Annotated in this window: 100 protein-coding genes and 1 pseudogene (2 of these 101 cut by a window edge); 37 read left to right on the top strand and 64 right to left on the bottom strand. The window is 52.2% G+C overall.

Translation table 11 applies throughout. The features are described from left to right. The 11 genes from D3A97_RS08905 to D3A97_RS08855 form a co-directional block, all read right to left on the bottom strand. Positions 1 to 80: the 5' portion of a mechanosensitive ion channel family protein gene (locus D3A97_RS08905; protein WP_157986435.1), read on the bottom strand. The gene continues 961 nt to the left of window position 1, outside the view; only the first 80 of its 1,041 coding nucleotides appear in the window; it begins with the start codon at positions 78 to 80; its stop codon lies beyond the left edge, outside the window. Positions 81 to 190: 110 nt separating this feature from the next. Continuing rightward, positions 191 to 904 carry a pirin family protein gene (locus tag D3A97_RS08900; RefSeq protein WP_119078012.1) on the bottom strand — a complete coding sequence of 238 codons (714 nt, stop codon included), beginning with the start codon at positions 902 to 904 and terminating at the stop codon, positions 191 to 193. 167 nt (positions 905 to 1,071) lie between these two features. Beyond that, positions 1,072 to 1,482: an OsmC family protein gene (locus D3A97_RS08895; RefSeq protein WP_119078011.1), complete on the bottom strand. Its 411-nt coding sequence runs from the start codon at positions 1,480 to 1,482 to the stop codon at positions 1,072 to 1,074. Between the two features lie 119 nt (positions 1,483 to 1,601). Next, positions 1,602 to 2,231, bottom strand: a complete 630-nt coding sequence (locus D3A97_RS08890) for an NAD(P)H-dependent oxidoreductase (protein ID WP_119078010.1) — start codon at positions 2,229 to 2,231, stop codon at positions 1,602 to 1,604. 12 nt (positions 2,232 to 2,243) lie between these two features. Then, positions 2,244 to 2,771 carry a YceI family protein gene (locus D3A97_RS08885; RefSeq protein ID WP_119078009.1) on the bottom strand — a complete coding sequence of 176 codons (528 nt, stop codon included), beginning with the start codon at positions 2,769 to 2,771 and terminating at the stop codon, positions 2,244 to 2,246. A gap of 25 nt (positions 2,772 to 2,796) precedes the next feature. Then, positions 2,797 to 3,669: a pirin family protein gene (locus D3A97_RS08880; RefSeq protein WP_119078008.1), complete on the bottom strand. Its 873-nt coding sequence runs from the start codon at positions 3,667 to 3,669 to the stop codon at positions 2,797 to 2,799. A gap of 330 nt (positions 3,670 to 3,999) precedes the next feature. Next, positions 4,000 to 4,902: a helix-turn-helix domain-containing protein gene (locus D3A97_RS08875; RefSeq protein ID WP_119078007.1), complete on the bottom strand. Its 903-nt coding sequence runs from the start codon at positions 4,900 to 4,902 to the stop codon at positions 4,000 to 4,002. A gap of 6 nt (positions 4,903 to 4,908) precedes the next feature. After that, positions 4,909 to 5,700, bottom strand: coding sequence for a segregation and condensation protein A (locus D3A97_RS08870; RefSeq protein ID WP_119078006.1), 792 nt, complete (start codon positions 5,698 to 5,700; stop codon positions 4,909 to 4,911). Between the two features lie 67 nt (positions 5,701 to 5,767). Beyond that, the gene (locus D3A97_RS08865; protein WP_119078496.1) at positions 5,768 to 6,712 is read right to left on the bottom strand and encodes a DUF3078 domain-containing protein; all 945 of its coding nucleotides are present in this window, start codon (positions 6,710 to 6,712) and stop codon (positions 5,768 to 5,770) included. A gap of 75 nt (positions 6,713 to 6,787) precedes the next feature. After that, positions 6,788 to 7,162 (bottom strand): large-conductance mechanosensitive channel protein MscL, encoded by a 375-nt coding sequence (gene mscL / locus D3A97_RS08860; protein WP_119078005.1) that lies wholly within the window; start codon positions 7,160 to 7,162, stop codon positions 6,788 to 6,790. Between the two features lie 56 nt (positions 7,163 to 7,218). After that, positions 7,219 to 7,992 (bottom strand): PPK2 family polyphosphate kinase, encoded by a 774-nt coding sequence (locus D3A97_RS08855; RefSeq protein WP_119078004.1) that lies wholly within the window; start codon positions 7,990 to 7,992, stop codon positions 7,219 to 7,221. A gap of 80 nt (positions 7,993 to 8,072) precedes the next feature. On the opposite strand from D3A97_RS08855, the gene D3A97_RS08850 reads away from it, so the two are divergent. Continuing rightward, positions 8,073 to 8,939: a DMT family transporter gene (locus tag D3A97_RS08850; protein WP_119078003.1), complete on the top strand. Its 867-nt coding sequence runs from the start codon at positions 8,073 to 8,075 to the stop codon at positions 8,937 to 8,939. A gap of 49 nt (positions 8,940 to 8,988) precedes the next feature. On the opposite strand, the gene frr is transcribed toward D3A97_RS08850, so the two are convergent. Together frr and D3A97_RS08840 are read right to left on the bottom strand one after the other, a co-directional pair. Continuing rightward, positions 8,989 to 9,507: a ribosome recycling factor gene (gene frr, locus D3A97_RS08845; RefSeq protein ID WP_317126369.1), complete on the bottom strand. Its 519-nt coding sequence runs from the start codon at positions 9,505 to 9,507 to the stop codon at positions 8,989 to 8,991. A 141-nt stretch (positions 9,508 to 9,648) separates the two neighbouring features. After that, positions 9,649 to 10,572 (bottom strand): MraY family glycosyltransferase, encoded by a 924-nt coding sequence (locus tag D3A97_RS08840; protein WP_232825897.1) that lies wholly within the window; start codon positions 10,570 to 10,572, stop codon positions 9,649 to 9,651. A gap of 383 nt (positions 10,573 to 10,955) precedes the next feature. On the opposite strand from D3A97_RS08840, the gene D3A97_RS08835 reads away from it, so the two are divergent. Then, positions 10,956 to 11,792, top strand: coding sequence for a transketolase (locus D3A97_RS08835; RefSeq protein ID WP_119078000.1), 837 nt, complete (start codon positions 10,956 to 10,958; stop codon positions 11,790 to 11,792). Positions 11,793 to 11,876: 84 nt separating this feature from the next. Here D3A97_RS08835 and D3A97_RS08830 read toward each other — a convergent pair whose 3' ends face one another. Continuing rightward, complete coding sequence (locus D3A97_RS08830; RefSeq protein WP_119077999.1) at positions 11,877 to 13,103, bottom strand: FtsX-like permease family protein; 1,227 nt, start codon at positions 13,101 to 13,103, stop codon at positions 11,877 to 11,879. Positions 13,104 to 13,106: 3 nt separating this feature from the next. Then, positions 13,107 to 13,472 (bottom strand): 30S ribosome-binding factor RbfA, encoded by a 366-nt coding sequence (gene rbfA, locus D3A97_RS08825; protein ID WP_119077998.1) that lies wholly within the window; start codon positions 13,470 to 13,472, stop codon positions 13,107 to 13,109. A 164-nt stretch (positions 13,473 to 13,636) separates the two neighbouring features. Here rbfA and D3A97_RS08820 point away from each other — a divergent pair, with 164 nt between their 5' ends. The 3 genes from D3A97_RS08820 (at position 13,637) to D3A97_RS08810 (ending at position 17,630) form a co-directional block, all read left to right on the top strand. Beyond that, positions 13,637 to 15,463, top strand: coding sequence for an ABC transporter ATP-binding protein (locus tag D3A97_RS08820; protein WP_119077997.1), 1,827 nt, complete (start codon positions 13,637 to 13,639; stop codon positions 15,461 to 15,463). A gap of 148 nt (positions 15,464 to 15,611) precedes the next feature. Beyond that, positions 15,612 to 17,150 (top strand): glycosyltransferase, encoded by a 1,539-nt coding sequence (locus D3A97_RS08815; RefSeq protein ID WP_198673900.1) that lies wholly within the window; start codon positions 15,612 to 15,614, stop codon positions 17,148 to 17,150. Between the two features lie 174 nt (positions 17,151 to 17,324). Beyond that, positions 17,325 to 17,630, top strand: coding sequence for a hypothetical protein (locus D3A97_RS08810; RefSeq protein ID WP_119077995.1), 306 nt, complete (start codon positions 17,325 to 17,327; stop codon positions 17,628 to 17,630). A gap of 403 nt (positions 17,631 to 18,033) precedes the next feature. Here D3A97_RS08810 and D3A97_RS25110 read toward each other — a convergent pair whose 3' ends face one another. Further along, positions 18,034 to 18,618, bottom strand: a complete 585-nt coding sequence (locus D3A97_RS25110) for a TraR/DksA family transcriptional regulator (protein ID WP_232825896.1) — start codon at positions 18,616 to 18,618, stop codon at positions 18,034 to 18,036. Between the two features lie 124 nt (positions 18,619 to 18,742). On the opposite strand from D3A97_RS25110, the gene D3A97_RS25105 reads away from it, so the two are divergent. Further along, positions 18,743 to 19,129 carry a hypothetical protein gene (locus tag D3A97_RS25105; protein WP_232825895.1) on the top strand — a complete coding sequence of 129 codons (387 nt, stop codon included), beginning with the start codon at positions 18,743 to 18,745 and terminating at the stop codon, positions 19,127 to 19,129. Here the strand turns inward: D3A97_RS25105 and ileS are convergent. Further along, positions 19,109 to 22,435, bottom strand: a complete 3,327-nt coding sequence (ileS, locus tag D3A97_RS08800; protein ID WP_119077993.1) for an isoleucine--tRNA ligase — start codon at positions 22,433 to 22,435, stop codon at positions 19,109 to 19,111. The genes D3A97_RS25105 and ileS overlap by 21 nt on opposite strands. Before the next feature lie 234 nt (positions 22,436 to 22,669). On the opposite strand from ileS, the gene D3A97_RS08795 reads away from it, so the two are divergent. Beyond that, complete coding sequence (locus tag D3A97_RS08795) at positions 22,670 to 23,137, top strand: PepSY-like domain-containing protein (RefSeq protein WP_119077992.1); 468 nt, start codon at positions 22,670 to 22,672, stop codon at positions 23,135 to 23,137. Positions 23,138 to 23,541: 404 nt separating this feature from the next. On the opposite strand, the gene D3A97_RS08790 is transcribed toward D3A97_RS08795, so the two are convergent. After that, positions 23,542 to 24,468 (bottom strand): helix-turn-helix domain-containing protein, encoded by a 927-nt coding sequence (locus D3A97_RS08790; protein WP_119077991.1) that lies wholly within the window; start codon positions 24,466 to 24,468, stop codon positions 23,542 to 23,544. Positions 24,469 to 24,572: 104 nt separating this feature from the next. Between D3A97_RS08790 and D3A97_RS08785 the strand changes: the two genes are divergently transcribed. The 3 genes from D3A97_RS08785 to D3A97_RS08775 all read left to right on the top strand — a co-directional run bounded on the left by D3A97_RS08785 (position 24,573) and on the right by D3A97_RS08775 (position 29,006). Further along, the gene (locus D3A97_RS08785) at positions 24,573 to 26,252 is read left to right on the top strand and encodes an AsmA family protein (protein ID WP_119077990.1); all 1,680 of its coding nucleotides are present in this window, start codon (positions 24,573 to 24,575) and stop codon (positions 26,250 to 26,252) included. A gap of 120 nt (positions 26,253 to 26,372) precedes the next feature. Continuing rightward, positions 26,373 to 28,352, top strand: coding sequence for a DNA topoisomerase (ATP-hydrolyzing) subunit B (gene gyrB, locus D3A97_RS08780; RefSeq protein ID WP_119077989.1), 1,980 nt, complete (start codon positions 26,373 to 26,375; stop codon positions 28,350 to 28,352). A 138-nt stretch (positions 28,353 to 28,490) separates the two neighbouring features. Beyond that, the gene (locus tag D3A97_RS08775; RefSeq protein WP_119077988.1) at positions 28,491 to 29,006 is read left to right on the top strand and encodes a hypothetical protein; all 516 of its coding nucleotides are present in this window, start codon (positions 28,491 to 28,493) and stop codon (positions 29,004 to 29,006) included. A 352-nt stretch (positions 29,007 to 29,358) separates the two neighbouring features. Here the strand turns inward: D3A97_RS08775 and D3A97_RS08770 are convergent, their stop codons facing one another. Together D3A97_RS08770 and mfd are read right to left on the bottom strand one after the other, a co-directional pair. Further along, positions 29,359 to 30,048 carry an SIMPL domain-containing protein gene (locus D3A97_RS08770; protein WP_198673899.1) on the bottom strand — a complete coding sequence of 230 codons (690 nt, stop codon included), beginning with the start codon at positions 30,046 to 30,048 and terminating at the stop codon, positions 29,359 to 29,361. A gap of 174 nt (positions 30,049 to 30,222) precedes the next feature. Continuing rightward, complete coding sequence (mfd, locus tag D3A97_RS08765; RefSeq protein WP_119077986.1) at positions 30,223 to 33,594, bottom strand: transcription-repair coupling factor; 3,372 nt, start codon at positions 33,592 to 33,594, stop codon at positions 30,223 to 30,225. A 256-nt stretch (positions 33,595 to 33,850) separates the two neighbouring features. Here mfd and D3A97_RS25235 point away from each other — a divergent pair, with 256 nt between their 5' ends. From D3A97_RS25235 to D3A97_RS08750, 3 genes are all read left to right on the top strand, one after another. Beyond that, positions 33,851 to 33,973, top strand: coding sequence for a hypothetical protein (locus tag D3A97_RS25235; RefSeq protein ID WP_262697037.1), 123 nt, complete (start codon positions 33,851 to 33,853; stop codon positions 33,971 to 33,973). A gap of 227 nt (positions 33,974 to 34,200) precedes the next feature. After that, positions 34,201 to 34,509: a hypothetical protein gene (locus tag D3A97_RS08755; RefSeq protein ID WP_157986434.1), complete on the top strand. Its 309-nt coding sequence runs from the start codon at positions 34,201 to 34,203 to the stop codon at positions 34,507 to 34,509. 397 nt (positions 34,510 to 34,906) lie between these two features. After that, complete coding sequence (locus D3A97_RS08750) at positions 34,907 to 35,632, top strand: ferredoxin--NADP reductase (RefSeq protein ID WP_119077983.1); 726 nt, start codon at positions 34,907 to 34,909, stop codon at positions 35,630 to 35,632. An 88-nt stretch (positions 35,633 to 35,720) separates the two neighbouring features. Here the strand turns inward: D3A97_RS08750 and D3A97_RS08745 are convergent, their stop codons facing one another. From D3A97_RS08745 to dtd, 3 genes are read right to left on the bottom strand one after another with little or no spacing between them, the layout of a single operon-like run. Beyond that, positions 35,721 to 37,151, bottom strand: a complete 1,431-nt coding sequence (locus D3A97_RS08745; RefSeq protein ID WP_119077982.1) for a glycine--tRNA ligase — start codon at positions 37,149 to 37,151, stop codon at positions 35,721 to 35,723. A 54-nt stretch (positions 37,152 to 37,205) separates the two neighbouring features. Beyond that, positions 37,206 to 37,538, bottom strand: coding sequence for a nucleotide pyrophosphohydrolase (locus D3A97_RS08740; RefSeq protein WP_198673898.1), 333 nt, complete (start codon positions 37,536 to 37,538; stop codon positions 37,206 to 37,208). Next, positions 37,538 to 37,990, bottom strand: a complete 453-nt coding sequence (gene dtd, locus D3A97_RS08735; protein ID WP_119077981.1) for a D-aminoacyl-tRNA deacylase — start codon at positions 37,988 to 37,990, stop codon at positions 37,538 to 37,540. The genes D3A97_RS08740 and dtd overlap by 1 nt, the downstream gene beginning before the upstream one ends. A gap of 85 nt (positions 37,991 to 38,075) precedes the next feature. Between dtd and arfB the strand changes: the two are divergent. Continuing rightward, a pseudogene (arfB, locus tag D3A97_RS08730) lies at positions 38,076 to 38,471 on the top strand (alternative ribosome rescue aminoacyl-tRNA hydrolase ArfB); the annotation flags it as partial. Positions 38,472 to 38,504: 33 nt separating this feature from the next. Next, the gene (locus tag D3A97_RS08725) at positions 38,505 to 39,992 is read left to right on the top strand and encodes a lipopolysaccharide biosynthesis protein (RefSeq protein ID WP_119077979.1); all 1,488 of its coding nucleotides are present in this window, start codon (positions 38,505 to 38,507) and stop codon (positions 39,990 to 39,992) included. On the opposite strand, the gene D3A97_RS08720 is transcribed toward D3A97_RS08725, so the two are convergent. After that, on the bottom strand, positions 39,975 to 40,637 hold the full coding sequence (locus tag D3A97_RS08720) for an MBL fold metallo-hydrolase (protein ID WP_119077978.1): 663 nt from the start codon (positions 40,635 to 40,637) through the stop codon (positions 39,975 to 39,977). The genes D3A97_RS08725 and D3A97_RS08720 overlap by 18 nt on opposite strands. 57 nt (positions 40,638 to 40,694) lie before the next feature. Here D3A97_RS08720 and D3A97_RS08715 point away from each other — a divergent pair, with 57 nt between their 5' ends. Further along, entirely contained in the window at positions 40,695 to 44,063 is a 3,369-nt protein-coding gene (locus D3A97_RS08715; RefSeq protein ID WP_232825894.1) for a BamA/TamA family outer membrane protein, read from the top strand. Positions 44,064 to 44,140: 77 nt separating this feature from the next. Here D3A97_RS08715 and D3A97_RS08710 read toward each other — a convergent pair whose 3' ends face one another. From D3A97_RS08710 to D3A97_RS08700, 3 genes are read right to left on the bottom strand one after another with little or no spacing between them, the layout of a single operon-like run. Continuing rightward, positions 44,141 to 44,497 carry a diacylglycerol kinase gene (locus D3A97_RS08710; protein WP_119077977.1) on the bottom strand — a complete coding sequence of 119 codons (357 nt, stop codon included), beginning with the start codon at positions 44,495 to 44,497 and terminating at the stop codon, positions 44,141 to 44,143. A 9-nt stretch (positions 44,498 to 44,506) separates the two neighbouring features. Further along, entirely contained in the window at positions 44,507 to 44,803 is a 297-nt protein-coding gene (locus D3A97_RS08705) for a winged helix-turn-helix domain-containing protein (RefSeq protein ID WP_119077976.1), read from the bottom strand. 12 nt (positions 44,804 to 44,815) lie between these two features. Next, positions 44,816 to 45,436, bottom strand: a complete 621-nt coding sequence (locus D3A97_RS08700; protein WP_119077975.1) for a hypothetical protein — start codon at positions 45,434 to 45,436, stop codon at positions 44,816 to 44,818. 206 nt (positions 45,437 to 45,642) lie between these two features. Here D3A97_RS08700 and D3A97_RS08695 point away from each other — a divergent pair, with 206 nt between their 5' ends. Further along, a complete protein-coding gene (locus D3A97_RS08695; protein WP_119077974.1) occupies positions 45,643 to 48,150 on the top strand; it encodes a DUF5686 family protein in 2,508 nt (835 codons plus the stop codon). 33 nt (positions 48,151 to 48,183) lie between these two features. Here the strand turns inward: D3A97_RS08695 and D3A97_RS08690 are convergent, their stop codons facing one another. The 5 genes from D3A97_RS08690 to D3A97_RS08670 all read right to left on the bottom strand — a co-directional run bounded on the left by D3A97_RS08690 (position 48,184) and on the right by D3A97_RS08670 (position 50,635). Next, complete coding sequence (locus tag D3A97_RS08690; protein ID WP_119077973.1) at positions 48,184 to 48,657, bottom strand: helix-turn-helix domain-containing protein; 474 nt, start codon at positions 48,655 to 48,657, stop codon at positions 48,184 to 48,186. Between the two features lie 22 nt (positions 48,658 to 48,679). After that, entirely contained in the window at positions 48,680 to 49,060 is a 381-nt protein-coding gene (locus D3A97_RS08685; RefSeq protein ID WP_157986433.1) for a VanZ family protein, read from the bottom strand. Positions 49,061 to 49,088: 28 nt separating this feature from the next. Then, positions 49,089 to 49,469 carry a glycine cleavage system protein GcvH gene (gcvH, locus tag D3A97_RS08680; RefSeq protein WP_119077971.1) on the bottom strand — a complete coding sequence of 127 codons (381 nt, stop codon included), beginning with the start codon at positions 49,467 to 49,469 and terminating at the stop codon, positions 49,089 to 49,091. 75 nt (positions 49,470 to 49,544) lie between these two features. Next, complete coding sequence (locus D3A97_RS08675) at positions 49,545 to 50,207, bottom strand: peptidylprolyl isomerase (protein ID WP_119077970.1); 663 nt, start codon at positions 50,205 to 50,207, stop codon at positions 49,545 to 49,547. A gap of 95 nt (positions 50,208 to 50,302) precedes the next feature. Then, positions 50,303 to 50,635 (bottom strand): hypothetical protein, encoded by a 333-nt coding sequence (locus tag D3A97_RS08670; RefSeq protein WP_119077969.1) that lies wholly within the window; start codon positions 50,633 to 50,635, stop codon positions 50,303 to 50,305. A gap of 256 nt (positions 50,636 to 50,891) precedes the next feature. Between D3A97_RS08670 and D3A97_RS08665 the strand changes: the two genes are divergently transcribed. From D3A97_RS08665 to rsgA, 5 genes are read left to right on the top strand one after another with little or no spacing between them, the layout of a single operon-like run. After that, on the top strand, positions 50,892 to 51,893 hold the full coding sequence (locus tag D3A97_RS08665; RefSeq protein ID WP_119077968.1) for an AAA family ATPase: 1,002 nt from the start codon (positions 50,892 to 50,894) through the stop codon (positions 51,891 to 51,893). A 10-nt stretch (positions 51,894 to 51,903) separates the two neighbouring features. Then, positions 51,904 to 52,770, top strand: a complete 867-nt coding sequence (locus D3A97_RS08660; RefSeq protein WP_119077967.1) for a DUF58 domain-containing protein — start codon at positions 51,904 to 51,906, stop codon at positions 52,768 to 52,770. Between the two features lie 27 nt (positions 52,771 to 52,797). After that, positions 52,798 to 53,793 carry a hypothetical protein gene (locus D3A97_RS08655; RefSeq protein ID WP_119077966.1) on the top strand — a complete coding sequence of 332 codons (996 nt, stop codon included), beginning with the start codon at positions 52,798 to 52,800 and terminating at the stop codon, positions 53,791 to 53,793. Between the two features lie 2 nt (positions 53,794 to 53,795). Further along, positions 53,796 to 54,806, top strand: coding sequence for a vWA domain-containing protein (locus D3A97_RS08650; RefSeq protein ID WP_119077965.1), 1,011 nt, complete (start codon positions 53,796 to 53,798; stop codon positions 54,804 to 54,806). Positions 54,807 to 54,825: 19 nt separating this feature from the next. Continuing rightward, the gene (rsgA, locus tag D3A97_RS08645) at positions 54,826 to 55,755 is read left to right on the top strand and encodes a ribosome small subunit-dependent GTPase A (protein WP_119078493.1); all 930 of its coding nucleotides are present in this window, start codon (positions 54,826 to 54,828) and stop codon (positions 55,753 to 55,755) included. Positions 55,756 to 55,833: 78 nt separating this feature from the next. Here rsgA and D3A97_RS24810 read toward each other — a convergent pair whose 3' ends face one another. The 3 genes from D3A97_RS24810 to D3A97_RS08640 all read right to left on the bottom strand — a co-directional run bounded on the left by D3A97_RS24810 (position 55,834) and on the right by D3A97_RS08640 (position 56,832). Beyond that, positions 55,834 to 55,995 carry a hypothetical protein gene (locus tag D3A97_RS24810; RefSeq protein ID WP_157986432.1) on the bottom strand — a complete coding sequence of 54 codons (162 nt, stop codon included), beginning with the start codon at positions 55,993 to 55,995 and terminating at the stop codon, positions 55,834 to 55,836. A gap of 11 nt (positions 55,996 to 56,006) precedes the next feature. Then, positions 56,007 to 56,156 (bottom strand): hypothetical protein, encoded by a 150-nt coding sequence (locus D3A97_RS24805; protein WP_157986431.1) that lies wholly within the window; start codon positions 56,154 to 56,156, stop codon positions 56,007 to 56,009. Between the two features lie 154 nt (positions 56,157 to 56,310). Then, positions 56,311 to 56,832 (bottom strand): gamma carbonic anhydrase family protein, encoded by a 522-nt coding sequence (locus D3A97_RS08640; protein WP_119077964.1) that lies wholly within the window; start codon positions 56,830 to 56,832, stop codon positions 56,311 to 56,313. A 34-nt stretch (positions 56,833 to 56,866) separates the two neighbouring features. On the opposite strand from D3A97_RS08640, the gene D3A97_RS08635 reads away from it, so the two are divergent. Next, complete coding sequence (locus tag D3A97_RS08635) at positions 56,867 to 58,048, top strand: aspartate aminotransferase family protein (protein ID WP_119077963.1); 1,182 nt, start codon at positions 56,867 to 56,869, stop codon at positions 58,046 to 58,048. Positions 58,049 to 58,295: 247 nt separating this feature from the next. Here D3A97_RS08635 and D3A97_RS08630 read toward each other — a convergent pair whose 3' ends face one another. The 3 genes from D3A97_RS08630 to prfA form a co-directional block, all read right to left on the bottom strand. After that, positions 58,296 to 58,979, bottom strand: coding sequence for a YiaD family glycine zipper/OmpA-like lipoprotein (locus D3A97_RS08630; protein ID WP_119077962.1), 684 nt, complete (start codon positions 58,977 to 58,979; stop codon positions 58,296 to 58,298). A 156-nt stretch (positions 58,980 to 59,135) separates the two neighbouring features. Continuing rightward, positions 59,136 to 59,711: a hypothetical protein gene (locus tag D3A97_RS08625; protein WP_157986430.1), complete on the bottom strand. Its 576-nt coding sequence runs from the start codon at positions 59,709 to 59,711 to the stop codon at positions 59,136 to 59,138. A gap of 124 nt (positions 59,712 to 59,835) precedes the next feature. Then, complete coding sequence (prfA, locus tag D3A97_RS08620; protein WP_119077960.1) at positions 59,836 to 60,906, bottom strand: peptide chain release factor 1; 1,071 nt, start codon at positions 60,904 to 60,906, stop codon at positions 59,836 to 59,838. Between the two features lie 93 nt (positions 60,907 to 60,999). Here prfA and D3A97_RS08615 point away from each other — a divergent pair, with 93 nt between their 5' ends. Next, complete coding sequence (locus D3A97_RS08615) at positions 61,000 to 62,142, top strand: amidohydrolase family protein (RefSeq protein WP_119077959.1); 1,143 nt, start codon at positions 61,000 to 61,002, stop codon at positions 62,140 to 62,142. A gap of 18 nt (positions 62,143 to 62,160) precedes the next feature. Continuing rightward, entirely contained in the window at positions 62,161 to 63,264 is a 1,104-nt protein-coding gene (locus tag D3A97_RS08610) for a mechanosensitive ion channel family protein (protein ID WP_119077958.1), read from the top strand. Between the two features lie 74 nt (positions 63,265 to 63,338). Here the strand turns inward: D3A97_RS08610 and D3A97_RS08605 are convergent, their stop codons facing one another. The 3 genes from D3A97_RS08605 to D3A97_RS08595 form a co-directional block, all read right to left on the bottom strand. Continuing rightward, positions 63,339 to 63,842: a thioredoxin domain-containing protein gene (locus D3A97_RS08605; protein ID WP_157986429.1), complete on the bottom strand. Its 504-nt coding sequence runs from the start codon at positions 63,840 to 63,842 to the stop codon at positions 63,339 to 63,341. A 10-nt stretch (positions 63,843 to 63,852) separates the two neighbouring features. Then, entirely contained in the window at positions 63,853 to 64,386 is a 534-nt protein-coding gene (locus tag D3A97_RS08600) for a MerR family transcriptional regulator (RefSeq protein ID WP_232825893.1), read from the bottom strand. 123 nt (positions 64,387 to 64,509) lie between these two features. Next, a complete protein-coding gene (locus D3A97_RS08595) occupies positions 64,510 to 65,511 on the bottom strand; it encodes a M23 family metallopeptidase (protein WP_232825892.1) in 1,002 nt (333 codons plus the stop codon). A gap of 275 nt (positions 65,512 to 65,786) precedes the next feature. On the opposite strand from D3A97_RS08595, the gene alaS reads away from it, so the two are divergent. Further along, positions 65,787 to 68,405: an alanine--tRNA ligase gene (alaS, locus tag D3A97_RS08590; protein ID WP_119077956.1), complete on the top strand. Its 2,619-nt coding sequence runs from the start codon at positions 65,787 to 65,789 to the stop codon at positions 68,403 to 68,405. Positions 68,406 to 68,582: 177 nt separating this feature from the next. After that, on the top strand, positions 68,583 to 69,551 hold the full coding sequence (locus D3A97_RS08585) for a PDZ domain-containing protein (RefSeq protein ID WP_119077955.1): 969 nt from the start codon (positions 68,583 to 68,585) through the stop codon (positions 69,549 to 69,551). Between the two features lie 52 nt (positions 69,552 to 69,603). Here D3A97_RS08585 and D3A97_RS08580 read toward each other — a convergent pair whose 3' ends face one another. Further along, entirely contained in the window at positions 69,604 to 70,977 is a 1,374-nt protein-coding gene (locus D3A97_RS08580) for an aldehyde dehydrogenase (RefSeq protein WP_119077954.1), read from the bottom strand. Between the two features lie 93 nt (positions 70,978 to 71,070). On the opposite strand from D3A97_RS08580, the gene gatB reads away from it, so the two are divergent. Both gatB and D3A97_RS08570 read left to right on the top strand, forming a co-directional pair. Continuing rightward, complete coding sequence (gene gatB, locus D3A97_RS08575) at positions 71,071 to 72,528, top strand: Asp-tRNA(Asn)/Glu-tRNA(Gln) amidotransferase subunit GatB (RefSeq protein ID WP_119077953.1); 1,458 nt, start codon at positions 71,071 to 71,073, stop codon at positions 72,526 to 72,528. 187 nt (positions 72,529 to 72,715) lie between these two features. Continuing rightward, the gene (locus D3A97_RS08570; RefSeq protein WP_198673897.1) at positions 72,716 to 73,861 is read left to right on the top strand and encodes a redoxin domain-containing protein; all 1,146 of its coding nucleotides are present in this window, start codon (positions 72,716 to 72,718) and stop codon (positions 73,859 to 73,861) included. A 64-nt stretch (positions 73,862 to 73,925) separates the two neighbouring features. Here the strand turns inward: D3A97_RS08570 and D3A97_RS08565 are convergent, their stop codons facing one another. The 8 genes from D3A97_RS08565 to D3A97_RS08530 all read right to left on the bottom strand — a co-directional run bounded on the left by D3A97_RS08565 (position 73,926) and on the right by D3A97_RS08530 (position 91,868). Continuing rightward, positions 73,926 to 75,377, bottom strand: a complete 1,452-nt coding sequence (locus D3A97_RS08565) for a RagB/SusD family nutrient uptake outer membrane protein (RefSeq protein ID WP_119077952.1) — start codon at positions 75,375 to 75,377, stop codon at positions 73,926 to 73,928. A gap of 33 nt (positions 75,378 to 75,410) precedes the next feature. Further along, positions 75,411 to 78,533, bottom strand: coding sequence for a SusC/RagA family TonB-linked outer membrane protein (locus D3A97_RS08560; RefSeq protein ID WP_119077951.1), 3,123 nt, complete (start codon positions 78,531 to 78,533; stop codon positions 75,411 to 75,413). Positions 78,534 to 78,984: 451 nt separating this feature from the next. Further along, positions 78,985 to 80,364 (bottom strand): RagB/SusD family nutrient uptake outer membrane protein, encoded by a 1,380-nt coding sequence (locus D3A97_RS08555; protein ID WP_119077950.1) that lies wholly within the window; start codon positions 80,362 to 80,364, stop codon positions 78,985 to 78,987. Positions 80,365 to 80,369: 5 nt separating this feature from the next. Continuing rightward, positions 80,370 to 83,210: a SusC/RagA family TonB-linked outer membrane protein gene (locus tag D3A97_RS08550; RefSeq protein ID WP_157986428.1), complete on the bottom strand. Its 2,841-nt coding sequence runs from the start codon at positions 83,208 to 83,210 to the stop codon at positions 80,370 to 80,372. Positions 83,211 to 83,374: 164 nt separating this feature from the next. Beyond that, positions 83,375 to 84,826, bottom strand: a complete 1,452-nt coding sequence (locus tag D3A97_RS08545; protein WP_119077948.1) for a SusD/RagB family nutrient-binding outer membrane lipoprotein — start codon at positions 84,824 to 84,826, stop codon at positions 83,375 to 83,377. 24 nt (positions 84,827 to 84,850) lie between these two features. Further along, positions 84,851 to 88,084 carry a SusC/RagA family TonB-linked outer membrane protein gene (locus tag D3A97_RS08540; RefSeq protein ID WP_119077947.1) on the bottom strand — a complete coding sequence of 1,078 codons (3,234 nt, stop codon included), beginning with the start codon at positions 88,082 to 88,084 and terminating at the stop codon, positions 84,851 to 84,853. A gap of 487 nt (positions 88,085 to 88,571) precedes the next feature. Further along, entirely contained in the window at positions 88,572 to 89,276 is a 705-nt protein-coding gene (locus tag D3A97_RS08535; RefSeq protein WP_119077946.1) for a hypothetical protein, read from the bottom strand. Between the two features lie 246 nt (positions 89,277 to 89,522). Next, positions 89,523 to 91,868: an efflux RND transporter permease subunit gene (locus D3A97_RS08530; protein WP_232825930.1), complete on the bottom strand. Its 2,346-nt coding sequence runs from the start codon at positions 91,866 to 91,868 to the stop codon at positions 89,523 to 89,525. Positions 91,869 to 92,019: 151 nt separating this feature from the next. On the opposite strand from D3A97_RS08530, the gene porZ reads away from it, so the two are divergent. Then, positions 92,020 to 94,173, top strand: a complete 2,154-nt coding sequence (gene porZ, locus D3A97_RS08525; protein WP_119077944.1) for a type IX secretion system anionic LPS delivery protein PorZ — start codon at positions 92,020 to 92,022, stop codon at positions 94,171 to 94,173. A gap of 74 nt (positions 94,174 to 94,247) precedes the next feature. Then, complete coding sequence (gene recO, locus D3A97_RS08520; RefSeq protein WP_119078489.1) at positions 94,248 to 94,982, top strand: DNA repair protein RecO; 735 nt, start codon at positions 94,248 to 94,250, stop codon at positions 94,980 to 94,982. A gap of 11 nt (positions 94,983 to 94,993) precedes the next feature. On the opposite strand, the gene D3A97_RS08515 is transcribed toward recO, so the two are convergent. The 4 genes from D3A97_RS08515 to rsfS all read right to left on the bottom strand — a co-directional run bounded on the left by D3A97_RS08515 (position 94,994) and on the right by rsfS (position 98,974). Further along, positions 94,994 to 95,758: a UDP-2,3-diacylglucosamine diphosphatase gene (locus D3A97_RS08515; protein WP_198673896.1), complete on the bottom strand. Its 765-nt coding sequence runs from the start codon at positions 95,756 to 95,758 to the stop codon at positions 94,994 to 94,996. Positions 95,759 to 95,837: 79 nt separating this feature from the next. Beyond that, complete coding sequence (locus tag D3A97_RS08510; RefSeq protein WP_119077943.1) at positions 95,838 to 96,473, bottom strand: LutC/YkgG family protein; 636 nt, start codon at positions 96,471 to 96,473, stop codon at positions 95,838 to 95,840. Positions 96,474 to 96,475: 2 nt separating this feature from the next. Continuing rightward, a complete protein-coding gene (gene ftsH / locus D3A97_RS08505; RefSeq protein ID WP_119077942.1) occupies positions 96,476 to 98,509 on the bottom strand; it encodes an ATP-dependent zinc metalloprotease FtsH in 2,034 nt (677 codons plus the stop codon). A 69-nt stretch (positions 98,510 to 98,578) separates the two neighbouring features. Beyond that, entirely contained in the window at positions 98,579 to 98,974 is a 396-nt protein-coding gene (rsfS, locus tag D3A97_RS08500) for a ribosome silencing factor (RefSeq protein ID WP_232825890.1), read from the bottom strand. 162 nt (positions 98,975 to 99,136) lie between these two features. On the opposite strand from rsfS, the gene D3A97_RS08495 reads away from it, so the two are divergent. Both D3A97_RS08495 and D3A97_RS08490 read left to right on the top strand, forming a co-directional pair. After that, positions 99,137 to 99,877: a biotin--[acetyl-CoA-carboxylase] ligase gene (locus tag D3A97_RS08495; protein ID WP_119077940.1), complete on the top strand. Its 741-nt coding sequence runs from the start codon at positions 99,137 to 99,139 to the stop codon at positions 99,875 to 99,877. A gap of 380 nt (positions 99,878 to 100,257) precedes the next feature. Continuing rightward, complete coding sequence (locus D3A97_RS08490; RefSeq protein WP_317126367.1) at positions 100,258 to 101,244, top strand: aldo/keto reductase; 987 nt, start codon at positions 100,258 to 100,260, stop codon at positions 101,242 to 101,244. A 170-nt stretch (positions 101,245 to 101,414) separates the two neighbouring features. On the opposite strand, the gene D3A97_RS08485 is transcribed toward D3A97_RS08490, so the two are convergent. The 4 genes from D3A97_RS08485 to D3A97_RS08470 form a co-directional block, all read right to left on the bottom strand. Then, complete coding sequence (locus D3A97_RS08485; protein WP_119078486.1) at positions 101,415 to 101,741, bottom strand: translation initiation factor; 327 nt, start codon at positions 101,739 to 101,741, stop codon at positions 101,415 to 101,417. Positions 101,742 to 101,751: 10 nt separating this feature from the next. Further along, the gene (locus D3A97_RS08480) at positions 101,752 to 102,639 is read right to left on the bottom strand and encodes a diacylglycerol/lipid kinase family protein (RefSeq protein ID WP_157986426.1); all 888 of its coding nucleotides are present in this window, start codon (positions 102,637 to 102,639) and stop codon (positions 101,752 to 101,754) included. Between the two features lie 5 nt (positions 102,640 to 102,644). Beyond that, entirely contained in the window at positions 102,645 to 103,505 is an 861-nt protein-coding gene (nadC, locus tag D3A97_RS08475; protein ID WP_119077938.1) for a carboxylating nicotinate-nucleotide diphosphorylase, read from the bottom strand. 97 nt (positions 103,506 to 103,602) lie between these two features. Further along, positions 103,603 to 103,998, bottom strand: a complete 396-nt coding sequence (locus D3A97_RS08470) for a DUF4783 domain-containing protein (RefSeq protein ID WP_119077937.1) — start codon at positions 103,996 to 103,998, stop codon at positions 103,603 to 103,605. Positions 103,999 to 104,250: 252 nt separating this feature from the next. On the opposite strand from D3A97_RS08470, the gene gpmI reads away from it, so the two are divergent. The 4 genes from gpmI (at position 104,251) to uvrC (ending at position 109,713) form a co-directional block, all read left to right on the top strand. Continuing rightward, entirely contained in the window at positions 104,251 to 105,774 is a 1,524-nt protein-coding gene (gene gpmI, locus D3A97_RS08465) for a 2,3-bisphosphoglycerate-independent phosphoglycerate mutase (RefSeq protein WP_119077936.1), read from the top strand. Positions 105,775 to 105,926: 152 nt separating this feature from the next. Then, on the top strand, positions 105,927 to 107,183 hold the full coding sequence (locus tag D3A97_RS08460) for an LVIVD repeat-containing protein (protein WP_157986425.1): 1,257 nt from the start codon (positions 105,927 to 105,929) through the stop codon (positions 107,181 to 107,183). 131 nt (positions 107,184 to 107,314) lie between these two features. After that, positions 107,315 to 107,896: a hypothetical protein gene (locus D3A97_RS08455; RefSeq protein ID WP_119077934.1), complete on the top strand. Its 582-nt coding sequence runs from the start codon at positions 107,315 to 107,317 to the stop codon at positions 107,894 to 107,896. Continuing rightward, complete coding sequence (uvrC, locus tag D3A97_RS08450; RefSeq protein WP_119077933.1) at positions 107,893 to 109,713, top strand: excinuclease ABC subunit UvrC; 1,821 nt, start codon at positions 107,893 to 107,895, stop codon at positions 109,711 to 109,713. The genes D3A97_RS08455 and uvrC overlap by 4 nt, the downstream gene beginning before the upstream one ends. 292 nt (positions 109,714 to 110,005) lie before the next feature. Here uvrC and D3A97_RS08445 read toward each other — a convergent pair whose 3' ends face one another. The 6 genes from D3A97_RS08445 to porK all read right to left on the bottom strand — a co-directional run. After that, positions 110,006 to 110,626 carry a DinB family protein gene (locus D3A97_RS08445; protein ID WP_119077932.1) on the bottom strand — a complete coding sequence of 207 codons (621 nt, stop codon included), beginning with the start codon at positions 110,624 to 110,626 and terminating at the stop codon, positions 110,006 to 110,008. 185 nt (positions 110,627 to 110,811) lie between these two features. Then, positions 110,812 to 111,384: a Crp/Fnr family transcriptional regulator gene (locus tag D3A97_RS08440; protein WP_119077931.1), complete on the bottom strand. Its 573-nt coding sequence runs from the start codon at positions 111,382 to 111,384 to the stop codon at positions 110,812 to 110,814. A gap of 85 nt (positions 111,385 to 111,469) precedes the next feature. Next, positions 111,470 to 112,519, bottom strand: coding sequence for a type IX secretion system ring subunit PorN/GldN (gene porN, locus D3A97_RS08435; RefSeq protein ID WP_157986424.1), 1,050 nt, complete (start codon positions 112,517 to 112,519; stop codon positions 111,470 to 111,472). Between the two features lie 19 nt (positions 112,520 to 112,538). Continuing rightward, entirely contained in the window at positions 112,539 to 114,077 is a 1,539-nt protein-coding gene (porM, locus tag D3A97_RS08430) for a type IX secretion system motor protein PorM/GldM (protein WP_119077929.1), read from the bottom strand. A gap of 53 nt (positions 114,078 to 114,130) precedes the next feature. Continuing rightward, positions 114,131 to 114,862 carry a type IX secretion system motor protein PorL/GldL gene (gene porL, locus D3A97_RS08425; RefSeq protein WP_232825889.1) on the bottom strand — a complete coding sequence of 244 codons (732 nt, stop codon included), beginning with the start codon at positions 114,860 to 114,862 and terminating at the stop codon, positions 114,131 to 114,133. A gap of 101 nt (positions 114,863 to 114,963) precedes the next feature. Next, positions 114,964 to 115,343: the end of a T9SS ring complex lipoprotein PorK/GldK gene (gene porK, locus D3A97_RS08420; RefSeq protein ID WP_232825888.1), read on the bottom strand. 874 nt of this gene lie beyond the right edge of the window; the window shows 380 of its 1,254 coding nt (coding positions 875-1,254); its start codon lies beyond the right edge, outside the window — the gene reads right to left on this strand; it ends in the stop codon at positions 114,964 to 114,966.

The following is a 115,343-nucleotide window of genomic DNA, read 5'->3' as shown; positions in this document are numbered from 1 at the left end:
AAAATGCCTGCGCAAAAGATCACCCCTGCGATGATCCAGGATTGCACACTGTTGCCCAGGAATTGTTCTTGTAGAAACATATTCATTTTCAATTTGTGTTTGGTCCTGCCGCAAATATAAAAACCAGTGCCCAAAGGACACTGGTTTTTAAGATAAAATTAACACTAACGTTATTGAATATACGAATATGTTACTGCAACATGGGTACGTCCATGATCAACAATTCCGCATCTTCCAGTGCATTGACATTCAGTTTATCGTAATCCGTAACTCCCATTGCGTCACGTGCTTCAAGCACTTCATCGCCTATTTTTACGCGGCCGCTCAGCACAAAGATATAAGCGCCGTTCTGCGCGCGTCTGGATGTGTAGGAAAAAGAATTATTTTTTTCGAATGTTCCCAGGGAGAACCATGCATCCTGGTTAATGTGCAGCGAATCGTCTTCCCCGTCAGGCGCCACCACCGTTTGCAGGCGGTTTACGCGGCCGGCGGGGTCAAAGTTCTTTTGATCGTACCGGGGCGCAATATCTTTCTCTTTGGGGAACAGCCAGATCTGCAGGAACTTTACGGGCTCCGTTCTGGAAGCGTTAAACTCCGAGTGCTGGATGCCGGTGCCGGCGCTCATGATCTGCACGTCATGCTGGTTGATGATCTTGTGGCGGCCGGTGTTGTCTTTGTGCTCCAATGCGCCAGACAAGGGGATGCTGACAATCTCCATATTGTCGTGCGGGTGCGCGCCAAAGCCCATGCCACCTTTCACCGTATCGTCATTCAACACGCGCAGCGCGCCGAAGTGGATACGTTCCGGGTTGTAATAGCCGGCAAAGCTGAAAGTATGATAAGACTGCAACCAGCCGTGGTCTGCAAATCCGCGGGTGTTTCCGCGGTGAATGATCGTTTTCATATATCTCCTCCTGTAATTTTCTTTATGCAAAGATCCGTTGTTGGCAGGCGGCTATCAATGGACAAACCGTATAAAAGCATGGACAAATATTTGCCCTATAAAACGCAGGCCGGGCGTGGATTTCAACTCCCCGCCCGGCCTTTGCGTATAATTTTTACCCTGCTTTTTTACACCAGTTTGGCGTCCATCGTAATGTCGGTATTGAGCAGTTTGGAAATGGGGCAGTTAGCGCGGGCATCTTCCGCCATTTCTGCAAACTTGGCCGCATCCAGGCCGGGAACGCTGGCAGTTACTTCCAGGTGGCTGTTGGTGATAGCGCCGTTCTCGAAAGTGATGGTGGCTTTGGTATCGATACTGCCGGGGGTAAGGCCTGCGCCGGAAATCACGAAGCTCAGTTTCATGGAGAAACAGCCTGCGTGAGCCGCTGCGATCAGCTCCTCGGGGTTGGTGCCGGCGCCATTCTCAAAACGGCTGGTAAATGAATAGGCTGTATCTTTCAGTACGCCGGTTTCTGTAGAAACGGTGCCTTTCCCTTCTTTACCGGTACCTTTCCAATTGGCAGATGCGGATCTTTTCATGATTAAAACTTTTTATGGGTGAGATGATTATGATTAGAGGGCTTAAAAATAACGAAATAAGATCAAAAAAACCGGGCGAAATAACTCCGCCCGGTTCACCTAAAACCTCTGACTTCCTGTTACACTAATTCCACAAAATCTTCCAAAGGCTTTCTCACTTTCTTCGCATGCTGCATGCCGTCATCTTCCGCGCGAAAACCAACCGCTGCAATTACTACCGTGCGCAGGTTCCTCTCTTTTAGTCCCAAAATCTCGTCGTATGCAGCCGCGTTGAACCCTTCCATGGGGCAGGTATCCACCCCGTCTGCCGCACAAGCCGCCAGCAGCGTGCCCAGCGCCAGGTAAGCCTGTTTGCCGGTCCATACGGCCGCCGCGTCTTTGTCCAGCGCCTTCACAGTACCTTTCATCGTGTCTTCAAATCCGCTCAATTGTGCCCTTTGCAGCTGGCGCGTGCTGGCAATGTTCTCAATATATTGTTCTACATGTTGCTCCTCCAGGGTGTCATACCTCGCAAATATCAGCAGGTGCGATGCATCGGTGATCTGTGACTGGTTCCACGATACCGATTTAAGTTGCTCCCTTACAGCCGGGTCCGTTACTACAATTACTTTATATGGCTGCAATCCGTAAGAAGAGGCAGAGAGGTTGGTAGCGCGGATGATCCGTTCCAACTGCTCCTGTTCCAATTTCTTCGCAGGATCAAATTTTTTAGTGGCATACCGCCATGTCAGTTTCTCCAGAATGTCCATATGATGTTGTTGTTATGCTTGTTTGATCATTTGCACGGCCAGTACCAGGCGCACGTCATCACTCACCACCAGGCCGCCGGCTTCTGTAGTGGCAGACCAGGTAAGGCCGAAATCTTTACGGTTGATCTTGCCAGACAGTTCGAAGCCTGCTTTGGTCTGACCATAGGGGTCTACGGTAATACCGGCATACTCCACATTCAGCTCTACCGGGCGGGTGGTACCGCGAATAGTGAGGTCCCCTTTCAGTACAAAGGTTTCCGCATCTTTTTTCTTCACTTCGGTAGATTTGAAGGTTATTTTCGGGTGGTTGGCCGCATCAAAAAAGTCGGGGCTCTTCAGGTGCTCGTCTCGCTGGCTGTTTTTGGTGCTTACACTGTTCACGTCCGCTTCAAAGGAGATGCTGGCGTCGCTGAAGTCGTCTTTGGAAGCCGTCAGCGTGGCATCGTACTGGGCAAAGTGGCCGGTTACATTGGTGATCATCAGGTGTTTCACCTTAAATTCAATTTCGCTGTGTGCGGGATCAATTTTCCAGGTTGTCATTGTGTATAGTTTTAAGTTTTAAAGTTTAGTTGAGGCGACCCATTTTGCCCTCGTTGTAATCATTGATGGCATCTATGATCTCGTCTTTTGTGTTCATCACAAAAGGTCCGTAGGCAAACACGGGCTCGTTGATGGGCTCACCATTGAGTACCAGCAGCGTGGCATCCGTGTTGGCTGTGATGCTGATGCTGTCTCCCTTTGTGTCAAACACTGCTATTTCTACTTCTTTGGCGGTATGTGTGCCGTTGAAAGCAGCTTCGCCGTGAAGCACCACAATACCCGTGTTGTAACCGTCAGGCAGGTGGAGCGTGATGCTTTTCCCTGCTTTCAGCCGTATATCAAACAGGTTCAACGGGCTGAAAGTTTGTGCCGCGCCTTTCACACCGTTAAAGTCACCGGCTATTACGCGGGCATAGCTGCCATCTCCCAGGTCTGCCACGGGGATCTGCTCATTGTCAAAACCCTGGTAGCGGGGTTTGTCCATTTTATGCGCTTTGGGCAGGTTCACCCAGAGCTGTACCATTTCCAGCGTACCGCCGTTTTTGGTAAACTCGTCGTCATGCTTTTCTTCATGCACCACGCCGGAGGCCGCCGTCATCCACTGTACGCCGCCGGGGCCTATTTTGCCGCTGTTGCCGCCGGAGTCCCGGTGCTGCAGGGCGCCCTGGTAGGCAATGGTAACGGTCTCAAAACCGCGGTGAGGGTGCTCATCCACTCCGCGGGGAGCGTCTGAAGGGGGAAAGTAATGAGGGGCAGCGTAGTCCAGCAAAAAGAAAGGGCTAAGCTGTTTCCCGATACGGTTGCCGTTGGGAAAGAGGTTCTGCACCTTGAATCCGTCTCCCACCATATGCGGCTGGGAACTGTGGTATACTTTCGCTACTTGTTTGATGGATGTCATGATCTGTTTCTCCTTTTTTCTTAATGACAACACAAAATTAGGTGTTATAACATCTATCTGGAATGGATAGATCGCAGGAAAGCATGTACTTTTTTAGACAGGCTCATAAATAGTTGAAATACAGTTGATTGTGAAATGAATGCCGGAACAGGTCAGGAACGCCGTTGTTTAATTAACAGTTTGTGGCATATGAGGTTCAATATCAGCGTTATTTCAAGGGCCGGTGGCGGGGAGGGGGAGCGTCTGAAAAGGAATAGATTAAAGGGCAGGCGCTGCATGCGGCAAAAGGGAACACGGCATTACGGGGTTTCGGCAGCTTACCGCACAGCGCTACACCCTGGCCAGCTCTTTAAATTCTGAAGGCGACTGGTTGGTGTACTTCTTAAAAAAGCGGGAAAAATAATGCGGGTCCTCAAAACCCAGCTTGTAAGCGATCTCTTTGGCAGTAAGGTCTGTATTATACAGGTACCGCTGCGCCTCCAGGATGACCCGGTTGCGGATGTGCTCCCCAGCCGTGATGCCGGACAGCTGTTTGCTGATCTCGTTGAGCAAAACGGGTTTTATATGCAGCAGGGCGGCATAATCAGACACGTTCTTTAACTGTCGGTACCTTTCTTCTATGAGGGTTTTAAAGTTCATGAACAGCGCGCTGTTGTGCTTTGACTGGTACTCAGGCACCACCTCTACCGGGCGAACGGCGCTGCGGGAAGCCACGATCAGGAAGTACTGCAGCAAGTTCTGGAAAGCAACGGCATAGTTGGGCCGCCGTTCATCTACCTCCTGTATCATCCGTTTCACCATCCAGTCCAGCTCCTTTTCGTCTTCTTCATTGCTGATCTGGATAACAGAGCTGAAGCGGTCGTTCACGAACAGGCCGTTGCGCACAGCGGCCATGTCTGACTTGTCACTCGGGCACATCAGGGAATCGTGAAAAGCGATCATATACCCGTCTACCTTTTCTGAAAACTTCATCTGGTGTACCTGACCGGGCGCCAGAAAGAAGAGGGTATTTTTTTTCACCACATGCGTTACCGTGTCAATGGTATGGGTCAACTGGCCTTTTTTGATCCAATAAATTGTATAAAAGTTGTGGCGATGCGGCGCGTTCTGGTGCTCAAAGAAATTGCATCCCAGGTTGCAGAGGGAAGATACGCTGAACTCCGCATTTTCATGTGCGTTTTGCGCATATGCAGGCAATGATAGCACTTCTATCTGGTCTCTCTTTTCCGCCATGATGTATTATTCTTCAAAAACTACAGGTTCCCCTTCCGGTCTTTCAGAGGGGTCTACATATTCAATAATAAAATTATTTCTTCCATCCCCCACCATAATGCTCAGGTATTTGGCCTGCACCAGTTCCAGCATGCCCAGAAAGAGGAAAATGGCATGTACCCGGTCTTTACAATGGTCAAATATTTTTTCGAAGGCGATGGTCTTTTCCGCACGGGCCAGGTCCAGCATATACTCGCGGGAACCTTCCATGGTATAGTCATATTTGTACACCACGTGCTGGGGCTTGTTGGTGCGCTCTTTCACCCGCTGCATCACCTTTTCAAAGGTTTGGGTCAGCTTGAAGAGCGTAAGCGTCTGCATCTCAGTACCTTCACTGGTCACTTCCCCGATTTCCGCCAGTTCTTTGGCTATATTGCCGCGCTTTATCTGCAGCATCCTGTTTGCCTCCTGCTCTGCCAGCTCTACCGCAGCCTGCTTGAAACGCTTGTATTCCAGTATCTTATCTACCAGCTCCTGCCGGGGGTCTATTTCATTGCCCGCCTCGTCCAGCTCCTTGCGGGGCAGCAGCATTTTGGCCTTGATGCGCATGAGCGTGGATATGAACAGGATGAACTCGCTGGCCAGCTCAATGTTCAGGGACTCCATATGATGGATGTAATCCAGGAAATCATTGGTGAGCCCGGTAATGGGAATATTGTAAATATCCAGCTCATCCCTTTCAATAAAGAACAGCAACAGGTCAAACGGCCCTTCAAACTGGGGTAGCTTGATCTTGTAAATTTCTTGTTCGTTGCTCATGATAAAATTTAAAAAAACCTGCCGGTAAGCCCCGACAGGTTTATCAAAAATAAGAAAATTCCGGCAATCAGAACTTGGCGGTCAAACCAATGCTCAGTACCTGCTTTACCTGCAACCTGGCCCCCTTGACCCCGGTTTTGGGGTTTTCGAACTCTCTCACGTCGTCATCATAGATCATGTCCAGGCTCACATTGGCGCTGATCCACTTGTTCACCTTCAGGGACAGCATATTTGTCCAGAAAACGTCTATGTTCTGCGGGTTCTTTTTATAGTTCGAAAAGAGTTCCAGCTTGGATTTGTAGGTAACGTTCTTCATGATCTCCTTGTTCCAGGTAGCGGTTACATAGGCGCCAAACTCGCTTCTCACGTGTTTGCCGGTGTCTACGCCATAGGCTCCGCGCGCAGAAAGGCTATCATCCATTACCACTACCCAGCGGGCGGTGATGGGGGACATGAACAGGGAAAATTCCTTGTTGGGCATGTAGTCAATACCAGGAGACAGTACTATGTAAGCCGGCGCAAAAAAGCGCGAGATCCTTTCCGGCGTAGTATCTGCAGGGTAGAGATAACCATCGGTAAACTGGGTGCGGAGGTTGAACAGGCCGCTGAGGTACCAGTTCTTCCCTATTTCGTACCCATATTTGGAGGTAAGGTCTATGCGGTCGTCACTCTTACGGGTGCCCAGGCTGGTAGTGTTCACGTAGCCATAGGCGAGATCCAGGTTATTGTCCCACGAGTGCCTGCCTTTTTTATAATTGGCAAAGGCGTTGAGGGTGCCCTGCAGGGAGAGGGAGAGCTTGTCGCCACCCGCGGCCCAGTTGGTGAGCGAGCCCTGGTTGAACATCAGGCCAAAGGTGCCGCCCTTCTTCCAGAGCCGGCCGGTAGTATCTTTTTCGTTGTTCTTGATCTTGCCGGCGGTCTCTTCGCGCAGTTTCCGCATGGAGTCGTCTTGTGCTTGTAAAGCCGTAGCGGCCATCAGTAGCATGGTTGCGGCCAGGTAAAACTTCTTCATTCTTTTGTTGGTTAAACTGGTGTAATAGCAACGGTTGGCCGTGAGTACAGCCAACCGTTCACTTGTGCAAAATGATTATTTTCTTTTAAGCTCGTCCCGGATCTCTGCCAGCAGTTGTTCAGTGGCGGTGGGTCCCGGTGCAGGGGCAGGCGGTTCGTCCTTTTTCATCCGGTTCATGGCTTTGATGACCAGGAACAGGGCAAAGGCGATGATCACAAATTCAACAATGGACTGGATAAACACCCCGTATTTGATTTCAGCAGTACCTACTTTTACCAGGAGGGACTTGAAGTCGAACCCGCCAATGAGTATGCCCACAATAGGCATAATAATGGCATCTACAAGGGCTGACACAATTTTCCCGAAAGCGGCACCGATAACGATACCTACTGCCAGGTCAATCACGTTTCCCTTCATGGCAAAAGCCTTAAATTCACTGAAAAAAGACATACGCTTTAGGTTTTAGAGTTAAAGAAAGGTGGTGTAACAGGTGCGATATTAATAATTTAACCGTTTTTATCCGCATTATTTTTACCATTATTCAGCTTCGGAAACTTCATTTTCAATGATTTCAGTGTATCCATCACCGTTTTGGCGATCAGGTACTCCTTATACCAGTTATGGTCTGCCGGTACAATGATCCATGGCACGTCATTACAATATTTGAACACATCTTCATAGGCTTTCCTGTATTCTTTATACAATTTGGCCTCGGCAAAGTCCTTTTCATTGTACTTCCACATCTTGCGCGGGTCTTTGGTACGCTCTTCCAGCCTTTGCATCTGCGCCTCGGCAGACACGTGGAGGTAAAATTTCAGGATGTGCGTATTGTTATGCCTTTCCAGCAGCTGCTCAAAATGGTTGATGGCCTCAAACCGGCGGTACACGGTTTTAACATCTATCCAGTTATGTACGCGCTGTACGAGCACGTCCTCATAATGGGACCGGTTAAACACCTGTATCATGCCTTTTGCCGGCGCATGCTGGTGTATCCTCCATAGAAAATCGTGGTCAGCTTCCTCCTGGGTAGGTGCCTTGAACGGCTGTACACGCACGCCCATAGGGTTCATTGTGCCAAACACGTCCCTGATCACCCCGTCTTTCCCGCTGGCGTCCATGCCCTGTAATACAACCAACAAACTGTGTTTATGTTCAGCGTACAGCAAATTTTGCAGATCGTCCAGCTCATCCAGTATTGCTTTCAGACGCTCTTTTGTTTCTTCTTTCCCGAATTTTTTGGGCGGGATGGTGGGGGTGGCAGAGAGTTTTACAGCAGGCATATGCGTAAGTTGTTTGTTAAATTTAAGGAAAATGTACAAGAATAGGCGGCGATGTGGGGAATCGATATCTTTGCACAGCTATGGACCAACGCTTGCTTAACTGGGGAATATTCCTGCTGCTCTGCCTTACCTGGGGCAGTTCTTTTATACTGATGAAGCTGGGGCTGCTGTCTTTCAGCCCTTACCAGGTGGCCAGTCTCCGGCTTATTTCAGCGGGCATAGTGTTGCTTCCCTTCTTCTTCAAATTCATCCGCCAGACACCGGGGAACAAAATACCTGTGATCATACTTTCAGGTTTGCTGGGCAATGGCATACCGGCATATCTTTTCTGCATAGCCGAAACCCGGATAGACAGTTCACTGGCGGGCATGCTCAACTCGTTCACGCCTGTATTTGCGCTCCTGTTCAGCCTTTTGCTGTTTCGCGCGCCGGTGCAGCGCCGGCAGCTGACGGGCCTCGCCATTGGCTTCATAGGGGTGATCTGCCTCTTTCTGGCCAAGGGCGTAGATACCAACCAGTATTGGTACTACGGCCTCTTCATAGTAGGCGCTACCGCCTGCTACGGCCTCAATATTGCGTTGGTGCACCATTACCTGAAAGGGTATTCTACCCTTCAGCTGGTATCTATCTCCCTTTTCTTCATGGCGTTGTTTTCCGCGCCGGTGCTTATTTTCAGTGATTTTACGCAGGCCATTGCCCGTTCAGACAATGCCTGGGTGAGCCTGGGCGCCAGCATGGTGCTGGGTGTAATGGGTACAGGGGTAGCGTCCCTGCTGTTTTACCAGCTGATCCGTTCCGCGGGCGCCATGTTTGCTTCCATGGTCACCTACGGCCTGCCAGTGGTGGCCATTGGCTGGGGGCTGTTGGCCGGGGAGCATGTAAATGGCTGGCAGGTGCTTTGCCTGGCCGGTATCATGGGCGGGGTATATCTTGTAAGCAGGAAATAAAAAAAGACGGGAGTCCCGTCTTTTTTATACTTATTTTATAAGGCCGGTCTTAAATGGCCATGATCTCCTTGTCTTTGGCGGCGCAGTGTTTGTCTACCGCGGCAATGAACTTGTCTGTCAGCTGTTGTGTTTCTGCTTCCGCGTCTTTGGCGGTATCTTCGCTCAGCCCGTCTTTCTGCAGCTTTTTGATGGCTTCAATAGCATCCCGGCGAATATTGCGGATGGCTACTTTTGCATGCTCTCCCTCTCCGTTCACTTTTTTCACCAGCTCTTTACGGCGCTCTTCCGTAAGCGGCGGCAGGAACAGGCGGATGATCACGCCATCATTCTGCGGATTGAGACCTATGTTGGAAGCTATAATGGCCCGTTCTATGGGTTGCAGCATATTTTTTTCCCAGGGCTGGATGGTTAATGTACGGGCATCTGCCACGCTGATATTGGCTACCTGGTTAAGGGCGGTAGGCGCGCCGTAATAATCCACCATAATGCCATCTACTATCTGGGGATTAGCCTTGCCTGCCCGTATTTTCGTCAATTCCACTTCCAGATGCGAAATTGCCTTTTGCATCGAGTCCTTTGCGTCATCCAGAATTAAATTAAGTTCGTCTTGCATAAGAAATAATACTTAAGTGCTTGCAAACCTACATGAAATCTTTTAATCATCAAAGGGACGACAGTACAAGGAAAGGGGCCGGAGAAGTCCACAAGATTATTTGTCTTGCAGCACAGTTTCGGTATTGACCCGGAGAATTTTGGGCTTGGTAACGCTTTCGCTGGCCACCTCAGGCACTTCCACCGCCGCAGCCATACTGGCCACTTCGGCTTCTTTCCGCTTTTTGAGGATGAACAATACGGAGGTCAGTCCCAATGCCAGCGCTCCAATGAGGCTCAACAGGTAAGTAGTGCCGATGTCCTGCAGGCTGAAAGCCAGGGTAATGAACGCAATGTTGGATAAAATGGCCACAGCGGTAGCCTGGCTATGGCTGAGGCCCAGGGCCAGCATGTAATGGTGAATGTGATGCCTGTCTGCCGTAAATGGCGAGCGCCCGCGCGACATGCGGATGGCAAATACCCGCAGGGTATCGAACAGGGGCACTATCAGGATGGCGAACGCAATGGCGGGTACAGATTGGATGGGCATTTTGCCCGCCGGGTTACCGGCCACTTCAATGAACTTCACAATAAGGGCGGCATTGACCAAGCCTACCAGCAGAGAGCCGGTGTCTCCCATGAATATTTTTGCAGGGGTAATATTATAGATCAGGAACGCAGCCAGGCCGGCAGCCATGGAAAAGCCCATCACAGCATACAATACCTCGTTCACATACAGGAAGTATGCCCCCAGTACGGCAGATACCAGCATGCCTACACTGCCTGCCAGGCCGTCTATACCGTCTATCAGGTTGAAAGCGTTGATAACGACTATAAAGGTGAAATAGGTGAGCAGCAGGCTGAAGTGATAGGGCAGTTCCCCGATGCCAAAGAACCCGTACATATTGCGGATCTGGAGGTTACCCAGGTAGATGATCACAAAAGCGGCTATCAGCTGGCCTACCAGTTTCTTCACCGGTGAAAGGCCCACCAGGTCGTCTTTCATGCCCACTATAAAAATGATAAAAAATGCGGCGAGCAAGTATTGCAGCGGAAAAGTTTGTTGTGCGGGTACACAAACTGCAGAGGCCAGCACAAAGCCGGCGAAGAATCCCAGTCCACCCAGGGTCGGGATGCGGGATTTGTGAGATTTGCGCTCGTCCGGTTCGTCATAAAGGTGCTTTAACTCTGCCACCCGTATCAAAACGGGAATCGCAAAGTAGGTTATAACGAAACTCAGGACAGTTGCGATAATTACATTCTCCATACGGGGGGTTGTGATGCAAAGATATTAAATTCAGCGAAATGCGTATCAAATATTTTTGAAACCCATGGATTTTGGCCATTCTGGTAAAAAAACATTTGATCCGCTAAAAATCTGGTCAATTTCTTATTACTTTTGCGGCTCATAAAAATGCTAATATCATGCCAGAACTGAAAGATATAGCCACCCAGATCCGGCGGGACATTGTCCGCATGGTGCATGCCGTACAAAGCGGGCACCCGGGAGGCTCCCTGGGTTGCACGGAATACTTTACCGCATTGTTTTTCAAGGTGATGCAGCATCAGCCGGTGCCTTTTGAAATGGACGGCAAGGGGCAAGACCTCTTTTTCCTGTCCAACGGCCATATTTCCCCGGTGTACTATAGTGCGCTGGCCCGGTCAGGGTACTTCCCCACGGCAGAACTGGCTACTTTCCGCAAGATCAACTCCCGCCTTCAGGGCCACCCCACCACGCATGAGCACCTGCCGGGCGTTCGCGTGGCCAGCGGCTCCCTGGGCCAGGGCATGAGCGTTGCCCTTGGCGCGGCATTGACCAAAAAACTGAATAAAGATCCCCATATCGTATTTTCCCTCCATGGAGACGGAGAGCTGCAGGAAGGCCAGAATTGGGAAGCCATTATGTTTGCCGCCCATCATAAGGTAGACAACCTCATTTCTACCATAGACTATAACGGTCAGCAGATAGACGGCCCTACAGATAAAGTGATGAGCCTGGGCGACCTCGGCGCCAAGTTCACAGCCTTTGGATGGAAGGTGATGCATATGAACGGCAACGATATGGATGAGGTGGTAGCTACCCTGGAAAAGGCCAAAACCGGAACCGGTAAGGGCCAACCCACTGTTATTCTGATGAAAACAGCCATGGGTAAGGGTGTAGACTTTATGGAAGGTTCACATGAGTGGCACGGCATTGCTCCTAACGACGAGCAACTGGCCAAAGCGCTGGCACAGCTGCCGGAAACCCTTGGTGACTACTGATCATAAACCGGCAACGATATAAAAAATGGGGCAGACCGCGCGGTCTGCCCCATTTTTTTATGCAAATACGCAATAGCCGGCCGGTCAGGTCGCTTTCAGCGTTATTTCCTGCCGTGCCGCACGGGAAGCGGGGTACCAGCTGGCCAGCACGCCTATCACAAGAATGGTGATGCTCACCAGCACAAAATCATCCCCGTGCATCTCTACCGGGAACGCATCTATTAAAAAGGAGCCGCCGCCCAGCTTGATGAGGCCGAAATGCTGTTGCAGCAAGCAGATAATAATAGCCAGGCTGAAGCCTATAATACTGCCCACCCCTGCAATGATCAGCCCCTCGCCCAGGAAAATGCGCTGCACCAGGCTGTTGCGCCCGCCCATGGCTTTCAGGATGGTGATATCTTTTTGTTTTTCTATTACCAGCATAGAGAGCGAGCCTATCATGTTGAAGGCCGCAATAACCAGTATAAAGCTGAGAAATACATATACTACCCACTTTTCCGTTTGCATCACATTATACACCGTGGCGTTCTGCTCCACGCGGGTTTGCACCTTCACCCCGTCTCCCAGCAGGGCCTGCAGCCTGCGTTTCACCTTCCCTTCCGATGCGCCCGGCTGCAGGGCCAGTTCCAGGGAAGATACTTCGCCAGGCGCCATGTCCAGCAGGTTCCGCATAAAGTCAATGTCTATCAGCACGTACCTGGCGTCAAACTCCTGTTGTATGGCAAAGGTGCCAACGGGATAAATAACGCCGTTGTTGATGGATTGCTCAGGCATGCCCACGTTAAAGGAGGCGTTGCGGCGTGGTATATACACATTGATGGGCACAAAACTATGTTCCACATCCACGCTCAGGGCGCTTTCTATACCCAGGCCCAGCACTGCCTGGTAGCCCGTTTCCTTACCCAGGTCAAACTTGCCGCGTACCATTTTATGCTGTACGCCCGCCACGCTGGTGAAATACCGGTCTACGCCTTTCAGCACGGCTATTGTTTGTTCGTTACCGTTGCGCAGCACGGCCTTTTCCTCAATACTGCGGGATACGTGGGCCACCCCTTCCGTTGCTGTTACCGCCTTCAGCTGGGCATCTGTCAGCAGCAGGGTTTTGCCAGTGGCGGGCGCTATTTTCAGCGTGGGATAAAAAGAGGAATACAGTGATTTCACCAGCCCGGTGAAGCCGTTGAATACGCTCAATACCGTAATGAGCGCGGCCGTACCCACGGCAATGGCGCCTACGCTCACCCATGCAATGATATTGATGGCGCTGGTAGATTTACGGGCCCGGAAGTAACGAAGCGCAAACTGCCAGATCATGGATTATTTCTTCTCTTTTTCTTCATTGATCTTTTTAAACAGCTCTTCCATGCGGAACACATGGTCAAGCGTATCATCCAGGAAAAAGATCAGCTCCGGCACGCGGCGAAGCTGCTTGCCTACGCGGTTGCCCAGCTCCCGCCGGATCTCCCCCATCTTTTCCTTTATCCGGGCCATCATTTCTTCAGGGGACCTGATCTGGAACATGCTCAGATACACCCGGGCTTCCAGCAGGTCCGGCGTCATTTTCACCGAAGAAATGGAGATCATGCCGCCCTCCGTAACGTTAAAGCCCATGCGCATGAATATGTTGCTGAGCTCCTCCTGCACAAGTTGTCCTACCTGTTTTTGCCTTTTTGTTTCTGACATCTTTCTCAATTTTAACTTAACAATCTGCCCGGCTCCCTGCAAAACAGGGAATCCGCCCAAAATTAACCATTTTAACCCGGTTCTGTGCACAGGCCCCCGCCATCCCTGTTTAACGGCATTATTCCCCCATTTAACGTACTTTTGCGGATCATTAATATCACGGAATGAAGACATTCAAACGTTTGCTCGGGTTTGTACAACCGCTGCGTCATTACTTACCGGAATACCTGATCTATACCATCATTGGCGTGCTGTTCGGCGTCATCAATTTTGCCATGCTCATACCTATGCTGCAGATCATGTTTGACCAGAAAGATACGGTGGAGCCCATCACAACCCTGCCTCAGTTTGCTATCTCCCTTGATTATTTTACGGATCTCTTCAAATATTATTTCCTCCGCTTCATCAACGAAAAAGGAGAAATATATGCCCTCGGCTTTGTGTGCTCGGTAATTATAGCTGCCTCGCTGCTGGCCAACTTCGGCCGGTATATGAGTATCCGGGTGATGGTGCGCATGCGGATGAACGTACTGGAAAAGCTCCGTAATAAACTGTACCGCCATACTTCAGAACAATCGCTTTCTTTCTACAACAAAAGACGGAAGGGAGACATGCTGTCTACCATGACCAACGACGTGATGGAAGTGGAGAACACTTTCGTGAACGCCATACAGGTGCTGCTGCGCGACCCTCTCATTGTGATCGTCACCTTCATTGTGCTCTTTTATATCTCCGCCAAACTGACCCTGTTCACGCTGATATTTTTTCCCATCTCCGGGTTCCTTGTGTCATACATCTCCAAACAACTGCGCAAAAAAGGTTTCTACAGCCAGGAAATGCTGGGCAAGCTGCTCAATATTTCCGAAGAGTCTTTAAGCGGCGTACGCGTCATACAGGGTTTTACAGCGGAGAAGTACATGCAGCGAAAATTTGCGGGCCTGGCGCGGCAGTTCACCAAACTGAGCAAGTCTATTTACAACCAGCGTGAGCTGGCCTCTCCCGTGTCTGAAGCCCTGGGCGTATCACTGGTAGTGGTGCTGGTGATGGTAGGCGGTTACATGATACTGAACGGCAAAGAGCTGACGGGGCCGGTGTTCATTGCATACCTGGGGCTGTACTTCACCATCCTGCAGCCTGCCAAAAATATTTCCAACGCCTTTACCCTGATGCAGAAAGGCATTGTGTCCGCACAAAGGATCTTTGGCCTGCTGGACGAGCCCATTGCCATACAAGACAAACCTGCCGCGCAGCCGCTGCCTTCTTTTGAACACAGCATCGCCTATGAGCAGCTTTCTTTCCGGTACGATGACCAGTATGTACTCCGGAACATCAACCTTCATATTGAGAAAGGGAAAATGATTGCGCTGGTAGGCCGCAGCGGCGCCGGCAAATCAACCATGGCGGACCTGCTGCCCCGCTTCTATGATGCCACAGAAGGCCGCGTGGCCGTTGACGGTAAAGACGTGCGGGACGTGAAGCTGCATGACCTGCGGCAATTGATGGGCATCGTATCGCAGGAGGCCATTCTTTTCAACGACACTATCACCAACAACATTGCGTTCGGGCATGAAGACCCTGATATGGAGAAAGTGAAAGAGGCTGCCCGCATAGCCAACGCGCATGAGTTTATTGAACAGCTGGAAAACGGCTATGACACACTGATAGGCGACCGCGGCAGCAAACTCAGCGGCGGCCAGCGGCAGCGCCTCACCATTGCCCGCGCTATTTTCAAGAATCCGCCCATACTTATACTGGACGAGGCTACCTCCGCGCTGGACACAGAATCGGAAAAGCTGGTGCAGGACGCTTTGGACAAATTGATGCAAAATCGCACCACCATTGTGATCGCGCATCGCCTTTCCACCATCCAGCATGCACATGAAATTATTGTGATGGATAAAGGCGAGATCATTGAGCGCGGCCGTCACGATGCATTGCTGTCTCAGCAAGGCATTTACAGGAAACTGGTGGAAATGCAGGAGTTTAAATAGGACAAAAATATTCACAGCGTAACCACGCTACATATATACGGCCGTGAAAACCCCGGCCAGGTTTAATTGCAGCCTATTAATGGTACCATTTTTGGTACGGAGAGGCTGCCAGAAGGTACCTTATTTGTTCACCAAATTATACGCACCTATGATTTCGGTAATTATACCAGTGCTCAATGAAGGCGCCACCATACGCCAGGTTATTAAGACGATCAGGAAGACCGCCAGAACGATAGAGATCATTGTGGTAGACGACAATTCAACAGACAATACTGTTGAAGAAGCCATGAAAGAAAAAGTAAGGGTGATCACCAGCAGCCAGCGCGGCAAGGGCATCTCCATGCGGGAAGGCATGATGGCGGCCAAGCATGATATTATTATGTATGTGGACGGTGATATTCTTACCTATCCGGATAATCTTGCAGAACTGCTGACAGATCCTATTGTGAATGATGAGGCCGACTTTACGAAATCTTATTTTGAACGGCAGGCAGGCCGCGTTACCCAACTGGTGGCCAAACCCCTGCTGAGCATCCTTTTCCCGGAACTGGCAGGTTTTAATCAACCGCTGAGCGGCATGATCGCTGCGCGGAAATCCTTTTTACAGAAAGTGCACTTCGAGAATGACTACGGCGTGGATATCGGGTTGCTGATAGACATGCACCTGCTGCAGGCGCGCATCAGCGAAGTGAACATCGGCCGGCTGGAGAATGCCATGCAAACCTGGGAGCAGCTCAGTAAAATGAGCCGTGAAGTGTCTCGCACCATACTGCGTAAAGCAGAAAGCATCCCGCAACAGAACCTGGAAACACTGGGCAACATCAACATCATCCGCGAGCAGATGGAGTTCTCCATACTGGAGTCTATTGACAAGCTGCAAAAGATGGTGATCTTCAACCTGGACGAAACCGTGTTCACGCAAAATTATACTTACCTGGCCGCCGTGGCCTTCGGGCAGGAAGAAGCCCTGTGCCAGGTGCTGGAACACTATCCCGATCCTGTTTCCATCCTGAAACGCTCCGCGGCGCTCTTCCAGGGCCGTAACCTGGCAGAGCTGCTGGAAGTGGCGGATGAAATACCGGTAACGCCAGACATCCGCCATGTGATACGGGAACTGAAGCGGCGCGGGTATGTATGCGGTTTCATTACAGATGGCTTCGAGTGTGTGGCCAACCATATGAAAAACAAGCTGGGCGCTGACTTTGCATTTGCCAACCGCCTGCACCTGATACACAGCGTAGCCACCGGCGAGATCACCATTCCTGAATATTTCATGCCGGTAAAAGGCAATATGCCGCAATATGACAAGAGCCACATCCTGAAGTATATTGCGGAAAAATACCACATTGCACCGCAGAACGTGATCTACGTGGGCAATGGGGAAAGTGATACCGCTCTGCTGCGGGATGCGGGCGTGGGTGTAGCATATCATCCACAATTTGTGGATGCGGAAACCATGGCGGATAAAATTATTGAGGACATTTGCATGGCGCCGCTGCTGGACATTGCGCAGGCCAGTCCGCAACGCCAGGGAAACAAGTGGCCCTCCAAACGGCAGGTGCGCAACATCGGCATTGGCAGCCTGGCGGTAGTAGCCACGGCGGGATTGTTGTACCTGGCCGCACGGCAGATCAGGAAAGCCATCCGGCCGGATGACGATGAGCTGCCCGCATTGAAACCCGGCTGATCCGTAAAATAAGACCCTTTATAAGCAAATGCTTTCCCGCCCCCCGGCAGGAAAGCATTTTTTTTGAGATTTTATCGGCGATACTGAAATACTTATCGGTTTTTCCGAGAAAGTATCGGGTATAAAATATTGATTTTTAACTGATTACAGCGAATTTAGCAGAAAAGGAATCTTATGAAAATATCTACTATGCGCAGCCGCCTGCATGAAGGCATCAGGCTCGCTTCCGATGAAAAGATCCGGCTGCTGTTTCACATTATTCCCCTGGAAATCAGCCGCAGTGAGCACCTGACACTGGAACAGATGCGCCAGGCGGTCAGGGAGGCGGAAGAGATACTCCGGGAATGCACAGAGCAGTTGAAAGGGGAAAAAACAAAATCAAGGGAAAGGGTAACGCGGGTAAAAGAAATTATGCTGGTGATGTTGGAGGACGAGGAGGACGGGGACGAAGAAGATCATGATGATGACGGTAAGGATTGACCTGCAGCATTGAGCTGCCAGCCACTACATCGCTACATTACAACGGGGTTCATAATAGGCTATTGGGATATGAGGAAATAACCAGGGCCGGGATCGCCTGGCCCTGTAATTTTTACGGGCAACATGTGTTTTTCCAGCTAAAAAGTTGCCGGGCAATAGCTTACGGTTTACGGTCAACATTATTTCCGGGCAATGGGAGAATACTTTCTCATGCCTGGGCAACGCTACCTTAGCCTGCATGGGCAAGGGTGTTACCTGGTTCACTACATAGAAAAGGGCCGTTCTTTCGAACAGCCCTTCTATTATATTTTCAGTTTTATTGCTTTTTCAGCTTATTTATCAGTTTTGCGCATTGCCCCTACATTCTTTCGGGGCCATATGGCGCCTGATGCCCTTTACCGGCTTATTTGCTTTTTGCCAGTTTGGCCTCAATGCTGAGAGTAGCATGCGGTACCGCTTTCAGACGCGCCTTGTCAATCAGCTTGCCTGTTACACGGCAGATGCCATATGTTTTGTTCTCGATCCGCATCAGCGCTTTTTCCAGGTGGTCAATGAACTGGATCTGGCGGCTGGCCATCTGGTTCAGCTGCTCCCGTTCCTGGGAACCGCTGCCGTCTTCCATGCTCATGTACTTGTTTTCAGTATCATCCGTACCTGCTTCATCCTTACGGGTAATGAGGCCCTGGAGGTATACCAGTTCTTTTTTGGCGGCTTCCAGTTTTTTCAGGATGATCTCTTTGAACTCCTGCAATTCAGGATCGCTGTAACGATATATAGGACCAGAAGGTGCTTCCGGTTGATCTAATACGGATTTGGTGAACTCCGGCGCATACGTCACGGTTTTCATGGCCGGCCGGCTACCGCTTGCGGAAGCCCTGGAAGCAGTTTTGGTAGTAGGTCTTTCAGATACCCGTTTAACAGGCTCCTCAATCCTGGTCTTCTTTACTGGTTCCTTTGCTGGTTTTTCCTGCTTATTCTTTGATGCCATCTGATCTACTTTTTCTACGGGTTTAGAAATCACCGGTTCTGCGGTTCTGGCCGCTTGTTTACTGGCAGTTACCGGAACCGGTTTTGCCTTGGGAGCCGGGGCGGCCGCTTTTTTAACGGGCGCTTTGGCTACTGGTACCGTCTTTTTAGACGGGGCGGCTGCCGCTTTTTTGGCGGGAGCTGCCTTAGTTGACTTAACGAGTTTGGCCGATGATTTCGCGGACTTGGCAACAGCCGGTTTAGCGGCCGCCTTTTTTACCGCAGCTTTCTTCGGAGCGGGTTTAACAGAAGATTTGGCCACCTTGGGTGCTGCCTTTTTTACTGCCGCTTTCTTGGTAGCAGGTGCCGCTTTTTTCGCAGGCGCGGGCTTAGCTGCCGCCTTTTTGGCCGCAGGCGCCTTTTTTACCGCTGCTTTTTTAGCTACAGCTTTCTTGGCAGGAACCGCCTTTTTGGTAGTCTTGCTAGCAACCTTCTTCTTTGTTGCCATGGGATTAGCTTTTTTTGTTAACTAATACGTTGAATTTAAGATCGTTAACTTCTACTTCAATGCCCTCCTGTAATTGCGGCACTACATCCAAACTATCTGCCAAAATTTCCGTGCAAATATAGTCATTAAAGTTAATTATCGCCGTTTTCAAGCTGTCTACCTCCGCCACTTTCACCGCAATACGGTCAGTTAACTCAAAACCGCTGTCTTTCCGTATCTTCTGAATCCGGTTTACCAGTTCACGGGCATTGCCCTCATCCAGTAATTCAGGCGTAATGGTAATATCCAGGGCCACGGTCAGCGCTCCTTTGTTGGCTACCGTCCATCCCGGAATATCTTCGGAGATGATCTCAACATCCAATAAGTGAATCGGAATCCGTTCATTATCAATTATTAAGCCAAATTCGCCGTCTTTTTCAAGGCTGGCAATGTCATGTTGGCTGAATGCGGATATGGCGCCTGCCACCGCCTTCATCTTTGCCCCCATTCTACTGCCGAGGGTTTTGTAGTTCGGCTTAATCTTTTTCTTGATAAAACCTTCAGTTTCCGTAAGATACTCAATTGTTTTTACATTCACCTCGCTTTTTACCAAATGTTCCACCAATTCCAGTTGTTCCCGCATATGAGGGTTCAGCACGGGGATCAAGATCTTCTGCAAAGGCTGCCGCACCTTGATATTGGTCTTTTTACGGAGAGACAGTACCAGCGAGGAAGTGTCCTGGGCCAATTGCATCCGCTCTTCGAGGTCTGCGTCTATGGCGCCGGCCTCCGCCACCGGGAAGTCTGTCAGGTGTACAGATTCCGCCTGCAGGCGGCCGCTCACCCCGTTCAGGTTCCGGAACAGCCAGTCTGAGAAGAAAGGCGATACGGGGGCCATCATCCGGGCAATTTTTTCCAGGCACTCGTACAGGGTCTGGTAGGCGGATATCTTGTCCTGCTCATACTCCCCTTTCCAGAACCGGCGGCGGCAAAGGCGCACGTACCAGTTGCTGAGGTGCTCGTCTACAAACTCCTGTATGGCACGCCCGGCCTGGGTAGGTTCGTAATCGTCCAGGCTCTCACCCACCTCTTTTACAAGGGTGTTCAATACGGAAATGATCCAGCGGTCAATTTCCGGACGGTCTTTCAGCGGTATGTACGCCTCCTTGAACCGGAAATTGTCCAGGTTGGCGTACATGGCAAAGAAGTTATACGTATTATATAATGTACCGAACAGCTTGCGTTGCACCTCCCTGATGCCTTCCACGTCAAATTTCATATTGTCCCAGGGAGAGGCATTGGTAATGAGGTACCAGCGGGTAGCGTCTGCCCCGTACTGCTGAATGGTGGCAAATGGGTCTACCACGTTGCCGAGGCGCTTGCTCATCTTGTTACCGTTCTTGTCCAGCACCAGGCCGTTGGAAACCACCGTTTTATACGCCACGCTGTCAAACAGCATTACGCCCAGCGCGTGCAGGGTATAAAACCAGCCGCGGGTCTGGTCTACGCCTTCAGCAATAAAATCTGCGGGAAAGGCTTTGCCCTGCTCCAGCATTTCCCTGTTCTCGAAGGGGTAATGCCATTGGGCTACGGGCATGGCGCCGCTGTCAAACCAAACGTCTACCAGGTCAGGCTCGCGGCGCATGGGCTTGCCGGTGGAGCTTACCAGTACAATGTCGTCTACGTAGGGTTTATGAAGGTCCAGGATACCGTCGTGCAGGTATTTTTTATTTACATCGCCGCCCAGCACCTCGTTGGCAAGGCGGATACCGGCGTTCAGCTCGGCAATACTGCCAATGCAGATCTCTTCAGACCCGTCTTCCGTACGCCAGATGGGCAGCGGGGTGCCCCAATAGCGGCTGCGGCTCAGGTTCCAGTCTACCATGTTCTCCAGCCAGTTGCCGAAACGGCCGGTACCGGTCACGGAGGGTTTCCAGTTGATGGTCTTGTTCAGCTCCACCATCCTGTCTTTCAGGGCGGTGGTCTTAATGAACCAGGCATCCAGCGGGTAATACAGTACAGGTTTATCTGTACGCCAGCAGTGGGGATAGGTGTGCTCGTACTTTTCTACCCTGAACGCGCGGTTCTCCTTCTTCAGTTTCACCGCTATATCTACATCCACGTCTTTATAGTCCGGGTCGTTCTTGTAGTCTTTTACATACCGGCCGCCAAATTCCCCTACTGCATCCAGGAATTTGCCCTGCCGGTCTACCAGGGTGAGCATGCCGATGCCGTATTTTTTGCCCACCCGGTTGTCGTCCGCGCCAAAGGCGGGGGCGGTATGTACAATGCCCGTACCGTCTTCCGTGGTCACAAAGTCACCCAGCAGCACGCGGAAGGGGTCTCCTTCCTCCGGCAGCACATAGGGCAGCAGTTGTTCATAGCGGATATTTTCCAGCTGGCTGCCTTTGAAGGCCGCCAGTATGCGCCAGGGTATTATTTTATCTTCAGGCTGGTATGTGTCAAACGCCCCGTTCTCCCCTTCCGGCTTGAAGTACTTGCCGGCCAGGTCTTTGGCCAGTACCACGTTGATGGGCAGATGGGTGTAGGGGTTGAAGGTCTTCACCAGCACATAATCAATATTGGCTCCCACCGTCAGGCCCAGGTTGGAGGGCAGCGTCCAGGGGGTGGTGGTCCAGGCCAGGAAAAACACCTGGTCTGAGCCGGCCGCTTCAAACAGGAAACGGGAGAGATCAGATTCCACGGCCTTGAACATGGCCACTGCCGTAGTGTCTTTTACATCTTTATAGGTACCGGGCTGGTTCAGCTCGTGAGAGCTGAGGCCGGTGCCGGCGGCGGGAGAATACGGCTGTATGCTCACGCTTTTATACAAAAGGCCTTTTTTATACAGCTGTTGCATGCACCACCAGAGGCTTTCTATATAATCGTTCTCAAAGGTGATGTAGGGCCGCTGCAGGTCTACCCAATAACCCATTTTTCGGGTAAGCTCCTCCCAGCGGTCTTTGTATTTCAGTACTTCTTTCCGGCAGGTATCGTTATACTCGGCTATGGATATTTTTTTGCCGATGTCTTCCTTGGTAATGCCCAGCGCTTTTTCCACGCCCAGCTCAACTGGCAGGCCGTGGGTATCCCAGCCGCTCTTGCGTTTCACCTGGAAACCCTGCATGGTCTTATACCGGCATACAAGGTCTTTCAGGGCACGGGATATAACGTGGTGAATACCGGGAAGGCCGTTGGCGCTGGGAGGCCCTTCGTAAAATACAAAAGGGGCGGCCCCGTTGCGGTTGGTCACGCTTTTTTCAAAAATCTGGTGCTGTTCCCACGCTTGCAGTATATCCTGTTCTATTTGCGGTAAATTCAGTTGACTATATTCCTGATATTTGCTGGACATAAACAAATCACCCCACCGGGTTATTAAAAGTTTGTACTTGAAATAAAATTCTGCGAAGTTACTAAAATACAGGCAGGTTTCAGAGAACGGCCGCCGTTCATAAAAAATAAGGGGATTGTTGAGAAAAATGCCACAAAAATTAACTATTTTACAATAAACTGTGCTTACTTTGCGTTTTTGGCATTGTTTTGGTTTAGGAATTGAAAGAGTATTACGCAGAAAACCATATCTTTTATGAAAAAAGTAACGTTATTCATATGCGCTGCTGTCTTCACTTCCGGCATCGCGTTTTCACAACAGAAATCAGCAAAAAAGAGTAAAACCGTAGCCAAAAAACTGGAGGCGCCTGCCCCGGTAAAAGAGGCTTTTGGACAAAACGCCGAGTTTGCCGGCACTACCGATGCTGTTTGGAACAAAACAGCCGGTGGCAACTGGGTAGCAGTGTTCAATAAAGAGAACGTAAAAACCAGCGCCGAATACAATGCCGAGGGTACGTGGATAGCTACCCGCAGCGAGTACCAGGCCGGGGCTTTGCCCGAAACGGCTTTGGCCACTTTGAAGAACAAATACCCCTCCGCGGTTGTTAAAGAAGGGTGGAAAATTGAGCGGGCAGACGTAGCCGCGTATTACAAGGTAAATATTGACGACAATGGGACTGCCAAAACCGTGCTTTTAAACGATGCTGGCACTATTGTTGATTAGGATTACCGATAAAGATTTTAATTAAGTATTTCATAGGTATAGGGATAAATAGGACAGACCCTGCTCTTTTGGGCGGGGTTTTTCTTTTGTATATACTGCCCGTTCCGGAGAGCGTCTGCCAATAAAAAAAGCCGTTACATAGAAAGTAACGGCTTTATGCAAATTACGGGGGAAAACTTACGGACAAGCAATACATACCTTAAGGTCATGGTGTTTGATATGAGTATTGCAATTAATGGCTTTACTAATTGTCTGCAAGCCTTCCCAGGTCAAATCTGATAAGGAAGCTTATGAGGAACAACGGATAGATATCCAGTGATCGTGCCACAAAGAAAATACAATCTTCACGCACGCGTTTGTCAATTCGGGAAAAGAAATGATCGTAAAGGGAAAAATGAAACCGCCTAACGGAGCAGCAACTCACAGGGCTTCAGGCCGGTGTGTTTCTTGAAAGCGGTAGAGAAGTGGGAAATGCAGGAATAGCCCATCATGATAGCCACTTCAGATACGGAGAGGCCTTTTTCGTAGAGCAGGCCTTTGGCCTTTTCCATGCGTTCTTTCTGGAAATAATCATAAATGGTGGTACCAAACATGGCCTTGAAACCTTTTTTGAGGTAACATTCATTCATGGCCACACGCCGCGCCAGGTCCCGGATGGTGATGGGCGCATCCAGCTGCTCCAGCAGGATGCTGCGGGCTTTTTCGATCTTTTCCCGGTCTTCCATCTGGGTAAGGAAGCGGCAGCCATAACGCTCGTCCGTATCGTTCTGGATGAACTGGTCAGAGCTGAAGAGCAGCAGCTCCAGCGCCTTGCTTTGCAGGAAAATATTCTTCAGGATGCCTTCGTAGTTGTGGTGCACCATCTGTTCCAGCACCGTTTTGGATTTGGTGCAGGGCTGTATGGTTTTTACGAAAGGCTTGCGGGACTGTAATTCGAAGAGGGAAAAAGAAGTGTTCCCTTTTTGCAGGGTCTGGATAAAAGCGGGCTGAAAACGCACGGTGATCATGTCTACAGAAGGCAGCTTGTCATTACATTCTTCCTTCTTCCTTTTTTCAGCGCATACCTGGTCTGTACAGCCCGGGTTCTTGCAATATTTGCTGCCGGCCACGCAATAACGCAGCTCAATAGCGGCGCTCTGGCCCCTTTTTGCCGGCTGGTACACTACCATGGCCACGTCTTCCACGGGCAGCGGGTGCTCGTATACATAACGCTGCAGGCTATAATCCAGGCAGTCAGGAACGGTCACGGTGTCCGCCTCGGCCAGCTGCAACTGGTCGCTCATAGCGGGCTGCGGAATGGCCAGTGATAATATTTCCTGTACTTCTTTCATCTTGTGCGCCACAAAATTAACGAATCATTGTTATAATCTTATTAGTTTGACAAACCGTTTACAATTCACGGCGCTTGGTATAATATTGGCAACCTGATAAACATATGAAAAGGACCTGGAAGATCATTCTAACGGCGGGGGCTATACTGATAGTGGCATTGCTGGGTGTGGGCTGGTACCTGAACCTGCACTGGAAAAGCGTGCTGGACAAGGAATTGCGCCGCTATGTGGCGGAGAGTTCAGACAGCCTGTACACCCTGGCCTACGGTAAAATAAGCCTCAACCTGCTTACCGGCAACCTGGCCATACAAAACGTGGCCCTGATCCCTGACAGCGCCGTGTACGCCCGGCTGGTAGCCCGGCAGCAGGCGCCCAGGACCCTGTACCAGGCCTCCATGGGCCGCGTAATGGTCAGCCGGCTGAAGCTGTGGCGTTATTTCCTCGGCAAGCAGGTAGACGCGGGGGCTTTTATCCTCTCCGACCCGGAGATCATCATCACGGAAGACCGCCGCAGCATAGACACCGGCCGCCAGCGCAGCTTTTACGAGGCCATTAACAAAAACATCAAAAGTTTCGATATTGGCCGCATTTCGCTGCAGCAAACCACCCTCCGGTATACCCGGATAGCGGAAGACAGCAGCCAGCAGATCACCCGGCTCAATAACCTGGACGTGGAGATCCGGGGCCTGGCCATAGATTCCATCAGCCAGAAAGACCCCACCCGCTTCCTGTACGCCCGCAATTTTGACATTAACCTGGACAAGTGGGACTACCGCACGCCAGACAGCCTGTACTGGCTGTACGTGAACAAGATCAGCTACCATGCCATAGAACGCGCGCTTGACGTGGGGGAGGTACGGCTGGAGCCGCGCTATAACCGCGCGGAGTTTGACAAAAGGCTGGAGTACCAGCAGGACCGGTACGAGATGGCCTTCCGCAACATCCGGCTGGAGGGCCTGCCCCGCATGCACCTGCTGGAAAAGAAGATATTGATGAACAAGGCCACCATCAACGGCGGGTACTTCCATGCCTACCGGAACCGCGGGCTGCCAATGGCGCCCGGAGACAAATACGGCCAGTTCCCCAATCAGGTGCTGGCCAAATTCGGGGTGCCCCTGCGGGTAGACACCCTGGTGGCCGCCAATATAGATGTTAGCTATACGGAACGGAACCCGCAGAACGGGGAAACCGGCCAGATACAGTTCCAAAGGGCGGGCGGCACCTTCCGGCATATTACCAATATTGACTCCCTGGTAAAGGAAAACGGGCATTGCACGGCAGACCTGCACGCCATTCTCATGAAAAGCGGGAAGCTGAAAGCCCGCTTCGACTTTGTGCTGGGGGCTGCAGACGGCGCCTTTAGCGTTACCGGGCAGCTGAACGATATGGATGGCAGGGAATTTAACACGGCCACCAAACCCCTCGGCATGGTAGAGATCCGCTCCGCCCGCATCAACCAGCTCAATTTTGACCTGCGGGGCAACGAGCGCAGCGCCGCCGGCACCCTCAGCATGCGGTACTCCGCCCTGCGGATAGCCATGCTCAGGGAAGAAAAGAACGGCAAAGGCACCGAAAGGAAAGGGTTGGCCAGCCTGCTCGCCAACCTCATGGCCATCCATAACGAAAACCCCTCTCCCGGCCAGCCCCTCAGGGTAGCCAAACCACGCTTTACCAGGCACCCTAAAAAGTCTTTTTTCAACCTGGTCTGGAAAACCATTTTTACAGGCGTAAAAGAGACCGTTGGCACGGAAATGCTGGAAAGCATGGGGCAGGCCCGGAAGTGATATTCACATACTATCCACCACCCCTAAAAACACCTTGTTTTTCATGGAAATTAGGCTGATTTTGCTTATTTTTGCTGGATTGTCTACTGATTTGTTAAAAACGAATTTTCTGCTAAAAATATGAGTGAAGAACTAGTGCAAGCCACTGCCCCCAGTAACGGTTATGATGCGGGCAGTATTCAAGTATTGGAAGGACTGGAAGCCGTTCGTAAACGTCCGGCCATGTACATCGGTGACATAGGGGTGAAAGGTTTACATCACCTTGTTTACGAAGTAGTGGACAACTCCATTGACGAGGCGCTGGCCGGCTACTGCAAAAACATTGAGGTAACCATCTGTGAAGACAATTCCATCCGCGTGAAGGACGACGGGCGGGGTATTCCCACAGGCATGCACCCGAAAGAAAAACGTTCGGCGCTGGAGGTGGTAATGACCGTACTGCACGCCGGCGGTAAATTTGACAAGAACACCTACAAGGTATCCGGCGGTTTGCACGGGGTGGGCGTAAGCTGCGTGAACGCACTAAGCGATCCCATGCACGTAACGGTACACCGCGATGGTAAAATATTTGAGCAGGCGTACAAAATGGGCATCCCCCAGTATTCCGTACGGGAGATCGGCACCAGTGATATTACCGGTACCATCACTCACTTCAAGCCGGACACGACCATTTTCAGCGAGCCTGTCTACAACCGCGAAACCCTGGCGGGCCGCCTTCGCGAGCTGGCCTTCCTGAACCGGAAGATCCGCATCACCCTCACAGACGAGCGGGAAAAAGACGAGAACGGCAACGCTTTCAGTGAAACCTTCTATAGCGAAGGCGGTATTGTGGAATTTGTGGAGCTGATGGACAAAAACGGCCGCCGCAACGCCCTGGTGCCAAACCCGATCTTTATTGAGGCGCACGATGCAGCTACCAATGTAGCCGTGGAAGTAGCCATGCTGTATAACGACTCTTTCAACGAACATATCTTCTCCTACGTCAACAACATTAACACTATTGAAGGCGGTACCCACGTAGCGGGCTTCCGCAGGGCCATTACCCGGGTGTTCAAGAGCTACGCGGACAGAAACAAGATGTTCGAGAAATCCAAGGTAGAAGTAGTGGGAGATGACTTCCGCGAAGGCCTTAGCTGCATTGTGAGCGTAAAAGTGCCCGAACCGCAGTTTGAAGGCCAGACCAAAACCAAGCTGGGCAACTCGGACGTAATGGGCGTGGTAGACAGTGCCGTGGGCAATGTGCTGGAAGCCTACCTGGAAGAGCATCCCAAAGAAGCCAAAACCATCATTAACAAGGTGGTGCTGGCCGCCCAGGCCCGCGAAGCGGCCCGCAAGGCCCGCCAGATGGTACAACGCAAAAGCGTGATGACCGGCAGCGGCCTGCCCGGCAAACTGGCAGACTGCTCTGATAATGACCCCGCCAAATGCGAACTGTTCCTGGTCGAAGGTGACTCCGCAGGCGGTACGGCCAAACAGGGCCGTAACCGGAACTTCCAGGCTATTCTCCCCCTGCGCGGCAAGATCCTGAACGTGGAAAAAGCCCTGGAGCACAAGATCTACGAGAACGAAGAGATCAAGAATATTTTCACCGCCCTGGGCGTTACCATCGGTACCCAGGAAGATGAAAAAGCCCTCAATCTCAGCAAGCTCCGCTATCATAAGCTGATCATCATGACGGATGCCGACGTGGACGGCAGCCACATTGCCACCCTCATCCTCACCTTCGTGTTCCGTTATATGAAGGAAATGGTGGAGCAGGGCTATGTATACCTGGCGCAGCCCCCCCTGTACCAGGTGAAAAAAGGGAAAGACTTCGAATACGCCTGGAACGAAGAGCAACGCAAGGCCGCCGTTACCAGGCTGGCCGGCGCCGGCAAAGAAGACAGCGTTACCATTCAGCGCTACAAAGGTTTGGGTGAAATGAACGCAGAACAACTGTGGGATACCACCATGGACCCGAACGTGCGCACCCTCAAACAGGTGACCATAGACAGCGCTTTTGAAGCAGACCGTATCTTCACCATGCTCATGGGAGACGAAGTACCCCCCCGCCGCGAGTTCATCGAATCTCACGCCAAATACGCCAAAATTGACGCGTAAACGGCTGAACAATAATACAAAAGGCCGTTCCTTTACCGGAACGGCCTTCTTTTTGCCACTACAGATATGAAATTTTATTAATGAAATAATTTTATAATCTGTATAAGTTTGCTATATTGCATGCAATTAGCTGTACCTATGAAAAAGAAATCCCTGATACCGGGCCTGGCCATCTTGTCTGCCGCCCTGTTTTCCGCCTGCGAAAAGAAGGATATTTTCAACGATAACATCAGCCAGGGCAATTTTTCCATGAAGGTGAACGACTCCCTGGTAACCGTTACCAAGCAGTTGACCGCCAGCCTGTACGATTCTACGGGCAACTACGTGCTGGTGATCAGCGGCCTTACCGCCAGCAACCAGGGGCTTACCCTCAACATTGTATTTCCCGGCAAACAATTAAAAGCTGGCGAATACAAATTGAGCGCTACCGATATGAACTTTATAGCCTGGAGCAAAAAACTGGGCACTTCAGACGGCTACTCCGCGGATGACGTGGCCCTGAACGCCGCGGCTTCCATTACCATAGAGTCTATCACGGAAACCAAAGCAAAAGGTTCTTTTACCGGCGTATTGGTGCATGATGTGATAGAGGAAGATAAAAAGACCGTTACAGACGGGAAGTTTGAGGTAAGCCCGATCATCAAAATGAATTAAATGCTTTTACATAACCTGTGTCCTATTTATCCCAACTTACCTGATTATGGCCCGTTGCGCCGGGCGCGCGGCGCCATAGTAGCAAAATAGACTGACAGACAGTTTAATTGACAGTAGAGAACACCCGTTATGCGTCTTCCGGCGCTTTATGACGTGTAAAACAGACTAAAAAAGGGCTACCGGTGACGACCGGCAGCCCTTTTTTCATTTTCACCGGAGAGCATTCCGAGAACCTGCCGCAGAGCCGGCAAAATTGCAGGCCGCCCTGTACAGCCCTTCCCGGCCGGCTGGTGGCGCAAAAAACCCGGCAGCCGTTCTGGCCGCCGGGTCGGGAATATTTTTCCAGGATCGCTTATTTGATCCCGAACACCGCTCTCACTTCAGCACGCACCTTAATGGTCTTGAAGTCTATGTTGGAATCAGGCGCACCGCCCATAGCGTCTGCGGCGGCAGCCTTGTACATACGCACGTTGGCCACTTCGGGGCGTACGTCACTATACTGGTCTGTGTTAAATTCCTGCACTTCAATAACGCCGGCAATTTTTTCATCAATAGCGCCCAGGAGGTATTCCGCTTTGGTTTTGGCGGCCTTCAGCGCATTCATTTTTACCTGCTTGCGGTACTCGTCCATTTTGCTGTGGGTATAAGAAGCGATGTTCACGCTTTCAATACCTTCATCGTCCACGGCAGACAAAATACCGTTGATCTTGTCAAGCCGGTTCAGCTTCAGGCTGTATTGCTTGCGGGCCATGAAGTCCACATCATTTTTCTTTTTCTTCCACCACTGGTCATAGTTATAACCAAATACATTGGCAATGGTGAAATTCTCTTTCGGAATGCCCGCTTTCTCCACCGCATCCTGCAATTGTTTTTCCAGGGTAGTGATGGCCACCTTGCTGGTTTTGCTCTTCATATACTCGCGCAGGGTGATGTTCAGCGTGATCACGTCAGGGGTGATCTCCATTTCGGCAGAACCGGTCACTTCGATCTTCTTCACCGGGGGTTTGCTGTCTGGTGTTTGTGCAAAGGCTGTTGCTGTCATAAAGAGTCCCATTAATAATACGGTTAATTTTTTCATTGCTTTCAGTTTTAAATTCAAGATCAGGATGCAGGGTTTGTATGCAATTCCATATGCCCGTGCAGGCTTTAACGTTTCTTTGTGTTTTTAGTCAGGTAATGAGGGTTTAACGTACGAAGCAAATATATGTTACAAAAATCAACCGCGCGCCGCCGTCATTTTTTCGAGGAAGGCGTGAATGTGGTTCATATCCTTCATACGGTCTATGATCAGCATGAAGTTTTTGCCCAGCTGTTTCAGCCTTGCATTGTTGGTGCGCGTTTGTATGTAATGGAGAATGTGCTGGAAAGTGGGTGATTCAAAATAAGGGCTGTCTGGGTTATTGATAAAATAACAGCGCAGGGTCTCTTCTTTCAGGATCATTTTTTCGAAGCCCAGCTCAATGGCCATCCAGCGGGTGCGGATGGTGGTGAAGAGGTCTTTCACCGGCTCGGGCACGGGGCCAAAGCGGTCTTCCATAGCCTGCTCGAACTCTGCCAGTTTTGTTTCCTGCGTGATATTGTCCAGCTCCTGGTAAAGGTTCAGGCGTTCCTGAATGCTTTCCACATAAGAATCCGGTATGAGTATTTCCAGGTCTGTATCTATGGTACAATCGCTGATATAATCTTTCTTTTCTTCCAGCTGGTCTTTGAAAAGATCTTTGAAGTCTGTCTGTTTCAGCTCGCGGATGGCTTCGTCCAATATTTTCTGGTACATGTCAAGCCCTATTTCGGCAATAAACCCGCTTTGCTCCCCGCCCAGCAGGTTGCCCGCGCCGCGAATGTCCAGGTCTCTCATGGCTATCTGGAAACCGCTGCCCAGCTCGCTGTGCTGCTCCAGTGTTTGCAGGCGCTTGCGGCTGTCTGCCGGCAGCGTGCTCATGGGGGGCGCCAACAGGTAACAGAAGGCCTTTTTATTGCTGCGCCCTACCCTGCCGCGCAACTGGTGCAGGTCACTCAGGCCAAAGTGGTGGGCGTTGTTGATGATGATGGTATTGGCGTTGGAAATGTCTACCCCGCTTTCCACAATATTGGTACACACCAGCACGTCATACTTGCGGTCTATAAAATCCATGATCACCTCTTCCAGCTTGTGACCTTCCAGCTGGCCGTGAGCGGTGGCAACAGACAGGTCCGGGCACAGCTCCTGGATAAGCGCGGCCATTTCGCGCAGGCCGTTAATACGGTTGTGGATGAAATACACCTGGCCGCCGCGTTCGGCTTCGTAATAAATGGCATCCCGTATCTGGTCTTTGTCAAACACCAGCACCTCCGTTTCAATAGGCTGCCGGTTGGGCGGCGGCGTGTTGATCACAGACAGGTCACGCGCGCCCATGAGGGAAAACTGCAGCGTTCTTGGTATAGGCGTTGCCGTTAGCGTGAGCGTGTCTACGTTCACTTTCATCGTTTTCAGCTTTTCCTTGGCGGTAACGCCAAATTTCTGCTCCTCGTCTATCACCATTACACCCAGGTCTTTGAACTTCACGTCTTTGCCAAGCAGCGCGTGGGTGCCTATAATGATGTCTACCTTTCCTTCTTCCAGCTTTTTCAGCGTTTCCTTTTTCTCTTTGGAAGACTTGAAACGGTTGATGTAGTCTACCGTGCAGGGAAAATCTTTCAACCGCTCCGAGAAGGTTTTGTAATGCTGGAAAGCGAGGATGGTGGTGGGCACCAATACGGCGGCCTGCTTGCCGTCTACCACGGTTTTGAAGGCGGCGCGCACGGCCACTTCCGTTTTGCCGAAGCCTACGTCCCCGCACACCAGGCGGTCCATCGGCGCGGGAGATTCCATGTCCCGCTTCACGTCTGCCGTGGATTTGCTCTGGTCTGGCGTGTCTTCATAAATGAAAGACGCCTCCAGTTCCGTTTGCAGGTATGTATCCGGCGTATGGGCAAAACCCTGCTGCGCTTTACGCGCGGCGTACAGTTTGATGAGGTCTTTGGCAATATCTTTCACCTCCGTTTTCGCCTTCTCCTTCAGTTTTTCCCAGGCATCGCTGCCCAGCTTGTTCACACGGGGCGCTACGCCTTCCTTGCCGGTGTATTTGCTGATCTTGTGCAGTGAGTTGATGTTCACGTACAGCAAGTCGTTGTTCTTGTAAATGATGCGGATGGCCTCCTGCATTTTGCCGGCCACTTCTATTTTCTGCAGGCCGCTGTATACGCCCACGCCATGGTCTATGTGCGTTACATAGTCTCCCGCCTGCAGCTCCCGCAGGGTTTTGAGGGTGATGGCCTTGTTCTTGTTGTAGGCCTGCTTCACCTTGTATTTGTGGTAACGCTGAAAGATCTGGTGGTCCGTATAACACGCCAGTTGCAGGTCTGTATCAATAAAACCCGCGCTGATGGCTACCGGTACAGGGTGAAACACCAGTTCGGCCTTCAGGTCTTCAAAAATGCTGCGGAGGCGTTCCAGCTGCCGCGGGTTTTCGGCAAAAATGAAGATGGATGCCCGGGCGGCGTTATGAGTAGCCAGGTCTTTGATCAAAAGGTCAAACTGGCGGTTGAACACCGGTTGTTCTTTTGTGTTGAAAACGATGGACCGCACGGCGGCCGGTACGTTCTCAAAATTGAAATTGGGCCCGAACACCACGCAGGAGCGCCGCAGCAGCTGCCGCATAAGAACGCTGCCTTTTACAAAATCATCTTCCGTGAGGGTGATTTCCTCTTCCTCCGTTACCCTTACCTGGTGCCCGGTTTGCAGCCAGTCTTCCAGGCGCTGCTCCATCTGGCCAATAACGCCTTCCACATATGCGGGGTCTTTGACCCACACCACGGTATTGGCGGGCAAAAAATCCGGCAGGCTCATTTTGGCGTGGGTGGTGGCCCGCGTGTCCATATTGGCAATGAGGGTTACCTGCATCAGCTTGCGTTCGCTAAGCTGGGTTTCCGGGTCAAACAGGCGGATGGAGTCTACCTCTTCTCCGAACAGCTCCAGGCGGTACGGTTTTTCGTTACCGAAAGAATAAATATCAAGAATGCCCCCGCGCACGGCAAACTGGCCGGGGCCGTATACAAAGTCTGAATGTTCAAAGCCCCAGGCCGTGAGCTTTTCCAGCAGGCCGTCTACCTTCAGTGTTTCGCCCACCTTGATGCTGACCATGTTGGCGTTGTAGGCGGTGTTGCCCGCCACTTTTTCATAAAGCGCTTCGGGGTAGGTCACCAGCACTTTGCGGTGTACCTGCGGGCCGGTGAGCTTCATGAGCGCCTCGGTGCGCAGCAAGCTGTGGCTGCTGTTGAACTCCTGGAACTGGCCCGTTTTCTTGAAGGAATCGGGGAAGTAAAAGATGTCCAGCGCCTGGGTGAGCTGCTCAAGGTCGTTGTGAAAATAGGCGGCTTCTTCCTTGTCGTTCAGGATGAAGAGGTGATTGAGGTCTGTGGCACTCCAGGCCGACGCAGCTACGAAAGAAGCGGCGCTGCCGGCCAGGCCGGTGAGGTGAAAATAGCCGGGAACAGGCAAAGCGATCCCGTCCGCCAGTGATTTCAGGCGGGCATCTCGCTCAAACAACTGTAAAACTCCCTGCAAATTCATGAAGGCTGCAAAGATAAGGCATTTTTGGATGAAGGGCGGCAGTGAAGGAGATTGATAACAAAAGAAGGTTGACGTGGTGGAAATACGGGATAAGCGTAGGCAGAAGGTGATTATACTGAACGATGTCCGGCAGGCAGACCCGGTGGAAATACAGGGGGAAGAACCGGCAGAAGGCGATTATACCGGACGATGTCCGGCAGGCAGACCCGATGGAAATACAGGGGGAAGAACCGGCAGAAGGCGATTATACCGGACGATGTCCGACAGGCAGACCCGGTGGAAATACAGGGGGAAGAACCGGCAGAAGGCGATTATACCGGACGATGTCCGGCAGGCAGACCCGGTGGAAATACGGGAAGAACCGGCAGAAGACGATTAAACCGGACGATGTCCGGCAGGCAGACCCGATGGAAATACGGGAAGAACCAGCAGAAGGCGATACTTCCGCCGGTTGTTTGGGTGATGGTCTTTAATATATTATCCTAGGGTTATCCTAGGGTATTCCTGGGTTTTTCCTGAGTAAATTCATATCAAAAACCCTAAGAATACCTGCTAATAACCTCATTTTAACCTTAAAAAGGTTATTTTTAGATAAAACCATCAAACATGGCTATCAGCGAACATCTCTTATTAAAGAAAATGTCCGGTCATGTAGGCCGGCAGATCGTATTCAAGCAATACGGTAACAAGACCATTGTGGCCAAATATCCTGACATGAGCAACCGCACGCTCAGCCCCCGGCAGCTGCGGGTGAACGAGATCATGGAAGAGGCCAACGCAGAGGCCAAGCGGATCATGGCAGATGAGGAACTAAGCCGCGAAGCACAGGTGAGGCTGAATGTAACCCGCAACAAATTGTATACATCCCTGATAAGGGAGTATTTCAAAGCGGTGCGGGCCGCGGAAGGCGAATGACGGTTGCGGTGCGGCGGGAAAACGGTCTGAAGGCGGGAAGCGTACGCGTTTAGATAGTTGCCGCCCTGCCGCGGAAGGCGAATGACGGTTGCGGTACGGCGGGAAAACGGTCTGAAGGCGGGAAGCGTACGCGTTTAGATAGTTGCCGCCCTGCCGCGGAAGGCGAATGACGGTTGCGGTACGGCAGGAAAGCGGTCTGAAGGCGGGAAGCGTACGCGTTTAGATAGTTGCCGCCCTGCCGCGGAAGGCGAATGACGGTTGCGGTACGGCAGGAAAGCGGTCTCCTGGCGGGGAAACATACGCCTTTAAAATACTTGCCGCCCCCGCGCCTATACGTTTCAGGAATTTTGCTTAATTTGAAAGAAAGGAAGCATCATTTTACATAAAACTTCACAACATGCTCGAGCAATGGTACACCGGCGTGGTAACGAAGATTGTGGATGAGACGTATAATACCAAGCGGTTCTGGATACAGATACCTGAAAAAGCCAGTTTTGACTTCAAACCTGGCCAGTTTGTAACCCTCGACCTTCCCATTCATGAAAAAAAGAATAAACGGTGGCGCAGCTATTCCATTGCCTCGCATCCCAATGGCAGCAATGAGATAGAACTGGTGATCGTGCTGCTGGAAGGCGGCCTGGGCTCCACCTACCTGTTCACCCAGATACAGGAAGGCAGCGAACTGACGCTGCGCGGCCCGCTGGGCGTGTTCACCCTGCCGGAAGTAATGGAGCGGGATATTTTTTTTGTATGCACCGGTACCGGCATAGCCCCTTTCCGCTCCATGACGCACCACCTGCACCTGCACGGTATTGCCCACCCCAACATATATCTCATTTCCGGCTCGCGGTACGAAAAAGACCTGCTGTACAAAGCGGAAATGCAGCAGCTTTCTTCGGAGATGCCCGGCTTCCAGTACATTCCTACCCTTTCACGTGAAGACCATCCTTCCTGGACGGGGCGCAAAGGCTACGTACATGCCGTGTACGAAGAGCTGCTGGCAGACAAAAGGCCCGCTCATTTTTACCTGTGCGGCTGGAAAGCCATGATAGACGAGGCCCGGCAGAAAATTGTGGCCATGGGGTATGACCGGCATGATATTCATTTGGAGTTGTACGGTTGATGAAACCGGCCGGCCACGCATGTCTATAAAGGAAGCGGGTGTATCAAAGTTTGATACACCCGCTTCCTTTCTTATAGTCAACTGCTAACTATTCCATTATCTTCTTCATTACTATTTCCTTCACCTGCGCCATGGGAACACGTTCCTGCGCCATAGAATCCCGGTGGCGGATGGTAACGGTACCGTCTTCTTTCGTCTGGTGGTCTATGGTTACGCAGAAGGGCGTGCCAATAGCGTCCTGGCGGCGGTAGCGTTTGCCGATGCTGTCTTTCTCCTCGTAATAACAATAGAAGTGCTGCTTGCATTCCGCCATCAGCTCGCGGGCTATCTCCGGCAGGCCGTCTTTTTTAGTGAGCGGCAGCACCGCCAGTTTGATGGGCGCCAGCTTGGCCGGGAACTTCAGCACCACGCGGCTGTCTTGTTTCTCCGCCGTGCTCAGGTCCTGCTCTTCGTACGCTTCGCTGAGTATCATCAGGCAGCAGCGGTCAAGACCAATAGAAGTCTCCACTACATAAGGAATGTAATTCTGGTTGATCTCCGGGTCAAAGTACTGCAGCTTTTTACCGGAATATTGCTGGTGCTGGCTTAAGTCGAAATCTGTGCGGGAGTGAATGCCTTCCACCTCCTTGAAACCGATGGGGAAATTGTATTCAATGTCTACCGCCGCATCCGCATAGTGCGCCAGCTTCACGTGGTCGTGATACTGCAGGTTGGCCGGGTTGAGGCCCAGGCTCTTGTGCCATTTCATCCGTTCTTCTTTCCAGTAGGCATACCATTCTTTTTGCGTGCCGGGGCGGATGAAGAACTGCATTTCCATCTGCTCAAACTCCCGCATGCGGAACACGAACTGGCGGGCCACAATTTCGTTACGGAATGCCTTGCCCACCTGCGCAATACCGAACGGTATTTTCATGCGGCCCGTTTTCTGCACGTTAAGGAAATTCACAAAAATGCCCTGCGCGGTTTCCGGGCGCAGGTAAATTTCGCTGGCTTCTTCAGACACGCTGCCCAACTGGGTGGAAAACATCAGGTTGAACTGGCGCACGTCCGTCCAGTTAACGGTACCGCTCACGGCGCATTTTATTTTATTGTCTTCGATCAGCTTTTTCAGACCGGCAAAATCATTCTCTTTCAGCAGTTCTTCCATTTGCGCAATGAGCGCGGCGGCGGCGTCTGCCTCCAGTGTTTCGGCAAAACCTTCAATGAGGTGGTCTACCCGGTAACGTTTGTTGCTGTCTTTATTGTCGATCATCGGGTCACTGAAATTGTCCACGTGCCCTGACGCTTTCCAGGTGGTAGGATGCATAAAAATGGCAGCGTCTATGCCCACAATGTTTTCATGCATTTGCGTCATGCTCTTCCACCAATAGTCGCGGATATTTTTTTTCAGCTGGGCGCCATACTGGCCATAGTCGTACACCGCGCTCAGCCCGTCGTATATTTCGCTGGACTGGAAAATAAAACCGTATTCCTTACAATGCGAAATGATCGCCTGGAACTTGTTCTGATCTGTTGCCATAGGGCGCAAAGATAAATTTGAATTTTGAAACAACGTATTACATTAATAACATATTCATCTTAGTTTCTCATTATCGCGGTGGCGGTTCCCGTCCCGCAGCGTTTTCTTTTCGAAGTTCTTCTCCAGGGCCGCCGTCAGGTCTATGCCCGTCTGGTTGGCCAGGCAGAGCAGTACCCAGAGCACGTCTGCCAGTTCATCCGCCAGCTCCTTCTTTTTATCGGATTCCTTGAAAGACTGGTCGCCGTACTGGCGGGCCATGATACGCGCCACTTCTCCCACTTCTTCTGTGAGAATGGCCATGTTGGTCAGCTCGGAGAAATAGCGCACGCCGGTGGTCTGTATCCATTGGTCTACTTTTTCCTGGGCTTCCTGGATGGTGATGCTCATTATTCGCGGTTTTTTGTATCAATGATAATAGTGACCGGCCCGTTGTTGAGCAGGCTTACCTGCATATCCGCCCCAAACTCGCCGGTGCCGATGCTTTTCCCGAGGTCCAGCTCCAGTTGGGCCTTCATTTTTTCGTACAGGGGAATGGCAACCGGGGGTTTGCTGGCTTTTAAATAGGAGGGGCGGTTGCCTTTCCTGGTAGAGGCATGCAGGGTGAACTGGCTGACCAGCAGCAGGCCGCCGCCCGTTTCCAGCAGGCTGCGGTTCATAACGCCCGCCTCATCGTTAAAGATGCGCAGGTTCACGATCTTGTTGCTGAGCCAGGCAATATCCTCATCGCCATCTGCGTCCTCAATGCCCAGCAATACCAGCAAACCTTCTTCTATGGCTGATCTTACCGTGCCGTTAATGGCCACGGCAGCACTGCTCACCCGCTGTATAACTGCTTTCATCTGTTGTTATTCCTTTGGCGGGGAAGTGCATATCCCCCGAAATCCCTTTACTTTTGCGTTTAAAGATAAGAAATGCTTTATGCCCGACGTATCACCGGAAATAAAATTTAAAACAGCGCGCAGCGGCGGTAAAGGCGGCCAAAACGTGAACAAGGTGGAAACCATGGTGGAGGGTTATTTTGACATTGCCGCCTCGGCCATGCTCACGGAAGCGCAAAAGGCGCTGCTGCTGCAGAAGCTGGGCGGCAGGCTCAATGCGGACGGGCTGCTGCAGGTAAAGTCGCAAACGGAGCGCAGCCAGTTGGGCAACAAGGCGGAGGTGATCAAAAAGATGAACCGCCTCATTGCACAATCTCTCGTAGTGCCCAAAAAACGCATCAAGGTAAAACCCACACGGGCCATGATAGAAAAACGCATCCAGTTCAAAAAGCGGCTGAGCGAGAAAAAGGGCAACCGCCGCAATAACTTTGGATACGAATAAGCCAACGCCTATTTTTGAAGCAAATTCAGCGCATTGGGAAATATTAAAAAACTGGCGGGGCAAACCATCTGGTACGGCGTGCCCACCATTGTACACAGGTTCCTCGGGTTTGTACTGCAGTTATTCCTGACCGGTCTTATGCCGGCAGACGAGTATGGGGTGGTTACCCAGATCTATGCCGTTATTCCCTTTCTGAACATCGTTTTCACCTACGGGCTGGAAACCAGTTTTTTCCGCTTTGTGCAGCATACGGACAAGTCCAGGCTGTACAATACCCTTTGCGTGTCTATGCTGGTGAGCACCACCGTTTTTACCGCCCTGCTGCTGGCCGGCACCGGGCAGGTGGCAGACCTGCTGCGCATCAGGGGGCACGAGACCCTGATCACGCTCACGGCCGGCATTGTTTTTTTTGATACCCTGGCCACCCTGCCTTTTGCCATGCTGCGGCAGGAAGGCAGGCCCCGGAAATATGCGCTGGTAAAAGTACTGACCATTGTTACGCAGATAGGGCTGAGCATTTTTTTCCTGATAGTATGCCCCTGGCTGGCCCAAAAAGGGATGGTCAGCTGGTACAACCCTGCTTTCAACGTAGGGTATTTTGTACTGTCTAACCTGCTGGCCAGCGCCATGGCGCTGCTGTTCCTGTACAAGGAACTGACCGTTTTCCGCTGGGTGTTTGACAAAGTGCTGTGGAAGGAAGTGATGCGCTACAGCCTCCCGCTGCTGATCGTAGGCTTTGGCGGCATGATCAACGAGATGCTGAGCCGGCTGGTATTTGCCCAGGTATACCCCTACCCCAAGGAAGAGACAGACACGCAGCTGGGGATTTTCGGCGCGGTGTACAAACTGACCGCGCTGGTCACTATTTTCATCAACGTTTTCCGCATGGGGGCGGAACCGTTCTTTTTCAACCAGAGCCGCAACGAAGACGCCCAGCTCACTTACGCCCGCGTGCTTAAATTCTTTGCCATGGCGCTGGGAGCGGTTTTTCTGGTGGTATCCCTGTTCCTGGACCTGTGGGGGCTGTTCATTACGCTGGGAAAAGACAAACGGTACGCGGAAGGCCTGCATATAGTGCCCATACTGACAATGGGGACCGTTTTTGTAGGTATCTATTATAACCTCACGGTATGGTACAAGCTCACCAACCGGAACATGACAGGAGCGTACATTACCCTGGCCGGCGCCCTGATCACCATTGTGCTGAACATCCTGTGGATACCTGAATACGGGTACACCGGCTCCGCATGGGCCACCTTTATCTGTTATGCGTTCATGATGGTATCTTCTTACCTGCTGGGACAAAAATATTACCCGGTACCGTATGACGTGGGGCGCATACTCTTCTACCTGGGGCTGGCAGGGCTTATTTACATAGCCCACGCCTGGGTCCGCTCCCTGCACCCCGGCATGATCACCGTGCATGCCTGCGGGGTGGCCGGACTGGCTATATACATGGCAGTTATATTGCTGGTGGAGCGGCGCGAAGTGGCCGCCCTGCTTTCACGCAAACCGCGTTGACGGGTCTTCCGGCACAAAAGGGTTGTGTACCTTCTCAAACCCGATGGTGGTGGAAGGGCCATGGCCGGGGTATACCACCGTATTGTCCGGCAGGGTGTACAGCTGCTCCCGGATGCTGCGGGCCAGTGTGTCAAAATTACCTCCGGGAAAGTCTGACCGGCCCACGCTTTGTTTAAATAACACATCCCCCGCTATTACAAATTGCTGTTGGGCGCAATACAGGGAAATGCTGCCCGGGGAGTGGCCCGGGGTAAAGCGGATCTCCAGCTCGTCTTCCCCAAAAATCACTTTTTCCCCTTCCCTGAGGTAACTTTCCGGCATGGGAGACGGCTCAAAAGGCAGGTTGTACATCAGGCCAGACTGGGGGGAACGGTCCAGCACCACCTGGTCTTTTTCATGAATTTCCAGCCCCACGCCAAACGTTCTGGTCACCAGCGCATTACCGAATATATGGTCAAGGTGGCAGTGGGTGTTGAGGAGCCGGACAACCTCCAGCCCGTTTTCCCGTATAAACCGAAGGAACTCCTCCCGTTCATTTTCATAATAAAAGCCCGGGTCTATAATGATACACTGCTTTTTTTCGTTTATAAGGACATAAGTGTTTTCCTGGAAAGGATTCACCGTGAAATATTTGATTTCAAGCATTGTTGAACGATTTTTGCTAATTTTAATTTACAACACAATATTATCAATACTTTCCGTATGAACCGATTTATTACCAGGTCATTCATTCTTTCCTTTATCCTATTGATTGGCACGTTTCACGTTCAGGCACAGACGAATACGGTTGAATTTGGCCAAAACCGGGTTCAGTACAAAAACTTCAAATGGCGTTTTTACACCACCCGTCACTTCAATACCTATTTTGCCCAAAACGGTCTGGAACTCGGAAAGTATGTTGCACAAACGGCCGAAAGGGAGCTGCCCTCCATGGAAGAATTTATGGAGTACACCTTCCGGCAGAAGGTAAATATTGTGGTGTATAACAACTTCGGAGAGTTCAAACAATCCAACATAGGCATGGGTATTGACTGGCAGAATACCGGCGGTGTCACCAAACTGGTGGGCAACAAGCTGCTGGTGTATTTTGACGGGGACCATGCCAACCTGCGCCGGCAGATCCGCCAGGGCATAGCCCGGGTGATGCTGGAAACCCTGCTGTTCGGGGAAGACATCGGGGAATTTGCCGGCAACGCCGTGCTGATAGATTTCCCCAACTGGTTTACAGACGGTTTCATAGCCTATGCCGCTGAAAACTGGAACGCCAAACTGGATGACGAACTGAAAGCCACCATGCTGTCCGGCAAATACGCCACTTTTAACCAGCTGGCCTTTGACAAGCCGCTGCTGGCAGGGCAGGCTTTCTGGTATTACGTGGAAAGCAAATTCGGGAAAGACGCGGTGCCTTACCTGATGTACATCACCCGCATTAACCGGGGCCTCAAGAAAGGTTTTGAGCAGGTGCTGCACATGAAGCCCAAAGACGCCCAGAAAGACTTCATGCTCTACACCCTGCGGCGTTACCAGGAAGACAACCGCCGCCGCCGGCAGGTAACACGCGGCACCGGCGTTGTTTCTCACGAAATCGGGAAAAAGGACTATTTCCGCTACCAGGCCAATCCCCAAAACCGGAGCTACGCCGTGGTAGAATACACCAAAGGCCTGTATAAAGTGAAGATCAACCTTGGCTGGAGCACTTCCAAAGTACTGCTGAGAAGCGGCGTGCGGCAGCTCACGTCCAAGCTGGACCCCAACTACCCGCTGCTGGCCTGGAACCAGAAAGGCAACCGCCTGGCCATTGTTTACGAGCACGAGGGCAAAACCAAACTGATGGTGTACGACCTGATCAGTAAAACCACCATCCGGCAAGACCTCCCGCAGTTTGACCGGGTAATAGATATGAAGTATTTCTTTGAGTTCGATAATTCCCTGCTGCTGTCTGCCGTGAAGAACGGGCATACAGACATTTTCACCTACAGCATCAGCAACGGCAAAACGGAACAGATCACCAACGATGTGTATGATGACCTGGACCCGTCTTTTGTGGCCTTCCCCGGCAAAAGCGGCATTATCTACTCCTCCAACCGGCCCTCTACCAAGGCGCGCAGCGCAGATACGGTGCTGCCCCATAACCGGTACAATATTTTCCTGATAGATAACTGGAACAAGTCTTCCGAAAAACAGATTTCCCAGCTGACGGACCTGCCCTATGGCAACGCCCGCCTGCCGGTGCAGTACAATACCACCCACTTCACCTTTGTAAGCGATGCCAATGGCATCAACAACCGCTACGCCGGTTTCTTCAAGGCGGAAAGAGCGGGCGTAGACTCCCTGTTCTTTGTAGGCGCGGAAATACTGCATAACCCCGACAAGGAAGAGCTTGACTCCGCCCTGGCGGATTACGGCTCTACAGCACCAGACTCTGTGCAGGTAGTGACCATCACCAATGACTCTACCTACGTGTTCCCGGTTACTAACTACCAGTACGGCATCAAGGAATCCCGCATTGCCGGGGACCAGGGCATGGTGTCTGAAGTAGTGCAGATAGGCGACTATAAAAGGCTGTATAAACTGAAAGTGGATACCAACACCCTCCGCCGCAGGAATGTAACGGCCAGGCCCACACGCTTCATGGCGCAGAAAATACATGAAGACAGCCTCAAGCTGGGGCTGCCCAGCTACTACCAGAAAGATACGGCCACCAAACAAAATGATTTCTTCCTGAACGAGTTCGGCAACGAGCCCGCAGATACCACCAGCGCCGCCACCATACTGGCCCGCGAAACCCGCGAAGAGCCGCCGGTGCTGAAGCTGGCGCGGTTGAGCAACTACAAGCTCAAGTTCTCTTCAGACTACCTGGTAGCGCAGATAGACAACTCGGTGCTCATGAACAAGTACCAGCCCTACTTTGGGCCGCCCAGTTCCCCCATCCGGCTAACAGACCCGGTGAACGGCCTGGTGCGCATAGGTGTGAGCGACCTGATGGAAGATTTCAAGTTCAACGGGGCCTTCCGTATTCCGCTGGCGCTTGACGGTACAGAGTACATGTTCTCTTTTTCTTACCTGAAGAGACGGTTCGACTACAAGTTCACCTACTACCGCAAGGTAGACAAGGCGGCGCTGGGCGTGTATACAGACACCACCGCGGGCACCTACCCCATCAAGAATAAAACCAATATCTACCAGCTGGAAGTGAGATATCCGTTTGACGTAGTGCGCAGCATCCGCCTGATGGGCGGCATCCGTACAGACGAGCTGGTAGTGCTGGCCAATGACGTACCCTCCCTGAAAGAGCAGAACTTCAAGGAAACCAACGTACTGGCACGGCTCGAGTATGTGCATGACAACACGCTCAACCCCGCCATCAATATTTACAAAGGCACCCGTTACAAGGTGTATGGCGACCTGATGGCGCAGATCAAGAGCAACCGCAATACCCTGTTCAACGAAGTAACGCCCAAAGGCAAACTTACTTACAACATGGGCGGTGAAATACGCCACTACGTTGAAATTCACCGCAACTTCATCTGGGCTACCCGTTTTGCGGTAGATATGTCCTGGGGCAGCCGTAAACTGATCTACTTCCTGGGCGGGGTAGACAACTGGCTCATTAAACCAGACATTTACCGGAACACGCCGATATCACAGGACAATTACGCCTACCAGACGCTGGCGGTGAACATGCGCGGTTACAAACAGAACATCAAGAACGGCAACAACGTAATGCTGATGAATACAGAGCTGCGCTTGCCGGTGTTCTCCACCTTCCTTGACAAACCCATCAATTCAGCATTTCTCCGGAACCTGCAACTGATGAGCTTCATAGACATCGGTACCGCCTGGAACCAGAAGCTGAGCTTCAAGGACGCCAACTACACCACGTATTCCAGCCCTGACGGTATTACCGTACGCATCAAGGAAGGTTTCCTGGGGCCGTTTGTTGGCGGTTATGGCTTTGGCGCCAGAACCACGCTGCTGGGCTATTTCATGCGGGTAGATGCCGGCTGGCCCATGACCGGCTTCTTCCGCGGCAAACCGCTGTTTACCTTTGCCATGGGAGTTGACTTTTAAGACCAAATTATTTTATATAAACGAAAGAGGGCGCACCTGCAATGGTGCGCCCTCTTTCGTTTTATAGTTGTACGGATTCAGATAAATTTCGGGATAAAGATCAGCAGCCCTGTTACCACCGCGGCAATAGCCGCCACCAGCACCGCGCCGGCCGCCACATCCTTGATCCATTTAACAGCGGGGTGACGTTCGGGGCTGAGGTGGTCCATCACCTTTTCAATGGCGGTGTTCAGCATTTCAGTGATCCAGACGAGGGCCATTACCAGTGTTAGCAGCACCCATTCCGTTAGCGTACACCGCAACCAGCAGGCCAGCGCTATCACTGCCGCGGTAGCCGCCAGGTGAATGCGGCCATTGGGCTCGCTGCGCAGAAAAGCCAGTATGCCGTTGAAAGCAAAGCGGAAACTGCGCAGCCTGTTGCGAACTGTTTGCATGCGGGAAATTTACTGGCTGAATTTGATCATCGCCTCCAGGGCCGCCAGGTGACCCTTGAAAGCCTTTTCGCCGGTTTTGGTAATAGAGTAGGTAGTATTTGTTTTACGGCCAATAAACCCTTTATGCACCTTGATGTATGCATTTTCTTCCAGCGTGCCCAGGTGCGAAGCAAGGTTGCCGTCCGTTACCTCCAGCATTTCCTTCAGGTCATTAAAGCTCACTTCCTCGTTCACCATCAATACGCTCATAACACCCAGGCGGATGCGGCTTTCAAATACTTTATTCAGGTTGCCAATCGGGTTCATAGCCATGCTGATTTATTCCGCGGGTATACGTTCATACTTCCACCACATAATGGCGCCGTACAGGATATGCAGCACGCCAAACCCCAACGCCCAGAAAAAGAGGCCATGGTAAAGATTAAAAAGGGCAATAATGCCCAGGGCTATCTCCGCATACCCGAGGTAACGTATATCCGTTACCGTGTATTTGCCGGCGTTTACCAGTGCCAGGCCGTAAAACACCAGGCAGGAAGGCGCTACCAGCGCCAGGTACCCATGCTTCAGCAGCCCCAGGATGAACAGGCCGCCCGTAACCAGCGGAATGGCCAGGTTGATGAAAACCTTCCGCGCGGCCGCATCCCAAACCGGCAGGCCTTGCCGCCGCGCCTTGCGCCAGGTAAAATAGAACCCGGCGCCCAATGCCGCCAGCAGCACGGCGCCCGCTATCAGTAACAAACGGCTTACCAGCGCCGTTTCACTGACGGGCTGATACCCTTCTCCGGCAGCAGAAAGCAAGTCCCAGGCAAAATACGCGCCTACCAGCGCGCTAACGCCGGCGCCTATGCCGCCCAGGCCGCTGAGAGACATGAAACGGGTGCTCCGCTCCATAATACGCTTGATGTCTGTCAGCGTGTCAAGATGTTGTTGCTCATTCATAGAAAAGCACTTTGTGTGTCAAAGCTATGAAATATTTGGCACGTTATTCACAGTGTAAGCAGGGAGGGTTTCCGGGAGGGGCAAAAGATGCAGCATTTTTTGTGGCTGGCCCGCCCATCAAACAAACTATAAATATTTGTTATAAATATGTCGTTTTATGCCCGCTTGAACGTTGTATCTGTGAAAATATCTAATTTGCTTCGAGTATGACCGGCTGGAAACGAACCATAGCTTTAATTATTTGTACCATCAGCTTCTTTCCCCTTAGCGCTCAATATAAGATCAGTGGAATTGTAAAGGACGCGCATACCCAGGAACTGATCCCGTTTGCCACTTTACAATTTGTTGGCACAAATACCGCCATGGTTACGGACGCAGAAGGCGCTTTTCTCTTTGAGCTGCCTGCCATACCTTCTGACTCCCTGCTGGTGCGGGTAATGGGGTATAACCGGCTGGTGCTGTTCGTTGACAAACAATTGAAGGAGCAAACCCTTACTTTCGAGATCTCCCGGGGAGATGTATCCCTTAAACAGTACGAGGTAAAGGCCAACGTCAACTTTGCCCTCATCCTGCTCCGCCAGATCATCCGCCGCAAGCCGTACAACAATTATGACCGCCTGGAGAGTTATACTTACGAAGTGTATAACAAGCTGGAGCTGGACATCAAGAACCTCAATACCAGCAAGCTGTCTAAAAACCGCCTCACCAGGCCGTTTTCGTTCATCCTGAAAAACATAGACAGTACTACGGAAAATCAGCCCTTTCTGCCGGTGTTCCTCACGGAAAGCATTTCCGACTATTATTTCCAGAAAGACCCAAAAAAAACCAAGGAAGTGATCAAGGCCAGCCGCACGTCGGGACTGGATAACGAGAGCGTGACCAAGTTCCTGGGCGGCATGTACCAGAACATCAATGTGTACGACAACTTCATCCCTGTTTTTGACAAGAGTTTTGTAAGCCCCGTCAACAACAGCGGCGCCATGTATTATCACTACCGCATTACGGACACGCAATATGTCAACAACCACCGTTTCATCAAACTCAACTTTGAACCGCGCCGCAAAGGGGAGAACGTGTTTGTAGGCGAAGTATGGGTGCAGGATTCCACCTACGCCATCCAGAAAATGAGCCTCTCCGTGCCCGGGGACGCCAATATCAACTTTGTCCGCAAAATAAGCCTGGTGCAGGAATTTAAGCCCATGGAGGACAGCAGCGGGTGGTTCCTGGCCAAAGACAAATTTATTGTAGACTTCTGGACGCCCAGTCCCAAGCCCACCAAAACCATTGAGTTCATTGGCCGTAAAACCACCTCTTACAATAACATTGTTGTAAACGATACCGCGGCCACCAACATTTTTACGGAGCGGCGCTACCCGCAAAATATTGTGGTGGCAGACAGCGCACGCATGCGGTCTGATTCTTTCTGGCTAGGCCACCGCCACGAAGGCCTCAGCAAAAACGAAATGGCCATTTACAGAATGGTAGACACCCTGCAGCAAATGCCTCTCTTCCAGAAATATTCCAATACCATCCGCTTCCTGGCCACGGGCTATAAGCCTTTTGGCCCGCTGGAATGGGGCCCGTACTGGTATCTGTTCTCACAGAACCGGCTGGAAGGCTTCCGCATGCGGCTTGACCTGGGCACTACCCCGCAGTTCCACAAAGACCTTTACCTCAACGGCTACCTGGCCTACGGGTTCGGAGATGACCGCTTCAAGGGCAAAATATCCGCCCTCTGGCTGCTCAAACGCCACCCGCGCATGTATGTGTACGGCTCCTTTGTGCGTGACCTTGATAACGGCGCCAGCTATTACGATGAAGTGGGCACAGACAACATCTTTTCACTCGCCATCCGCAAACCCAACGTGCCGCAAAAGTTCATGTTGATAGACGAAAAACGGGGCGAGTTCTACAAAGAATATTTCAGCGGGTTTTCCCATCATTTTTCCGTAGCGCATAAGCAGTTCCTGCCTTTTGCCCCGCTTCCCAGCGGCAATTTCTTCCCGCACAACGGCGCCGGCCTTGACCCGCTCACCAATATGGAGGTAGCACTGAAGCTGCGTTACGCTTTCCGAGAAGAATTTCTGGAAGGCAACTACTACCGCTTCAGCCTCGGCAGCAAATACCCTATTGTAGAACTGAAATACGCCCTTGGCATGAAAGGCATCATGAAAAGCAACTACAATTATCAAAAAGCCGCCTTTACCGTATCTGACTATGTTAAGCTGCCGCCTTTCGGGCAGCTGTATTACAATTTCTTCGGCGGCAAAATTTTCGGATCGCCCCTGCCCTACCCGCTGCTGGAGATCCACCCCGGCAACGAGATCTTTTACTACAACAAATACGCCTTTAACATGATGAACCGCTTTGAGTTCATCAGTGATGAATATGCCGGCTTCAACCTGGAACATACCATTGGCAATGGCGTGTTCAACTATATCCCCCTGATACGCAAACTAAAGCTGCGCCAGTTCTGGACGGCCAAAGGCATCATCGGCAAACTGTCCGAGCCCAACAAGGCCATGAACCTTAACGCCGGCTATCCCTTCAAAACCCTCCAGGGCAACCCCTACATTGAGGTGGGCACCGGGGTGGAAAACATCCTGAAATTCCTGCGGGTGGACTTTGTGTGGCGCCTGGCTCCCAAACCGCTGCCCAACGAGGCGGATGAAAAACGTTTCGGTATCTTCGGGAGTTTCCGCCTCCAGTTTTAGGGAGTGTAACAAACAATGAATGTGCGGCCATGGTCATTGCATGCGCTGCAATTGTTTTTCCATGCTGTCCATCTTTTCATGCAAATGCTGCAAACAATTCATTACCGCCTGCCAGCACCCCGGTTTACCGCTGCGCTCCATGCGGGCCTGCGGCGGCTGCTCAACCAGCAATTCTGAATAATGCACCTCCAGCACTTCTGCAATGGCCATTACCATAGCCCATGTTAACCGCTTGATCGTATTCCTTTCTATGTTGCCATAAGACGTTTTGCTGACACATAACTTGGCGGCCATGTACTCCTGCGTTACGTTTTTGCTTTCGCGTACTTTTCTTATCTGCAAACCTATATTCATGATTAATACTGCTATGGGAGCAATATTAGAAGAATGAAAAACACCCGCCAAATCAAACTGGTAAAAGCCGAAATACTTTCCGGATAACTGAATATAAATTCGGGATAGCTGAGTTTTACTCAAAAAAAATGCACTCATATTGAGTGCAATCATATCATTTCGAGCAGTAAAAAATCTATTTGAGAAAGCGTTTGCCAATCAGCCCAAAGATCAGGGCGCCGCACAGCGCGCCGGCGGCATCCGCCACTACGTCCCATATCTCAAAACTACGGTTGGCCGTAAAATACTTCTGTATAAACTCAATGCCCAGCCCGTACAGGCTTACTACCAGCGCCAGGCACAACAGGGCCGCCGCGCTGATCCGCCCTTTCTGCCGGTAATACCCGTAAGCCAGCAGCAGCACCGTGCCGCCAAAGAGAAAGAAATGCACGATCTTATCCATGTGCAGCAGGTCGAACAAACCGCTTTTGGGCACGGCAGACGCCGGCATGGTGCATAAAAAAAGAATGAGGATGATCCATGCTAACGCGGGTAAATAATACCGGATCATCCTCATTTTATTTGTATTCGTTTCGTTCATTATCCTATTCGCCTATCAGCGCTTTATAAGCGTCTGCAGTCAGCAAGCCGTCTACATCCGCCGGGTTGTCTACCTGTATGGTCACCATCCATCCTTCTCCGTAAGGATCGGAATTGACCAGCTCGGGGCTGCTTTCCAGCTTGGGGTTCACTTCGCCTACTGTGCCGGATACGGGCAAAAACAGGTCGGATACGGTTTTCACAGCTTCTACCGTTCCAAAGATCTCTTCAGCTTTCAGTGCTTTGCCTGCGGTAGTGATGTCTACAAATACAATATCGCCCAGTTCGCGCTGTGCAAAATCGGTAATGCCTACTTTTGCAGTATTACCTTCTAACAAAACCCACTCATGGTCTTTTGTGTAACGCAGTTGTGACGGAAAATTCATGTCAGTTTTGATTTTGAGCCGTAAAAATACGCTTTAAGGGCAGAATAATAAAAAAACTTCTTCGTTAACAGGCGTTTAGAAAAACAGGAACTTCTTTTTCAGCCTGATTTTCATGCGTACGTTCTGCAAGGGCCGGTTGTTTTTGTCTGTTTTCACTGCCGCAATGCTGTCTATCACCGGCAGGCCGCTGATCACCTCGCCAAATACCGTGTATTGCTGGTCCAGGTGCGGCGCTCCGCCAATGGTTTTGTATACCTCCCGCTGGTCTACCGGTATTTTGCGGCCGCCCAGGCGGGTTTGCTCCAGCGTATCCAGTTGCCCGTCCGTAAACTTCTTTCCCTGTACAATGTAGAATTGGCAGCCATCCGAGGCCCTGGCGGGGTTATTGTCACGCGCCGCCGACAGCACGCCCTTTTTATGGAACAGGTCCAGCTGAAACTCCGCCGGCACGGTGTACCCTACACTGCCATCGCCCAGCAGGGCGCCGGGCGCAGCGTTTTTAGACGAAGGGTCGCCGCCCTGTATCATAAACTGTTTGATCACCCGGTGAAACAACAGGCTGTCATAAAAATGCCGTTTTACGAGGCGGATAAAATTATCCCGGTGTTTCGGCGTCTGGTCATACAGCCTGATCACCATGGTACCATAGTCCGTGGTGACCTTTACTTTCCGGTTCCTTTGGGCCTGTGCGGCCAATGCCGCCAGCAGCAAAAAAGAAAGCAGTAGTGTTTTATGCATAGGGTCTGTTTTATGGGCCCGGCGCCGGCAGGGCGGCCCGGCAGCCGTTGCGTCGCACTCTTCAGCTTTGGTACGGGCATGGGCCAGCGGGTGAATTACTCTTCAAAATAGGCGATCACATGTTCCTTCAAAAACCGCTCCTGCTCTTCCAGGCCCATTTTGGGCACCGGCTGCAGCTCCTTGAAATGCGGCCAGCCGTCACGGTCACGCCCCTCCGGCTCGTAATACCCGCTCTGGGTGAGCAGGGTACACACGGCAATGTGCATGAGGTCCTGCTTCTGTTCCTTGGTGTATTTCTTTTTGGGGCTGTTCAGCTCCTGTATGCCTATCAGTAAAAGAATGGCTTCCATATTGGGCGTCTTGCCAAAACGCTCCCGCAGCATATCTTCCACTTTTTTCCATCTTGTTACAAAATCTTCCTGGTCCATCCTTTGGTTTTTAGTGTTTTATATTCATGGCATAGCGATTGCTGCCTTAAACGGACAACAAATGTACGGTTTACGCAAAAAATTGATGTAAATATCGATCCGCTTTCTTAAATTGGAATTTTTTTTAAACCATATCTGTTTACCGGGGAGGCTGTTCAGCAAGGTGTTTTAACAGCATTTTAACGGCGCATACCCGCCATGGCAGTAGGTTTAAATACCAGAATCATTATTTTAGCAACTTACGAAATGTAAATACATGGAAAATACATCGTACGATATCCGCCAACTCAACGAAAGGATCCATCAGGCCAGTGCATTTGTAGACCTCCTGAACATGGAGATCAATAAAGTGATCGTAGGCCAGAAGTACATGGTAGAGCGCCTGATGATCGGCCTGCTGGCCCAGGGGCATGTGCTGCTGGAAGGGGTGCCCGGGCTGGCCAAAACGCTCTCCATCAAATCACTGGCATCCGCCATCAACGCCCGTTTCTCCCGCATCCAGTTCACGCCTGACCTGTTGCCGGCAGACGTGGTAGGCACCATGATCTACAACCAGCAACGTAACGAATTTGTGGTAAGAAGAGGCCCTATTTTCGCCAACTTCATACTGGCAGACGAGATCAACCGCGCCCCGGCCAAGGTGCAAAGCGCCCTGCTGGAAGCTATGCAGGAACGCCAGATCACCATCGGAGACTCCACCTTCAAGCTGGAAGAACCCTTTCTGGTGCTGGCCACGCAAAACCCCATTGAGCAGGAAGGCACTTATACCCTGCCGGAAGCACAGGTAGACCGTTTTATGCTGAAAGTGGTAATAGGCTACCCCACCAAAGACGAAGAGCGCCACATCATCCGCCAGAACCTGCAGCCGGAAGGCCAGACCAAAATAAACCCGGTGGTAAACCCCTCGGAAATACTGGAGGCCCGCAAGCTGGTACGGGAAGTGTACATGGACGAAAAAATTGAACAGTACATCATAGACGTGGTGTTTGCCACCCGCAACCCCGAAGAGTATAAACTGGCCAAACTGAAGCCGCTTATTGCCTACGGCGGTTCTCCCCGCGCCAGCATCAACCTGGCCCTGGCGTCTAAAGCCTATGCCTTTATGAAGCGCAGGGGCTATGTAATACCGGAAGACGTGCGCAGCGTATGTTTTGATGTAATGCGCCACCGCGTAGGCCTTACCTATGAGGCGGAAGCAGAGAACGTAACCAGTGAGAACATCCTCAGCGAAATACTCAACGCGGTGGAAGTGCCATAAACTGCAAACCATGGAAACTTCAGAAATACTCAAGAAGGTGCGCCAGCTGGAGATCAAGACCAAAGGCCTCACCAACCACATTTTTGCGGGAGAGTACCACAGCGCCTTCAAAGGCAGGGGCATGTCTTTCAGCGAGGTGAGGGACTACCAGTTCGGAGACGATGTAAGGTCTATTGACTGGAACGTGACCGCCCGCTTCAATCACCCCTTTGTGAAGGTATTTGAAGAAGAAAGGGAACTGACGGTGATGCTGCTGGTAGACGTGAGCGAAAGCGGGGCCTTCGGCACCGCCACCCATACCAAGCGCAGTCTGGTAACAGAGCTGTGCGCAGTGCTGGCGTTTTCCGCTATTAAGAACAACGACAAGGTGGGCGTTATCTTTTTCAGTGACGGCATGGAGAAATATATCCCGCCTAAAAAAGGCAAGTCCCATATCCTTTTCATCATCCGTGAGCTGCTGTCTTTCACGCCTAAACGAAAAGGCACCAACATATCCGAAACGCTGCGCTTCTTTAACAATGCCGCCAAAAAACGCAGCATTGTTTTCCTGCTGAGCGATTTTTTCTCCGGCAACTACCAGGACGCGCTGAACATTGCCGCCAAACGGCACGATGTGGTGGGCGTACAGGTATATGACCCGCGAGACAAAGACCTGCCCCCCGTAGGCATGATCAAGATGACAGACGGTGAAACCGGCGCCTCCCAGTGGGTAGACACGGGAAATAAAAGGGTACGCCAACATTACGCCCAGCAGTTCCAGCAGCACGCACAGTATTGCCGGAACGCCTTTCTGAAAAGCGGGGCGGAGCTGATCAGCATCCGTACCGATGAAGACTATGTAAAAGCATTGCAAACATTTTTCCTGAACAGGGTTTAAGATAAAAACTGATCACTGCCACACCGGATGAAAGTCAAGAAGCACATATTTGTTTATACCATGCTGGTTTGCCTGCTGGGCAGCAGCCCGTTGCTGGCGCAGCAGTACGAAGATTATTTCCAGGTGAAGGCCGTGCCTGACACTACCAGCATACGGCTGGGGGAACAGGTGAACATATCCGTTACCGCCAAGGTGATGCTCTACGCATTAAAGGGCGCCAGCCTGAAAGTGGTATTTCCCAACCTGCCTGACTCGCTCAACCACCTGGAAGTGGTGTCACGCACCCCGCTGGACACTGCCGGCTCCAACTCCCAGCAAAAACTCTGGAAGCAGACCATTACTCTTACCAGCTTTGACTCGGGGCGCTGGGAGCTGCCGCCCATGAAGTTTGAAGTGTTTTCGGTAACAGACGGATCTTACGACTCCGTGTTCACCGAGCCCATTATAATAGACGTTACCACCGTAGCCGTAGATACCTCCAAGGCCTTCAAACCCATCAAACCGCTGCGCCGCGTGGCCTGGAACCTGCTGGACTACTGGCCCTGGCTGCTGGGCATACTGCTGCTGGTGACCGGGGTGGTGCTGTACTTTGTATACTGGCGCAAACGCAAGCCGGCTCCCAAACCGCCGCCGGCCCAACCGCTCCGGTCTCCCTACGAAACGGCGATGGACGAGCTGGCGCAACTGGGGAAAGACAAACCCTGGAACACAGACGTAAAGTTGTATTACACACAGTTAACAGACATACTCAGACAATATTTTGAGCAGCAGTTCCACATTGCAGCGCTGGAGCAAACCAGCGCCGAGCTGCTGCAAAACATTAAACCTGTAACGGTGCTGAACCAGCAAAGGGACAAATTGCAGAGCATACTGACGCTGGCAGACCTGGCCAAGTTTGCCAAGCTGCAGCCTTCGCCGCAGGAGCATGAAGACTGCCTGCAGAAGGCCATAGCCGTGGTAGAATGGACAAAACCGGCCGCCGCGCCCGCCCCTGAGCCAGACAGCACAAATCAGAAGAAATAAACATGGACCTCAACACCTGGAAAAATATCACTTTTGCATACCCTGCCTTTTTCTGGCTGCTGCTGCTCATACCCGTTATGATCTGGTGGCACTACCAGGGCGGCCGCCGCTTCCAGGGCTCTGTGCAGGTATCTTCCCTGCAGGGCCTCAAGGGCCTGCCCGTTTCCTGGAAAGTGCGCTTCCGGCCGCTGCTGCTGGTGCTGCGCATTATTGCCTACGCCGCGCTGGTGACCGCGCTGGCCCGCCCGCAAACCTCCAACACCTCCGAAAGCATAGACAGTGAAGGCATAGACATTGTAATGAGCATAGACATTTCCGGCAGTATGCTGGCGGAAGACCTGCGCCCCAACCGCATGGAGGCCGCCAAAAAAACCGCCATGGAGTTTGTAGACAGCCGCATCAGTGACCGCATTGGCCTCGTCATCTTCTCCGGGGAAAGTTTCACCCAGTGCCCTATCACCATGGACCACGGCGTGCTCAAACAGCAGATCATGCAGATCAGGAGCGGCATGCTGCAAGATGGTACGGCCATAGGCATGGGCCTGGCCACGGCGGTAGACAGGCTGCAGAACAGCAAGGCCAAAAGCAAGGTAATAGTGCTGCTGACAGACGGGGTGAACAATACGGGCCTGGTAGACCCGCTCACCGCGCTGGAAATTGCCAAAGCCTACAAAATAAAGGTGTACACCATTGGCGTGGGTACCATCGGCAAAGCCCCCTCCCCCGCCACCATGCCAGACGGCAGCGTGCAGATGCAGATGGTAGACGTGCAGATAGACGAGCCGCTGATGAAAAAGATCGCTACCGAAACCGGCGGCCGCTACTTCCGCGCAACAGATAATACTTCCCTCAAAAACATCTACCAGGAAATAGACAAACTGGAACGCTCCAAGGTAGAGATCACTTCTTACAAACGTTTCACGGAACATTTCTTCCCGCTGGCCATGATAGCGCTGGCCTGCCTGCTGCTGGAAGTAGTGCTGCGGTACACCGTGTTCAGAAGATTGCCATGATTTGCTTTACCTTTACGCCGTGCAAGCAACCATTTACAAATCCACCGGCAGCTGGTATGTGGCCAAGTCAGCCACAGGCGAGTTCTTACAGGCACGCCTGCCCGGTATTTTCAAAATAGACGGAGATATCACGTCCACCAACCCCATTGCCGTAGGAGATGAAGTGACCATCAGTATGGAAGACGGCGGGCAGGACACAGCCGTGATAACAGACATTGCGGAACGGAAAAACTACATTGTACGCAGCTCTCCCCAGAGCAGGCATAAAAAACATATAGTAGCCGCCAACCTTGACCAGGCCGTACTGGTATGCACCGTACGGGAACCGCGTACCTCGCAGGGTTTTATTGACCGCTTCCTTGTAACGGCCGCCGCCTACCACATACCCGCCGTACTTGTTTTCAACAAAAAAGACGTGTACAAGGCCAAAGACATAGAGAAGTTTGCGCACTGGAAAGAGGTGTACGAGTCCATAGGGTACACCGTGCTGCTCACCGCCGCGGCTGCCGGAGAAGGCATCCGGGAACTGGAGCAGGTGCTGCACAACAAAACCAGCCTGCTCTCCGGCCACTCCGGCGTAGGCAAGTCTACCCTCATTAACCAGGTGCTGCCAGACCTGCAGCTGAAAACAAAAAATGTAAGCGGCTGGAGCGGCAAAGGCATGCACACCACCACCTTTGCAGAAATGTTTGACCTGCCGGGCGGCGGGCGGTTGATAGATACTCCCGGCCTGCGCGAATTTGGTATTGTGGATATTCCTAAAGCAGAATTATCTCATTATTTCCTTGACATGCAGCCCTACCTGAACAGTTGCCAGTTCAATAACTGCCAGCACCTGGACGAACCGGGCTGCGCGGTAAAAGAAGCGGTAGAAGCGGGGGAGATAGATATGGAACGGTATCTTAGTTATGTGGCTATCTGGCACAGCATAGGAGAAAAGGATTATTGAGCTGTTTTCAAAAAGCGCTTTTGCAGGCCGGTAACAGCCTTTTGTTATTGCGGGTTTCCGCGGTATACAGGATGAAAATCACCCTCTCCGCCTGAACAACCCCTTCCTGGGCGGCTTGCTCATTTCATCAAACACCTTTTCCGCCCCCATGTTCCTGGGCGGCGTTTTACAACCTGTTTTCTGCGTGCGGCAGCCCGCCAGCAAAACACCAACAGCCATTAACAGCATCCATTTACGCATAAGCAGGCCTTTTAGAATAACTTCATTTGTTTTCCGGCCTTGCCATTCTGCTTGGCGTTATTGGCATTGTAAAAAGTAGTGCCCGGGCAACCGGACTTTTGCGTGGCGCAGCCCGCCAGCAGAAAAGCCAGCCAAAGGCCTAATAACCATTCTTTCTTCATAGGAGGGATATTTCAGCATATGCAATATAACACTTTTTTATAAAGTGTGTACATCCCGCGCGTTACCAGTATAGGACGGGCGGCGGAAACAAGTTTCCGGGAGCGCGGTGCCTGAGCAGGCTGCCGGCAAACGGCAATTATCCAGTTACATTGGCTACACCTGGTCCCGGAACCAGTCCGCGTACATGATATAGTTATTGGCAATGCGGTCTATTTCACCGTGGATCAGCTCCTGGCTAACATTTTTCACCTTTTTGGCGGGTACCCCGGCATAAATGCTGCCGGCTTCCACCCGCGTACCTTCCAGCACCACGGCGCCGGCGGCAATAATGGTGTTGCTGCCTATGTGGGCATTATCCATTACAATGGCCCCCATGCCTATGAGCACGTTATCTTCCACGGTGCAGCCGTGAACAATGGCATTGTGGCCGATGGACACGTTATTGCCAATGTGGGTTTGGGTTTTCTGGTAAGTGGCATGTATCACCGCGCCATCCTGTATGTTCACCTTGTTGCCCATACGGATGCTGTTCACATCTCCGCGTACCACGGCGTTGAACCACACACTGCAGTCGGCCCCCATCACTACGTCACCTACAATGGTGGCATTGGGCGCTATAAAACAATTTTCTCCCATTTGCGGGAGCACTCCTTTTACAGGTAATATTACTGGCATAGTACAAATATAGAACTTCACTAACTTCGCCACAATGAATAACAGGCAGCTTTTTTTACAACATGTGGCGCAAACCTCTGATGCCCCGCTGGCACTGGAAATAGTGAAAGCAGAAGGAATGTATATGTGGGATGCCGGGGGCAAGAAATATCTTGACCTGATAGCCGGCATCAGCGTTTGCAACGTAGGGCACTGCCATCCGGCAGTGGTAAAGGCCATACAGGAACAGGCGCAAACCTACATGCACCTGCTGGTGTACGGTGAGTTTGTACAGTCTCCGCAGGTAGCTTACGCCAAATACCTGGCAGACCATTTGCCGGCCTCTCTCAATAGCGTATATTTCACCAATTCCGGCAGCGAGGCGGTAGAAGGCGCCATGAAACTGGCCAAACGCCACACCGGCAGAACGGGCATCATCGCTTTCAGGAACAGCTATCACGGCTCTACACAAGGCTCCCTGAGCATCATGGGAGATGAGTATTGGAGAAACGCCTACCGGCCCCTGCTGCCGGACGTGCTGCACCTGCATCATAACAGCATGGAGGTGATAGAACAGATCACGGAGCGCACTGCCTGCGTGATAGCGGAAACAGTACAGGCGGAAGCGGGCGTATGGGCGCCCTCCCGGGAATGGATGCAGGCCTTGCGGCAACGCTGTACGGAAACCGGCACACTGCTGATACTGGACGAAATTCAATGCGGCCTGGGGCGCAACGGTACCCTCTGGGCCTTTGAGCAATATGGCATTGTGCCGGACGTGCTGCTGCTGGGCAAAGCCCTGGGCGGCGGCATGCCGCTGGGAGCTTTTATTGCGGACCGCGAGGTGATGTGGGGCCTCACCCACCAGCCCGTACTGGGTCATATCACCACCTTTGGCGGCCATCCTGTGGCTTGTGCCGCGGGCCTGGCCGGCATGAAGGCGCTGGTGGAAGAAAACCTGGTGGCCGGGGTGGCGGCCAAAGAGCAGCTTTTCCTGGCGCTGCTGCAACATGAGCGCATCAGGGCCGTACGTTCCAAAGGCCTGATGCTGGCGGTTGAGCTGGACGATTTTGCGTCCAATAAAAAAGTGATCGACTATTGTATTGCCAACGGGCTGATTACAGACTGGTTCCTGTTTGCCCCACAATGCCTGCGCATGGTGCCGCCGCTTATTATTACGGAAGAGGAGATACGCGAGGCCTGCCGCATTATACTGGCCGGGCTGGATACCTTGTAAGCGTGCAACATTGCCGGTGGTGGCGTTATCACTCCCGGGAATGCCGCCCGGCATATCAACTATCCGGTACCCGGCTTATTCTGGCACCCGTATTTGGAGCGTATTTCCGCCCTATCCCGGTTGACCAGGAGGTATGCTTTATCTTTCACTTCACTTGGGCAATGCCAACACCTTATGCAAAAAGAAACCTCCCGGTTTCCCGGGAGGTTCGTTTCAAACTGCTTATGAGAAAATTCAACTAAAAGATTTATTGCTGGCCTGCTTCCCGTTTCGCCTCTGATTTCATTTTGTCATTGGCAAAGATGGAAAACTCAACGCGGCGGTTCTGCGCGCGGTTAGCTTCACTGTCATTCGGGAATTTAGGCTGTGTTTCACCATACCAGAAGGTCTGCACACGGCCTGCGGACACGCCCTGGCCTACCAGGTAATTGGCTACGGATTTGGCGCGGCGTTCAGACAGGCCGTAGTTATAGGCGTCCGCACCAGTGTCGTCCGTATGGCCCTCTACACGCACATGCGTGTCAGGGTACTTGTTCAGTACGTCCGCCAGTTCGCGGATATTGCTTTGAGCGGTTGCGGTCAGGTCAGATTTGTCGAACCCGAAAAGCACGCCGGAGTTAAAGGTTACGTTAATCCCTTCTCCCACACGTTCTACGGTTGCGTTCGGCACTTCATTCTTGATCTCTTCCGCCTGTTTGTCCATTTTTTTACCGATCAATACACCGGCAGTACCACCCACCGCGGCACCAATAATGGCGCCCAGGGCAGTATTACCTGCTGCTTTACCGATCACGGCCCCGGCCGCCGCACCGCCGCCGGTACCTATTACAGCGCCTTTTTTGGTATTGTCCATACCCTGCCAGGTACTGCAGCTGCCTAAAACCATCGTACCCGCCAACGCCATCGCCACCCATGCATTAAATCGTTTCATCTTAGTAAGTTTAAACATAAAAGTTTATTTGAGATAATTGCCTGAACAAATACTCTGCCAAGATCGGTTTTTCGTATTAAATATATGGTAATAAACAAGATAAAAATTAAGAATAACGGACAGGTGAAGATGCCTGCGCCTGTCCGTTATCACCGGTTAACGTCCGAAAAGGCCGCCCAGCAGACCACCCAGGCCGCCGCTGCTTTGTTGTTCTTTGGCGCCGTTGCTGATCATGCCCATCAGGTCCTGCAGGTCCACATCGCCGTCTCCGTCTTTATCAAGCCCGCCGGCAAATTTGCCCAGCAGGCCGCTCAGGTTCAGGCCCTGGGTGGAGCCACCTGTGAGGGAGCTGAAAATACCGTCCAGCGAAAAACCGTTATCTGACGGATCATTGGTTTTTTTCACCAGTGAGCCCAGCACGGCGGGGATCAGGGAGCCGGCTATGGAAGCCGCGGCACCGCTGTTCAGGTTAAACTTCTCGGTAAGATTGCTGATGAGGTTGCCGGAAATGTTGTTTACAACAGGGTTGTTATTGTCCACCTGGCCATTGGAATTGAACAGGCCCATTACCTCGCGCACGTTGCCGCTGGCGAGGGCGTTTTGCAGACCGTCTGCAATAGAATGTGTGGCCTCGCCAATGATGGCTTCATTCTGGTCATTGGGGACGGCGGGATTGGCAACCACAGTTTGCTGGGCGTTTTCGCGCACCAGTTGTACTAATTGATCTAACATGTTTGACAGTTTAGGAAGGTGGATAATATGATTACGGTAGAAATTGGCCACCTTGATAACAACTTTTGCTGCTGAATTGTTGCAGGCGCCGCCGGGTTCACGCAATATTAACATAGCGGCCGCGTCATTGCTGCTCGCCAGATTTCATTTTCTCCGCATTTTCCGCAAACTGCAGGGCTTCCACCACGTCTTGTATCTCCCCGTTCATAAAAGCGTCCATGTTATACACCGTCATGCCGATGCGGTGGTCTGTAATACGGCCCTGGGGATAGTTGTAAGTACGTATTTTGGCGGAACGGTCACCGGTAGAGACCAGGCTTTTTCTTTTGGAGGCAATGGCATCTTCATGTTTGCGTACGGCCGCCTCATAAATGCGGGTACGCAGCATGCGCATGGCTATATCCCGGTTGGAGTGCTGGCTGCGGCCCTCCTGGCATTCTACCACCACGCCGGTGGGAATGTGGGTGAGCCTTACGGCAGACTCTGTTTTGTTAACGTGCTGGCCGCCCGCACCGGAGGAGCGGAAGGTATCCATCTTGATATCTGCCTCCCTGATCTCTACGTCCACATCATCTGCTTCCGGCAGTACTGCCACAGTGGCTGCAGAGGTATGCACCCGGCCGGAGGCTTCCGTAGCCGGCACCCTTTGCACGCGGTGAACGCCAGACTCAAACTTGAGTGTGCCGTACACGTCATCGCCCGTTACTTCCACCACCACTTCTTTATACCCGCCCGCAGAACCGGGGTTCTCGTTCATGATGGCGGTTTTCCAGCCTTTATTCTCGCAATAGCGCAGGTACATCCGCAGCAGGTCTCCCGCAAACAGGGCCGCCTCATCGCCGCCAGTGCCGCCCCTGATCTCGAGGATAGCGTTCCGCTCATCCTGCGGGTCTTTGGGAATCAGCAGGTTGCGGATCTCCGCTTCTGCTTTCTCCTTCTGCTCCGCCAGGCTTTCCGTTTCTTCTTTGGCCAGCTCGCGCATTTCCTCGTCCCCGCTTTCCAGCACTTCCTTGTTAAAAGCAATGGCATCCAGCAGGTTCCGGTAGGCATCATATGCCTTTACTATTTTTTCCAGCTGGCGGTACTCCTTGCTGAGCTTGCTGAACTGCTTGTTATCTTTCACCACCTCCGGGTTGGTAAGGGCCAGGGCAACCTGCTCGTACCGGCCTTTGATGGCATCTAGTTTATCTATCATACTGGATCAGGAATTAGTAATTACGAATGAAAATTGCGTAATTCGTAACTGTTTTGGGTTGCAAAATTACGTTTTTAGGCATAATAAAAAGGGATGATCAAGCTGACAGCAGACGATATTTTTGACGGCACACGCTTTCTCGGGCCAGACAGGGTGGTGGTACTGGATAACGACGGTACGATATCCGCCGTGGTGCCCTATTCCTGGGCCGGAGACGACGTGCGGCGGGTAGCGGGCATACTCTGCCCGGGGTTCGTGAACACGCATTGCCACCTGGAGCTTTCCCACATGCAAGGGGTGATACCCGAAGGAACGGGGCTGCCCCGGTTTCTTACCGCCGTTATGGAGCAGCGCCAGCCCTCGGCGCTGGAGGTGCTGGAGGAAGCCATGGCCCGGGCCGCCGCCGCCATGCAGCAGGAAGGTATTGTAGCCGTGGGCGATATCTGCAACACCACCGCCACCATTCCCCTCAAGATCAACTCGTCCCTTTACTGGCACAGCTTTGTAGAATGCATGGGCTTTACGGACACAACAGCGCCGCAACGCCTGGAGCATGCGCTTGCGGTATGGGCAAAGTTCAAGGGTTACCAGCTCCCCGGCTCCCTGGTGCCGCATGCCCCCTATTCCGTATCCGCCACCCTTTTCCGGTTGATTGCCGGTATGGAGAACAATACGCCGCTGTGCATCCACAACCAGGAAACCGCCGCGGAAAACGAATTGTACCTGCATAAAACCGGGGCCTTCCTGGATTTTTACCAGCATTTCAATATTGCCGCGGAGAGTTTTGAGGCTACGGGCCGCAGCAGCCTGCAGAGTTTTTTGCCGTATTTCAGTGAGGCCGGCAGCATGCTACTGGTACACAACACATATACCTCGGAAACGGACATGCGCTTTGCTGAAAGCGCCGCGCCGCAGGTACACTGGTGCCTTTGCCCCAATGCCAACCGGTACATAGAGCAAACCCTGCCCGATGTACCGGCCTTGTTGCGGTCATGCGCCAGCATTACACTGGGCACAGACAGCCTGGCTTCCAACCACCGGCTGTCTGTCTGGGCAGAGGTGCAAACCGTCTGCCACCGCTTTCCAGACATTCCGCTGGAAACCGTGCTGCAGTGGGCCACACTCAACGGCGCCCGCGCGCTGGGCATAGACGAAGTATATGGCAGCCTGGAAAAAGGGAAAAAGCCGGGACTTGTGCAGATCGTCAACAATACCGCAACAATTTTTACTACCTGAGCATACATCCGCATCACTATGAAAGACATCCTGAACCAGGTCATTCTCGGCAATACCATCGCCAACTATGGCATTGTGCTGGCTATTGTACTGTTCATTTTCTTCATACGCCGCTTCCTGTCCAAACAGCTGGCGGCGGGGCTTTTCAGGCTTATCAAACACTGGTCCCCGCAAATCAGCGAGCATGAATTTGTGGAATTGTTGCTGCGGCCGCTTGAATACTTCCTGCTGCTCACGGCGTTCATTATGGCCAGCAACCACCTGGTGTTCCCGGAAGAGCTGAACATCACGCTGTATAACCGCGCCAGCGGCCCCTACCGCCTGCAATCGCTGATACAGCTGGTACTGCAGGTTACTTTCAGCCTCACCATCATCTGGATAGTATTGCGGCTGATAGACTTCATAGCCCTCATCCTGGAAAAAAAGGCAGACCTCACAGAAGATAAAACGGACAACCAGTTCATTGTTTTTTTTCGTGACTTTTTCAAGGCCATCATCATTATACTGGGCAGTATGGTGGTGATCCACATCCTGTTCGGGAAAGGGCTGGTAGAGAAGCTGGTGGCCGGCCTCGGCATAGGCGCGGCAGCCCTGGCCCTGGCCGCCAAGGAAAGCATCGAGAACCTTATCGGCTCGTTCATTATTTTTTCAGACAAACCGTTCCGGGTGGGAGATTTTGTGAAGGTAGACTCCTTCCAGGGCACCGTGGAAAAAATAGGCCTGCGCAGCACACGCATCCGCACGCTGGAAAAAACCTTTGTGACCGTGCCCAACAAAAAGATGGTAGACTCCGTGCTGGACAATCTTTCGCTGCGTACCCAGCAACGAGTGGCCATCAAGCTGGAACTGGCGGCAGACACACCGGCCGCCAGCGTAACGCAAGTGGTGAAAGACATCCATGCCCTGCTGGCCAGCCACCGCGATGTGGAACCGGGCTACTCCGTGAACTTTTTTGATTTCAGCAAAGATGCTTTTGTGCTGCAGATCATTTACATGACCAATATTCTCGACGGCAACCGGTACCTCCAACTGCGGGAAGACGTGAACCTGGCCGCCATCGGCATCATGGAGCAGTATGGCGTACGGCTGGCCATGAAAACGGATACGCCGCCTTCAGCCTGATGCCGAACGCTGCAATCAAAAAAGGCCAACCGCAAAACGGTCAGCCTTTTATTTGTTGCCTGCAAGCAGGCTTATCAATCTTTTCTCTTGGCATTCATTTTCATCAGTATCTGGGCCAGGTTTTCCTCCACACTGCCGGATGAACCGGCCGTGATACGGCCTTCTTCTTTCCCGTTCTGCAATACCAGTATGGTGGGTACTTTTTTTACCTTGTAGCCGTCTGCCGCCTCACTCCCGCTATTGCCGGAGTTATCCACCCCGTACATCTGGATGTTCTCTTCCGGTACGCTGGCCAGTATCATCACTTTATAAAACTCGGGCAGCAGTTTGCGGCTGGCCTCATCTGCCGTGTTCACCAGGGCCACCAGTTTTATTTTCTCTTTATTGGTCTTGATGTAGTTCACCATGTTGGCATTCACGTCATATTTGTTTACGCCGGTATAAAACCATGCAAAGGCCGAATCGTTGCTTAATTGTTTCAGTTCCAGCTTGCCCTTCACCTGCCTGGGCCCGTTCTGCCCCATGGCCACGGTAGACAACAGTAAACCGCATCCTAATAATACTCTGTGTAAACGCATAATATCTGGTTTATAATTGATCTTTTAACTCTGTTAGAAATGTTCTGACCTTCTGCAGCGATTTCACCATTTCAAAATTACGGGAGGCGGAACGCTTGTCTTCCCGCAGCTTTTGCTTGGCCCCCTCAATAGTATATTTCCGCTCACGCAGCAAGTGGTAGATCAGCTTCAGGTTGTGGATGTCTTCCTGCCTGAAGAGGCGGTCTCCTTTCCGGTTCTTTTTAGGTTGCAGGATATCGAACTCGTTTTCCCAGTAGCGTACCAGGGAGGTGTTGACCCTGAACATGCCGGCAACCTCGCTGATGGAATAATACTGTTTGTCCAGCGTCAGTTTTTCCAGCTCCTGTATTACGGTAGGGTCTCCGGCCAGTTCTTTCAGGCTTTTGCGGCCGCGTTTCTTGCCTTTGCCGGGCAGTTCCACTACGCCGCCGTTGGCCGCTGCGTCCGCTGCATCCTTCTCCTTGTCCGTTGCCGGTTGTTGCGCTGCTTTCGGCGGAACGGGCGTTGGCAGTTCAGTGGCAAATAAATCCAGTTGCTGCATCATAACCGAGATCAATTGTGATTGAAAAAGAATACTGATACAATATTACGGAATCGCTCACGCATACTGCCCTGCCAAACCGTCTATTTTTTGCACAACCGGGCATTTCCTCCAATAATCATTCCATTAATCGAAAGACTGGTTGCCGGAGCGGGCAATTTTCAGCATGCGGTCAAATTGTTCCGGGGTAAGGTCGTTGTAAAAGAAATACACGGGGTCTACCTTCACGCCATTCTTCACCACTTCGTAGTGGCAATGCGGCCCGGTAGACTTGCCGGTGCTGCCTACCCAGCCCAGCACATCGCCCCGCTTCACGCCCTGCCCGCGTTTCACCTTCATGCGCACCATGTGGCCGTACAGGGATTTGTAACCATACCCATGATTGACCACTACGTGGTTGCCGTAGCCTACATCGCTGAGGCTGGCCTCTTCTATCACCCCGTCTCCGGTAGCGTAAATGGGCGTACCGGAAGGCGCAGTAAAGTCAAGCCCGCTGTGAAACTTCATGGTTTTGTAGATCGGATCTATGCGGTAGCCGAAACCGGAGGCAATACGGTCAAGGTCTTTATTGGCCACCGGCTGAATGGCCGGTATGGAGGCCAGCATTTTCTGTTTGTTCTTGATCAGGTCTTCTATCTGCAGGTAAGATTTTTCCTGCATTTTTACGCGGTTGGTCAGTTCCCCCAGCATTCTGGCGGCGCTGGCAATAATTTCACCGTTCTCCTTGCGCTGCAGCTGCTGTATCTCTTCATCCTTGTCAGGCTGGCCGGCACGCACGCTGTCTGGAATAGGGGCCGCTTCAAAAATGACCCGGTAAATGGAATTATCGCGGTGCTGCAACTCGTCAATTTCCGTTTTGAGGTCTGCCATACGGCCTTTGAGGCCTTCGTACTCTTCCTTCATATTGTCAATGTCCCGGCGCAACAGCTTTTCCTTGGGAGAGTCCAGGAAGCGGTAAGCCACAGAAAGGAAAAGGATGCCCGTTACAATGGCGGCTGATAAAAAACCCAGTATCCGGAGTATTTTCACCCGCAGGGATACTACGAGCTTTTCGTACTTGAGCGTTTGAGTATTGTAGAAATATTTGACCTTCTTCATGTACCAGTTGGCTTGATATGGCGTACGCATTCCCGGTTTTTCACAGGAAAACGGCGGTTATAGCTTGTTTTTTTGATGAATACAATCTATTTATTTCGATATTTTTGCACCGCGTTCAAACGCCCCTGGCAGCAGCGGCGGTATAAACAGGGGTGCACAAACCTAAGTGAAATAGGCTAAAACGGCAACCTTTTGAGCGCCAATTTTCCCGGCGGACCACTTTGCATAAAATACAAATAAACGCCAAATTTGGAACCGACGCAATTATAAAGTTAAAATTAGATATTAATACGTAGTAATATTTTATGACCGCAGCCGAGATCAGACAACAATTCCTGGATTTTTTTGCTTCCAAAGGCCATCACATTGTGCCTTCGGCCCCTATTGTGGTAAAGAACGACCCTACCCTGCTGTTTACCAATGCGGGCATGAACCAGTTCAAAGACATTTTTCTCGGCAACAAACCGGCCACCTGGAAAAGGGTGGCAGATACCCAGAAGTGCCTGCGCGTAAGCGGCAAGCACAACGACCTGGAGGAGGTGGGCATTGACACCTACCACCACACCATGTTCGAAATGCTGGGTAACTGGAGCTTTGGCGACTATTTCAAGGAAGAGGCTATTGCCTGGAGCTGGGAGCTGCTGACAGGGGTATACAAGCTGCCCAAAGACCGGCTGTATGTAACTGTGTTTGAAGGAGATGCGGCGGAAGGGCTGGCGCCTGACAGCGAGGCCACGGCCTTCTGGAAAAGACATGTGGCGGAAGACCGCATCCTGATGGGCAACAAAAAAGACAACTTCTGGGAAATGGGCGATACCGGCCCCTGCGGCCCCTGTTCTGAGATACATGTAGACTGCCGGCCAGATGAAGAAAGAGCGGCCATGCCGGGCAAAGACCTGGTGAATAAAGACCACCCGCAGGTCATTGAGATATGGAACAACGTATTCATGCAGTTCAACCGCCTGAAAGACGGTTCCCTGGAGCCGCTGCCCGCCAAACATGTAGACACGGGCATGGGCTTTGAACGCCTGGTGCGGGTATTGCAGGGCAAACAAAGCAATTACGATACAGACGTATTCACCCCCGTAATACACGCTACAGAAAAACTCTGCGGCAAACAATACGGCCAGGTGGAAAAAACAGACATCGCCTTCCGCGTCATCGCGGACCACATCCGCGCCATCTGCTTCACTATTGCAGACGGTCAGCTGCCCGCCAACAACGGCGCCGGGTACGTAATTCGCCGCATCCTGCGCCGCGCCGTGCGGTACTACTTCTCCTTCCTGGATGTGAAAAAGCCGCTGCTGCATGAGCTGGTGCCTGTACTGGCAGCACAGTTCAGCCAGGTATTTCCCGAGCTGCAGCAGCAGGAAGATTTTGTGAAAAAAGTAGTGTTCGAAGAGGAGAACGGTTTTCTCCGTACGCTGGACAGTGGCCTGAGCCGCATTGAGGCCATCACTGCCGCCACCGCCGCACAGCCTGTAATTGAAGGCAAAACCGCGTTTGAGCTGTTTGATACCTACGGCTTCCCCATTGACCTCACCAACCTGATAGCCTCTGAAAAAGGCTATTCGGTAGACATGGCGGGGTTTGAGGCCGAAATGAAAAAACAGAAAGACCGTTCCCGCGCGGCCACGGAGCTGGACATGGGAGACTGGACGCTGCTGAGCGAGCAGCCCTCCGGCATTTTCACCGGTTATACCGAACTGGCTGCAACGGCCCAGGTGCTCAAATACCGGAAAATAAAAGCGAAAGGCAAAGAGCAATACCAGCTGGTGCTGGACAAAACGCCCTTCTACGCGGAAAGCGGCGGGCAAGTAGGAGATACCGGCGTACTGCGCTTCAACGGAGAGATCATTCCGGTAACAGATACCAAAAAGGAAAACGACCTCATCGTACATTTTACGGACAAGCTGCCCGTCAAAATAGAAGGCGCCGTGCAGGCCGAGGTAGATGCCGCCAAACGGCAGGGCATTACCCGCCACCACTCTGCCACGCACCTGCTGCATGCCGCCCTGCGCCAGGTACTGGGTACGCACGTGGCGCAAAAAGGATCGCTGGTGAACGCGGATTACCTGCGTTTCGACTTTTCCCATTTTGCCAAGGTAACAGATGAGGAGCTGGCCCAAATTGAAGCCATTGTAAATGAAAAGATCAGGGAAAACATTCCCGTGGTTATAAAGGAACTGCCCCGTGAAGAGGCGCTTAAACTTGGCGCCATGGCGCTGTTTGGCGAAAAATACGGTGAAACCGTGCGTGTGGTGACCATAGACCCGGCCTATTCCATAGAGCTTTGCGGCGGTACCCACGTAGGCAGTACGGGCGAGCTGGGCCTGTTCAAATTTGTATCTGAAGGTGCGGTGGCCGCCGGGGTGCGCCGTGTGGAAGCCGTAACGGGCGCCAAAGCGGAGACCTATGTGAGCGAGCAGCTGCAGCAATTGAAAGCCGTAAAAGCGCAATTGAAGAACCCGAAAGACGCCGGCGCCGCGGTAGAAAACCTGGTGAACGAAAAAGCCGCGCTGGAAAAACAGGTGGCCGCACTGGAGCTGAAGCAGGTGCAGCAACTGGCCGCAGCGCTGCCTGCTAAGGCAGCCACGGTAAACGGCGTACAGTTCCTGGGTACACAGGTGGAGGCGGGCAGCGCAGACATGCTCCGGCAATTTGCTTTCGCCGTAAAAGACAAGCTCTCCGAGCCTTACCTGGTGGTACTCTGCGCGGAAACAGGCGGCAAGGCGCAGGTAGTGGTGATGTTATCTGACAGCCTGGTGAAAGACAAGGGTTTGAGCGCGCAGAAGATCATAAAAGAACAGGTAGCCCCGCTGATCAAGGGCGGAGGAGGCGGCCAACCTACGCTGGCAACAGCGGGCGGTCAGGATGCCGGTAACCTCGATGCTGTGATAGAAAAAGTAAAAGGGCTGTTGTGAGTCCCGGAAATATAATTGTCAGGCTGGCCGTTTGGCCAGCCTTTTTTTTGACCGGTTCCCGCAAAGCTTTCCTCCCTCCCGTCTTTTTAACAATCTTTTTATCCCGCCCCATCTATTTTAACATTTCCTTACCCTCTCCCAACCTTAAATTTGCGAAAACCGTAAACACGTTTTGATATGCGCAAATTATTGTACATCCTCAGCATGAGCGCCCTGGCCACCTCACTGGTATTGCCGGCCGCCGCCCAGGAAAAACGTTCCGGTAAACTGGGAGAGTATGATGAGATCGTCATTAAAAGAAAAAATGGTGACAAAAACGCCAAAGTAACCATCGAGATCAGAGATGGAGAGGTGCTGGCAGACGGCCAGCAGCTGAATGCCTACAAAGGAGACGGCATCATCATCCAGCGCCGCCGCATTGTTCCCCGCAACGGTAATATGGGCGCCATGCCTTTCTTCAACGATGATGATGACCATAGCTTCGCCATTACCGGCAACAAGGCCGTACTGGGTGTCATCACCGAAAAGAAAGAAGCCGCCGGCGCCACCGTGGTTGAAGTAGGAGAAGGTACCGCCGCCGAAAAGGCCGGCCTCAAAAAAGGCGATGTGATCACCGCTGTGAACGATAAAAAAGTGAGCGAGCCGCAAGACCTGCATGAGACGATAGGAGAAATGGAACCGGGAGACAAGGTAACGGTAACATATAAACGCAACGGTAAAGAAAGCAAGGCAACCGCCACGCTCGGCAAACGTACAGACAACGTGCCCCGCATTTTCAATTTCCCGCCTGCCCGGCCGGATAACCAGTTCCGCTTTCGTGGTGACATGCCTCCCTTTGGCAGCTTTGGCCCCGCGTTTGGCAACCGCGGTAACCGCCTGGGCCTGTCTGTTCAGGATACCGAAGAAGGTAACGGCGCAAAAGTGCTAGGCGTTACCAAAGGCTCTGCCGCTGAAGAAGCAGGTTTTGCCGAAAATGATGTGGTAACGGAAATTGCCGGCAAAGCGGTGAAGAACGCTGCGGAAGTGGCAGCAGCCTACCGTGACCACCAGCAGGAGAGCAGCATCACCGCCAAAGTGCGGCGCAACGGCAAAACGGAAACGCTCACCATTAAAGTGCCCAAAAGACTGAATACCGAAAATTTGTAATTATAGTTTAAGTGTAAGCAAAAGAAGCGGCCCGCGTAATGCGGGCCGTTTTCTATTTCATGATCATTTTAGCCAGTTTTATTTTGTTACCGAAGGGCGGGTATTTCACCGGCACATCCAGCCAGGTAGCGGTTTTCATCACGCCCTTCATATGCGTGAACTCTTCAAAGCTGGAGCGGCCATGGTAGCGCCCCATACCACTGTAGCCAATGCCGCCGAAGGGCAGCTCCGTATTGGTGAAATGCACCAGCGTATTGTTAATACAACCGCCGCCAAAGGCCACCCTGTTAATGAACGCCTGCTCCGTTTTACGGTTACCTGAAAAAACGTATAAAGACAACGGATAAGGATTGCGGGCAATCATGCCCACCGCCTCGTCTGTATTGCGGTAGGTGATAACGGGCAGCACCGGCCCGAAAATTTCCTCCTTCATCACCGGCGCGTCAAAAGACACGTTGGTGAGAATAGTGGGGGCTATGTACAGCTGCTCCCTGTCCGTTCCGCCCCCGGCCTCCACATGGCCCTGCTGCAGGTAGGTGGCCAGGTGGTCAAAACGTTTATGGTTGATGATGCGCGGGTAGTCCGGGCTGTTGGCCGGATTTTCTCCAAAAAACTGTGTGATGGCGGCCTTCATGTGTTCCAGCAGTGGTGCGGCAATGGTTTCATGGGCCAGCACATAGTCTGGCGCAATGCAGGTTTGCCCCGCGTTCCAGCATTTGCCCCAGATGATGCGTTTGGCGGCCGTTTTGAGGTTGGCGGACGCGTCTACCACACAGGGGCTTTTGCCGCCCAGCTCCAGGGTAACGGGAGTGAGGTGGGGCGCGGCCATTTCCAGTATTTTGCGGCCCACGGGTATGCTGCCGGTAAAAAAAATATGGTCGAAGCGGTGCCGCAGCAGCTCAGGGATCACTTCCTGCCCTTCCCCGGTCACTACCGTCACAAAAACGGGATCAAACGCTTCAGCAATTACCTGCCGGGTGATGGCCTCTGTGTGCGGGGCCATCTCGGAGGGCTTGAGTATGGCGCAGTTGCCGGCAGCAATAGCGCCTATCAACGGGTTGACAAGTAGCTGGAACGGGTAATTCCATGGTCCTATCAGCAGGGTTAGCCCCTTGGGCTCCGGGTAGATCTTGCTGCCGGAGGGGTAATGCAGCAACGGCGAGCTGACCGGTTGCGGCCGCATCCATTGCCGCAGGTTGGTCAGGGTGTGGTCTATTTCGTCATATAACAGGCCTACCTCACTGCCAAAGGCCTCCATGGGATGCTTGCCGAGGTCTACATGCAGGGCGGCCAGTATGGCGGCTTCGTGGCGCCTGATCACCTTCTTGAGCTGCTTCAGCTGTGCCTTGCGGAAGGCATAAGAACGGGTAGCGCTGGAATCGAAAAAGCGCCGCTGGGCGTTGTACGTGTCAGTAACGGGCTTCATTGAAAAATGGGTATGTTCCCTGTAATTTCGTGAAAATTCCCTGCTTTTTTGCAGTTTGAATATCTTTGTGCGAATCAGTACGGAGAAAATAGTATGAGCGCAAGCATCGATTATAACAAGTATGAAGCGGTGATCGGCCTGGAAGTTCACGCCCAGCTTTTAACACATAGCAAACTTTTCAGTAGTGACAGTGCTGCCTTCGGCGGCCAGCCCAACACACACATCAGCCCGGTAACGCTGGGCCACCCCGGCACCCTGCCCTTCCTCAACCGCAAGGCGGTAGAGTTGGCCATCAGGCTGGGTTTTGCCTGCCACTGTGAAATTGAGCGCGAAAACTTCTTCGCCCGCAAAAACTATTTTTATCCTGACCTCCCCAAGGGCTACCAGATCAGCCAGCATACGGCGCCTATCTGCGTAGGCGGGCATGTGCCCATTTTTGCGGACGGCGCCGCGCGCAACATCCGGCTCAACCGTATTCACCTGGAAGAAGATGCCGGAAAATCCATGCACGACCAGGACCCTGACAATACCATGGTAGACTATAACCGCGCCGGGGTCCCCCTGGTGGAGATCGTGACGGAGCCAGACCTGCACCATGCAGACGAGGCGTATGCCTACCTCACGGAGCTGCGCCGCCTGGTGCGCTGGCTGGAAGTGTGTGACGGCAACATGGAAGAAGGCTCCATGCGCTGCGACGCCAATATTTCCATCCGCCTGAAAGGAGATACCGGCCTCGGCACCAAAGTGGAAGTAAAGAACATGAACTCCATCCGTAATGTGAAGCGCGCCATAGAGAACGAAATAAAAAGGCAGATAGAACTGGTGGAAACCGGTGAAAGGATCGTACAGGAAACGCGCAGCTTTGAAGCCTCTAACGGCAGCTCTTTCTCGCTGCGCTCCAAGGAAGAGGCAAATGACTACCGCTACTTCCCCGAGCCCGACCTGGCCCCTTTCCGTATTACCGAGGCCTTCCTGAACGAGATACGCAGCGCTTTACCGGAGTTGCCGGAAGAAATGGCACAGCGCTACATGCGCGAGCTGCAGCTGCCGGAATATGATGCCCGCGTGATCTGTGACGACAAGCCCACCGCCGCTTATTTTGAAGCGCTGATAGCCGCCACGCCCCATCACAAGGCAGCCGCCAACTGGATGCTGGGGCCGGTAAAATCCTGGCTGAACGAACGAAGCGGCAGTATGGAGCAATTTCCCCTGCAACCCGCCGCCCTGGCGGAGCTGATAGCCCTCATTGCAGACGGCAAGGTGAATTTTTCCATTGCTTCTTCGCGCATTTTGCCCGCCATGATAGAAACGCCCGGCAAAACGCCGCTGGCCATTGCCACGGAGCTGAACCTTATACAGGACAAGGACGAGAACAGCATTCTGCCGGTTATTGAGGCCGTGCTGGCCAAATACCCGGGCAAGGTAGCGGAGTTCAGGGCCGGGAAGAAGGGACTGATAGGGCTGTTTGTGGGAGAAGTGATGAAAATGAGCGCCGGCAAAGCAGACCCAAAACTCACCAATGAGTTATTGCTCAAACAGTTGAACAGCTAAGAACACCGCTCATCCAGTTTTGCGTGAATGGCCGGGCCAACTGCCTTGCCATTGCCGCATGCCGGAATAAGTTACGGTCCGTTTGCCTGTAACATGCGGTTGCCGGTTACATAATTTTAACAAAACTGCAGTGGGCATCCGGGTATTTAACCCTATTTTTGAATTTGTCATAGAAAAAAGAAAAACCATGAGAAAACTTGCCACCTGGATAGCCGGAGCAGCATTGCTGGCCGGCTGTGCGAGCCACCCGGAAAAAGGAGCCTTCAAGATCGACGTTAAGCTGGCCAATGCCCCGCTTGAAAAAGTGTACCTGGAAGAAATATCCGGCCAGGCACCTAAAGTAGTGGATACTACCGCCGTGAAAGACGCTTCCGGAAAGGTGGAGCTGGATGGCATGATAACCGAGCAGGGCCTGTACCGCATTCGCTTTGAAAGCGGCAAGTACATACTGCTGGCCCTGGATGCGGGAGACATGAGCATCAGCGGCGATTATAACGAGCTGGAAAAGATCAGTGTAAAAGGGTCCGAAGCTACCGCCGAGATCCAGCAACTGCTCAACCAGTACAGCGAAAAAACCCAGGCCCTCAGCAAGGAAATGCAGGCTATGGACAGCCTGCGCATTGCCCAAACGCCAGACAGTGTTATGGCCACCCGCATGGATGCGTTTGAGAAAAAGGAAGAACATTACAAACAATATTTCCTGGACGCCGCGCAGAAAAGCAAACACCCGGTACCCGCCGTGTTCGCCATCAACCTCGTAGGCTTCAAGGATGCGGAAGACATGCTGTCTCACAAAAAAGAGCTGGAAGACATCATTAAACGTTTCCCCGGCAACGCCATGGTAAAAGATATGCAAACCTTCCTGGCCGATGTGCAGAAAGACCAGACGCAGACCTCCGCCGCCGGCCCTGCATCTTTCATCGGGAAAGACGCGCCTGACTTCACCCTGCCTGACCCCTCCGGCAAAAACATCAGCCTCAGCTCCTTCAAGGGAAAATATGTGCTGGTAGATTTCTGGGCCAGCTGGTGCGGCCCCTGCCGCCAGGAAAACCCTAACGTGGTGAACGCCTACATGAAATACAAAAACAAAAACTTCACCATACTCGGCGTTTCGCTTGACAAGACAAAAGAAGCCTGGCTGCAGGCCATTGCGGATGACGGCCTGAACTGGAGCCATGTGAGTGACCTGAAATTCTGGGAGTCTGCCGTAGTGCCCCTGTACGGTATTACCGGCATTCCTACCAATATACTCATAGACCCGCAGGGCAAGGTGATAGCCGCCAACCTGCGCGGCAACGGGCTTGAAAGCAAACTGAGCGAAGTATTGCAATAAACTATTGCATTCCAGATACTAAAAAAGGGCCGGCTTTGCAACCAGGCCCTTTTTTTATGTTTCATCAGTACCCGGGATTTTGTTCCAGTTGCGGGTTTTGCTGGGTATCTACGAACGGGATCGGGAATATTACCAGTTGCGCATCCCAGGCTATTTCAGGCTGGGTGGGCGGCCGGGCCGGTACATCCCTCTTGGTACGCAGAAAATCCGTCATGCCGTGGCCTTCAAATGCCAGCTCTATCCTCCTTTCGTTCAATATCAGGTCTATCAGCTGCGCCTGGGTGGCAGGCGGCGCAATAACGCCGGCGTTTGAACGGGAGCGTATTTCCAGCAGGGTAGTGAGCGCTACGGGATCAGGCACTGCCGGGCTAAGCCGCGCCAGCGCTTCCGCCTTGATCAGCTTCACTTCTCCCAGGCGTAAAACAGGCACCCAGGAATCAAACGTAGTGGTATAATACTTGCCCGTCCAGTACGTGAGCGTGGTAGTGCCGGTAGTACGCAGCAATTGCGTTTTGCGCTCGTCTGTATCCGAAAAACCGGGCAGGTTGCGGTAAGCAGCGTTCACAGAAATATCACCACGGCCCAGGGGACTGTAGTGCTGGCCGATGGCGTTGTTGGTGTTGGGATTATCTGACGTGTTCATGGCCACGGCAAAGATCCCTTCCGTTGTAGACGAATAATTGTCTTTTGTAAAATAGTCACGCAGATCGGGCTCCAGGGAAAAACCGCGTGCAGAGCTGATCACTGCATCTGCTTTGGTATTCGCATTCCCCCACTGCCCCATTACGAGGTAAATTCTGGCCATTAGCGCATCTGCGGCAGCTTTGGTGGCACGGGCATGATCAAAATAATCATCGTCCCAGGTTACGGGCAGGTCAGTAGAAGCATCCGTGAGGTCTGCCAGCACCTGGTCATACACCTGCTTGACGGTGTTGCGCGGCACCTTGTTGGCGGCGGCAAGCGCTTCCGCACCGTTGGTGACGGCGTCCAGTATCAACGGCACACCGGGGTGGTTGCCATCTGGCGTAAACACGTAAGTTTGCGCGTACAGGTTCACGAGGTAATAGTAACAAAGCGCACGGATGAATTTTGCTTCAGCGTAATACACCTTCGCCGCATCCGCCCCAATAACGGACTCATTTTCCTGCAGCCGCTTCAGAAAATAATTGGCTTCAAAAATAGTGCGGTAACCGCCAGTCCATGCATTCTGCGCAATGGTGTTGTTGGATATCATATTAAATGTTCCCACGTTGCCAAAGAAAGAAGATACATTGGCATCATTCCCCCGCTGGTCAATATAGATCAGCACACGGCCGCCCAGGAACTCCGCGTTCTGCAACGCATTATACATGCCTATGGCCGCGCTCTCTATCCGTTGCGGCGAGTTGAATATCTGCGCCGGGTCAATGTTCACAAATGGCTCCTGCTCGTCTACCTTTGAACAGGCCGTTAACAGCAACAAGCCCGTCAGCGTAGCGCCCAGGTATTTGATGATGGTATGTTTAATCGTAGTCATAATAGTAAGTTTTTACTGGTACATCAAACCTTGTTAGAAACTGGCATTCAGGCCTATTGAAAAAGTGCGCGGCAGCGGTACGCCCCGGCTGTCTACCCCAAACGCAATATTTGCCGTGCGGTTTGTATTGATCTCGGGGTCTTGCCCGGAGTAACCGGTGAGCAACGCCAGGTTGTCTCCCGCCACATACAGTCGCAAGGTGTTCATGCCCAGTTTTGATTTGATGTTCGGGAACGTATAACCCAGGCTCACGGTTTTCAGACGGAGGTAGTCTGCTTTCTCCAGCCAGCGGGTAGAGGTTTGTGTGGTGATGTTATCTACCAGGTACAATCTCGGCACGCTGGTATTGGTATTTGTGGGCGTCCAGCGTTTTTCAATTTCCGTGATGTTGTTCTGCAGGAAGTTGGTCATCAAACCCTGGCGGGTTGCATTGAGTACGGAGTTGCCGCCGCTGAACTGGAGCTGTATATTCAGTTCAAATCCTTTATAGGAAAGCGTGTTATCCCATCCGCCATACCAGGTGGGGTAACCGGTTACACCTTCCAGGTATACGGCATCGCTGGCGGTAATGGCAGTTACTTTGTTGCTGCCGTCTGGCGTGGTCCAGCGGTCTGCCGTGGGCGCACCGGGGTTGTACATTTTTACATTGCCCTCTTTATCATAAAACATCCCGTAGCCCGTTTCAGGATTTACGCCGGCCCAGCGGATCATATAAAATACGCCCAGCGGACGGCCTACACTGGCGCGGTTGGAGCCGCTGATAATATCCGTGCCGTCTACCAATTTCTTCACTTCGTTCTTGAGATGGGTGAAGTTGGCGGAGGTGGCCCAGGTAAAATGTTTGGCTTCTACGGGTGTGGCGTTCACTGTAATTTCAAACCCGGTGTTGCGCATGGCGCCTATGTTGGTAGTTACTGCTGATGCAGGCACGCCTACTGTTCTGAGCACCGGCGCGTCCAGCACCAGGTTGTCTACATCGTTGTTGAAATAATCCAGCACCAGGCTGATGCGGTTGCGGAGAAAGGAGGCGTCCAGCCCTACGTCCAGCTTGCGGGAAGACTCCCATTGCAGGTTAGGGTCTCCTATCTGGGACATAGACAGGCCGTTGAGGTCTGCATACTGCCCGCCGCCATACAGGGTACGGGCGGCATAGGGGCCTATTTCCGAGTTACCTACCACGCCGTAGCTGGCCCGCAGTTTCAGGTCACTCACAAAGTCTACGTTATCCTTGAAAAAGTTCTCTTCATAAATACGCCAGCCAATAGAACCGCTGGGGAAATACCCGCGGCGGTTGTTGATGCCGAAGCCTGAATAGGCGTCTGCACGGAAGGCAAATTCAGCGTAATACTTTGCGCCATAATTATAGGCCAGGCGGCCAAAGTAGGAATCGAAGGCCCTGGCATTGGCCGTACCACCGGTAAACGAATTGTCTGTACCGGCAAACAGGCCGTCATAGATGTTCTGGAAGTAGCTGTCTGCCAGGTTGCCCTGGCCGGTGTACAGTTCTGTACGTTTGCTGTACTGGTACTCCACACCGGCCGTTATGGTAACGTTATGTTGCTGGGCAAAGGTGCGCGCGTATGAGGCAAAGTTGGACCAGTTCCACTGGTTGAGCCGCAAGAGGTTTTCCTGCACCAGGCCGTTGAAACCTACGCCAAGGCCGGCCTGGTCAGGCCCGCTGTACTGGTCTTCAAAGTTCTGGATGTAATCTATCCCGAAGCGGGAGGTCAGTTTCAGGCCGGTAACAGGCGTTACTTCCAGGTAAATGTTGCCCAGCGTGCGGTTGCTCTGGTTGTCGTTACGGCCCATGTACACCGTAGTAAGGGGGTGGAAGAAACGATTCAGCCGGTAGGTCACATTATTGTTACCATTGCCGAGATCTCTGTTGCTGGGGCTGAGGTAATAGCCGCCAAACTCGCCGGTGCTATTGTAGACGGGCAGGTTGGGCGGAGCATTATAACCCGCAATGGTAGAGCCTGCCAGCAACCCGTCTGACAGTACGCCGTTGTTCAGGCCGCGGGAAGCATACAGGCTGATGCCTGCCTTTAACCATGTTTTGGGCGTGAGGTCCAGGTTCAGCCTGGCAGAGCCCCTGCGCAGGCGGTTGGTGATCACGAAACCTTTCATGTCTGCATATTCCGCGGAGGCATAATACTGCGCGCGGTCTCCGCCACCGGAGAAGTTCAGCTGGTGCGTTTGCGAGAAGCCTGTTTTGAATACTTCGTCTATCCAGTTGGTACGGTCGGGTTGCCCATCCCCGTTCACATCTATGTCTGCGGCAATGTTGGCAACACCTGCATTGGCTGACTTTTCGTTCTGGATGGCAATAAAACGGTCACCATCAAGCACCTTGGGTATTCTGGCACCGCGAGCCCAGCCCAGGTTGGTGTTGTACCCAACGTTCACGGTGCCTTTTTGCCCGCGTTTGGTGGTGATCACAATTACGCCGTTGGCGGCGCGGGAACCATACAGCGCAGCGGCGGCAGCGTCTTTCAAGACATCAACGGAAGCAATGTCGTTGGGATTGATGTCTGCCAGCGGGTTGAAGCGGGTACCGTTGCCGCTGTTGAACACATTGAGGTTGGTGGCGGTGTTCAACGGCACACCATCCAGCACAATCAGCGGTTGCGCGCTATTGCTGATGGAGTTTACCCCGCGGATGCGGATGGCTACCGCATCGCCTACCATGCCGGACTGTACGTTCACGTTCACCCCAGCGGCGGCCCCGTCAAGCGCCTGGTCAAAGCTCTGGATGGGTTTGTTGTTGATCTTGCTGCCGTCAATGTTGGCAGTGGAGGCCGTTACATCTTTTTTCTTGATGTCTACGTAACCTGTTACCACTACTTCCTGGAGCGTACGGTCGTCCAGTTGCAGCTCCACGTTGCGGGAGGCGCCTTCCGGCGCGGGCAGTTCCTGCGTGCCGTAGCCAATGAAAGAATACACCAGCACGTCTGAAGGGCCGGATATTTCGATCCGGTATTCTCCGCTTGCGTTGGTGATGGTGCCTTTAGTAGTTCCTTTGATAGATACGGTAACGCCAGGTAAAGGAGAACCGTCTTTGGCGTCTGTTACTTTGCCGGTAATGACCCGTTGCTGGGCATGGAGCTGCCCTGACATCAATACCGAAAAGAACATGAGGAGTAACATTCTTTTCATCTCGAATGGATTTTGGTGATGAGATTCTAATTGACCAGCAAGGGAGTAAACAGGATGATCTTGATTGTTTGCGGGTTATAGTTTTACCAGTAGAGATAAATAGGGCTGCTTTCGGGTTACAAATAGTTACTTGTAAATTACTAAAGAATTGTCAATAAACCACCACAAATAGTTAAAATAACATCATTAACAAATATGTCATTTTAGATATAACAAGATAAATTCATGCGGAAAATGCAGTATTACGGTTGTTTCCGGGAAGAATCCGCTTTGCAGTAAAAAGCCGCTCCTGTTGGCGGAGCAGCTATGACGGAAGATTTAAACTTGTCTAGTTGAGCTGTTTAAGTAAACCGGAGGGATTTACCGTGTCCCAAGCCCGGCTTCTCCAGGGCTATAAAAGCGAGCGGGCAGCATGATAGCGGGCGGCAATTTTCTTATTTCATGATACGCCTCACTCGTATTTCGGATGCTGCTTCATGTTCTCGTTGGCCTGTAATTCCCGCAGCGGTATGGGCATATAATATCCCCTGTCTGCAGGCGTGCTGGTGAGCGCAGAAGGCGCCTGCACTACGTCTTCCGGTATGCGGCTGATGGCTGCTTTTTTCCGGCGGAGGTCAAAATAGCGATGGCCTTCAAAGGCCAGTTCCTTGTACCGTTCCTCCATTACGGCGGCGGCAAGCGCCTGCGGGCTGGCAAAGGTGGCGGCTGTGTAACCGCTGATCCTTTGGGCACGAAGCGCATTGAGATCTGCGGTGCCAGGCACCAGCCCTACAATACCGGTAGCAGCGTGAGCTTCCGCACGGATGAGGTACATTTCCGCCACACGCAGCAGTTTTACATCTGCCAGGTTTACCAGCGCGGGCTGGCCGCCTACATATTTATTCACCGCCCACCGGCCGGCGCCAAGGTCTTTGAACCAGGCGCTGAAACGCACGTCTGTGGAGGCGTTCATGGCATTCATGAGTTTAAAGGCGGGAGCGTACATAATGCGCGTGCCCTCCCGGTAAAAATCACCCAGCTTGGCATCCTGCGCCTCACGCTTCAGCTTCCAGATCACTTCCGCACTGCTTTTGTCCAGCCAGATGTCCGCGAACTGCGCGGGTGTAGACAGGGGCATGGCATTGATTACCGTAGAGGCGTGGGTGATAGCCTGCTCCCAGCGTTCCTGCCAGAGGGCGGAGCGCGCCTGCATGGCAACTACGGCCAGTGCGGTTGCATGCGTGTTGGTGGTAAAAGTGCCGGGTATGAGGCCGCGCGCGGCAACAAGGTCTGCATCTATCTGTTCAAACACTTTGCTTACCGGTACACGGGCAGGCTTGCCATTAACGGAGCTGGTCATTACCGGTATACCGGGCGAAGCGGGGTCATAGTCTACGGCGTAATGACGCAACAGTTCAAAGTGGCAATAGGCGCGGATGGCCAGCAGTTCGCCTTTTAAGCGGTCTCTTCTTTCTTCGTCCTGCAAGGCCACGGCTACGTTGTCTATTTTGCCCAGTATGCGGTTGGCCCTGTCCAGCACCATGTAAAAATTCTGCCAGGCCTGCCCAATGTCAGCAATAACAGGCTCCTGCTTCCAGCTAAACACCTGTACGCCTTTGTTGGTATTATTTTCTACCGGCAGCATGTTTTCATCCGCCATCAGTGAACTGATGGTGATGCTGGCGGTACCCAGGCCGGCATAAACGCCCAGTACACCGGCCTCCAGGTCGTCTGCTGTCTGGAACACCACAGACTGGTCAACGTTCTCGGTTGGTTTTACATCCAGCTCTCCCAGGCAGGAGGTAGCCAGCAAACACAACAGCAGTGCGCAATATTTATGGAATGATCTCATGTTTTTCAGAATTGTATGCTTGCGCCGGCCGTAATGGTACGGGCGGCAGGGTATTCAAATAAAGCGGTATTGTTCGTGTCTTCGGGATCAAGGCCGTTCCAGCCGGTGAAGGTCAGCAGGTTCTGCCCCTGCACATACACGGTGGCCCCTTGCAGTATCCGTACGCCTTTCAGCAGCTTTGCCGGAAAGGTATAAGCCAGCTGTAGATTTCGCAACCGCACAAAAGAAGCGTTCTGAATTTCGCGCGAGCTGAAGCCGAACGGCTCGGAGAACTTCGGCTGGTTGGTCACATCACCAGGCTTGCGCCAGCGTGTAAGCCACTTGCGGCTTTGATTGCTGGCGGCGTTGCCATTGCTGTTCAATGTATAAAATTCCTCGGAGCTGTAACGGTACAGGTCCTGCATATAGGTAAAAAGCACATCCAGCGAAAATCCTTTCCACCTGGCGCCTGTGGTAAAACCGCCAAAACAGGACGGGTCTGAAGTGCCAAACTCCGCCACGCTTTGCGCCGGACTGTTTACATTGGTAATGGAGCCGTCCCGGTTGTAATACTGCGGCTTGCCGGTTGCGGGGTCTACCCCCGCCCACTTCATCACATAATGTGTATTAATGGGTAAGCCTGTACGAAACAGGTTAGTGCCCTGTGTGAACTCGGTGGTTTTGCCCAAACTGATGATCTTGTTCTTATTATAGGTGAGCGTGATGCCTGCGTACCAGGTAAATTCATTGTTCCGCACAATATCTCCGCTGAGGTCTATTTCTATACCACGGTTGCGGATGGTACCGGCGTTGTTGAGCCGGGAAGAAAAGCCGCTGGTCTGTGAGAGCTGTTCTTCCACAAACACGCCCTCTGTAAGCCGGTTATACCAGTCCGCCACCAGCCGCAGGCGGTTGTCAAACATGGCCACGTCTATGCCGGCATTCCCTATTTTGGTGTACTCCCAGTCATAAGTATCGTTACCGGGAGATACCGGCACAATGGCCGGGGAGCCGTCGTACCGCGCGGCGCCATACCCGGCGGTATATGCAAAATTGCCCGGGAAGGGTGAAGCGGCCGTTCCATAGGTGGCGCGCAGGCGGAGGGTGTTCAGCCAGCTGAGCGGTTGCATAAAATTTTCCCTGCTCATATCATACCCGGCCCCTATGGAATAAAAACTTTTCCAGCGGTTCTGCTCCGGTACGGTAGAAGAACCATCCCGGCGGTAGGTAATGTTCAGCATATACTTGTCTGCGTAGCTGTAACGTGCCAGGCCAATCCAGGAAGCCATGGCCAGGCCGGATTTGCCACCGCCGATCTGCGGAATGAAACCGTTCAATGCGGAGCCTTGTGTAACGCCGGAGAGCGTGCCGCTCAGGCCCGGTGTAATGCCATAACCGGTTACGCGCATGCTGGAAGTTTTCATGCGGTTAAACTCGTAGAAAGCGCCGGCGGTGAAATGATGCAGCTGGTTAAAGTACCTGGAATAATTGAGGCCCGTAGTGGCGGTAAACTGGTAGTAGCGCGTCATTTCCTCACGGTGCAGCCCCTGCCCGCCGGGCGTGGTGGCGGCGCTGTAGGAGCCGGGGGTTACGGTGCGTGTATCTACGTTCTCCCGGTAATCCATACCAAAGTTGGCGGTGGCATACAGGGAGCTGGTAAAATTATAGCGCATGGCGGTGTTGATGAGGCCTTTCAACTGGTTCACACGGTAGCTGGTATTTTCCATGCGCTCCAGCGCATCAGAGCCTTCCCTCGTATCATACGCGCCACCAAGTTTGCTTTTGTTGCCGCTGTGCATCAGCACCCCGTTCACATAAGGCTGTTCGTACGGCAGCCCGTAAAAGGCGGCGGCAACGGGATTTCCTACATTGGTCAGGTTTTCGCTTTCTATATAATCGTTGTTGGAATACCCTATAGCCGTGTTGATGGCTGCGGTAAAATTTTTTGCATTGAAATCAAGGTTGGTGCGGAAGCTGTAGCGTTCCAGCCCTGAGCGCAGGGCAATACCGGCCTGTTTCAGGTAGTTGCCGGACGAGTAGAAGCGAACGTTTTCCGTGCCGCCAGCCGCGCTCAGCTCATACTCATGGAAGGGAGCTGAAGAGCGGAGGAACATATCGCGCCAATTGGTATTGATACCCCGCAGGCTGTCAAGAATGGCGGCATATCTTTCTTTTACTGCAGGCGCCAGGTTGGCATTGGCCGGGTTGCTAGCGGAAAAACGCCAGCCGGGCCCCAGCGTGCGGCCACCTGTTTCAAGGCCTACTTCTTCTTCAAATTGCAGGCGCTCTGCAGTATTCATCATGTCAAAGCGGCCACGGGTAGGCATAGACACTCCGTGGCGGGTGTTGAATGAAAGGCGTACGGGGCCGGCTTTTCCCCTTTTGGTAGTGATGAGTATAACACCGTTGGCGCCACGGGCGCCATACAGAGCAGTAGCGTTGGCATCTCTCAATACGCTGACGGAAGCAAAGTCTGCCGGGTTCATGCTCATAAACACACCGCTTTCCACGGCAATGCCATCTACCACGTACAGGGGGGCGGTTATCCCGCCAATATTGGCCTGCCCCCTGATGAGCACCTTGGCCGGCGCACCCGGCTGGCCGGTAGAGGAGGTCACCAGCAGGCCCGGCGCCAGGCCTTGCAGCTGCTGGTCAAAGGAAGCCATTGGCATGCGGCCCAGCTGGTTGCCCGAAATAATGGTAACCGCGCCGGTATATTGTTTACGGGTAGCCGTGTTGTAACCGGTAATTACAACTTCGTCCAGCAGCCTGGCGGCTTTCTCTGACGTGTCTGCCGGCACAGGTTGCTGTGCAATTGCGGGAATACTTATGGAGGCTGATAACCATAAGATTAGCGCATGTTTCATAGAGTAATACATTTATGCCTCGTATACAGAATTTATGACGTGATGGGATCAAGCGTACAAGATACTGATTGTCAAGGGATAAAAGTACTACACAAATATGTGATATACAAAGAAAGGCCGCCCCTTTAACAGGAGCGGCCTTTCTGCATGATAAATGAATCTTTTTATTCGGCCCACCAAACCGGCACATCCAGATCAACCATATCCGGAGATTTGGCATTGGTGGTTGCTTCAGAGTTCGGATAAGGGAAGCGTTGGGGGAACTTGCCGGCCAGCTCACCTACCGCAGACGGTACAAAGAAGTCCGGGTAACCGGTCCTTCTCCACTCCGTCCAACCTTCAAACGTCTGGTTGCCCGTCATGGCAAAATATTTCTGCGTAATGATGGCCTTTACCTGTGCTTCTGTACCGGCAGGCCATTGGGCAGCGGGCGCAGTAGCAATGTAATTGGCCGCTTCGGCAGAAAGACCGTACGCCGCAAAACTGGCCTCAATGCCTTTGACAAAGAGATCTTGCGCGTTGCCGGTCAGCCAGCCGCGCACTACGGCCTCTGCCTGCAGAAAGTAACTTTCAGATGCGGACATGAAACGCACAGGCGCCGAGGCGGAATTGTTGTCAGCACCCAGCCCGCCTGTGGCAGCGCTCGGGAAAGAGATGGAGAAATCAGGAATATCATCGTAGGTACCCTGGGGGATGCCTACAATGGTATCTATGTCCACCCCGTTATAGGTGTTGGTCACCACGGTGTAGAACGCGCTGCGGCGGGGGTCCAGGTTGGCGGTGAACGCATCTATAGCGGTTGAGCTGGCCACCAGGTTCTGTGTTCTGCCCAGGCCCAGTATTTCAGAGAACATGGGGTTCTCGTTACCACCGTTGGTCGTGTAATTGATCCTGGCATCTTTTTCCAGGAAAGGTTTTCCCTGTAATGCCTGGATGCCGGCCTGCGCCTTGGAAGTAGCCGCTTTAAAGACGCGGAGGTACGCTCTCAGCTTCAGCGTGTTGCCAAACCTTGTCCATTGCTCCATATCACCGCCAAAGATCAGGTCTTCTGAAGTGGGTTTGTAAGGGTTGGTGGGTTCTATCATACCCAGGCCTTTGTCAATCCACACAAAAATGCTGTCATATACAGCAGCCTGCGAATCGTAGCCTACATTCAGGCTGTCTCCGCCTTTCAACGCCTCGCTTAACGGAATATCGCCAAATGCATCGGTGAGCATCTGGAAAGTATACGCTTTGAGTATATAGGCGATGGCTGCCTGTTGGGTATACTGACCCGCATTGGTGATCACGCTTTGATAGTCCTGCAGGCCACCAGACCAAAGGATGGACCAGGGCCGGTCCATTGAGGATGCGGACGTGAGATACCTGTCTGTTGATTTATACTGTGAAGAGAACGGGCTTTGCGTCCAGTACTGGCCCCAGATGCCGGCTTGAATGCCGTATTGATTGCTCAGTACGTGAGAGGTGGCAGCCTGTGCGGAAGGAAGCAGTAACCTTACGTCTGCCTCAGTGGGCTGGTTGGGGTTGTCGTTCACATCCAGGAACTTGCTGCACCCCGTGCCTAGTGCCGCTATGGTAAGCGCCAGTATTGCTATTTTTAAATTCACTTTCTTCATTGTCAAATAATTTGCTTTGAACGATTAAAACGAAACCCTCAGGTTAAAGCCATAGTTTCTCAGGGATGGCTGGGCGGTAAAGTCCAGGCCTTGCTCATTGGTGGCGCCGCCGGAGTTTACTTCAGGATCTGAGTACTGGTTTTCTTTCGGCGTCCAGAGGAACAGGTTGTTGCCATACAGGCCGATCTGCACTTCGCCGAACGGCGTTCTGCTCAGTACAGATTTTGGCAGGCGGTAAGACAAGCTGGTTTCTCTCAGCTTAACAAAAGAGCCGTCTATTACGTGTTCGCCTGAAGGGATCAGGTCCGTCCAATAGCTGATCATGTTGTAATTCCTCGTATTGGGAATATATTTACCTGGATTGTTGGGGTCCGCCACCACCGAGTTCGGGAACGGATGAGGCTGGCGCCCGTTGGCCGCAGACTCCGTAGAAATACCGGTGAAGTCCATGTTATCCTTGTTGCGTGACCAGAACTTGGAACCTTGCTTGGTATCGAACAGGGCGCTAAAGCTCCAGCCTTTGTAACTGATGTTGGTACCGAGCGAAGCCTGGTAATCAGGGTTATAGGAACCCAGGTAAACAGGGCTGGGCGTCAGCAGCGGCAAACCGTTGGTAGCCCGCACAATGGGGTTACCCTCCGGTGTTCTCTGGATGGCGGTAGAATAGAAAGTACCATAGGGTTTACCTACTGCGGCTACTACAGCCATGCCGCCAAAACCACCTATCACCACCTGTTCTACACCGGGCAGGAGAGACAGCACTTCGCTGCGGTTACGTGCGTAGGTACCGAACAGTTCAACGGTAAGGCCGTAAGAAGTTCTTACGGGCGTGCCGCGCAGGGCCAGCTCAATACCCTTGTTCTGGATAGAGCCCGCATTGATCACTTTGCTGGAGAAACCGGTTACCGTGGGGATCGGGATGTTCAGGATCTGGTCTTTAGACTTGTTCTGATAATAAGAGAAGTCTATTGTGAACCTGTTGTCAAAGAAGCCCAGTTCCGTACCTATTTCAAACGCTGTAGTGATCTCGGGTTTCAGGTCGGGGTTGCCAATGCGGTTAGACTGGCTCAGGCCCGGCACACCGTTGAGCGGGAACAGGGTTTGGCCAAAAGCACCCAGGATGTCTGTACGGTCAAAATAGGTGTTCAGCAGGTAAGGATCAGCATCGTTACCTACCTGTGCCCAGCTGCCGCGCAGTTTACCATAGCTCAGTACGTTGGAAACCTTGGAATCTTTCAGCAGCTCGGTGAACACAAATGACGCGTTCAGGCTGGGATAGAAGAAAGAATTGTTGGCTTTGGGAAGCGTGGAAGACCAGTCGTTACGGGCGGTAGCGCCAAAGAACAGCATATTCTTGTAAGCCAGGTTCAGGTCTGCATAAATGCCTACCAGGCGGCGGATGGAATAGTTGTTCACGGCCTGTACGGCGCCGTTACTGTTGCCCATGTTGTACCAGCCGGGTACTACCAGGCCACCGGAAGGGTTGGTCTGCACTTCGGAAGTAGTGAAAGTACGCTGGCGGATGTTGTTACCTACCATCAGGCTTGCATTGAAGTCTTTGCTGAACTCTTTGCGGCCGGTGATCATCAGGTCATGCACCACTTCGCTCAGGTTGTACTGGTCTTCTTCATACTTGCCGTTGGAAGTATGGGTGTTGTCTGCCACGGTGTATTCTCCGGAGGTATTGTCTGCCGGTACAAAAGAATACTTGGGATATTTGAAATTGCGGCGGTCTGAGTAAATATCTGCCCCTACTCTTTCCACTACATCCAGCCATGAGGTAGGCTTGTAAGTGATGGCAAAGTTACCGGTAACGCGGTCTACATCGTTCTGGTTCCTGTACTCGCGCAATTGCCAGTAAGGGTTCACGGTGTATGCGCCGTAGTAGCCGTACACGGGCTGGCCGGCGGCATTGGTGTAACCCCCCATGGCGTAGTAGGGATTGTTCAGGTCACCCAGGTCCTGCAGGGGAATATCCCGGGGTGTTTGCAGCACGTTGTTGTAAACGGAACCGTCTCCCTGGCCACCCTGGATCATATCAGCCTTGATCTTGTTGTAGTTGATATTGATGCTGGTGGTGAACTTGTTGCTCAGTTCCGCGGTACCGTTAAAACGGATGCCGTACTTGTTGTACTTGTCATAGTCTCCCGGGAAAATGCCGTTAGAGTTCAGGGAGTTGAGAGACAGGAAATAGGTGGTTTTATCTCCTGCACCGGCAAGGGAGAGGTTGTTGTTGGCGGCTACCCCTGTTTCAAAGAAGTCACGCACGTTGTTCTTTACCGCGGAGTAGGGTTTGGACAATCTTTTGCCATCAATTTCCTGGCCCCATTCCTGCATTTCGCCGGTAAAAGGCGCACCCCAGCTCCAGTTCTCTTTCGGGTCTGTGTAAAAGCCGCTTGGCGTGTTGGCAGGGTAGCCCTGTCCAAATTCGTTCTGGTAAGTAGGCAGTTTCAGAATGCTGGAAAAGGTGGTGGAAGAGTTAAGCGTCATTTCCATGCCTTTCTTCCCTTTTTTCCCGCTCTTGGTGGTAATGATGAGGGCGCCGTTAGATGCGCGGGAACCATAGATGGCCGCGGCGTTAGGGCCCTTCATGATAGAAACGGACTCAATGTCTTCCGGGTTGATATCGTTACCCCTGTTACCGAAGTCAACAGAAGAACGGCTGTCTCCGCCGCCCATAATGTTGCTGTTGTCAATGGGCACACCGTCTACTACCAGCAGTGCCTGGTTGTTGCCGGTAATGGAAGACCCCCCGCGCAGTACAATGCGGGAAGAGCTGCCGGGTGCGGATGCCGTGGTGGAAATGTTCACGCCGGCCACTTTACCTACCAGGCCGTTGATGGGGCTTGGGCTCTGGCCCCTGGTAAGCTCGTCGTTCTTAACGGTGGGGGCCGCATAACCAAGGGAACGTTTGTCCCTGCGGATGGCGTTGGCAGTTACCACCGTTTCGGTAAGGGTGGTTACATCAGCGGTCAGCACCACGTTTACAGTGGCGCCGTTGATCTTGGCTTCCGTGTCTTTCATGCCAATGAATTTCACTACCAGCACCTCAACGCCTTCCGGTACGTTCAGTGTGTAGTCACCTTCTGCATTGGTAACGGTACCTACATTTGTTCCTTTTGCAATAATGGTAGCGCCAATAATGGGCGTACCGTCTTCAGATGCCGTAACCTTTCCTTTAACGGTTCGGCTTTGCGCCATTACCTGTCCTGAGAGGCAAATCAGGAGCAGGAAAAGCGCGGTTAGACCTTTCCTCATAAGCATGATTTAGTAGTTTAACGAAATTTTAACAGTCAAATATAGTTCACTTAAAGATTTCTTAACACATCGGGTGTCAATTTTTTTTGGAGGTGCCATAGATTTTTTTTTGTTTAATGAATAAATAGAGATCCGATAACGTATATGAGATACGCCTGCTATTTCGGTAACACGGTTGGCGGGAAGGGTTACAAAAAGAAAAAGCAGGCGACAAGATTATCACCCGCTTATCATCAACCAAAATCTAAATCGAGAATCTTTAGAATATTTTGGACGTTGAACTGATAGTCAACAGAATATGTTTTGTTTGCTGAAACGCCCGCAGGCCGTGAGTTTATGCGGGGTGCTCCATGTCTCAATGATATGGATTTTTCTCGCCATATCATAGCATTTGTTAATGTCTTTTTCATAAGCGGCAGATTTTGGTAACTCAATCTACCTTAACGGCGTCAAATTACAACTGTCGCTTATGCTTGTTTTAAGCCGGTCAAGATAAGTTCAAAGGGAATGTTTTCAAGAGATTGATCAACGTGGTGTATAGATCCTCATTCCTGTAGTTGTACCGGAACTCGCATTCTTTCAGGTGCAGGTAAGCTGTATTCCTGTTCAGCCCCTTGAACTTGGCCAACCTGTGTTTGGTGAGGCCCCAGAAGCCGTCTACATCATCCAGCATGGCCTTTCCGGCCTCCAGGTCATGATGCCCGTTGCCAATGTGGTACAGGCGGTATTGCCCCAGGTCTACCACTCCGCTGAAACGGCGTATCCTTTCGGCATTGCCTATCGTTTCCAGCACGGAACGGCCCCTGGCAATGGCCTGGATCATGGAACGACTAACGTCTGGCAGAATTTCGGTGAATACTTTTTGCTCCAGCTTGTAGATGCCGAATATTACAGGCTTTACAATGCGGTCAACATCCGTTTTGACCGCAACACCCGCGTCATGAGCCGGCGCGTGCGAGTGCCCCCGGCTCACCCAGGATGCAGCATTTGCTGTAGCAGGCTCAGGCTGCAATGACTCGCAGTACCTGACTATCTGCATCCTTATCTTTTTCAGGTAACTGTTGATGGTTACCCGGCTTACGCCACTGATATTAGCTATCTGTGTGGCTGTTAAATCTTCGGAGAACAGCTTTAGTATCTCCTTAAACTTGCGCTCGGACAAATGAGCGCCTTTCAGGAACTTATTTTTCATGGACTAAAGAGGTTAGAAATGGCATGCTAAACCTCTTACTTTTTCCCCGCTATATATAGTGCTTTATTATAAGCGGCGATATGCTAATGATGAACGAGCCCCACTAGATTATTTTAGCAAAGCGGCTAAAAAAAATCCGTGGCAAAAAGCCACGGACGTAAGGTTTTGCGGGGAGCAAGTCCAAAAAAGTTATCATGCTCCAATTATATTAAATTCTTTGAGCGGCAAATTTCCGGGATGAGTGAATTACTCTTCCTTGTCGTTCAGCCCTATCTGGTCCATCTCCAGGTCAGGTTCTTCATCCAGCGTTTTCCAGAGTTCCTTTTTCCGGGCCTTTTTCTGAAGGGCCTTCTCCATCCACAGCAGCATGGCGGGCAAAATGGTTAGATTGGTCACCATGGCCATTACCAGCGTAAGAGAAGTAAGCCAGCCCAGCGCTTTTGTGCCCTGGAACTCGGAGAAAGCAAAGATCATGAAACCTGCAAACAGGATGAGCGAGGTATAAATGATGCTCAGCCCCGTTTCGTTGATGGTCTGCCTAACGGTTGTGGATATATCGTAATTATTGAGCGGCAGCTCCTGTTTGAAATTTACCAGGAAACGGATGGTAACGTCTATGGCTATACCGAGCGCTATGCTGAACACCAGCACGGTAGAGGGCTTGATGGCAATATCCAGCCAGCCCATTACCCCGGCCGTTACCAGCAGGGGGATAATATTGGGTACCAGCGAAATAATAAGCATGCGCCAGGAGCGGAACAGGTACAGCATGCAGAACACGATCAGCACAAAGGCCAGCAATATGCTTTCCAGCAGGCCATTAATAATGAAGCGGCTGCCTTCCAGGAAAATGATGCTGGTACCGGTAAAGGTCACTTTGTACTGCGCCGTGTCAAATATTTCGTTTACGTGGGGGCGCAGGGAATCTATCAGCCGGGGCAGCTCCACAGAGCCTACATCTGCCATGTTCACGCTCATACGCGCTATCTGCCGCGTACTGTCCATAAAGGAAGATACCAGCTTGGTAAAGGTGGAGGCGCTGTTACCGTCTCCGCGCATGCGCAGGTAAGGCGCCAGGAAGCCGATGTCAAACTGGTTGGGCACGGCATAGTTAAGGCTGTCTCCTCCATAATATGCCTGTTTGGCAAACTTGATGCCTTCGGCCACGGAAAGCGGCCGCGCAAAAGCGGGGCGGCTGGCAATAATGCCGCTCAGCTCGTCCAGCCGGGTAAGGGTTTGCAGGTTCACTACCCCGTTCTTCTTTTTGGTGTCTATTGCGATCTCCAGCGGCATTACGCCTTTGAAATGGCGTTCAAAGAACTTGAGGTCCGTATACAGCTTGTCCTTTTTAGGGATATCGTCCACAATAAACCCAACCGGTCTCAGGCGCAGCATGCCTATGATGGCGGCCAGCACCATCAGTACCGTAGAAAGGTATACCATGGGACGGTATTTGAACACCAGGTTGTTGAGCATGTTCAGTACGGCCCGGAACATTTTATTGTCCAGGTAACTGGTATGCTTGGTTTTGGGCGGCGGCAGATAACTGAGTACGGCGGGCAGGAAGATAAAGGAGATCAGGAAGATGAGCATGATGTTCACCCCTGCTACCACGCCGAAATGTTTCAACAGTTCACTGCGGGTAAAATAAAAGACCCCGAAGCCGATGGCGGCGGTGAGGTTGGTAAAAAGGGTCACAATGCCCATACGCTGCACCATGCGCACCAGCGCCTCCATCTTTTTCCCGTGTATGGCGTACTCCGTATGGTACTTGTTGAGGAAATATACGCAGTTGGGAATGCCTATTACCACTATCAGCGGAGGAATGAGACCGGTGAGCAGGGTTATTTTATACCCGCATATCACAATGGTGCCCACAGACCATATTACCCCGATGGCCACTACGATCATACTCATGAGCACCGCGCTGAAGGAGCGGAAAAACAGCAGCAGTATGAGGGCGGTGAGCACAAAAGAAATACCGAGGAACATTTTCAGCTCGTCTGCCACCTTGGTAGCCATAATGGTGCGTATCATAGGCAGGCCGCTCAGCTTCACATCCAGGTTATGCTTTTGCCCGAAGGCCTCAGCTCTTTTCCGGATGGCCTCTACTACCTTTATCCTTCCTTTGGAGTTGAGTACGTCTTTATTGATGTGTACCGCCAGCAGAAAGGAGGAGCTGTTGGTGCTGTATAATAACCCCTTGTAGAAAGGCAATGAATAAAATACGCGGGCCAGGCTGTCAAGCTCCGCCTGTGTTTGCGGCAGGGGCTGGAAAAGTTGTATGGCTTTGAGCTTGCGGGTACTGTCGTCTTTTATGAGGTTAACGGCTACGGGTATGCTCAGGGTGTTCTCAACGGCAGGTATCTTGCGGAGGTCGTCGTTCAGCGCTGCATAATCCCTGAAGAAGTCAAGCTGGAACATGTTACCGGTCTCAATACCGATCACCATCATATTCCCGTCTTCCCCGAACTTTTGTTTGAACTGCTGGTACTGCTGCCACTTGGGGTTGTCCCGCGGGATGGCGCCGGTAAATTCATAAGACAGTTCTACTTTACTGGCATACCAGGCCATGATGCCGGTGCCTGCCATCAACAAAACCAGAAGCCATAATCGGAATTTCAGAACAAAACCTGCCAGGCGCTGCCACATACGTATTACATGATTTGGTAAAGGCCATAAAGGTAACTATTCATTACGATTTATGCATATTAGATAATCGTAATTGTTACTTTTGGGAAGTATGTTCTTCCGCCTGCTCCTTCTGACTATCTGCCTGCTGCCGGCCAACGCCTATTGCCAGCTCACGCCCATCGGGCACTGGCGGGAGCATTTGCCCTGGCGGCAAACAACGGCGCTGGCAGCGGCGCCCGACCGGCTGTACTGTGCCACGCCCTACGGCGTGTTTGCCGTTGCTTTTTCGGACAACGCGCTCACCCGTTACAGCAAGGTGAACGGCCTGCACGATGCGGGCATTGCCGCCATCGGCTGCCACCCGGGCAGCCAGGCACTGGTCATTGCCTATGACAACGGTAACCTGGACGTACTGCGCAACGAGAACATCATCAACATCCCCGATTTCAAGCTGTCTTCCGCGGGAAGTGACAAACGCACCCGCCGGATCTCCTTTGACGGCCCTTTCGCATACCTCTGCACACCCGTTGGCATACTGGTGCTGGACCTTGAAAAACAGGAGATTGCAGATACCTGGCGTATTGGCGCCACTAGCGCCCTGGCGCAGAACGGCCCTTATTATTATGCCGCCACCGCGGCCGGCGTGCTGCGGGCGCCCAGGCAGGGCCGCAACCTGGCAGACCCTGCTAACTGGGAAGTGGTGCCGGCCTGGGGCAACGCGCGTAACCTGCTTACCCTCAATAGCAGGCTGCTGGCCCTGCAGGGCGATACAATATATGCTTTGGAAGACACCGGCCGTGAACCCTGGTTTGCCAACGGTACGCCCATACTGAACGTTAACACCTCCGGCGCCGCCCTGTTTGTACACCAGCCCGGCCACGTATTGCAGCTTTCCGGCAGCGGAGTTTTGGAAAACACATTGCAAAGCCCTAGCCCCGCAGCTGCTGTAACCGCCGCGCAAGCTACCTGGGTGGCAGATGCGGAAAGCGGCCTGCTGCGCTTTGGCAACGGCGGCATGGTGAACTTTACGCCCAACTCGCCCCATGGCATTGTAAGCGGTGAAATGACGGTGCACAACGGCGCCCTCTGGGCGGCCGCGGGCAGTGTAACAACAGGCTGGCAGGCCACCGGCAACACAGACGGCCTGTTCCGGTTTGACAACGAAGAATGGCAGCGGGTAGCGGCCCTGCGTGACGTTATTACCATCAGCCCTGCCGGTACGGAGATGTACGCGGGTGCTTTCGGGGAGGGGTTGCTGGCCGTACAGGCCAATACAGTGACCAAACCAGGCGGAGACTCGCTGGTGAGCGGGTTGGCCACAGACCCGGAAGGGCGCCTCTGGGTCAGCACCTTTGGGGCGGTAAACAACTTGCACATGCGCCGGCCGGATAATAGCTGGCTGCATTATTCCATTCCCGTTTTTCATACGGCCAACGCCGTTAGCCAGCTGCTGGTAGATGACGCAGGTCAAAAATGGATCGTGTCTCCCCGCAATAACGGTGTGTTCGTTTTCAACCATGGCACCAGCCCGGAAGGCACAGCAGATGATAAATGGAAACTCTACCAGCCCGGCGCGGGCCAGGGCAACCTGCCCTCTCCCGATGTACGCTGCATTGCCAAAGACCGGGATGGCTACATCTGGATAGGCACGGCCAAAGGCGTGGCCGTGGTGCAATGCGCCGCTACCTTCTGCGATGCTTTCTGGCCCGTATTGAAGGAAGATAATTTTGCCGGTTACCTCTTCCAGCACGAGCAGGTGAATACCATTGCCGTAGACGGCGCCAACCGCAAATGGGTGGGCACGCAGAACGGCGCATGGCTGGTAGCACCGGGCGGGGAAAAGATACTGGCGCACTTCAACACCGCCAACAGCCCGCTGCCTTCAGATGTGGTGTACCGCATTGCCATACACCCCACCACGGGCGAAGTGTTTTTTGCCACCGCAGCCGGCCTGCTCTCGTGGCGCGGCACTGCCACAGAAGGCGGGCCCACGCAGCAAAACGAGGTGCTGGTGTTCCCCAATCCCGTTCCCAGGGGGTACGAAGGCACCATTGCCATTCGCGGGCTGGTGCAAAATGCCGTTGTAAAAATTACAGATACAGCAGGCCGGCTGGTGTTCCAGACCCGTGCCCATGGCGGGCAGGCTGTGTGGAACGGGCGTGACTATACCGGCCGCCGGCCGCAAAGCGGCGTATATCTCGTGTTTGCGTCTGATGACAGCGGGCAGGAAAAGATCGTCACAAAACTGGTATTTATCCACTAACGGGGCCATTGCATGGCCACGGAAAATTGGCGGCAAAGCTGGCATTTATCCTCCCGATAACCGACTTTTGCAGCATGCTGCACAAAACACCCGGCATAGTATTGCGCACCGTGAAGTATGGAGATTCCAGCCTTATCCTCAGCATATTTACGGAGCTGTTCGGTATACAATCCTATATCGTGAACGGCGTACGCTCTTCCAAACCCAAAGCGGCCAAAGGAAACCTGCTGCAGCCCGGCAATATTCTTGACCTGGTGGTGTACCATCACGAACAAAAGAACCTGCAGCGCATCTCGGAGTTCAAGCTGGGGCACGTATACACCTCAATGCATGTGAACATTGTGAAAAACACGGTGGCCCTCTACCTCATAGAGCTGTTGCAGAAAACGCTCAAACAGCCGGAGCAGCAGCCAGACCTGTACCATTTTACGGCCGGCGTGTTCAAAGCGCTGGATGCGGGGCCTACCACCGTTGCCGCCAACCTGCCTTTATATTTCACACTCCGGCTGGCCGCCCACCTGGGTTTCCACTTCGCCGGCCACTACTCTTCCTATACACCCTATCTTGACCTGCAGCAGGGCGTTTTCACCGACCTGCCACCGCACCATACCCAGTACCTCGACGAGTTTTCCAGCCAGGTCACGGACCGGCTGCAGCAAATCCAGCACCTGGCAGACCTTGATAAAATTGAATTAAATAAAGAAAGGAGAAGGAACCTGCTGTATGCTTATCTCGATTTTTACAAACTGCATATCCCTGATTTTACAGAGCTGCATTCTCCGCCTATACTGAACGAGATATTGAGTTAAGGGGGGGCTTATTACTTCGCGTAGTACTTCAACACAACCGTATTCCCGTCAAAGTCTGCATAGGAGTTGTAATTCAGCCAGTCTCCCAGGTTGATGTACCGGCTGTTTTCGCCTACTTTGAGGTCAAGCGGCAGGTGGCGGTGCCCGAAAATAAAATAGTCGAAATGCTCTTTCTGCAAAATTTCCCTGCTGTAAATAGCCAGCCACTCTTCTTCCTCACCCAGGAATTTTTCCAGCTCCCCGCCGGTGGCAGCGCGGCTTTTACGGCTCCAGTAGTTGGCCATGCCAATGCCCCAGCTGGGGTGGATAAAAGAAAAGAGGGAGCGGCATACGGGGTTACGGAATACTTTTTTCAGGAATTTATAACCATGGTCACCCGGCCCGAGGCCATCTCCATGGCCGATATAGAAGCGTTTGCCGGCAATGGTGTAGGTCTGCGGTTCAAAATATACGGGAATGTCCAGCTCTTCTTCAAAATACCCGTTCATCCACATATCATGATTGCCGATGAACACGGAAATGCCGATGCCCCGGTCTCTCAGCTCCGCCAGTTTGCCCAGCAGGCGGGTATACCCTTTGGGGATGGTGTGTTTGTATTCAAACCAGAAATCAAAAAGATCACCCACCAGGAAAATATGCTGCGCATCCTGCGCCGCTTCATCCAGCCAGCGTACCACCAGCCGCTCCCGCTCCCGGCTTTTCTCCATGTTGGGAGCGCCGAGGTGGAAGTCTGATGCAAAGTAAATGCGCTTGCCGGGCGGTAATAACAGTTCCATGGTGTTGCTTAAATGTAAAATGCAAAAGTGATGATTTCCTTTTGCATTTTACAAGTATATAGATCAATATTCTTTTCGGCTATTCGTCCAGCAGGAAAACATATACCTCCCGGGGGCCGTGTACGCCTACCACCAGTGTTTTTTCGATGTCTGCCGTGCGGCTGGGGCCGGAAGCAAAAGAGATCATGGAGGGCAACTGGCCCTGGTATTTTTCTTTCACCCTGGCAATGGCATCTTTCAGGTCAAACACCAGCTGGTGGGTATGAGCTATGACAATGTGTACCGGTGCAAATACCGGGAGGCCGCGGCCGGAGGGCTGCGCGGCAGACAGTACCATGGTACCGGTGCGGGCAATGAGGCACTCGCAGTCGGTAATGGCCGCATCCAGCGTATACATGTCCCCTACGTTCAGATAAGCCGGGTTGTAAGGTTCCAGTATTTTTTCCAGCGAGGGCGTTTTGCAGTGTACATGCGTCCACTCCTTGTTTTCCACCAGGGCCTGCAGGTTTTCGGCCAGTTCGTCCCGGCTGGAGCAGAAAATGAACTTGCCCTGCAGTTTTGAGAACTCTTCGGCAAACTTTATTTCCAGGCCATCGTGTTTGGTCTCGAAAACCGGGTTGCTGCCTTCCGCATGGGGGAAAGGCAATTGCACGGGCTGGCTGAGCGCGTTCCTGACTCTTTTCAGGATATTTTCTTTAGCGGGCGATACTTTCATCCTTATTCTGAAATTGCATTGGCCGGAGAAGGATTGATGATGTCTGAGGGGTGTACGCCGTCAGTGGTCATGCCTTCTTTATTCAGGTGATGTTCTTTATGCGTGTCAAACGGGCGTTTGCCGATGAGGCGCTCCAGGTCGTCTTTATACAGCACTTCCTTCTTCAGCAGTTCTTCCGCCAGCAGTTTCACATGGTCCATCTTGTCTGCCAGCAGGGCCTTGGTACGCTCGTAGGCTTTTTCTATGAGCAGGCGCACTTCCTGGTCTATCAGCTTGGAGGTTTCCTCGGAATACGGCTTGGTGAAAGCCTGGTCGCTGTTGGGATCGTAGAAAGAAACGTTGCCTATCTTCTCGTTCATGCCGTACACGGTAACCATGGCGTAGGCCATGCGGGTGATCACCTGCAGGTCATTTTGCGCGCCGGTAGATACCTTGCCGAACACCAGGTCTTCCACCGCGCGGCCGCCAAGGGTCATGCAGATATCGTCCATCAATTGCTCGGTGTTGTACAGGTATTGTTCTTTGGGCAGGTATTGCGCATAGCCGAGGGCTGCCACGCCGCGTGGTACAATGGTTACTTTTACCAGCGGGTTGGCGTGCTCCAGGTACCAGCCGCAAATAGCGTGACCGGCTTCGTGGTAGGCTATCACTTCTTTTTCTTCCGGGGAAATGATCTTGTTCTTTTTCTCCAGGCCACCGATCACACGGTCAATGGCATCATTGAAATCTTCCATTTCCACTTCCGTTTTACCCTTGCGGGCGGCAATGAGGGCCGCTTCGTTACAAACGTTGGCAATGTCTGCACCGGCAAAACCGGGCGTCATGGAGGCCAGCTTTTTGATATCGAGGTTGGGGGAAGTTTTGATGGGTTTCAGGTGCACGTCAAAGATATGCTCACGGCCGGCCAGGTCAGGCTTGTCTATAGAGATCTGGCGGTCAAAACGGCCGGGGCGCAGCAGGGCGCTGTCCAGCACGTCTGGCCGGTTGGTGGCGGCCAGTATGATAATACCGCTGTCTGTACCGAAGCCGTCCATTTCCACCAGCAACTGGTTGAGGGTATTCTCCCGCTCGTCGTTGCTCATCATCACGTTCTTGCCACGGGCGCGGCCGATGGCGTCTATCTCGTCTATGAAAATGATACAGGGCGCTTTTTCACGGGCCTGTTTGAACAGGTCCCTTACACGGCTGGCGCCCACGCCCACAAACAGTTCCACAAAGTCTGAACCGCTCATGGAGAAGAAAGGCACCTGCGCTTCGCCAGCCATGGCTTTGGCCAGCAGGGTTTTACCGGTACCCGGAGGGCCAACCAGCAATGCGCCTTTGGGTATTTTACCACCTAATGCGGTGTATTTTTTCGGGTTTTTGAGGAAATCTACAATTTCCATTACTTCCACCTTGGCTTCGTCCAGTCCGGCCACATCGTTGAAGGTGATGTTTACGCGGGTGCCTTTGTCAAACAGGGTGGCTTTAGACTTGCCGATGTTGAAGATGCCACCGGGCCCGCCGCTTCCGCCGGAAGGGCCGCCCATTTTACGCATCAACAGTATCCACATGCCTATCAGCAGCAGAATGGGCAGCAGTATCTGCATCAGCGGGTCAAACCAGTTCTGACGGTCCTGATAAGACACGTTCATCTGGTCTGCCAGCGGCATATCTGCCTGCGCCTTGTCAAGCTCTTTCTGGAAGCTCTCTACGCTGCCAATGGTGAACTGGAAGTGAGGACCGGGGTTGGGTTGTCCGAAGCGGCTTTTGGCCACAGATTCGTACTTGGGATCGTTCAACCGGTCTTTTTTGATGTAAACCTCCACCAGTCTTTTGTTCACTACCACCAGTTTGTCTACATCCCCTGTGCGCAGGTATTCCTGCTGGAATTGTTTAAAACCGGTCAGTTCTTTGGGTTTGGTGCCCAGCTCTACAAAGTTCATTGCCAGCAAGGCAATGCCAATAAAAGCATAAACCCAGTATATATTAAACTTTGGCCCTTTTTTCGGAGATTTTTCTGATCCCTTACTATAGTTGTTGCCTCCTTTTTCCATGATCGTTCGCTCCTTTACGTGAGTGTTGTCTGTTTATACAAGTAATTAATACAAAACCGGGGGTTTTGTTCAGTTTTCAAGGTGTTCCATCTGCTCCGCATCGCTCCACATTTCCTCCAGTTTGTAAAACTTGCGGGTTTCGGGGATGAAAATATGCACTACAATGTTCACATAATCAACCAATATCCACTGCTGTGCAGTAAACCCCTCATGCTTGTAGGGAGTTTCCTCCGCATGCAGTTTCACTTCCTCTTCCACAAAGTCTGCAATCGCTTTAACCTGAGTATTGGAATTGGCCTCACAAATGATAAAGAAGTCTGCTACCGCTTCAGGGATCTTGCGCAGATCAAGGGAAACGATATTCTCCCCTTTTTTTTCCTGTATGGCCTTTATGATGGTAGTAAATATCTTGCTGTTCCTGGTGATGCGTGCCGCCGCTTTCTTCCTGCTATTAAGAATGGTCAAGGGTGCCAATAAATGCTGTTTTTGTTAAAAATAATCTTTAATCTTCAAAATTACTAAACCAGCGCCAAAATATCATAGCCACTGTATATGTGAAGGACGAATGAAGCGGTAAAAAATTGTTAAAATGCTTTACTTTGTTCCTCAACAGATAAAACAGGCGGCGTGATAGGTAACCCATTCGCGGTGCTGGACCGTGTAGACAGCACCAATAACTATGCCATGGCCCGGGTAAACGAAGGCCCTGTGACAGACGGCGCTACCTGGTTTGCCATGGAGCAGACTGCGGGGAAAGGGCAGCGGGGCCGGCAATGGCATTCCGCCCCCGGAGAGAACATTATGTTAACAACCGTGCTGCAACCCGCCCTGGCCCTCCATCAGCAGTTTATGCTCAGTGTGGCCATAGCCCTGGGCGCGTATGATCTCTTTTCGAAATATGCGGGTGACGAGGCCCGCATCAAATGGAGCAATGATATTTACTGGCGTGACAGAAAGGCAGGCGGCATCCTGATAGAGAACGTTTTACGCGGCAATATATGGCAATATGCCATAGCCGGCATCGGCATCAACATCAATACCCCTCATTTTCCCGAAAACCTGGCCAACCCGGTGTCCCTGCGGCAAATAACCGGTAAAACATGGGATAGCGTGGCCCTGGCGCATGAGCTTTGCGCCTGCCTGCAACGGCGGTACAGCCACCTGCAGGCCGGTTCCTACCAGCCCCTGCTGCAGGAGTATAAAAACTGCATGATCCGCTTTAACGAACCAGCCCTGTACCGGAAAAACGGTGAGATATTCACAGGCGTGATCCGGGATGTATTGCCAGACGGACGGCTCTGCCTTGAAAAAGGGAACGAAATGCTGCAACTGGGTTTTGGCGAGGTGGAGTTCGTGTTTGCGAAGTAAAGCTAAAAGCCGGTTTTACCGGGGCCGGCAAGTGTAAGTTTGCGAAAGCGGTTTGGCAAATGGAGCCACTGTTCGTAATGCAAAAACAAAAAGCCAGTTTTGGCAACTGGCTTTTGGAGAAGTGGAACTTGTAAAGACAACCGGCTTCTCCAAAAACGCCAGTCATAGGAAACGAGTCCCTGATTTTGGTCAATAAATGGAGGTGTACAAGATGGATATTCTTTTCAAACTAACCAAATTAAAAAGTGCAACAATTGTTGCATTTCCCTGCAAACCCGCCGCAGCACTGGTGCATTGAATTTTGCAATTTCTTGTTTGAATCACGTAATGCCCGTCATCACAGCTCCGCGTAAATTTGTACGCAGAAAAAATCCTGTTTTATGATGCAATACAGAACACTTGGAAAGTCCGGAGAAAAAGTATCTGCCATTGGGCTGGGATGTATGGGAATGGCGTTTGCATACGGGCAGCGCAACGACGAAGAATCACAGGCCACACTGGAGCTGGCGCTTGACCTGGGCATTAATTTCTGGGACACGGCAGACATGTATGGCCAGGGCCTCAATGAAGAGCAATTGTCCAAAGTGCTGGCCACACGGCGGAAAGATGTTTTCCTGGCCACCAAATTCGGTTTCCGTTACCGCGAAGATAACAGCACCTATTTTGACGGCTCTCCCGCCTATCTGAAAAAAGCCTGTGAAGCAAGTCTGAAGCGGCTGGGCACGGATGTAATAGATCTTTACTATGCTCACCGGGTAGATGCGGAAGTGCCTGTTGAAGAAACGGTGGGCGCCATGGCAGACCTGGTAAAAGAAGGCAAAGTGCGTTACCTGGGCCTTTCAGAGGCCTCCGCCGTATCCATCCGCAAGGCCAATGCCGTACACCCCATTGCCGCACTGCAAAGCGAATACTCCCTGTTTGTGCGGGACATAGAAAAAGAAATACTGGGTACCTGCCGGGAGCTGAACATTGCGGTAGTACCCTACAGCCCGCTGGGAAGAGGCGCTTTGACCGGTGCGTTGAAAGATGTGAAAAACCTCGATGAAAATGACTTCCGCCGCAACCTCCCGCGGTTCCAGGAAGAAGCCTTTGCCCGCAACCTGCAAATTGTGGAAGCGCTGGAAGGCAAAGCCGCCGCGCTCAACTGCACGCCCGGCCAACTGGCGCTGGCCTGGCTGCTGGCACAGGGAAAAGACATTATTCCCATTCCCGGCACCAAACGCCGCAAATACCTCCGGGAAAATGCGGCCGCAGTAGATGTACAGCTCAGTGCGGAAGATGTAGCTTCCATTAACCAGCTGATGGCCGGGTACACCGTTAGCGGGGAAAGGTATTCCGAAGGCGGCATGAAGCTGGTGAACAGGTAGGTTTCCCGGGCCCGCAACGAACAAGTAACGGACCTTTACAGGATGATGAAAGAACGATCAAACTTTTATTGCTTGTTCGTTACTTGTTCGTTGAACTCCCTGTAAAATAAGGGCTTTGCCGGTGAAAAAGCACGAAAGGCTAAATGGGTCAAGGGTTTGATCAGTTTTTCCTATTTCGCTTTATACCCCCAGTCCTGCAACCACTTCAGCACCTTCTCCCGGTAATCTCCTTGTATAAGCACCAGCCCGTCTTTTGCGCTGCCGCCGGTGCCGCACTTGGTTTTCAGTTCTTTGCCCAGTTTTTCAAGATCTTCATTTTTGCCAATGAACCCTTCCACTACGGTAACGGTTTTGCCGGCGCGCTGCTTGGTATCCAGCTTTACTTTCAATTGCTGCTGCGCGGGAGGCAGGGTATTTTGCTCTTCGGGGGCATCGTTTTCGTAAGAGAACTCAGGATTTGTGGAATACACAATGCCGCCAGACCTTTTCTTGCTCATAATAATGGTTTTATTGCGCGGGGGGAACAATTACCTGCAAGGCGCCCTGCGCTACGCGAAAATACACCGTTTTACCGTTGGTGAGCGGTACGGCGTCTCCATCTACCTGCAGGCTGGTCAGTTCAGGACTGCTGACTTCTATTTCCTTGCCGGTGAAATGCTCCATGTACCGGCTTTTATGAATACTGCCACGGAGTGACCGCACGCTCAACGGCAGCAGATCAAAAAAGCCCAGCGGGGGCACCAGGCATACATCAAGCATCCCGTCAAACACACTGGCCTGGGGCGCCAGCTTAAATTCATAACCAAACTGGTTGCCGTTGGCCACCGTCATCAGAAAGGCCTTCCGGCCCTGCTCCTGCCCGTCTACCTTTACGCTGTAGGTAGAGGGGCGGTAACGGTAAAAGCCGCCTATCACCAGGCGGGCATAATTAATGAGACCGCGTTTTTTGCTGTGGCGGAAGCGGTCTGCGATCACCGCGTCAAAACCTACACCGGCATTGCTGAGAAAAAGATGTTCATTCGCAAAACCGGCGTCCATGGGCCGCTTTGCTCCGGCGGCTACCAGTTGCAATGCCAAACCCACGTCTAGCGGTATTTTGAGGGCGCGTGCCAGGCCGTTGCCACTGCCCAGCGGCACTATGGCCAATGCCGTTTTAGTGCCCAGCAGGCCCTGCGCCACTTCGTTGATAGAACCGTCCCCGCCTACCGCCACCACCGTATCTACCCCGCGCCGCACCGCATCCCGCGCCAGGTCTGCGCCGTGGCCCAGGTACTGCAAGTAGGTGGTTTCCACCGCAAACCGGTCTGCCGGCAAATGGCGGCGGATGGACTCCCCCAGCCGTTTTTCTCGGTCTGTGCCTGCTTTCCGGTTAATGATGATCAGTATTTTTCTCAAAACAGTTATTTGTGCGGGTTGATAACGGCTTTCAAACTCAGGTCCAGGCTCACGGCATGATGAATGATAGCGCCCACGGACACAAAGTCCACACCTGTTTTGGCATACGCCTCCACATTGGCCAGCGTAATGCCGCCGGAGGCCTCTGTTTCACACCGGCCGTTGATGAGCGCCAGGGCGGCGGGTATTTGTTCAGGACTAAAATTGTCCAGCATAATGCGGTGTACCTGGCCTACGGCCAGTATCTCCTTCACATCTTCCAGGCTGCGCGCTTCCACTTCTATCTGCAGGTCAAGCCCTTTTTGCCGGAGGTAGGCCACCACGTTGTTCACGGCCGGGGTAATGCCCCCGCAGAAATCAATGTGGTTGTCTTTCAGCATAACCATATCGTACAGGCCCATGCGGTGGTTGACCCCGCCGCCAATACGTACGGCCTCTTTTTCCAGCATCCGGAAGTTGGGGGTGGTTTTGCGCGTGTCCAGCACGCGGGTGTGGTAGCCCTTCAGCTTGTCCGTATATTGCCGGGTAAGCGTGGCAATGCCGCTCATGCGCTGCATGCAGTTAAGCACCAGGCGCTCCGCCATCAGCAGGGTATGTACGGCGGCTTCCACTTCAAAAGCCAGCTCCCCCGCGTTCATAACATCACCATCCTGCTTCAGGGGCCTGAAAACGGTAAACATATCCAGGTACCTGAAAATGGCTTCGGCCACTTCCATGCCGGCCAAAACCCCGTCTTCCTTGATCTTCAACCGGGCGGTGCCGCGGGCGGTAGGGGGAATGGAAGCCAGGGTACTATGGTCCCCGTTACCGATGTCTTCCGCCAGCGCGCTGCTGATAAACGCGGTGAGTGTTGCTTGCTCTAACATGTCTGTCTGAAAAAGTTGAACGGCAAGTTACAAACAAAAAAGGCTTCCGCGATGGCGGAAGCCTTTAAGAGTACGTTGTGCTTAAGCTGAATTTCCGTTATTTATTTTCGAACCGTAATTCGTTCAATACAAAACCCCCTCCTTTTTTCTGCAGGAAAAACGAAGTGCGGAAGTTGCCGCCGGAGGTGGTCAGGTTACCAATACCGAACCGGGACCCGCCGCCGGCCTCGCCCTGGTGGATCAGCTCAAAAGATTTCACCTGGTTCTTGCCGAAGAAATCCTTCAGTATGATTTCTGCTTGCGCCTTGCTGTAGGAACTGTTTTTGCCGGCAATGTTGATCTCCACCGTGTTATCCAGGAATTTGCTCAAGTTGCCGGCATCCCCCTGCTTAATGGCGCTCACCACGTCTTCAAACGGGCCCGCCATCAGGGTAAAAGCAGTGAACATACCACATGCCGCCAGTACCCCCAGCAAAAAGATTAGTTTTTTCATTATCCGTTTTTTAAATCGTATTATACTTTTATCAACAATAAAAGGTGCTAAAACTGTGCCAATTTGCCGGTCAGCGGGCAATATAGCATGATTGTGCTATTGGGCGGTGCCAAAGCTATTACAAATGAACAATATATAAAAACGGGTGCCGGAGAATGATAAAAAGAAAATTTTAAAGGCGGAAAGGGATGTTATTATTAATTTCACGACCCGATTCATTCATAACGCACTTAACGCACAACGGATTATTGTATGGAAAATAAAAAAGCGATCCTGATCATCATGGATGGCTGGGGTCAGGGCCAGGTGCCCGCCGCAGATGCCATAGCGCATGCCAATACCCCCTTTGTAGATAGTTTGTACGAACAATACCCTCATAGCTCCCTGATCACCTGTGGCGAGGATGTGGGCCTGCCGGATGGCCAGATGGGCAATTCCGAAGTGGGCCACCTCAACATCGGGGCAGGGCGCATTGTATACCAGGAGCTGCAGCGCATCAATGTAGCCATCCGCACGGGCGAGCTGGCCGCCAACAAAGCGCTGACGGCCGCTATGGAGTATGCCATACAGCATGACAAGCCGCTGCACCTTATTGGCCTGGTGAGCAACGGCGGGGTGCACTCCCACATCAACCACGTGAAAGCGCTGACCACCATTGCCCAACAGCGCGGTCTGAAAAAAGTGTTTGTGCACGCGTTTACAGACGGGCGGGATACAGACCCAAAAAGCGGGCTGGCCTTCCTGGAAGACCTGGAGCAACACCTGCAGCAAACCACCGGGCAAATTGCCTCTGTAACCGGCCGTTATTACGCTATGGACAGAGACAAGCGCTGGGAAAGGGTAAAACTGGCCTACGATGCCCTGATACACGGTATCGGCGCGCCCACCCAGGACCTGCTCACCGCCATCAAGGCATCTTACGCGGAAGGGGTCACAGACGAGTTCATTAAACCCATCATAGTAACAAATGCCGCACAGCACCCCCTGGCCACCATACAGGAGGGCGATGCGGTGCTTTGCTTCAACTTCAGAACGGACCGTTGCCGGGAAATTACGGAAGTACTGACCCAACAGGCCTTTCCTGACTACGGCATGCAGCCCCTGGCGCTGAACTATACCACCATGACGGAGTACGACAAGTCCTTCCGTGGCGTGCACGTTATTTTTGACAATGACAACCTGGTAATGACACTGGGCGAAGTGCTGGAACAACACGGCAAAACACAGATCCGTATTGCGGAAACAGAAAAGTACCCGCACGTGTCTTTCTTTTTCTCCGGCGGCCGCGAAACACCGTTCCAGGGAGAAAAGCGCCTGCTGGTGCCCTCGCCCAAAGTAGCCACTTATGACCTGCAGCCGGAAATGAGCGCCAACGAACTGACCGCCGCCATCATTCCCGAACTGGAACAGAAAACGGCCGATTTTATAGTGCTTAACTTTGCCAATGCAGACATGGTGGGCCACACCGGCGTATGGCCTGCTGCCGTTAAAGCCGTGGAAACGGTAGACGCCTGCGTGGCAAAAGTGGTCACCACAGCCCTGCTGAACGATTACGTGATCTTCCTCACGGCAGACCATGGCAACTCTGACTTTATGATCAATGAAGACGGTACGCCCAATACGGCGCACACGCTCAATCCCGTACCCTTTTTCATTATCAGTCAGGATTTCAAAGGCGCCGTGAAAAACGGGAAACTGGGAGATATAGCACCCACCATCCTGCATTTTATGGGCCTGCCCGTTCCGAAAGAAATGACGGGCAACCTGCTGGTGTAAACGAAAATCACATAACTGACTCATAATGAAGGGGATGCCTGGTGCATCCCCTTTTATATTATTTTGCCCGCACTGTAACTTTTCCCACATCCCTCCCGTTTAACGATCAAATCCGTACCCCTATGAGTAAAGCATTTTACATATTCCCGTTAATGTTATCAGCGATGCTGATGGTAGGTGGTTGTGCAAAAGAGAAGTGCCAGCGAATTGTTACCACAAAGCTTTTTACTCCCATTTTAAAGTCCCAGGCCGAGGTAAGGGCTACCGCCGTACAGGTACAGGCCCCGCAAGAGATCGGGAGTACCGGAAAGATCTATATCAGCGGTCGGTACATATTTGTGAACGAGCCGGGAAAGGGCGTTCACATCATTGACAACCAGTACCCCGCTTCGCCGGTGAAAGTGTCTTTCATCAAGGTAGAGGGCAACCGGGACATGGCGGTGAAAGGGAACATCCTGTATGTAGACAGCTACCGGGACCTGGTAGCTATTGACATCACAGATCCCACGCAGGTACGGAAAGTAAAAACACTGGAAGATGTACTCGGTTACGCATGGGATGAGAACGGGTATGTTGTCGGTTATAAATATTACGGGCAAAGCGATACCATGGTGGTAGGCTACACCAGCAGGGACACGGCCTACACCTGCGATTGCCAGACCGGCGGCAACCCCGTAATGTTTGCCAATGCCTCCTTTTCAAGCCTGGCAGGTGAAAAGGCCAGCGCGGCCAGCAACAGCAAAGGCGGCTCTATGGCCCGGTTCACCATAGCCAAAGATTACCTGTACACCGTTGATATCAGTTCATTGATGTCTTTCAACATACAAAACCCGGCAGACCCCGTGTTTAACGAGCAGACAGCGGTAGGCTGGGGAGGTATAGAGACCATCTTCCCATACGGGGACAACCTGTTCATCGGCAGCCGCAGCGCCATGTTCATATACAGCCTGGCCAACCCTGCCAAGCCGGAACGGAAGTCTGCCGTTACCCACTTCACGGCCTGTGACCCGGTGGTGGTGGAAGGCACTACGGCCTACGTTACCATCCGCAGCGGCAATGTCTGCTCCGGCACCCTTAACCAGTTGCTGGTGTATGACGTAAAAGATGTGGAAAAGCCCGTCAAGCTGGCTACGTACGATTTGAAGAATCCCCACGGGCTGGGCATAGACAACGGGAAGCTGTTTGTGTGCGAAGGCGTGTACGGCCTGCGGTTCATGAATGCGTCCAACCCTGCTAAAATATCTACCTATAAACTGGTGGAGGGGCTGAACGCTTACGACGTAATACCGTACAACAGTGAAAACCGCCTGCTGGTGAGCGCCGCAGACGGTATCTACCAGTACAACTACAGCTCCATGAGCCAACCGGTGCTGGTGAGCAAGATCAAGGTAACAAAACCGGGTACCTGACCCGTCAACAATAACTTATTCACGACATCTGGCTTCAAAGCCATCAATTTTAGTGCTCTCGACAGATTTGCTCATGCATCAGATGCGCCGTTTTCACGGCGCATTATTTTTTTAGGGTTAAATTTGCGGATATGAACATAAAATCCATTGCGTACGGATGCCTGTTGCTGGTGGCGGGCTGCAGCTTGCCTGACCAAGAACGGAACATTGCGGAAAAAGACAACAGCTACCGGGCGCTGGGTACTTACTGCTGGGACGAAATAGCCAGGCTGAAAAGCCAGCAGCTGCGCGTTACCAAAGTAGTGCGCATGAACGGCCAGGCAGATTCGGCTGCCGTGCGTGACAGCGCCGGCCTGGAAGCCCTCTTCCGCCCCCTGATGGATGCCGATGTAAGCAAACCCTCCCTGGCAGACGCGTACGATACAGATACCATCGTAGACCAGTTTGCCGGCAGCGATACCACCTTCATCCTGCAATCCAGGGGGAAACAGACCAATCCCTACCAGCTTATCCTGGACGTAGACGGCCAGGGCCGCATCAAAACGGCCAGGGTCACTTCCTACACCACCAACCTGGTATATGAATACCGGCAGGAGGTTTTGTATGAACGCAGCAAACAATTGCGGGTAAATACCTACCAGAAGATCATTTTCCTGAAACCGGAGCACCTGGAAGTGCAGACCTGGTTTCACCCGGCAAAAGAGCAAATATGACAGCAGCGGAGTTTCAACAGATAGCGCATACCCTTCCCACCCACGCCGGTATTTACAAATACTTTGGCCAGGATGGCGAGCTGCTTTACATCGGCAAAGCCAAAAGCCTGCGGAAACGGGTCAGCTCCTATTTTGTAAAGAACCACGACAGCTACAAAACGCGTAAGCTGGTGGAAACCATCCACCACATTGAATTTACCATTGTAGATTCCGAGCAGGACGCTTTTCTGCTGGAAAACTCGCTCATCAAACAGTTTCAGCCCAGGTTCAACATCAACCTGAAAGATGATAAAACCTACCCTTACATCGTGATCAAACACGAGCCCTTTCCACGCGTGTTCCTTACCCGCCGGGTAATACGGGACGGTTCCGAATACCTGGGGCCATTTACGTCCGTAGGGCGCGTGCGCGAAGTGCTGGAAGACGTGATCCGCTATAACATTCCGCTACGCACCTGCAGCCTTAACCTCACGGAACAGAACATCAGGAAAGGCAAATTCAAGGTATGCCTGGAGTATCACCTGGGTAACTGCAAGGGCCCCTGCGAAGGCCTGCAAACAGCAGAAGACTACCGGGAAGGGCTGCAGCAGGTAAAAGAGATATTGCGCGGCAACCTTTCGCCCGTACTCAATATTTTCAAGGCGCGCATGCAGGAGCATGCGGCCAACATGGAGTTTGAGAAAGCGGAAATTGAAAGGAAAAAAATAGAGAGCCTGCAGGCCTACCAGGCCCGCTCCACTATTGTCAGCTCCCGCCTGGGCAATGTAGATGTGTTCTCCATTATAACAGACGGCAACTTTGCCTATGTAAACTACCTGCGGGTGCTGAACGGTACGGTTGCAGACACCAAAACAGTTACCCTGGAAAAAAAGCTGGAAGAAAGTGACGAAGAAGTGATGAGCTACGCTATTACCTACCTCCGCGATGCTTTCCACAGCGCCGCGCGGGAAATTGTTGTGCCGTTTGAAGTAGAGTACCCGGCAGAAGGCATCCTGCTCACCGTGCCCAAAGGCGGGGATAAAAAGAAGCTGCTGGACCTCTCCACCAAAAACGTGGAGTACTTCCGCGAAGAACTGCGCAAGAAAAAAATGCTGTTGCTGGAAGGTAAAAGCGATATGGAGAAGAAAAAAGTACTGTACCAGCTGCAGGCAGACCTGGAATTGCAGGAGCTGCCCGTACACATTGAGTGTTTTGATAACTCCAACTTCCAGGGCAGCTACCCCGTATCAGCGTGTGTGGTTTTCAAAGACGGTGTAGCGTCCAAAAAAGATTACCGTCATTTTAACATCAAAACGGTAGAAGGGATTAACGACTTTGCCTCCATGAGCGAAGTGGTATACCGCCGCTACAACCGCCTGCTGGCGGAACAGCAGCCCCTGCCTCAGCTGGTGATCATAGACGGCGGCAAAGGGCAGCTGGGTGCCGCCATGGACAGCATTTACAAGCTGGGCCTTACGGGCAGCATGACGGTGGTGGGCCTGGCCAAGAACGAAGAAGAGATATTCTTTCCGGGAGATAAGGAAAGCATCAAGCTGCCCTTCAACAGCGAAAGCCTGAAGCTCATCCGCCGCATCCGGGATGAAGTACACCGCTTCGGCATCACCTTTCACCGGCAGAAACGCAGCAAGGGCACTTTCAAGAACGAGCTGGAATCTATCAAAGGCATTGGCGAAAACACGGCCACGCAATTGCTGCAGCAGTTCCGTTCTGTGAACAAGGTGAAACAGCTGAGTATGGAAGAACTAGTGAAGGAGGTAGGGCAAAACAAGGCGCAACTGATCTGGCAGCATTTTCACGGCGCGGAAGATAACGCCTGAAATAAGGAAGCCCGGTTTGAGAACCAGGCTCTTTTCCCCAAGTTAACCATTAAAAGACACAGATTTATTTTGAGTGCCGTTACCGGCATATTCTTCTCTATTTGTTGTTACTAAAATAATATTCAACAGGTATTTCAGTTGTTAAGTGTTTGTTATCATTAAAAAATGCCCGGTGGCTTGAAACCCTTTACCACCGGGCATTTTAGAGCAATCATAAAAATATGTAACGGTTGTTTCCGGCGTACTGCATTAACATCGCAGTAAGGTTTGCCGACACACAAACTTGTTGGTATCAAACGTCAGCAAGGTGCTGCATAGACACCGCAGTATGGTTGTTACCGGTTGCGGCCAGCAATGCCCGCAGCGCCTGCAGCATATGCCGTTGTTCATGCGCAATGAGGAAACGGAAAGTATCTCCCGCGGAAAGTTTGATCAGCCTGGTTAGCGATGTGGGTACACGCAGGCGGCCAATATCAGTCTGGCCGGCACGTTGCAGCAATTGCAGCAGGCGCTGCTGCTGCGCCGCAAATTCATCCAGCACTTGCGCAGCTGCCGGCTGCGGTACGGGGCGGTGGCCTTTGGGAGCGTTCATTTTGGATTTGAGCGCGCCATCTGGCCTGGGCTGCATCATGTTGGTAAAGTAATTGCCGAACCAGCCGCTTTTAAATGCAGGTTTGGCAGGCAGCCCCAGCTGTTCCCCTTTTCCGAGCGCCGCTTCCAGTTGCGGAAGGTAATACAGCCCGTAGCTGTTAAGATGGTCGAGGCATTGAATAACGCTCCAGCCGCCGGGAGCGGGCTGGCTGAGCAATGCAGCGTGGGGCTGGGGCATGATGCGGGTATGCAGTACATTGAGCAGGCTGCTTACATCTCCCTGAAGCTGCTGCAATAACGTCTGGCTGTTAAAGGTAGGCATGTGTCTGTTTTTATATCCGGTACAAAATTACACCCTGCGCGGAAGGTAAATCTTTGCCTGCGCAAAGATTTCAGGCGGCCGGAGGGGGTACATTGCAGGTGATGCAGTATGCGCTGGGTCCCGGAAAGGCTAAATGCCCAAAAAGCAGGTATACAATGCGTTGTGCAAACAATATACAGCCAGCCTCACAGCCTGATGCCGCCCAGCAGCTTGCTGAAAGTGGCCGGGTCAAGGCCCAGGTAAGAGGCGAGGTATTTGTGCGGGATCAGCTGCAATACATGCGGGCTGCGGGCCAGCAGCCGCCTGAATTTCTGCTCCGCGTTCAGCGTCAGCATTTCAATATGCCGCTCCATGACCCCGGCCAGCGCCAGCATGGTACTGCGTTGTACCCAGGCCAGTATCTGCGGGTACTGCTGCATCAGCCGTTGCAGATCCGCGTGCGAAATACGCAGCAGGGAGCTTTGCGTTAGCGTTTCCAGGTAATAGCGGGAAGGCTGCTGCAGGAAAAAGGAATCGATGATGCCGGAAAAAGAACCGGTGTAGGAAAACACCAGCGTAGCCTCCCGCTGGTTGTCTGCAATGCAGAAAGCGCGCTGCACGCCTTCCAGTACAAAGTACACGTACCGCTCCGTTTCACCGGCCGCGGTAAGCACCGTTTTACGTTTGTAGCGCACGGGGTGCCAGCAGGCGGCCAGGGCATCCCATTCCTCCCCGGAAAGGGGCATTACGGCTTCTATGGCACGGCGGAGTGCTTCCATGCCTGCAATATATCATAAAAAAAGCTGCCCCCATACGGAGGCAGCTTTTACTATTGTTTGCAGGATTTGACTGCGTATTATCAGATCAATACTCCCAGAGGTCCTGTTCCTTGTTAAAGATCTTCTCTTTAATGGCCTGGCCTTCCAGCAGGCGCATTACGCCGTCTTTAATATAACTGTTGATATCTCTGTTGAACGCGTTCTTCTCCTTCACCACAAAACTGGTAAAGAACCGCATTTCAAAGAGGTCTTCCCAGGTCATGGTAGCCGCGTCGTTATTCTGGTTGTACACGTCGTACTTGGCCAGCACGGGGCGCAGGTCAGGGTAGTAGAGCCAGAAGAGGGGCAGTGCGCCACGGAAAGTACCGTCGTCATTCATACGGGATACCATGGGCGCTATGCCCAGTATGCGTACTTTGAGGGCGGAAGCCTCCTGGTCAAACACCCATACTTCCTTGATCTTGTATTGTTTGATAGCCTCCGGGTTGAACTCATCCCGGGTCTCTACCATTTTTTCTTCACCGGTTACGGGGTCTACGCTACGCACGGTGCGTACCTCGCCGGAAAGGCGGGTCATGATCTCGTCGTAAGAAATAAGGGTGGAAAAGCGGTCATCTACCGCGCTGAAGGCTTCCACTTCCTTGTTTCTGATAGCGTTGAGCAGAATATTGATCAGCAGCTGGTTTACCCCGCTCTCGTCTTCCACGTTGTACTGGAAGGGGAGGTTCATTTTTTCGCGTACATCTATCACCTGCCAGATCTGTTTCTCCCAGAACTTGTCGTCTTCCCGGATGTGGTCATATGCAATAGGCACACGGTCACGGTTGGGCGCTCTTTCGGAAACACCATCTACACGGAGGGACGGGCGCGGGGTATCTACCGGCGTACCTATGCCATCTTGCCGCAAGGAAGGCGGCACGGAGGCAGGTGTTTGCGGCATGGCCGGGGGCGGCGTTACCGGGTTGCCGGTAGCGGGGTTGGTAACAGGCTCCTGCTGTTGTGCCGGCTGCTGCGCCGGCGGGTTGTTGGCAGGCGCGCTGTTTCTGCGGCGAGACTGTGCGTCTGCCGCCGTGGCCGTTACCATCAGCATTAAAAATGCTCCCCAACTGATTCTTTTCAATATTACTGCTCGCATAGCCCAGTAATTTTTTACATTAATTGATCTTGAAATTGATGTTCTGCATGGAACGTACCCTGCCATCCGGACCTTTTACCTTGATGTTGTCAAAGTATACCTGGTCTCCGGGTTTCAGGACGCGCAAAGCGCTCTGAACACCTGCATCTTTCGGCCAGTATTCCGAGTTGGCTTCGCCTTCCACATATTCACGACCTCTGGGCTCAATACCCATACGGTAACTTACAACTGCATAACGTACGCCATCGAACAGGAAGTCTTCCAGGTCCGCGCGCAGGCCGCCTTGTGCCTTGAAGTCTGCGGCTTTCATGGCCGGGCCTTTGCTGAAGCCCACCTTCATGATCGGGTCAGGAATGTTTTTCACACGGAACTCTTTGGAGTCCAGCGTTTTTACTTTCCCGTCCACTTCAGCAGATACGGATATTACCGCTTTGCCGGTGCTGCCCACCGTTACGGAAAACTCACCCGGTCCTCTTTTGGAGATAGACCCGCCGCCGCCGCTGATAGAAGCCTGTATCTTTTCTGCCGGTACGCCCGCCGCCGTAATGGAGATGGGGTTAGACAGGCCAATATACAGTACGTTCATTTTGTCAGCGGAGATGGAAGTAGCGGAAGCACCTACTTTATAGGTTTCGGTGAAAGGGCTTTGCACTTTCTGGCCGTTAGGTTTCACCAGTTCCACAATACCGGAAATGGTATGCTCGCCAATAGCGCCTACCGGCATGCGGTACGTAGCCTTGCCTGCTTCTGCCTGCACCTGCTGGCCATTGATGATGATGGTAGGGTTTACAGTGCTGCTGTAAGCTCCCATCACTACTTTGGCTTCCAGCTCCTGGCCGCTTGTAAAGTTTTTAGAGTTCAGTGATACGAACGCCTCCAGCTTGTCGAACGTAAAATCGTCTTCAGATACTTCTTTCAACAATTTATCGATGATCATCGATTCAGAGTTCTTGATATCGTTCTGGAATTTACCCAGGATGGTAATAGCCGCAATGGAGGGCACCATATTGAAGTGGTAAGCCGTCCAGTTCTTTTTCACGGGACCTTTCTGCTCAGGCGTTTCAATTTTCAGGGGCAGGTTGGCCTCAAACGCCTTCCTGTCTTTCGGATTGATGACGGCCAGCAGCTGTTCACGCAGCTGGGTGAGCTGTTCTTCCAGTTGTGGTCCTTTTTTCTGGTTCTCCATAATGCGGGTAGCCGCATCCAGGTTATCTTTTCCTTTTATTTCACCTTTATCGTCCAGGCCTCCGCTTGCTTTGATAATTTCATCCTTCAATGAGTTTATATAGGTATGGGCGGCTGCAGACAAGGATTTCACCTTGTTGGCCTTTTCATTGAGAGGGCCTACCTTGGCTGCGTCTGTTGTCATCAGCTTGGCAAATTGCCGGTAGGTCACCTCATTTTTGTTGTCAATGGAGGTGTTGGAAGTATTGATAGAATTATTTACGATATCAAATGCGTTCAAAATTTCGGCGGACACGTTCAATGCCAACATGGCCGTAAGCACCAGGTACATGAAGTTGATCATCTTCTGCCTGGGATCTTTTGGTAAAGCCATAGTTAATTACAAGTTTTTAATGAATGTTTCTTGTTTAGTCACTATTGCGTTACCTATCTGCCCTGCATGGCGGTCAGCATATTGCCGTACACCGTGTTCAAGTTACCAAGGTTGCGGGCCAGCAGGCTGATCTGCTCCTGTGTTTTCTTGGCATCGTCCACACTGCCGCTCATTGCCTGAGATGCGGAGAGGAGGTTGCTGTAGAAGCTGTTCATAGCCTTCAGGTGGTTATTGGTATCCTGCAGTTCCAGTTCGTAGATAGCATTCAGAGAGGCCAGATTTTTGGTCATTGACTGCACCTGGTCATGGAACTGACGGGTAGATTCGGATGCGTTGTTGAACGAGGAAACAGCGGCGGCAGCGCTGGTGTAGGCCTGTGTTACAGAGCCGATGGCGCTGGCTGCTTCACGCGTTTTTTGCGTGTAGTCCCCGGTGGCTGCTACCACGTCGCTGATGTCGCGCATTTTGTCAACCGTCTGACCGAGTTTGGAAAAGTTGTCGCTCAGGCGGGTGAGGCTGGTAGGCGTAATGTCTGCTTCCTGCAGCATTTTGTCCATGTTGGCAAGCGCGGGCGTGCCGGCAACACCTGCAGCGGGCGCGGGCGCGTGGCTGGTATCAGGTACAAAAGCGTACACAAAGAAGATCAATGCTTCCACACTGAGGCCTAAAATAAGCGCTACGTCAGCACCAGGCCAGTGTTGCAGTTTAAACAAGGCTCCTACGATCACGACAGATGCGCCGATACATACAAAGAAGTTGAGCCATTTAGCTGTGTTAGGATTCATAGCCATAGGTTAAAATTGTTTATGGGTGATTAAAAGGTAAAAAGCTCGTTTCAGGTTTGCCATAGTAAAGTGTTTTTCAGCTATTAATTCCTATATAATGGTTACTTACGGTTAAAATCATTTTTAGACCTGCTCAGGAACGCAATGGTACAGCGGAACCCGATGTAGGATTTTGCACTGTCCTGGTACTCATAAGCGCGCGTACCGTTCTGCAGGAAGTGGCCGATATCTTTCCAGCTACCACCCCTTATCGTTTTGCGCTTCATCCTGGGCGGTGCGTTGTCTGCCACGTCCATGCGCAGGTAAGGGTTCATATCTGAAGTGAAAGAATAGGCATTTTGGTAGAAGATGTCTTGCGTCCATTCCGCCACATTGCCGGCCATGTTATACAGGCCGTAGTCATTAGGCCAGTAGGCATCCGCGCGTACGGTATAGAAACCGCCGTCTTCCGGATAGTTGCCACGGCCGGGCTTGAAGTTGG

It is taken from the genome of Chitinophaga alhagiae (assembly GCF_003568665.1).
GTDB classification, from domain to species: Bacteria; Bacteroidota; Bacteroidia; order Chitinophagales; family Chitinophagaceae; genus Chitinophaga; species Chitinophaga alhagiae.
This window is presented reverse-complemented; position numbering and strand designations above follow the sequence as displayed.

Bases quoted from the DNA above. Each gene is read 5' to 3' on its own strand.
- D3A97_RS08650 (WP_119077965.1), top strand. From the start codon at position 53,796: ATGGACCTCAACACCTGGAAAAATATCACTTTTGCATACCCTGCCTTT.
- D3A97_RS08545 (WP_119077948.1), bottom strand. From the start codon at position 84,826: ATGAAGAAAGTGAATTTAAAAATAGCAATACTGGCGCTTACCATAGCG.
- D3A97_RS08795 (WP_119077992.1), top strand. From the start codon at position 22,670: ATGAAAAAAGTAACGTTATTCATATGCGCTGCTGTCTTCACTTCCGGC.
- D3A97_RS08835 (WP_119078000.1), top strand. From the start codon at position 10,956: ATGCCAGAACTGAAAGATATAGCCACCCAGATCCGGCGGGACATTGTC.
- D3A97_RS08870 (WP_119078006.1), bottom strand. From the start codon at position 5,700: ATGAGCAACGAACAAGAAATTTACAAGATCAAGCTACCCCAGTTTGAA.
- D3A97_RS08490 (WP_317126367.1), top strand. From the start codon at position 100,258: ATGATGCAATACAGAACACTTGGAAAGTCCGGAGAAAAAGTATCTGCC.
- D3A97_RS25235 (WP_262697037.1), top strand. From the start codon at position 33,851: ATGTCCGACAGGCAGACCCGGTGGAAATACAGGGGGAAGAACCGGCAG.
- uvrC (WP_119077933.1), top strand. From the start codon at position 107,893: ATGACAGCAGCGGAGTTTCAACAGATAGCGCATACCCTTCCCACCCAC.
- D3A97_RS08880 (WP_119078008.1), bottom strand. From the start codon at position 3,669: ATGACATCCATCAAACAAGTAGCGAAAGTATACCACAGTTCCCAGCCG.
- gyrB (WP_119077989.1), top strand. From the start codon at position 26,373: ATGAGTGAAGAACTAGTGCAAGCCACTGCCCCCAGTAACGGTTATGAT.
- D3A97_RS25110 (WP_232825896.1), bottom strand. From the start codon at position 18,618: ATGGCATCAAAGAATAAGCAGGAAAAACCAGCAAAGGAACCAGTAAAG.
- gatB (WP_119077953.1), top strand. From the start codon at position 71,071: ATGAGCGCAAGCATCGATTATAACAAGTATGAAGCGGTGATCGGCCTG.
- D3A97_RS08605 (WP_157986429.1), bottom strand. From the start codon at position 63,842: ATGCGTTTACACAGAGTATTATTAGGATGCGGTTTACTGTTGTCTACC.
- D3A97_RS08785 (WP_119077990.1), top strand. From the start codon at position 24,573: ATGAAAAGGACCTGGAAGATCATTCTAACGGCGGGGGCTATACTGATA.
- D3A97_RS08770 (WP_198673899.1), bottom strand. From the start codon at position 30,048: ATGACAGCAACAGCCTTTGCACAAACACCAGACAGCAAACCCCCGGTG.
- D3A97_RS08615 (WP_119077959.1), top strand. From the start codon at position 61,000: ATGATCAAGCTGACAGCAGACGATATTTTTGACGGCACACGCTTTCTC.
- D3A97_RS08630 (WP_119077962.1), bottom strand. From the start codon at position 58,979: ATGAAACGATTTAATGCATGGGTGGCGATGGCGTTGGCGGGTACGATG.
- D3A97_RS08890 (WP_119078010.1), bottom strand. From the start codon at position 2,231: ATGGACATTCTGGAGAAACTGACATGGCGGTATGCCACTAAAAAATTT.
- D3A97_RS08550 (WP_157986428.1), bottom strand. From the start codon at position 83,210: ATGAAACATGCGCTAATCTTATGGTTATCAGCCTCCATAAGTATTCCC.
- D3A97_RS08790 (WP_119077991.1), bottom strand. From the start codon at position 24,468: ATGAAAGAAGTACAGGAAATATTATCACTGGCCATTCCGCAGCCCGCT.
- D3A97_RS08810 (WP_119077995.1), top strand. From the start codon at position 17,325: ATGAAAATATCTACTATGCGCAGCCGCCTGCATGAAGGCATCAGGCTC.
- D3A97_RS08485 (WP_119078486.1), bottom strand. From the start codon at position 101,741: ATGAGCAAGAAAAGGTCTGGCGGCATTGTGTATTCCACAAATCCTGAG.
- D3A97_RS24810 (WP_157986432.1), bottom strand. From the start codon at position 55,995: ATGCGTAAATGGATGCTGTTAATGGCTGTTGGTGTTTTGCTGGCGGGC.
- D3A97_RS08455 (WP_119077934.1), top strand. From the start codon at position 107,315: ATGAACATAAAATCCATTGCGTACGGATGCCTGTTGCTGGTGGCGGGC.
- D3A97_RS08875 (WP_119078007.1), bottom strand. From the start codon at position 4,902: ATGGCGGAAAAGAGAGACCAGATAGAAGTGCTATCATTGCCTGCATAT.
- D3A97_RS08440 (WP_119077931.1), bottom strand. From the start codon at position 111,384: ATGGAAGCACTCCGCCGTGCCATAGAAGCCGTAATGCCCCTTTCCGGG.
- D3A97_RS08510 (WP_119077943.1), bottom strand. From the start codon at position 96,473: ATGAAAGTATCGCCCGCTAAAGAAAATATCCTGAAAAGAGTCAGGAAC.
- porN (WP_157986424.1), bottom strand. From the start codon at position 112,519: ATGCGAGCAGTAATATTGAAAAGAATCAGTTGGGGAGCATTTTTAATG.
- D3A97_RS08580 (WP_119077954.1), bottom strand. From the start codon at position 70,977: ATGAAGCCCGTTACTGACACGTACAACGCCCAGCGGCGCTTTTTCGAT.
- recO (WP_119078489.1), top strand. From the start codon at position 94,248: ATGCTGCACAAAACACCCGGCATAGTATTGCGCACCGTGAAGTATGGA.
- D3A97_RS08555 (WP_119077950.1), bottom strand. From the start codon at position 80,364: ATGAGATCATTCCATAAATATTGCGCACTGCTGTTGTGTTTGCTGGCT.
- D3A97_RS08665 (WP_119077968.1), top strand. From the start codon at position 50,892: ATGGAAAATACATCGTACGATATCCGCCAACTCAACGAAAGGATCCAT.
- D3A97_RS08570 (WP_198673897.1), top strand. From the start codon at position 72,716: ATGAGAAAACTTGCCACCTGGATAGCCGGAGCAGCATTGCTGGCCGGC.
- D3A97_RS08855 (WP_119078004.1), bottom strand. From the start codon at position 7,992: ATGCCTGCTGTAAAACTCTCTGCCACCCCCACCATCCCGCCCAAAAAA.
- D3A97_RS08460 (WP_157986425.1), top strand. From the start codon at position 105,927: ATGTTATCAGCGATGCTGATGGTAGGTGGTTGTGCAAAAGAGAAGTGC.
- mscL (WP_119078005.1), bottom strand. From the start codon at position 7,162: ATGTCTTTTTTCAGTGAATTTAAGGCTTTTGCCATGAAGGGAAACGTG.
- D3A97_RS08515 (WP_198673896.1), bottom strand. From the start codon at position 95,758: ATGGAACTGTTATTACCGCCCGGCAAGCGCATTTACTTTGCATCAGAC.
- D3A97_RS08720 (WP_119077978.1), bottom strand. From the start codon at position 40,637: ATGCTTGAAATCAAATATTTCACGGTGAATCCTTTCCAGGAAAACACT.
- frr (WP_317126369.1), bottom strand. From the start codon at position 9,507: ATGCAAAAGGCAATTTCGCATCTGGAAGTGGAATTGACGAAAATACGG.
- D3A97_RS08625 (WP_157986430.1), bottom strand. From the start codon at position 59,711: ATGTTAGATCAATTAGTACAACTGGTGCGCGAAAACGCCCAGCAAACT.
- D3A97_RS08535 (WP_119077946.1), bottom strand. From the start codon at position 89,276: ATGAAAAATAAGTTCCTGAAAGGCGCTCATTTGTCCGAGCGCAAGTTT.
- D3A97_RS08885 (WP_119078009.1), bottom strand. From the start codon at position 2,771: ATGACAACCTGGAAAATTGATCCCGCACACAGCGAAATTGAATTTAAG.
- gcvH (WP_119077971.1), bottom strand. From the start codon at position 49,469: ATGAATTTTCCGTCACAACTGCGTTACACAAAAGACCATGAGTGGGTT.
- dtd (WP_119077981.1), bottom strand. From the start codon at position 37,990: ATGAAAGCAGTTATACAGCGGGTGAGCAGTGCTGCCGTGGCCATTAAC.
- D3A97_RS08850 (WP_119078003.1), top strand. From the start codon at position 8,073: ATGGACCAACGCTTGCTTAACTGGGGAATATTCCTGCTGCTCTGCCTT.
- porZ (WP_119077944.1), top strand. From the start codon at position 92,020: ATGTTCTTCCGCCTGCTCCTTCTGACTATCTGCCTGCTGCCGGCCAAC.
- nadC (WP_119077938.1), bottom strand. From the start codon at position 103,505: ATGTTAGAGCAAGCAACACTCACCGCGTTTATCAGCAGCGCGCTGGCG.
- alaS (WP_119077956.1), top strand. From the start codon at position 65,787: ATGACCGCAGCCGAGATCAGACAACAATTCCTGGATTTTTTTGCTTCC.
- D3A97_RS08815 (WP_198673900.1), top strand. From the start codon at position 15,612: ATGATTTCGGTAATTATACCAGTGCTCAATGAAGGCGCCACCATACGC.
- D3A97_RS08470 (WP_119077937.1), bottom strand. From the start codon at position 103,998: ATGAAAAAACTAATCTTTTTGCTGGGGGTACTGGCGGCATGTGGTATG.
- D3A97_RS08640 (WP_119077964.1), bottom strand. From the start codon at position 56,832: ATGCCAGTAATATTACCTGTAAAAGGAGTGCTCCCGCAAATGGGAGAA.
- D3A97_RS08775 (WP_119077988.1), top strand. From the start codon at position 28,491: ATGAAAAAGAAATCCCTGATACCGGGCCTGGCCATCTTGTCTGCCGCC.
- D3A97_RS08750 (WP_119077983.1), top strand. From the start codon at position 34,907: ATGCTCGAGCAATGGTACACCGGCGTGGTAACGAAGATTGTGGATGAG.
- D3A97_RS08655 (WP_119077966.1), top strand. From the start codon at position 52,798: ATGAAAGTCAAGAAGCACATATTTGTTTATACCATGCTGGTTTGCCTG.
- D3A97_RS08595 (WP_232825892.1), bottom strand. From the start codon at position 65,511: ATGCGTACGCCATATCAAGCCAACTGGTACATGAAGAAGGTCAAATAT.
- prfA (WP_119077960.1), bottom strand. From the start codon at position 60,906: ATGATAGATAAACTAGATGCCATCAAAGGCCGGTACGAGCAGGTTGCC.
- D3A97_RS08745 (WP_119077982.1), bottom strand. From the start codon at position 37,151: ATGGCAACAGATCAGAACAAGTTCCAGGCGATCATTTCGCATTGTAAG.
- D3A97_RS08740 (WP_198673898.1), bottom strand. From the start codon at position 37,538: ATGAGCATCACCATCCAGGAAGCCCAGGAAAAAGTAGACCAATGGATA.
- D3A97_RS08715 (WP_232825894.1), top strand. From the start codon at position 40,695: ATGAACCGATTTATTACCAGGTCATTCATTCTTTCCTTTATCCTATTG.
- D3A97_RS08585 (WP_119077955.1), top strand. From the start codon at position 68,583: ATGCGCAAATTATTGTACATCCTCAGCATGAGCGCCCTGGCCACCTCA.
- porM (WP_119077929.1), bottom strand. From the start codon at position 114,077: ATGGCTTTACCAAAAGATCCCAGGCAGAAGATGATCAACTTCATGTAC.
- D3A97_RS08900 (WP_119078012.1), bottom strand. From the start codon at position 904: ATGAAAACGATCATTCACCGCGGAAACACCCGCGGATTTGCAGACCAC.
- D3A97_RS08610 (WP_119077958.1), top strand. From the start codon at position 62,161: ATGAAAGACATCCTGAACCAGGTCATTCTCGGCAATACCATCGCCAAC.
- D3A97_RS08820 (WP_119077997.1), top strand. From the start codon at position 13,637: ATGAAGACATTCAAACGTTTGCTCGGGTTTGTACAACCGCTGCGTCAT.
- D3A97_RS08445 (WP_119077932.1), bottom strand. From the start codon at position 110,626: ATGCCTACCTTTAACAGCCAGACGTTATTGCAGCAGCTTCAGGGAGAT.
- D3A97_RS08830 (WP_119077999.1), bottom strand. From the start codon at position 13,103: ATGATCTGGCAGTTTGCGCTTCGTTACTTCCGGGCCCGTAAATCTACC.
- D3A97_RS08600 (WP_232825893.1), bottom strand. From the start codon at position 64,386: ATGATGCAGCAACTGGATTTATTTGCCACTGAACTGCCAACGCCCGTT.
- D3A97_RS08755 (WP_157986434.1), top strand. From the start codon at position 34,201: ATGGCTATCAGCGAACATCTCTTATTAAAGAAAATGTCCGGTCATGTA.
- D3A97_RS08560 (WP_119077951.1), bottom strand. From the start codon at position 78,533: ATGAAAAGAATGTTACTCCTCATGTTCTTTTCGGTATTGATGTCAGGG.
- mfd (WP_119077986.1), bottom strand. From the start codon at position 33,594: ATGAATTTGCAGGGAGTTTTACAGTTGTTTGAGCGAGATGCCCGCCTG.
- D3A97_RS08865 (WP_119078496.1), bottom strand. From the start codon at position 6,712: ATGAAGAAGTTTTACCTGGCCGCAACCATGCTACTGATGGCCGCTACG.
- D3A97_RS24805 (WP_157986431.1), bottom strand. From the start codon at position 56,156: ATGAAGAAAGAATGGTTATTAGGCCTTTGGCTGGCTTTTCTGCTGGCG.
- D3A97_RS08670 (WP_119077969.1), bottom strand. From the start codon at position 50,635: ATGGACCAGGAAGATTTTGTAACAAGATGGAAAAAAGTGGAAGATATG.
- D3A97_RS08695 (WP_119077974.1), top strand. From the start codon at position 45,643: ATGACCGGCTGGAAACGAACCATAGCTTTAATTATTTGTACCATCAGC.
- D3A97_RS08895 (WP_119078011.1), bottom strand. From the start codon at position 1,482: ATGAAAAGATCCGCATCTGCCAATTGGAAAGGTACCGGTAAAGAAGGG.
- rbfA (WP_119077998.1), bottom strand. From the start codon at position 13,472: ATGTCAGAAACAAAAAGGCAAAAACAGGTAGGACAACTTGTGCAGGAG.
- D3A97_RS08710 (WP_119077977.1), bottom strand. From the start codon at position 44,497: ATGCAAACAGTTCGCAACAGGCTGCGCAGTTTCCGCTTTGCTTTCAAC.
- D3A97_RS08660 (WP_119077967.1), top strand. From the start codon at position 51,904: ATGGAAACTTCAGAAATACTCAAGAAGGTGCGCCAGCTGGAGATCAAG.
- D3A97_RS08675 (WP_119077970.1), bottom strand. From the start codon at position 50,207: ATGCATAAAACACTACTGCTTTCTTTTTTGCTGCTGGCGGCATTGGCC.
- gpmI (WP_119077936.1), top strand. From the start codon at position 104,251: ATGGAAAATAAAAAAGCGATCCTGATCATCATGGATGGCTGGGGTCAG.
- D3A97_RS08690 (WP_119077973.1), bottom strand. From the start codon at position 48,657: ATGATTGCACTCAATATGAGTGCATTTTTTTTGAGTAAAACTCAGCTA.
- D3A97_RS08700 (WP_119077975.1), bottom strand. From the start codon at position 45,436: ATGAATGAGCAACAACATCTTGACACGCTGACAGACATCAAGCGTATT.
- D3A97_RS08635 (WP_119077963.1), top strand. From the start codon at position 56,867: ATGAATAACAGGCAGCTTTTTTTACAACATGTGGCGCAAACCTCTGAT.
- ftsH (WP_119077942.1), bottom strand. From the start codon at position 98,509: ATGGAAAAAGGAGGCAACAACTATAGTAAGGGATCAGAAAAATCTCCG.
- porL (WP_232825889.1), bottom strand. From the start codon at position 114,862: ATGAATCCTAACACAGCTAAATGGCTCAACTTCTTTGTATGTATCGGC.
- D3A97_RS08685 (WP_157986433.1), bottom strand. From the start codon at position 49,060: ATGAGGATGATCCGGTATTATTTACCCGCGTTAGCATGGATCATCCTC.
- D3A97_RS08530 (WP_232825930.1), bottom strand. From the start codon at position 91,868: ATGGCAGGCACCGGCATCATGGCCTGGTATGCCAGTAAAGTAGAACTG.
- D3A97_RS08705 (WP_119077976.1), bottom strand. From the start codon at position 44,803: ATGAACCCGATTGGCAACCTGAATAAAGTATTTGAAAGCCGCATCCGC.
- D3A97_RS08565 (WP_119077952.1), bottom strand. From the start codon at position 75,377: ATGACTACGATTAAACATACCATCATCAAATACCTGGGCGCTACGCTG.
- ileS (WP_119077993.1), bottom strand. From the start codon at position 22,435: ATGTCCAGCAAATATCAGGAATATAGTCAACTGAATTTACCGCAAATA.
- D3A97_RS08540 (WP_119077947.1), bottom strand. From the start codon at position 88,084: ATGAGGAAAGGTCTAACCGCGCTTTTCCTGCTCCTGATTTGCCTCTCA.